The organism is Streptomyces sp. NPDC045678 (assembly GCF_056432085.1).
In genome coordinates this window covers 560654-667277 of record NZ_JBWKJS010000006.1, presented here as the reverse complement: position 1 = coordinate 667277, position 106624 = coordinate 560654, and the positions used below count along the sequence as shown (strand labels likewise).

The following is a 106624-nucleotide window of genomic DNA, read 5'->3' as shown; positions in this document are numbered from 1 at the left end:
ATCTCCGCCCTGCGCTTCTGGCTCGACCTCGGCATCGACGGTTTCCGCCTCGACGCCGTCCCCTACCTCTTCGCCGAAGAGGGCACCAACTGCGAGAACCTCCCCCGCTCCCACGCCTTCCTGCAACGCGTCCGCGCCGAGATCGACGCGCACTATCCGGACACCGTTCTTCTTGCCGAGGCCAATCAGTGGCCCGAGGACGTCGTCGACTACTTCGGCGACTTCGAAAAGGGCGGCGACGAATGCCACATGGCATTCCACTTCCCCGTCATGCCCCGCATCTTCATGGCCGTACGCCGTGAATCCCGCTACCCCGTATCCGAAATCCTCGCCAAGACCCCCGCCATTCCCTCGGGCTGCCAGTGGGGCATCTTCCTGCGCAACCACGACGAACTGACCTTGGAGATGGTCACCGACGAAGAACGCGACTACATGTACGCGGAGTACGCCAAGGACCCGCGCATGCGCGCCAACATCGGCATCCGCCGGCGGCTCGCCCCGCTCCTGGACAACGACCGCAACCAGATCGAGCTCTTCACCGCACTCCTGCTCTCGCTGCCCGGCTCGCCGATCCTCTACTACGGCGACGAGATCGGCATGGGCGACAACATCTGGCTCGGCGACCGCGACGCGGTACGCACCCCCATGCAGTGGACCCCGGACCGCAACGCGGGCTTCTCGTCCTCCGATCCCGGGCGGCTCTACCTGCCCACCATCATGGACCCGGTCTACGGCTACCAGGTCACCAACGTCGAAGCCTCCATGTCCTCACCGTCCTCCCTGCTCCACTGGACGCGCCGCATGATCGAGATCCGCAAGCAGAACCCGGCGTTCGGACTCGGCTCGTACACCGAACTCCCGTCGTCCAACCCGGCGGTGCTCGCCTTCCTGCGAGAGGCGCCGTCGAGCGAGACCGACGAGGACGAGGGCGACGATCTGGTGCTGTGCGTGCACAACTTCTCGCGCTTCGCCCAGCCCACCGAACTGGATCTCCAGACCTTCGCGGGACGCCATCCCGTCGAGCTCATCGGCGGGGTGCGCTTTCCGGCCATCGGTGAGCTCCCGTACCTCCTGACACTCGCGGGACACGGGTTCTACTGGTTCCGGTTGCGCAAGGAACCGGCGTAGGCTCCGGCAGCGCGACGCCTCGCGGGGCGGTTTCCACTGCCCCGCCCTGGGCACTCCTACGCAACGACCGGCACCCCCATCCGCACCACCGGCACTCCCGCACCTGCCTCGTCCGCGACGCGGAAAGGACGCGACGCCATGTCGGAAGCCGCCATCCGCCCCGGTGCGCACGCCTCGGCGCTGCTCGCCTCGCTCGACCCGCTGCTGCGCGCATGGCTGCCCCGGCAGCGGTGGTTCGCCGGGAAGGGCCGTCCCATCACCTCCCTGGAGGCTGTGGCGGCGACCGAGCTCCTGCCGCGCAGCTCACCCTGCGGCCTGCTCCATCTCCTCCTGCGGGTCCGCCAGCCGATGGCGCCCCCACAGGGCGCCGGGCTCGACGGGCCGCTCGCCGAACGCCCCACCGACTGCTACCAGTTGCTGCTCGGCGTGCGCCGCACGCTCCCTCCGCATCTGGCCCCCGCGATGATCGGGCACGCCACCGAGGGCCCCCTCACCGGCCACACCGTGTACGACGCGCTGCACGACCCGCGGCTCACCGGACTCCTCCTGGAACGGCTGCGCATACCCGGACGGCACGGAGTCCTCCGCTTCGAGCGCGACATGGGCGTCGAGATCCCCTCGGGCCTCGCCCCGCGCCCGCTCACCTCCGAACAGTCCAACACCTCGCTCGTCTACGGCGATACGTTCATCCTCAAGCTGTTCCGCCGGGTCGTGCCCGGCCTCAACCCCGACCTCGAACTGCCGCTGCGGCTCGCCGCGGAGGGCTGCCCACGGGTGCCCGCGCCCGCCGCGTGGTTCCTCGCCGACCTGGAGACGGGCTCGTCCGCGCCCGAGGAGAGCTGCGGCCTCGGGGTGCTCCAGCCGTATCTGGCCGGGGCCGACGACGGCTGGGAGCTAGCCCTGCGGATGCGCGACAAGGGCGAGTCCTTCACCGGCGAGGCACGGGCACTCGGCCGCGCCACCGCCGAGGTCCACGCGGCCCTCGCCGCCGCGCTGCCGACCGTCACGCTGGGCCGGGCCCAGGTGGAGCTGGTCGCCGACGCCATGGCGGAGCGCCTCACCGCGGCGGCACAGGCCGTCCCCGCGCTGCGGCCCTACGCGCCCGGGCTGCTCACCGCCTTCGAGGCGCTCGCCGACCTCGGCGGTGAGGGGCAGGCGTGGACGGCCCAGCGCGTCCACGGCGACCTGCACCTCGGGCAGTGCCTGCGCTCCCCGGACGGCGAGTGGTCGCTCATAGACTTCGAGGGCGAACCCGCGCGGCCGCTCGCCGAGCGCCGCCTCCCCCAGCCGCCGGCCCGCGACGTGGCGGGCATGCTGCGCTCCTTCGACTACGCCGCGTCCCACGGCACCTGGTCGCCCGGCTGGGCCGAGGAGTGCCGGGCCGCCTACTGCGCGGGGTACGCGGAGGTGGCGGGCCGCGACCCGCGCACGGACCCCGTGCTGCTGCGCGCCCACGAGACCGACAAGGCGGTCTACGAAGTCCTGTACGAGGCACGCCACCGCCCCGACTGGCTGCCGGTCCCGCTGGCCGCGGTCCGCCGCCTCGCCGAGGACGGCCCCGCCGACGAAGCCCACTGACCACTCCTCCTGAGGAGGCCTCTCCCGTGTCCCCGCGCCCCCGCAAACCGTCCGACGAAACCGCCGCCCCCACCCCACCGGCCACCCCGGCCCCGAAGCGTGCGAGGACCGGGAAGACCCCGAAGGCGGCGAAGCCCGCGAAGACCACCAGGAGCGCGAAGAAGCCCCCGGCGACGGCCCCGGCACCCACCACCGGGCCCCCCGTCACCGAGGCCGCCGGCCTCACCGAGTTCACTGAACCCGCCGTCACCGACTCCCCCGTCTCCGAAGGCGACCGCGCCCGGCTCCTGAGCGGCACCCACCACGACCCGCACGGCGTCCTCGGTGCGCACTCCGTGCCCGGTGGCACCGCCTTCCGCGCGCTGCGCCCCTACGCGAAGGCGGTCGCCGTCGTCACCGACGGGCTCCGCGCCGAGCTGCGCGACGACGGCGACGGCTTCTTCTCCGCCGTGCTGCCGCTGCGGGCCGTGCCCGAGGACTACCGGCTCCACGTCACGTACGAGGACACGGAGCTGGAGATCCACGACGCGTACTCCTTCCTGCCCTCGCTCGGCGAGTTCGACCTGCATCTGATCGGCGAGGGGCGGCACGAGCGGCTGTGGGAGGCGCTCGGCGCGCGGCTCATGACGCATCAGGGCGCCACCGGGACGCGGTTCACGGTGTGGGCGCCGAACGCCCGCGGGGTGCGGGTCGTCGGCGGCTTCAACTTCTGGGACGGCGTCGGGTTCCCGATGCGTTCGCTCGGCGGCAGCGGCGTGTGGGAGCTGTTCGTGCCGTCCGTCGGCGAGGGCGAGCTGTACAAGTTCGAGATCACCCGGTCCGACGGCTCCACGACCCAGCGCGCCGACCCGCTGGCGCGCCGCACGGAGGCGCCGCCCGCGAACTCCTCGGTGGTGCACGAGTCGCGCCACGAGTGGCACGACCAGGAGTGGCTGGCCAGGCGGGCAGAGGTGCCCGTCCATGAGGCGCCCTTCTCGGTGTACGAGGTCCATCTGGCCTCCTGGCGGCCGGGCCTGACGTACCGTCAGCTCGCCGAGCAGCTGCCCGCGTACGTCACCGACCTCGGGTTCACACACGTCGAGCTGATGCCCGTCGCCGAGCACCCGTTCGGCGGGTCCTGGGGCTATCAGGTGACCGGCTTCTACGCGCCGACCGCGCGCCTCGGCACGCCTGACGACTTCAAGTTCCTCGTCGACGCGCTGCACCGGGCGGGGATCGGCGTCCTGATGGACTGGGTGCCCGCGCACTTCCCGCGCGACGACTGGGCGCTCGCCGAGTTCGACGGCCGCCCGCTGTACGAGCACGAGGACCCGGCCCGCTCCGCGCACCCCGACTGGGGGACGCTGGAGTTCGACTACGGCCGCAAGGAGGTACGCAACTTCCTCGTCGCCAACGCCAGTTACTGGTGCGAGGAGTTCCACATCGACGGTCTGCGCGTCGACGCCGTGGCCTCCATGCTCTACCTCGACTACTCGCGCGAGGACGGCCAGTGGACGCCGAACGCGCACGGCGGGCGCGAGAACCTCGACGCCGTCGCCTTCCTCCAGGAGATGAACGCCACCGTCTACCGCCGCTCCCCCGGCGTCGTCACCATCGCCGAGGAGTCCACGGCCTGGGACGGCGTCACCCGGGCCACGCACCACCAGGGACCCGGCGGCTTCGGCGGCCTCGGCTTCGGGCTGAAGTGGAACATGGGCTGGATGCACGACTCCCTCGGCTACGTCTCCAAGGAGCCGGTGCACCGCAAGTACCACCACAACGAGATGACGTTCTCGATGGTGTACGCGTACAGCGAGAACTACGTCCTGCCGATCTCGCACGACGAAGTCGTCCACGGCAAGCGGTCGCTGGTGTCGAAGATGCCGGGCGACTGGTGGCAGCAGCGGGCCACGCAGCGCGCGTACCTCGGCTTCATGTGGGCCCACCCCGGCAAGCAGCTCCTCTTCATGGGGCAGGAGTTCGCGCAGGGCGCCGAGTGGTCGGAGAGCCACGGCCCGGACTGGTGGCTGCTCGACCCGGCGTACGGCGCGGAGCCCGACCACCGCGGCATGCGGGACCTGGTCCGCGAGCTGAACACGGTCTACCGGCGCGAGGGCGCCCTGTGGCAGCGCGACACGGACCCCGGCGGCTTCGCCTGGGTGGAGGGCGACGCGGCCGAGGACAACGTCTTCGCGTTCCTCCGGTACCCCGCCGAGAACGGCACGGGGTCCGACGGCCGGCCGCTGCTCGCCGTCTCCAACTTCTCACCGGTCGTCCGGCACGGCTACGGCCTGGGCGTGCCGGACGAGTTCGCCGCGTGGCAGGAGGTGCTGAACACGGACGAGGCCCGCTTCGGCGGCGGGGACGTCACCAACCCCGACCCGCTGAAGCCCGCCCCGACCCCGTCCCACGGCCGTCCCGTGTCCCTGCACCTGACCCTGCCGCCGCTGGCTACGGTGTGGCTTCGACCTGCTTGAGCGCGACGGGCAGGTCCTGCGTGTACAGGACGCCGAGGCGCTGCGTGGCCCGGGTCAGGGCCACGTACAGGTCGCTCGTCCCGTACCGCGCGGGCTCCACGACCAGGACCGTGTCGAACTCCAGGCCCTTCGCCTGACGCGGGTCGATCAGGACGACCGGCCGCGTCAGGTCCGGGGCCCGCCCGGCCGTCACCCCGGGCAGCCGTGCGGCGAGCTCCGGGTGGAGCTCGCGGGGCGCGATCACCGCGAGGCGGCCCTCGTCCCGGGCCTCGGCGGCGACCGCGTCGGCCACGGAGGCGGCGAGGTCGCCGGTGCGGCGCGCCCAGGGCCGTACCCCCGTGGACCGCACCGAGCTCGGAGGCATGAAGTCGGGCCGCTCCGCGCGCGGCACCTCCGCCGCCACGTCCATGATCTCCACGGGCGTGCGGTAGTTCACGCCGAGCCGGGTGTACTCCCAGCGGTCCTCGACGTACGGGGCGAGGATGCTGTCCCAGGAGCCGCAGCCGCCCGCCTCCGCGGTCTGCGCCGGGTCGCCGACGAGCGTCATGGAGCGGGTCGGGCAGCGCCGCATGAGCAGCCGCCAGGCCATCGCGGAGAGCTCCTGCGCCTCGTCGACGATGATGTGCCCGAACGCCCAGGTGCGGTCGGCGGCCGCGCGCTCGGCGGCGCTGCGGTGGTCGGCCTCCTCCTGGCGTTCGGCCATGCGCTCCGCGTCGATGATGTTGTGCGCGAGCAGGACCTCGGCGTCGTCCTCGTCCTTGTCCTCGAACTCGTACGTCCGTGAGGCCCGCGACACGTCGAGCACGCCCTGCGCGTAGGCGATCTGCTTCTCGCGCTCCGCCTCGGCGGCGGCCCGCGCGGCGCTGTCGTCGTGGCCGAGCAGTTCAGCGGCCTCGTCGAGGAGCGGGACGTCGGCGGCGGTCCAGGGCGCGTCGTACGGCCTGCGGACGGCGTCCGCGTCCCGCTCGGAGAGGCCCGTCGGGTCCTCAAGGAATTCCGCGAGGAAGCGCTGCGGGGTGAGCGTGGGCCACAGCTCCTCGATGGCAGCGTGCACCTCCGCGCTGGCCGCGACGCCCTTGCCGAGCTGGGCGATGTCGTCGGGGCCCAGGAAGTTCGGGCCGCCGTACGGGTCGTGGCCGATGCGCTCGGCGAGCTGGGCGGTCAGCTCGTCGATGACGCGGAAGGCGAAGTGCGGCCGTCCGAGGTTGTGCGGCACGTCCGCGGCGCGGGCCGCCTCGCGCGCCTGGTCGGCGATCGTCCAGTCCAGGATGAGGTCGCCGTCGTCGTGCTCGATGACGATCGGCTCGCCCGGCTCCGGGGTGCGCTGCCGGTCGCGCACGGCCGCGGCGAGGACGTCCGCCATCTCCGCGCGGCCCTTGACCTCGGCGGCCTCGGGGCTTTCGGTGCCGGTCGCCGTCACGCCGGGGAAGAGCTCGCCGACCGTCGAGAGCAGCACGCCGGTCTCGCCGAGTGCGGGAAGGACCTCGCCGATGTAGCCGAGGAACGCCGGGTTGGGGCCGACGATCAGGACGGCGCGCTTGGCGAGCAGCTCGCGGTGGGCGTAGAGGAGGAACGCGGCCCGGTGCAGCGCCACGACCGTCTTGCCGGTGCCGGGGCCGCCCTCGACGACGAGGACGCCGCGGTGCGGGGCGCGGATGATGCGGTCCTGCTCGGCCTGGATGGTCTGCACGATGTCGTGCATGCGGCCGGTGCGGGCCGAGTCGAGGGCGGCGAGCAGCACCTCGTCGGCGTCGGCGCCCTCGTGGCCGGTGCGGGTCGTGTCGCTCAGGTCGAGGAGCTCGTCGTGCAGGGCGGTGACCTCGCGGCCCTGGGTGGTGATGTGCCGGCGCCTGCGCAGGCCCATCGGGGTGTGCCCCGTCGCGAGATAGAAGGGGCGCGCGACATCGGCACGCCAGTCGATCACGAGCGGGGTGCGTTCGGTGTCGGACGCGCGGATTCCGATGCGTCCGATGTGGTGATCACGGCCGTCGCGGAATTCGAGCCTTCCGAAGCACAGACCGTTCTCCCCCGCGTCGAAGGCGGCGAGCAGCCCGGACCGCTCCGCGACCAGGACGTCCCGCTCAAGGCGCGCCTGGAGACCGTTGCCGACCTGCGACAACGATGCCTGCATGGCGGACTCGGCCTCCTCGCGCAGCGCGTCCAGGCGCGCGTACAGCCCGGAGACGAATTGCTGCTCTTCACGCAATTCCTCGGTTGACAATTCAGCCCCTCGCCAGTTACAGTGCTCTTATTGAACTTCTCGCGACACGCCCCGCTTGGAAATCAAGACAGACGGGCAGAGATTCGCGAAAGAATCCAATATACGCAGAGAAATCCCCCGGACGTCAATTCGCCCGGGGGATTTCTTTTGGGGCCGCGGTCCGGCCCGCCGCCTCAGAGCACGTCGGCCAGCTCCGTGAGCAGCTTCCGCTTGGCCCGCGCGCCCACCATCTGCTTCACGGGCTCACCATCCCGGAACACGATCATGGTCGGCGCCGACAGCACCTTGTAGGCGATCGCGGTCTCCGGGCTGCGGTCCACGTCCAGCTGCACGATCTTCAGGCGCTCCGCCTCCTCGCGCGCCAGCTCACTGAGCACCGGCGCCAGTTGCCGGCACGGCCCGCACCAGTCCGCCGTGAACTCGACCAGCACGGGGCGGTCCGCCTCCCGCAGCACCTCCCCCTCGAAATCCGCGTCCGTCACCTCGGCCACGCCTGCTGCCTTCATGTGCCACTCTCCTCATCCCGTGAGTTCGCACCGCGGCTCCGGGCCGCCCGGGAGGGCGGCCTCGGCGCGCGCGAGCTGCGCCCCGACCTGATCGCGCACCGCTCTCAACTCGCCGATCAGCGCGTCGAGTTCGGTGAGCTTGCGGCGGTACACGGCGAGCGACGCGGGGCACGAGTCGCCCTCCGGATGGCCGGAGCGCAGACACTCCACGAAGGGCCTGGTCTCCTCCAGGTCGAACCCGAAGTCCTGGAGGGTCCTGATCTGCTCCAGGAGCCGCACGTCGTCCTCGTCGTACGTGCGGTAGCCGTTGCCGGACCGCCGTGCGGGGAGCAGCCCCCGGGACTCGTAGTAGCGCAGCGTCCGCGTGGTCGTCCCCGCGCGCGCCGCGAGCTCGCCGATTCGCATACCCAGACGGTAATCCTTGACGTGGGCGTCAAGGCCAGGGCATCTCGTCAGGGCTGGGGGGCTGACGAAGCGAGCGCGGCCCGCAGCCAGTTGTCGGCGCTGCCCGGTGTCGGTGGCAGGGGCTCGGCGGGCGGGGTCATCACCTCGGCCGCCAGCTGCCAGTAGCGGTCGATGCGGGGTTCCGCAGCGAGCATCCGGTGCAGGGCGCGGCGGAAGTCCGGGGTGTCGCGGCGGTTGAGTGAGGCGGCGTGGACGGCGACGAAGCAGTCCAGGGCCTCGCCCTCGTGCGGGACGCGGCCCGCCCGCACGTCCGGCGCGGCCAGCTCGAAGGCCTCGGGCAGTCCTTCGTAGAGCACGGCGGGGCGGTACCCCTTGCCGGTCGAGTGCACTTCGGGTTGTCCATAGTCCGTTCCCGCGCGCGGCCCCGAGACGAAGCAGGGGTCGGTGACGAAGTCCTGCAGCCGGGCGAAGGCGAGGACCTGGGCGGGGGCCGGGTCGTCGGGCGGTACCGGTACGGCCCGCTCGACGACGGCCGAGACGACCCGGGACGGCAGCCGCGCGGGCAGCCAGCACCGCCAGAACCGGGCGAGCGCGGCCGTCCCGGGCGGCGTGGACACGGCTCCCACCAACCGCAGCCGTTCGGCGCGCTCCTGGGGCGTGCAGTCGGTGAGGAGCCGCAGCGCCGCCTCGCGCCAGCGCAGCGCGGCGAGCCGCGAGCCAACCTCCTTCAACTGCCCCGCGATGACGTCCTCCAGCTCGTCGTCCCGGTCCAGGACGCGGCTCACGTCGGGGACGGGGAGGTCGAGGGTGCGCAGGGAGCGGATGAGGCGGAGCCGGTCGAGCGCGTCGGGGCCGTAGCGGCGGTGGCCGCCTCCGCTGCGGGTGGCTTCGGGGAGCAGGCCGCGGTCGGAGTAGAAGCGGACGGTCTTGACGGAGACGCCGGCTCGTTCGGCGAGCTGTCCGATGCTCCACAGGTCGCCGGGCGGTCCGGGGAGTCCGGGGGTTCCGGGCGGCTGTTCGTTCTCGGCGGGCGACACGACTTGAACCTCCCTCAGGGGGAGTTCCTACGGTACCGGCGGGCGCGGGGCGGTCCCGCGCCCGTCCGACCGTACGAGGAGGAACCATGACCGCGACGTTCGTGCTGGTGTCGGGCGGTTACACGGGTGGCTGGCTCTGGCGGGACGTGGCCGCGGGGCTGCGAGCGGCGGGGGCGGAGGTACATCCGGCGACGCTCACGGGGCTCGGCGACCGTCGCCATCTGGCGGGTCCCGAGGTCGACCTCGACACCCACATCGAGGACCTCACCCAGCTGATCGACCACATCGACGCGCCCGAGGTGGTCCTCGTGGGCTACTGCTACGGCATCTATCCGTCCGTGGGCGCCGCCGACCGCCGCGCGGACCGCATCGCGCGGCTGGTGTACCTGGACTCCCCCCTGCCGCAGGACGGCTACTCCATGATCGACCAGGTGCGCGAGCAGATGCCGGACAGGCCGGCCCGCGACCGGACCCTGAGCCAACAGGAGCGGGCGGAGGACGGCTGGCGGATCCCGGCGCCGTCGTTGGAGGAGTGGCGGGCGCACGGGAACCTGGCGGGCGTGTCCGACGAAGCGCTGGACCGGCTCGCGCGCCTGGCATCACCCGCACCGGCGGGCCCGTACGCCCAGAAGCTCCGGATCTCGGAGGCAGTAGCGGCCCTACCGACGACCGGCGTCTTCTGCACCACAGGCGGCACGATGGACATCGCGTCGTTGGAGGCCCTGGTGGCGTCGGGCCTGCCGCTCGTCCAGCACCTGGCCGACCCGCGCGCCACGTTCTTCGACATGGCGACGGGCCACTGGCCGATGCTCTCCACCCCCGGGGATTTGACCGACGTACTGCTGCGCGCCGCGGCGGGCGAGGGCCACCGCCTGAGGACCGCGGGGTCCGCCGGGTCCGCCGGGTCCGCCGCCTAGGCAGACGTACCCGTACCGCGCCGGCGCCGGTGGTATCCGTACGCCAGGGCGAGGATCAGCGGCCCCCACAGCGCCATCAGGCCGCTGGTCACGGCGGCCAGGAGCCGCCACCACCCGTTGGCGTACGGGACGTCGGAGAACCCGGCGAGGTGGAAGGTGCAGAGCACCCAGTCGACCAGCAGCGCGGTGAAGAGCAGCCCCAGCAGGGTGGCGGGCACGGTCACCGCGTACGGCGGTATACGCCTGCCGCCGAGGCCGGGCACCCGGCGCGACACCACCTCGCCCCACGGCCGCACCAGCCCACGGCAGAGCAGCGCGCACGCCTCGGACAGCAGGCTGAGCGTGACGACGTACGACACGTTGGCCCACCGGGACCACGACATCGGGGCGACGTCCGCCCCCATGAGGTGGTCGAATCCGATGGGCAGCCGCCACAGGCACACGGGCAGGGCGAGGAGGGGAAGCAGCCGGGCGACGCGCTCCGCCCAGGGAGGCACGGGTCGCGCCGGAGTAGTGGTGGCCGTGGTCGTCGTCTCGCTGATCGCCATGCGTCCACTCTGGTCGGCGGCGGACGCACGGGAATCACGCGCACGTGGCGATCGGCTCCCCCTCGCGGCGGAGGACGCCTCACTCCGAAGTACCCCGTTTCCGGCCTCTACACGGCGTCCCCGGCAGCCTTGTCGTAGGTCAGGAAGATCGTGCCGCTGTCGAGGAGCACGGCGTCGCTCCGCTCGTACAGCACGGGGTCGAAGGCCGTGTTCCGCGCGAACAGGGGCGTGCCCGAACCCAGCGTCAGCGGGCCGATCTTGACGACGAGCCGGTCGATCTCGCCGCGCAGCGCCCCGGCGAGCTCACCGCCGCCGCACAGCCAGATGTCCTTGCCCTCCTCCCGCTTCAGCTCCCGCACCTTCTCGACCGGGTCGGTGGCGACCAGCTCGACGCCCGGATCGGGGCTCTCGGTGAGGGTGCGGCTGAAGACGTAGTGGCGGAGGTGGGGGTAGGCGTTGGTCAGTCCGGCGTCGAGGCCGATCGCGTAGGTCCTGCGGCCTTCGAGGACCGTGTCGAAGTGGGTCCCCTCGACGGTGATGCCGAGGGCCTGCCTGGCCGGGGCGGGCAGGGTCTCGGGGTACGTCTCGACCAGGTGCTCGACGTAGTCCTGCGCGACCGGCCAGAACCCGTCGGGGCCGGTGGGGTCGGCGCCGTCGGGACCGGCGATGAACCCGTCGAGGCTGACGGCGATGAAGTAAACGAGCTTTCGCATACGGGCTCCTTGGCTGTGGCATCGGCCCACGACGTTTGTTGCACTCCAGGTGAAGTGGTCAGAACGTAGTACTTCACCTGGAGTGGTGTCAACGGTTGGGCGGGCCAGGTTCCGGTCCCGCCCAGCTACCGGGCCCCTTCGGCAACCCTGGCGCGTACGGTCTTGCCGACTCCCGTACGCGGAAACCACTCGAACTCCACGGTGAGTTGCCGCACCACGAGCAGGCCGCGCCCGCCTTCTCCCTCGTCGAGGGCCCCGTCGGCGCCCCCGTCGAAACCCGGGAACACGGGCACCGGGTCCGAGACGTCGACGACGAGTCCCGCCGCCCCCTCCTCGACGGCAAGGCGCAGCCACACGTGGTGACCGGGGATCCTGCCGTGGCGCACGGCGTTGGCGAGCAGTTCGGAGACGACGAGGACGGCGTCGTCGATGTCGCCGGTCCACTCCCAGGTCGTGAGCCGACGGCGGACGTGCCGGCGGGCGAGGCGGACGGTAGCGAGGGCCATGGGATAGCCCATGACCCAGTCACGGGCGGGGGGAGCCTTGAGGTCGGGCACGAGCGGAACCCTTGTTCGGCGGCGCGGGGTGAGCCCCGGCCGGTACGAGTGTTGCCCAACCACCGTGGCGAGACCGCGTTCCAGAGCACAATCGAAACTCCCCTGAAATTTCAGGGGAGACACAAGTGGACTATGCCGGAATGTGCACAAACGGCTGTGCGCGCCGCACACGAGGTGCCACACTCGGCGAACGGCACCAAACGAAGCGCACAAGGACCCACAGGCGGTGCACATGGCAGCCAAACGCGGCCGGACGGGCCAGCGGCTGGAACTCGGCCTTCAACTGCGCCAGTTGCGGGAGAACTGCGGCCTCGGTGACCGGGGCGGGGGCTTCACCAGAAAGCAGGCCATCCAGGGGACACGACTCTCCGAGGCCGCACTGCTCCGCATCGAGAACGGGGCCCTGAACTTTCGCAACGTGGGCGACCTGCGGAAGCTGCTGGGCAGGTACGGGGTCACTGACGAGGACGTCATTGAGTCATTCATCGGCCTCAACCGCGAGTCGGCACACCAGGATTGGCTGACGCAGTACCGCGGCCTCATGCCCGCGGGCATGCCCGGCTTCGTGGGTCTGGAGCCCGAGGCGCGCAGCATGCGGGCCTATCACCCCACGCTGGTGTACGGCCTCCTGCAGACCGAGGGGTACGCACGCGCCATCCACGAGGTGCAGAAACCGGTCGAGGAGACCACGTCGGAGCTCATCCGCAACAGCGTGGCGCTGCGGATGAAGCGTCAGGAGGTGCTCACCCGCGAGAACCCGGTCAAGCTTCGTGTCATCCTCGGAGAAGCCGCCCTGCGCTACCCCGTCGGGGGCGACGAGATCATGCGCGAACAGTTCGAGAAACTCGCGAGGTTGTCGGCGTGGGACCATGTCTCCATCCAGGTGCTGCCGTTCCGTCGCGGCTACCGTTCCGCCAACGACTTCGCGATCCTGGATCTCGGCGATCATCTGCCGCCCCGCGTCCAGATCGACAGCGCCTGGGGATCGACGCACACGTCGGACAAGCGCCGCGAAGTCGACCGGTTCGTGCGCCGGTTCGACGCCATGGCGGCTTCGGCCCTGCCGCCCGAGGACACGCCTGATTTCCTGAACCGACTGGAACGAGAGCTGTAGACCATGAACGCTCACCACGCAGCCCCTGAACTTGCCCCGGAACACGCCTGGTACAAGTCGTCGTACAGCGACGGCACCGGCCAGAACTGCCTAGAGGTCGCCCACCCGACGGAAACCCCCGGCATAGCCGTACGAGACTCCAAGAACCCCCACGGCCCCGCCCTGCTCCTCCACCCGTCGTCCTGGTCCGCATTCGTGGCCCACGCGAGCCGCACGGGCACGCCGAACGGCCGCTAGCGGGGACGCGACGACGCCCCCGACGCCGCCATCGCCGGCGCCGGGGGCGTCGCTACCGCTGAAACCCTCGCGCGGTTACCGCTGAGGCTCCCGCTCCCGTACGCCCTCGTCCGCGTCGGCGCCCTCCGGAGCCGCCGTACCCGAGGCGGACTTCCTCGGCAGCAGCACCGCCACGAGGACCGTGCCGACGCCGAGGATCGCCGCGCCGACGAGGCTCGTGTGCGCCACCGCGTCGGAGAACGCGGAGCCGACCGAGTCCGCCATCTTGTGGGCGCCCTGCGCGAGCTGCTCGGCCTGGCCCTTCAGCTGGGCGGCCTGCTCCGGCGAGGTCGCCTTCGCGGCCTGCCCCGCGACCTCGTGCGCCTTGTCGCCGATGCCCTGCGCCACCGCGTAACCCGCGCCGACGGAGTCCTGCGCGGTCTCCAGCGTGCCGTCGGGCAGCTTCGTGCCGGAGGCGGCCGCCGCGTCACCGAGCTTCGAGGAGTACGAGCTGGCGAGGACCGAGCCGAGGATGGCGATGCCGAGCGAGCCGCCGAGCTCGAGCGACGTGTCGTTGACCGCGCCGCCGACGCCGAGTTCGGACTCGGGGAACGCGCCCATGATCGCGTCGGTGCACGGCGAGAGGGCGAGGCCGATGGCGAGGCCCAGGATGATCAGCGGGGCGACGAAGTCCCCGTACGAGGAGGACGCGTCGACGCGCGTCAGGAGCGCGAGCGCCACCGTGCCCGCGACCATGCCCGCCGACACCGTGATCTTCATGCCGATGCGCGGGGTCAGATATCCCGTGAGCGCCGAGCCGACGAAGACCGCGCCGGCGAGCGGCAGCATGCGCACGCCCGTCTCCAGCGGGTTGTAGCCGAGGACGAACTGCAGGTGCTGCGTGAGGTAGTAGAACGCGCCGAAGACCGCGAGGAAGAAGAGCGCCACCGCGAGGTTCGAGCCCGCGAAGCGGCGGTTGAGGAAGCGGCGGACGTTCAGGATGGGGTGCGGGTGGCGGAGCTCCCAGCCGATGAAGGCCAGCAGGCCCACGCCCGCGACGACGGCCGCCGAGATCGCCTTGGCGTCCCAGCCGAAGTGCGGACCCTGGATGATCATGTAGACGAGCGCGCCGGTCCAGACGACGGAGAGCGCGCCTCCGACGTAGTCGATCCGGTTGCTGTGCCCGGCCTTGGACGGCGGCACGAGGACGAGGGCGCCGATGATGGCGACCACGGCGATCGGCACGTTGATCAGGAAGGTCGACGCCCAGCCGTGGTCCTCCAGGAGCGCGCCCGCGACGAGCGGCCCCGCCGCGATCGCGAGACCGGCCGTGGCGGTCCACAGCACGATCGCCTTGGCGCGCTCCGCGCGCGGGAAGGTCGCGGCGAGCAGCGAGAGGGTGGCGGGCATGATCATCGCCGCACCGAAGCCCATCACCGCGCGGGCCGCGATGACCCCGCCCGAGCTGTCGACGAGCGAGCCCGCGACCGATCCGGCGCCGAAGACGACGAGGCCGAGCACGAGCGCGCCGCGCCGGCTGTACTTGTCGCCGATCGCGCCGAGCAGCAGCATCAGCGCGGCGTACGGGACGGTGTAGCCGTCGATGACCCACTGGAGGTCGGAGCTGGAGAGCCCGAGGTCCTTGGTCATGTCGGGGGCGGCGACGGTCAGCGCCGTGTTCGCCATCACGATGATCAGGAGACTCAGGCAGAGCACGAGCAACGCCCACCAGCGGCGCGCGTACGGCTGCTTCATCTCCTCGACCGGTCGGTTCATGAGTAGAGCCACCGAAGCCTCACCCTTCCATGGTCCTTATACGTACTTGTCCGGTGACCTTGCACAGCACTGTGCAATTACACACGAGTGTGCAACTTACGCCACTGCACAGCAGTGTGCAAAACGGGCGGGAACTCCCGTCCTGGAACCTCCTGGACGCGCGTGCACAATGGAGCCCATGAGCCGAGCCGACGCCAACCGCCGCCGCATCCTGGAGGTGGCACTCGCCGAGCTGCTGCGCGATCCGGACGCCTCGATGGACCAGATCGCCCGCGCGGCCGGCGTCGTGCGCAGGACGGTCTACGGCCACTTCCCCAGCCGGGAGGCCCTGGTCGGCGCCCTGATCGACGGCGCGGTCGAGGCGGTCGCGGCGGCCCACGCCTCCGGACGCGCCCGCTCGGACGACCCCGCCGAGTCGCTCGCCCACTCGATGGTCGCCGTCTGGGAGATCGCCGACGGCTACCGCCTGCTCGTCGGCCTCGCGCAGCGCAGCGTCGCGATGGAGGGCATCAGACAGCGCCTCGCCCCGGTCCGCGACGAGTGCGTGAACGTCCTGCGACTCGGCCTGGACGAGGGCGCGTTCACCTCGCCCCTGCCGCCCGCCGCGCTCGCGTACGTCCACGAGCAGCAGCTCTTCGGCCTGATGGAAGCCGTCAACGACGGCCTGCTCGACCCCAAGGACGCGGGCCGCGCCGCCGCGTCGACGGCCCTCATGTCGGCGGGCGTTCCCGCGGAGCGGGCGCGGGGGATCATCGCGGCGCTGAACTGACCGCCGGACGTCCGCAGACACGGAGAAGCGCCGCCCGCGGCGTACGAGGAGGAAGCTCTCGTACGTCGCGGGCGGCGCCGGCGGCCCCCTTGGAGGAGGGGTGGGGGCCCCTTCACACGGCCGGGCCGGTGAACTACACCTTCACCGGCTCCTTGCCGTCGTCACGCGCTTCCGGCACGGCGTCCGCGCCGCGCCCGCGTCCGTCGGCCTCGACGGCGGGCGCCCCGTGCCCGTCGTCAACCAACGTACGCTCGTCGAAGGGGAGTTGTCCGGCGAGCACCGCCGTGACCCGCTCCTTGTCGACCTCCTTGGTCCAGGTGCCGATGAGGAGGGTGGCGACCGCGTTGCCCGCGAAGTTGGTGAGGGCGCGGGCCTCGCTCATGAAGCGGTCGACGCCGATGATCAGGCCGACGCCGTCGACCAGCGCGGGCTTGTGCGACTGGAGGCCACTCGCGAGGACCGCGATGCCGGAGCCGGAGACGCCCGCCGCGCCCTTGGACGCGATCATCATGAAGAGGAGCAGCGAGATCTGCTCGCCGATGCCGAGCGGCTGGTCCATGGCGTCGGCGATGAAGAGCGAGGCCATGGTCAGGTAGATCATGGTGCCGTCGAGGTTGAAGGAGTAGCCGGTCGGGACCGTGATGCCGACGACGGGACGGCTGACGCCCAGGTGCTCCATCTTCGCGATGAGCCGCGGCAGCGCGGACTCGGAGGACGACGTGGAGAGGATGAGCAGGAACTCGCGGCCCAGGTACTTGAGCAGCTTGAACAGGTTGACGCCGGTCACGAGCCGCACGAGCGTGCCGAGCACGACGACGATGAACAGCACGCAGGTGACGTAGAACCCGATCATGATCGTGGCGAGCGCCTTGAGCGCGTCGAGGCCGGTCTCGCCGATGACGGCGGCCATCGCGCCGAACGCGCCGATCGGGGCGGCCCACATGATCATGCCGAGAACGCGGAAGACCAGCTTCTGGATGTGCTCGATGCCGCGCAGCACGGGCTCGCCGGAGCGGCCCATCGCCTGCAGCGCGAAGCCCACGAGCAGCGCCACGAGGAGCGTCTGGAGCACCTCGCCCTGGGTGAAGGCGGAGACGAAGGTCTTGGGGATGATGCCGAGCACGAAGTCGACGAGGCCCTTGTCCGCCTCCTCGGCCGCCTTGTGGCCCGCGCCCTTCTCGGACTCGGTGATGTCCATGCCCGAGCCCGGGTGCAGGATGTTGCCGACGACGAGGCCGATGGCGAGCGCGACGGCGGACATCGCGATGAAATAGGCGAGCGCGAGGCCGCCGACCTTGCCGACCTTCGCGGCCTTGCGGACGGAGCCGACGCCGAGAACGATCGTGCAGAAGATGATCGGCGAGATCATCATCTTGATCAGGTCGACGAAGCCGGTGCCGACCGGCTTCAGCTCCTTGGCGAAGTCCGGCCAGATGAAGCCGACGGCGATGCCGAGCAGCACGGCGCCGATGACGGCGATGTAGAGGTAGTGCGTGCGGTCCCGCTTGGCGGCGGGCTGCGCTTGTGGGTCGGCCGTGGTGGTCACGGGGCCCTCCTTGAACGACGTCGTCGGCGTTGTGGTGCTTGTGGTGCCGGTATGCCTTGCTCCGGTGCCGCTGTCCTGCTTCGGTGCCTTCGGTACGTGCGGCTCACGTTCTCTGCGATCGGCTCACGGCCCGCGCGACCGGCACCCCGTCCCGGGTGCCCCGCTCGCGTCCCGGAGCGCGGCTCGCGTCCCGGGGATCCCGGTGACTATCTCCCGGCCTGTGAGGGCGGTCACCCTTACGTTCATTTAGTTCGCACTTATACGAGCACCTGTGCGAGGAGGCAGACTGGCCCCATGTCCAGCACCCGCCCCTCCCGTCCGCGAAGGCTCCCGCGCAGCCTGGCGGGCCAGCTCTTCGCGATGCAGATCGTGCTGGTCACGGCGGTGGTCGCCGGATGCGCCCTCTTCACGTACCTGAGCGACAAGCACCAGGCCGAGGAAGGCGCGCGCCGGCAGGCGACGGCGGCGGCTCGGGCGGTCGCAGACTCCCCTTCCGTACGGGAGGCCATCCGCGGCAGCGATCCGTCGAAGGAACTCCAGCCGTACGCGCTGCGGGTGCAGCGGGACACGGGCGTCGACTTCGTGACGATCATGGACCCGCGCGGCATCCGCTGGACGCACCCCGACGAGCGCCGCATCGGCGAGCGTTTCCTCGGGCACCGGGCGGACGCGCTCCTCGGCCGGACCTTCGCGGAGACGTACACCGGCACGCTGGGCCCTTCCGTGCGCGTCGTCACCCCCATCTGGGACGGGCCGACCGCGGGGGACGGGCGCATCGTCGGCCTCGTCAGCGCCGGCATCACCATCGAGGTGATCACCGAGAAGGCGCGCGGTCAGCTCGTCGCGCTGATCGGCGTGGCGGCCGCGGCCCTCGTGCTCGGCGGGATCGGCACGTACGTCATCAACGCGCGCCTGCGCCGCAGTACGCACGGCATGAACGCCGGCGAGCTGAGCCGCATGCACGACTACCACGAGGCGGTGCTGCACGCGGTGCGCGAGGGGCTGTTGATGCTGGACGGGCAGCGGCGCATCGCCCTCATCAACGACGGCGGGCGCGAGCTGCTCGGGCTGCGGGACGAGCCGGTGATCGGCCGCAACGTCTCCGAGCTAGGGCTCCCCGCCCCGCTGACGGGCGCGCTGCTCGCGGCCGGACCGCGGGTCGACGAACTGCATCTGACCGTCGACCGCGTGCTGGTCGTCAACACCTCGCCCGTGTCGGGCGGCGAGCGCCGCGGCACGGTGGTGACCCTGCGCGACCACACCGAGCTGCAGGCGCTCACCGGGGAGCTGGACTCCGAGCGCGGCTTCACGCGGGCGCTGCGCTCGCAGGCCCACGAGGCGGCGAACCGGCTCCACACGGTGGTGTCCCTCATCGAGCTCGGCCGCGCGGACGAGGCGGTCGACTTCGCCACGGCCGAGCTGGAGCTGGCGCAGGCGCTGACCGACCAGGTGGTGGCCGCGGTCAGCGAGCCCGTACTCGCCGCGCTCCTGCTCGGCAAGGCGGCGCAGGCCAACGAGCACGGGGTGGAGCTCGTCGTGTCGGACGACAGCAGCATCGACGACGGCATGCTCCCGGCGTCCCTGCCCGCCCGCGACCTGGTGACGGTCCTCGGCAACCTCATCGACAACGCGGTCGACGCGGCGCAGGGGTCACTCGTGGCGCGGGTCACGGTGACGGCGCGGGCCGACGCGGCGGGGCTCCTCCTGCGCGTCTCGGACACGGGGCCCGGCGTCGACCGCGCACAGCGGGACGCGGTCTTCGAACGCGGCTGGTCGACGAAGGCGGCGACGGGCCGCGGCCTCGGCCTGGCCCTGGTCCACCAGACGGTCACCCGCAACGGCGGCACACTGACGGTACGGGAGTCCCCGGAGGGCGGCGCGGAGTTCGAAGTAACCCTGGCACCCGGCCCCACCGAGGCCCGCCCGGCTACCCCCGCGGAAGGCCAACCCGCCACCCCTGCGCGGGGCGCCACCGCAGGCCTAAACGCCCCCACTGCGGAAGGCAGAGCCGCTGCCACTGCGGAAGGCCCAGGCACTACCCCGGCCCCGGGTGACGGCAACGGTGACGAAGGCACGGCCCAGGCCCCGGCTCCGGGCCCCGCTCCCGCCCCGGGTGCCCGCCACGATGACGGAGGCGTCCAGTGATCCGCGTACTCGTAGTCGAAGACGACCCCGTCGCGGCCGACGCCCACGTCCTCTACGTGAACCGCGTCCCCGGCTTCGAGGCCATCGACCGCCCCGCCCACTCCGCCGCCGAGGCCCGCCGCACCCTCGACCGCACCCCGGTCGACCTGATCCTCCTGGACCTGCACCTGCCCGACGGGCACGGACTCCAACTGGCCCGTTCCCTGCGCGCCGCCGGTCACCCCACGGACGTCATCGCGGTGACGTCGGCCCGGGACCTCGCGGTCGTCCGCGAGGGCGTCTCCCTCGGCGTCGTCCAGTACGTCCTGAAGCCGTTCACCTTCGCGACGCTCCGCGACCGCCTCACCCGGTACGCGGAGTTCCGCACCGCCGCCGCGGAGGGCGAGGCCACCGGTCAGGACGAGGTGGACCGCGCGCTCGCCACCCTGCGCGCGCCGAGCCCCGCCGCCCTGCCGAAGGGACTCAGCGGCCCCACCCTCGAACGCGTCATCCGCACCCTGCGCGACGCCCCCGGCGGCCTGACCGCCACCGCCGCCGCCCAGTCCGCTGGCCTCTCCCGGATCACCGCCCGCCGCTACCTGGAACACCTCGTCGACACGGCACGCGCGGCCCGCAGCCCCCAGTACGGCCACGTCGGCCGCCCCGAGCTGGTCTACCGCTGGCTTACGCCGAACGACTGAACCTCTCCACGGCCCACCCCCGGCCCGCCCCGGCCCTCCGCACTTCCCACCCCGGAGGCCTCATCAACGTACGCCCGACAACAACGTTGTCACGGTGGTGACGAGCAACAACGCACAGCGCCCGCAGAGGCATTGACCTTGCTCCGAACACGCCCTTACCTTCACCGGGCAACCCACGTGGCGGCCCCGCCGCGTCGGCCAGTAGGAGGTCGTGCCCGTGCGCCCCACCACCACCCCTCTGCTCCTCGCCGCCTCCACCCTGCTCGCCGCCGGCACTCTCACCGCGTGCGGCGGCGGCTCCGGCGACGACCCCGACACCGTGAAGATCTCCTTCAAGCAGTCCACGGACAACCAGATCAGAGTCATGGACACCTATCTGGAGGACATCAAGAAGCAGTTCGAGAAGGAGAACCCGGGCAAGAAGGTGAAGCTGGTGCCGATCAAGGCGCCGGACTCCGAGTACTACACGAAGCTGCAGCAGATGCTGCGCTCCCCCAAGACCGCCCCCGACCTGGTCTACGAGGACACGTTCCTCATCAACTCGGACATCACCAGCGGGTACTTGAAGCCCCTCGACACCTATCTGGCCAAGTGGAAGGACTGGGACCAGTTCATCGGCACGGCCAGGACGGCGGCGAAGGCGGCCGACGGCAAGACGTACGGCGTGCCGGACGGCACGGACACCCGCGGCCTCTGGTTCAGCAAGGCCATCTTCAAGAAGGCGGGCCTGCCCGCCGACTGGCGGCCCAGGACGTGGGACGACGTCCTGGAAGCGGCCCGCACCGTGAAGAGGAAGGTCCCCGACGTCACGCCCCTCAACGTGTACACGGGCAAACCGGCCGGTGAGGCCGCCACGATGCAGGGCTTCGAGATGCTCGCGTACGGCACGGGCAAGGATCCCCTCTACGACCCGGCGGCGAAGAAGTGGGTCACGGGCAGCAAGGGCTTCAAGGACTCCCTGGAGTTCGTGGAGACCGTCTTCAAGGAGAAGCTCGGCCCGGACGTCTCGGACGCCCTCGACCCGAACTTCGCCACGCGCGTCCGCGGCGAGCTGCTGCCCGAGGGCAAGCTCGCGATCAACCTCGACGGTTCGTGGCTGCCGCAGGACTGGGGCAAGGGCGCGGGACACGAGTGGCCCGAGTGGTCGAAGAAGCTCGGTCTCGCCGCGATGCCGACCCAGAACGGCCAGGCCCCCGGCAAGGTGAGCATGTCCGGCGGCTGGACCTGGGCGATCCCCGCCAAGGCCGACAACCCCGACCTCGCCTTCAAGTTCATCGAGACGATGCAGACCAAGGCCAACGCCAAGAAGTGGTACATCGCCAACTCCGGCATCGCGGTCCGCAAGGACGTCGCGGCCGACCCCGCGTACGTGAAGGCGCAGCCCGGCATCAAGTTCTTCACGGACCTGGTCGCCTCGACGTACTACCGGCCCGCGTTTCCCGAGTATCCCAAGGTCTCCACGGCGATCCAGGAGGCGATGGAGTCGGTGACGACGGGCGACAGCTCGGTGGAGGACGCCGCGAGCGGGTACGACGAAGAGGTCGACTCGGCGACGGACGGCCAGGTCGTCGAGAAGTAGCGCACCGCGACGAAGAGGCCGACTCGGTGACGACGGCCAGGGTCATCGAGGAGCAGCGCCACGGGTACGCCGGTACCGCCGCCCGCACCAGAGAGTGAGCGCCCGCACGTGACTACCGCATCCCCCGCACCGTCCGCGGGCCCCGGCGGCGTCGCCAAGACGTCACCGCCGGGCCCGCCCTCCACACCCCCGCCCTCCCGCCCGCCGGGCTCCCGGGCCCGCGTCCGCCGCGGCCTGCTCCGCGCCCTGCCCGTCTCCCCCGCCGTCGTCCTGCTCGCGCTCTTCCTCGCGGGCCCGATCGGCTACTGCGCGTACATCGCCTTCACCGACCTCCAGCTCACCGGCCAGGCCGAGTCGAGCTTCGTGGGACTCGACAACTTCCGCGAGGCGTTCGGCGACGAGCGGTTCCTCAACGCGGTCTGGCTCACCCTCGTCTTCACGTTCCTCTCCTCGATCATCGGCCAGAACACGCTGGGCCTGGCCCTCGCCACCCTCATGCAGCGCGCCTCCAAGCCGGTCCGCACCCTCACGGGCGCGATCGTCGTCACGGCGTGGGTGCTGCCCGAGGTCGTCGCCGGTTTCCTCCTCTACGCGTTCTTCCGCCGCGAGGGCACCCTCAACGCCGTCCTCGACCTCCTCCATCTCCCGTCCCAGAACTGGCTGTTCACGCTGCCGATCCTCGCGGTGTCGTTCGCGAACGTGTGGCGGGGGACGGCGTTCTCGATGCTCGTCTACTCCGCCGCCCTCAACGAGATCCCCAAGGAGATCACCGAGGCCGCGGAGGTCGACGGCGCGAGCGGCTGGCGCCGCATGTGGCACATCACGCTGCCGATGATCCGCCGCTCCATCGGCACGAACCTCATGCTCAACACCCTGCAGACGCTCTCCGTCTTCGGTCTGATCTGGGTGATGACGCGCGGCGGCCCGGGAAACGACAGCCAGACGCTCCCGCTCTTCATGTACGAGCAGGCCTTCCAGAAGAGCATGATCGGCTACGGCACGGCCGTGGCCCTGCTGCTGCTCCTCGTCGGCTCGCTCTTCTCCGTCGTCTACATGCGCCTGCTCCGCACGGAGGTCTGAGTGCCCGCCAAGCCGACGTCCCGTACATCCCGTAGGTCACGTGCATCTGGCATGTCCCGTACATCCCGTACATCCCGTACGCCGCGTTCGCGCCGCGCGTCGCACCGCCTCGCCGCCGACGCGGGCCTGCTGGTCGTGGCGGCGGCGTTCGTCCTCCCCCTCACCTGGGTGGTCCTCTCCTCCCTGGACCCGAAGGCGGACCTCAGGGTGCGGCTCCCCGACAGCCTCACCCTCGACAACTACGACCAGGTCCTCACCCCCGAGATCACCTTCACCCCGCTCCTCAACAGCCTGCTGCTCTGCGGCGGCGGCACGCTGCTCACGGTGGTCTGCGCGGCCCTCGCGGCCTACCCCCTCTCGCGCTACCGCTCCCGCCTGAACCGCCCCTTCATGCTGACGATCCTCTTCGCGACGAGCCTCCCGATCACGGCGATCATGGTTCCGGTGTACGCGCTGTTCGTGCAGGTCGACCTGATCGACACGATGCAGGGCACGATCTTCTTCTTCGCGGCGTCCCAACTCCCCTTCGCCATCTGGCTGATGAAGAACTTCATGGACGGCGTACCGAAGGAGCTCGAGGAGGCGGCGTGGACGGACGGCGCGTCGTCGTTCCAGTCCCTGCTGCGGATCGTGCTGCCCCTGATGGGGCCGGGCGTGGCCGTGGTGACGGTCTTCTCGTTCGTCATGATGTGGGGCAACTTCTTCGTCCCCTTCATGCTGCTGCTCACGCCGGAGCAGATGCCGGCGTCGGTCAGCATCAACGACTTCTTCGGCAACAAGGGGACGGTGGTGTACGGCCAGCTGGCCGCGTTCTCGATCCTCTACTCGACGCCGGTGATCCTGCTGTACGTCCTCGTCTCACGGAAGCTCGGCGGCGGATTCGCACTGGGCGGCGCGGTGAAGGGCTGACGGAATCCGCCCTTACGGCGGACACGAAACTGTGACATGAGTTCGCGGCGATACGTTCCTCCTCGCCCCTTTCGTGGTCACACATCTCCCTGGTATCGGGCCCGGGACCGCACTAGCGTGCTGAGCTCGCGCCTCTCCCCCCACCCGTCCCCACCTGCCAGGAGCCGACCAGTGACCCGCCCTCTCCGCCTCGCGACGGCCGCGCTCGCGGCCTCCGCAGCGCTGCTGCTGACGTCCTGCGGCAGCGACGACGACAAGCCGAAGGCCGACGACAAGATCGCCGGCGCGGATCAGGGCGACGAGAAGTCGCCATCCGGGGACGAGTCCGCGGAGGCGGGGGCGGGGGCGGGCGTGGAGCGGCCGAAGATCGAGCTGCCGTCGGACGTCACGTTCACCTTCGACTGGGCGAAGACGGGAGACAAGTCCAAGGACGCCGTACTGGCAGACCGGGAGCAGGCGATCCAGGCCGTCGACATGGCCATCGCCGAGCACGCTCCCACCCACAAGGCCCTGCGCTTCTACTACGAGGGCGACGCCGCGGCCAACGCCCAGAAGTACGTCCAGGCCTACGTGAAGGCGCAGGCGCGCACGACGGGTGCGTACCGCTACTACGACGCGACCGTCACGGCCGACGGGAGCGGCGCGGGCCTCACATACTGCGAGGACCAGAGCAAGGCGTACGACAAGTACCTCAAGAAGGACAAGGTCGACAAGGGCCCCGCCACCAAGAACAGCTACGTGCTGTACGCCGCCAAGCTGCGCAAGAACGACGCGGGCGTCTGGGTCACCACGGAACTGAACGCGACTCGGGGGAGCGACAAATGCCAGCCATGAAGTACAGGTCAGCAGTGCTGACGGCCGTCGCGGCGATGGCCTGCGTGGCCCTGTCCGCCGCGCCGGCCGGTGCCGAGAAGGGCATCGGTGGCGGGACCCCGGGGGCGACGCCGGACGTCTCCGGAGGCGAGCAGGGCGGAACCCTGCTCGCCTCCGCGGGCGGCATCGTCTTCGACCGCTCCAAGAACGGTTCCGGCCCGAAGAGCGGAGCCATCGCCCCCACCGGTACTTACAGCCCGCCGCCCTGCTGGTACGGCCCCACGTACACCCCCGCCGAGTTCAAGAAGGAACGCGAGGCCGTCTGGGCCGTGGACTCCACGGGGCATCAGTGGGACCTCGAACAGCAGGAGCGCTACGTCAAGGGCAAGCCGTACGAGAACTTCAACATGGACAAGGCCGGCAAGGGCTACTGGTGGACATCGTTCCCCAACAAGTCGTACCCGCCCGGCTGGGACAAGTGCACGAAGGAAACGTTCTGGGTCGACAAGGGCGACCCGCCGCCCGCGGACGTGCCCGAGGCGATCGACCCGGAGATCCTCGCGAAGCTCGCCTACGCCGAGATCCGCGTCCCCGGCACGAAGGTGTCCCTCGCCCCCGAGGGCGGCACGAAGGTCAACCTGCCGACGTGGGCGTGGCTGGACGGCGCGGAGTTCAAGCCCGTGTCGGTGACCGCCCGGGTGGACGTGCTCGGCATCGAGGCGACGACGACCGCCGAACCCGTCTCCCTGAAGATCGACCCGGGCACGGCGGACGCGGAGACGTACCCCGCGAACGGCGTCTGCGACCTGGTCGGCGGCAAGATCGGCACGCCGTACGCGAAGGGCAAGTCCAAGGAGACCCCGCCCTGCGGCGTGAAGTACCTCCGCTCGTCCGGCGACGGCTCGTACCCGCTGAAGGCCACGGTCACGTGGAAGATCAGCTGGACGGGCACGGGCGTGAACGACGAACAGCGCCTGCCCGACGGCGAGTTCGGCGCGGAGCAGGACGTGGTGGTGGACGAGATCCAGTCCATCAACCGCTGACCAAGGACCGTCTTATAACGCCTTCACGTAACGCTGGCTCATTCGATAGCTTCGCTTGTGCGTACGGTTACAGGCGGGGCTGCGGGGGCGGAGGAAGTCGTATGGGGGGCCATCGGCCGTCGGACTGGCACGTACTGGATCTGGAGAAGGATCCGACACCAGGGGACCCGCACCGGGTGCGGTCGCTCGCCAAAAACCTGCACGATTTCGCGGACGACGTGGGCAGGGTCCTTCGGGACATCAAGGGGATGGCGGGCGACGAGGCCATCCTGAAGTGGGTGGGCAAGACCGCCGACGCGTTCACGGAGAAGTTCGAGGACGCCCCGAGCAAGCTGAAGAAGCTCCGCAAGTCCTACGAGATGGCGGGCGACGCGCTGTCCGCGTACTGGCCCGAGCTGGAGCGCGCCCAGTCCCTGGCCGACAAGGCGTTGGTCAGGGGCCGCGAGGCCCAGGCCGACCTCAGCAGCGCCAAGTCCCGTCTCACCTCGGCCGATTCCTGGGTGGAGAAGGCCGGCAAGGAAGCCGACAAGTACAAGGACAAGCCCGGCGGCGGCAAGGACGTCCCCAAGCCGGACGAGGACAAGGTCCGCGCCGCGACCCGCAACGCGAACTCCGCGGAGAAGGCCCAGAAGTCCGCGCAGGGCGATGTCGACTCCGCCAAGAGCGCGCTCGAAGCGGCGAAGAAGATGGCCGCCGACGCGCGCAAGATGCGCGAGGAGGCCGCCGGGACCGCGAAGAAGAAGATCGACGAAGCCTCCGACGCGGGCATCCAGAACCGCAAGTGGTGGGAGGAGGTCGGCGACTGGGTCTCCGACAACTGGGACACCATCGTCGCCGTCTGCAAGGTCGTCGTCGCCGTCGTCGGCGTCATCGCGATGATCATCGGCGGGCCCATCCTCGCCGCCATCGTCATCGTGGCAGCGGTGATCGTCCTCGCAGACACACTCAACAAATACGCGAAAGGCCAAGCGGGCCTTCTCGACGTCGCCTTCGCCGCCTTGGACTGCGTGCCCGGCATGAAGGGCCTCACCACCGCCGCCAAACTCGGCAAGGGACTCAAGGGCCTCAAGGGCATGGGGCTCAAGGGCATGGCCAACAGCGTCCGCGGGCTCGCCAAGTCCGGCCGCGAGACGATCGCCAACGGTGCCAAGGGGGCCTACAACCGGGTGAAGAACACGGTCAAAGGGTGCGGCGACCCGGTGGACGCGGCCACGGGGCAGATGTTCCTGGCCCAGACCGACGTGACCCTGCCCGGCACTCTCCCGCTCGCGTTCACCCGCCGCGCCGCCTCCGACTACCGCACCGGCCAATGGTTCGGCCCGTCTTGGTCCTCTACCGTCGACCAGCACCTCGAAGTCGACGAGCAAGGCATCGTCTTCGTCACCGAGGACGGCATGCTTCTCTCCTACCCCCACCCCCGCTTGCCCGACCTGCCCGTTCTGCCTGAGGTCGGCCCCCGTCGGCCCCTGACGCGGCTGCCCGACGGCGGTTACCGGATCGAGGACCCCCTCAGCGGACACAACCACCGCTTCACCGCTCCCGAGGCCGGTGTCGCGCGCATCGAGTGCGTCAGCGACCGCAACGGCAACACCATCGACTTCGAATACGACGAGCACCGCTTCCCGATCGCCCTGCGCCACTCCAGTGGCTACCACTTGAAGCTTTCAGTGGACGAGGGGCGTGTCACGGCGCTCTCCCTCGTGGGCGGAGACGAGGACGGCTCGGATGCCGTGATCAAGAGGTATGGATACATCGACGGCAATCTCACGGAAGTCGTCAACTCGTCGGGAAAGCCACTGCGCTTCACGTACGACGAGCGGCTACGCCTCACCTCGTGGACCGATACCAATCACAGCCGCTACGACTACGCTTACGACGACCAGAACCGCTGTGTCGCCCAGGGCGGCCAGGCCGGCCACCTCGCCCATGCCTTCGCCTACGACGGCACCGACGCGGCGTGGCCAGGCCTGCACATCACCACCGTCACCTCCGCGCAGGCGCACGTCAGCCGCTTCCTCGTCAACAGCAACAGCCAGGTCGTCGCAGAGATCGACGGGAACGACGCGGTCACGTGGAGCACGTACGACCGGCATCACCACCTCCTGTCCCGAACCGACCCGCTCGGGAAGACCACGTCATTCACCAACAACGCTCACGGTCAGCCGCTCACGGTCACCCGTTCCGACGGCACCGAGGCTCGTGCCGAGTACAACGAACTCTGCCTGCCCGTCAGGGTGGTGACGGCGGACGGCGCGTGCTGGGAACACGTCTATGACGAGCGGGGCAACCGTCTCGGACTGATCGGCCCCGATGGTGCGACCACCCGGTTCACCTACGACGAGAAGGGCGGCCTCACTTCAGTCACCGATCCGCTCGGCGCCACCACCACGGTCCGGTGTAACGCCGCCGGGCTTCACGTCGAGATCATCAGCGCGCTGGGGGACCGTGTGCACCGCGCATACGACGCGTTCGGCCGCCTCACCCGTGCGACCGACCCGGTGGGCTCGACGACCCAACTGTGGTGGACCACCGAGGGCCGCATGGCTCGCATGCTGGCCCCGGACGGTTCGGAGGAGTCCTGGGAGTACGACGGCGAAGGCAACTGTCTTCGCCACACGAATCCCGGCGGCGCAACCACCACGTACGAATACAGCCACTTCGACCTGGTCCGCGCGCGAACAGGTCCGGACGGAATCCGCCACGAGTTCGAGTACGACGCCTCTCTGCGGCTCGTCCAGGTCACCAATCCTCTCGGTCTCACCTGGAACTACACCTATGACGCGGCCGGGCACCTGGTGGCCGAAAGCGACTTCGACGAGCAACGGACCAGATACACGCGAGATCCCTTGGGCCGTTTGGTCAAGCGCACGAATGCGGCCGGGCAGACCGTCGCCCTCTCTTACGACACACTGGGCCGACCGCGTACCAAGAGCGTCGACGGGCAGGTCAGCACCTTCTCCTACGACCCGGTCGGCCGTCTGGTGGGCGCCGCGGGACCGGACTGCGAAGTGACCTGGGAACACGACAGGAACGGCCGAGTGCTGGCCGAGCGGGTCAATGGCAGGCTGCTCTCGTTCGCCTATGACGCCATGGGACGACGCCTCCGGCGCACCACGCCGAAGGGCGCCTCCACTCACCACTCCTACGACGCGCTGGGCCGAATGTCCGCGCTGGACTCATCAGGACGTGCCGTGTCCATTTCTTACGACGCGTGCGGCCGGGAGACCGAACGCGTCGTGGGCGGCTCTCTTGCGATCGCGCAGACATGGGATGCACTCGGCCGACCGCTCGAACAGACGGTCACGGCGTCGGACCACCCCGTCCTCCACCGCGCTCACGACTACCGGCCGGACCGCCATCTCGTCGGCATCACCGACCCTCACCTCGGCGAGGTCACCCTCGGGCTTGACGCGGCAGGCCGTGTCACCGGAGTCCGGGCACAGGACTGGACGGAGACATACACATACGACGGAGCGGGCCGTCAGGCGTCGGCGCACTGGCCGGAGCGCCACCCCGGTCAGGAGGCCCTTGGAGCCCGCGCCCACCGGGGCCATCGCCTCGTCGGCGCGGGCGCGGTGCACTACGAGTACGACGATGCCGGCCGTGTCGTGCTCCGCCGCAGGACCCGGTTGTCCAGGAAGCCGGACATCTGGCGCTACTCATGGGACGCCGAAGATCGGCTGACGTCGGTCACCACGCCCGACGGAACGGTCTGGCGCTATGAGTATGACCCGCTGGGCCGCCGTACAGCCAAGGTACGCATGGCGGACGACTTCGCCGTGGCGGAAAGGACCGAATTCACCTGGGACGGGCCCCTCGTTGCCGAACAGTGCACCAGGGCAGCGGATCTGTCGCACGATGTCGTCCTGACATGGGATTACGACGGACTGCGCCCCATCGCCCAGACGGAGAGGCTCATCGCCGAAGCCACTCAGGAGGAGATTGACACCCGCTTCTTCGCCGTCGTCACCGACCTCGTCGGCACCCCGACGGAACTGATCGATGAGCAGGGAACAACCGCGTGGCAGGCTCGCAGGACAGTCTGGGGCCTCACGGCTTGGCCGGCCCGCAGCAGTGCGTACACCCCCCTACGCTTCCCCGGCCAGTACTTCGACCCGGAATCCGGGCTGCACTACAACTACCAGCGCTACTACGACCCGGAGACCGCCCGTTACAGCACGCTTGACCCACTCGGTCTGGCCCCGGCACCCGACCCTTACGGGTACGTCACCAACCCGTTTCGACAGATCGACCCGTTCGGGCTCTCGGCCTGTGAAACGGTTGTTCTCTATCACGGCTCACAGAATTGGCACGGGGATCAGTTCTCCCTGCCCCAGTCCATCCGGGACCAGCGCGACTACACACCGGACGCGGGCGTGTACCTGACCGACGACTTCAACAGGGCCGCAACGCAGTACGCGGGCCCTTCAGGCCATGTCGTACGGGTCGAAGTCCCCCGGGAGTTCGCCGACAGCGTGCTTCGCAACCACAGCGGACCTGCGGGTAACCTTCCGGAGTATTTCGTGAACACCCCCGAGGGCGTAGACGTCCTCAACAGAGGCGGGCCACGCGTACTGCCGCAGAGCGAAGCGATCATGCAGCACTTCATGGGTAATTTCTGAGTCGGGCAGGGGAGTTGAGGGAGAACGTGTCGCAAAGCGTGCTGGGCCGCGAGATTTTCGGTCCGCTCGGCGGGATCGTGGAGATTGGTGCTGTCGTTCAGGCGGGTTCGTGGTCGCTTGCCGATGTCTCGGTGGGCGCATTCGTGGACGAGTGCCGGGAGGACCTCGCGCATGTCCTCGCGCTGGTCCGGGACGCCGGTGGATTCAGCCCTGAAACCATGCTGATCTTCGACGAGTTGGGATACGCGCGCGATCACGCCGTCGCCGTGCCGTCCCTGCTCCTGTCGTCCGGCGGATACGAAGAGGTGTCGCCGCGTCTGGGCGAACCGGCAGCGGTCCGGCGCATGAGCCGGATGGGGGCCGACCTGCAGCTCACTCGATTCCTGCAAGCTCTCGTCAACGCCACGATCGCGCGGGGCGCGAACGCTGCCGAGGGGGCTCCGCTGGTCACCGAGGCGTTGAGCATCGCGGTACGCATCGCGGGCGGCGACCCGGAGTCGGGCGCCGGAGCCGTCTTCGGCATGTGGCGCGTGGCATTCCTTGCCGAGATCCTTCGGCCGGATTCGTCGGCCCTGCCCGGTGCCCGCGACCGCTATCGCCAGTATGCCCACGCTCTGGAGGACACGCTGGCCGCCCGGTGACACCCCCGTACCTTCCCACCATTCCGCAACCTCGTAGGAACACACCGTAGTCACCACCCCCACAGCCGCCTACCGTGTGCCCGTGCAACCGAGCCGATCGAGCCAGCCGCCGCACCAACCCCAGCAGCCCACCCCTCCCTTCGACTTCCCCGCCGCCCGGCGTCTTCGGGAGGCGCTCGGGATGGCGCACGGGCATGTCGCCTATGGGATGCGGGCCAGTTACGGGCTCGCCTACATCACCGCAGACACCATCGCCTCCTGGGAGCGCGGGCTCTCCTCGCCCACGTCGGCCGAGCTCACCGCGCTCGCCGCGACGCTGTGGTGTTCGCCCGGGGAGCTGATGGGGGCCGCGCGGACCCTGCGCGAGCACCGGATAGCGCGCGGGCTCGCGCCGGAGGACGTGGCGCGCGGGTCGGGCGTGGAGATCCAGGCGTATCTGCGGATGGAGGAGACCGACACGTGGCGGGGCAACGAACGGCAGTCCGCCGCCCTCGCCAAGGTGCTCCAGCTGTCGACGCCCGACTTCGTGACCGTCACCGGGCGTGCGGAGCAGCTCGCCGAGCTGCTGCGCAGCGCCGTCAGCACCCGCTGGCAGGGGTACGTGCGGCCCGTCAGCAAGCTGCTGCCCCTGGAGAAGCGGCACGTCGAGGACGTGCTGCGGCAGATGCACGAGGACTACCAGTCACGGATGGCGCGGACCCTCAGCTGGGGCGGCGGCGCCGGTTCGGACGCCTCCGGGGAAGCCGGGCGGGACTTCCTGGAGCGGATCCTCGAGCACTTCTGGGGGCTGGTCCGCGGCGGGCGGGGGTGATCCGCGGCGGCGGGGCTGATTCGCGGCGGGCGGGGCTGAGGTCCGAGATGCGAGGTCCGAGGTGCCAGGTCTGACCCGGGGCCCGGGCCCCATCCCCAGCCCCGGCCCCGCCCCCGACCCGCGGAGTTAGAAGACCGACTCCGCCTCGTCCATCCGGTCCTTCGGGACCGTCTTCAGCTCCGTGACCGCCTCCGCCAGCGGCACCATCGTGATGTCCGTGCCCCGCAGCGCCGTCATCCTGCCGTAATCGCCGCGGTGCACCGCCTCCACCGCGTGCCAGCCGAAGCGGGTCGCGAGGACGCGGTCGTACGCCGTGGGGGTGCCGCCGCGCTGGACGTGGCCCAGGATGACCGGCTTGGCCTCCTTGCCGAGGCGGGACTCCAGCTCGTACGCGAGCGCCGTGCCGATGCCCTGGAAGCGCTCGTGGCCGAACTGGTCGATCGCGCCCTTGCCGTAGTTCATCGTGCCGTCCTGCGGGTGCGCGCCCTCGGCGACGCAGATCACCGCGAACTTCTTGCCGCGCGAGAACCGCTCCTCGACCATGGCGACCAGGTCGGACGGGTCGAAGGGGCGCTCGGGCAGGCAGATGCCGTGCGCGCCGCCGGCCATGCCGGACTCCAGGGCGATCCAGCCCGCGTGGCGGCCCATGACCTCGACGACCATCACGCGCTGGTGGGACTCCGCCGTGGTCTTCAGGCGGTCCATCGCCTCCGTCGCCACGCCGACCGCCGTGTCGAAGCCGAAGGTGCGGTCCGTGGAGGAGATGTCGTTGTCGATGGTCTTCGGGACGCCGACGACCGGCACGCCCGCGTCGGACAGCATCCGGGCCGCCGTCAGGGTGCCCTCGCCGCCGATCGGGACGAGCGCGTCGAAGCCGCTGCGCTCGATGAGCTCCTTGGCGTTGTCGCAGGCCGCGCGGAAGCGTGCGCGCTCGAGGCGGGAGGAGCCGAGGATGGTGCCGCCGCGGGCCAGGATGCCGCTGACGGCATTCAGGTCGAGGGCGCGGTACCGCCCGTCGAGCAGGCCCGCGTAGCCGTCCTCGAAGCCGATGACCTCGTCGCCGTAGTGCGTCACGGCGCGGTGCACGACCGACCGGATCACTGCGTTGAGGCCGGGGCAGTCGCCGCCCGCGGTGAGAATTCCGATACGCATCGCGCTGTGTCTCCTGCTCGCTGCTGGTACTTGTGAGCCGGTCCGATTGTTCCACGGCCGAAGGGGGGTCGCCGCTCACACATGTCCGACGGATGTGTGTCCGACGGCGGGGCGGGGACTTGGGGAGGGACCGGGCAGGGACCTTGGTACCGGGCCCGCCGGGCCTTTCGTCCGGCGGGCGACGTAATCAGCCGCAGAGGTATTGTCAAGAGGACACAGCCGCGATATCGGGTACTTTGTCCGACTCGGGGCGGCGAAGGGTCCGCCCGGCCCCGACGAAGACCACCCGACCTCGAAGAAGTCCACCCGACCCCGAAGAAGGAGAGAGCACGCGTGACGCGCAGCGTGTACGTGACCGGCATCGACCGGGGCGACGGCCGCCAGGTCGTCGAACTGGGAGTCATGGAGCTTCTCACCCGACAGGTCGACCGGGTGGGCGTCTTCCGGCCACTGGTCCACGACGGCCCCGACCGCCTCTTCGACCTGCTGCGCGCCCGGTACCGGCTCTCGCAGGACGCCGCGTCCGTGTACGGCATGGACTACCACGAGGCGTCCGCGCTCCAGGCCGAGCAGGGCACCGACGAACTGGTCTCGCAGCTCGTCGACCGGTTCCACCGGGTCGCGAGGGATTATGAAGTCGTTCTCGTGCTGGGCACGGATTTCGCCGACACCCAGCTGCCCGACGAGCTCGCGCTGAACGCACGGCTCGCCAACGAGTTCGGCGCCTCCGTGCTGCCCGTGGTCGGCGGCAAGAACCAGACCGCCGAGTCGGTGCGCGCCGAGACGCGCAACGCCTACCGCGCGTACGACTCGCTCGGCTGCGACGTCCTCGCGATGGTCACCAACCGGGTCGCCCCGGCCGACCGGGACGAGATCCACGCGCGCCTCGACGCCCGCCTCCCCGTGCCCTGCTACGTCCTGCCGGACGAGGCCGCGCTCTCCGCTCCGACCGTCGCGCAGATCACCCACGCGCTGGGCGGCCGCGTGCTGCTCGGCGACGACTCGGGGCTCGCGCGCGACGCCCTGGACTTCGTGTTCGGCGGCGCCATGCTGCCCAACTTCCTGAACGCCCTGACTCCGGGCTGCCTGGTCGTCACCCCCGGCGACCGCGCCGACCTCGTGGTGGGCTCGCTGGCCGCGCACAGCGCCGGCACCCCGCCCATCGCGGGCGTCCTGCTGACCCTGAACGAGCAGCCGGGCCAGGAGATCCTCACCCTCGCCGACCGGCTCGCTCCGGGCACCCCCGTCGTCGCGGTCTCCGGCGGCTCCTTCCCCACCGCGGCCGAGCTCTTCGCCCTGGAGGGGAAGCTGAACGCGGCGACGCCCCGCAAGGCGGAGACCGCCCTCGGCCTCTTCGAGCGGTACGTCGACACCGCGGACCTCCTCAGGCGCGTCTCCGCGCCCAGCAGCGACCGCCTCACGCCGATGATGTTCGAGCACAAGCTCCTGGAGCGGGCCCGTGCCGACCGGCGCCGCGTCGTGCTGCCCGAGGGCACCGAGGAGCGGGTGCTGCGCGCCGCCGACGTGCTGCTGCGCCGCCGCGTCTGCGACCTGACGCTGCTGGGCCCGGTCGAGCAGATCCGCAAGAAGGCCGCCGACCTCGGCGTGGACCTCGCCGACTCCGAACTCATCGACCCGCAGACCTCCGAGCTGCGGGACCGCTTCGCCGCCGCCTATGCCGAGCTGCGCGCCCACAAGGGCGTCACCGTCGAGCTCGCGTACGACGTGGTGGCCGACGTGAACTACTTCGGCACGCTGATGGTGCAGGAGGGCCTCGCCGACGGCATGGTGTCGGGCTCCGTGCACTCGACGGCGGCGACCATCCGCCCGGCCTTCGAGATCATCAAGACCAAGCCGGACGCGTCCATCGTGAGCTCCGTGTTCTTCATGTGCCTGGCCGACAAGGTCCTCGTGTACGGCGACTGCGCGGTCAACCCGGACCCGAACGCCCCGCAGCTCGCGGACATCGCCGTGCAGTCGGCGACCACCGCCGAGCAGTTCGGGGTCGAGCCGCGCATCGCGATGCTCTCGTACTCGACGGGCACGTCCGGTTCGGGCGCCGACGTCGACAAGGTGCGCGAGGCCACCGAGCTGGTGCGCGAGCAGCGCTCGGACCTGAAGATCGAGGGCCCGATCCAGTACGACGCCGCGGTGGAGCCGTCGGTCGCGGCCACGAAGCTGCCCGACTCGGAGGTCGCGGGCCAGGCCAGCGTGCTGATCTTCCCCGACCTGAACACCGGCAACAACACGTACAAGGCCGTGCAGCGCTCGGCCGGCGCGATCGCCGTCGGCCCGGTCCTCCAGGGCCTGCGCAAGCCGGTCAACGACCTGTCCCGGGGTGCGCTCGTCCAGGACATCGTCAACACCGTCGCCATCACGGCGATCCAGTCCCAGGTCCCGTCCCAGGCCCAGCCCCAGGCGCCCACCGCCTGACCACCCACCCCCCACAGAAAGCGCCTCCATCAGTGACCGCCACGCGCGTACTCGTCCTCAACTCCGGCTCGTCGTCGGTGAAGTACCAGCTCCTCGACATGCGGGACAGCTCACGTCTCGCCGTGGGCCTGGTCGAGCGGATCGGCGAGGAGACCTCCCGGCTCAAGCACACCCCGCTGACCGGCGGCGGCGCCGAGCCCCGTGAGCGCGAGGAGCCGATAGCCGACCACGAGCAGGCGCTGCGGGCCGTCGCCGACGAGCTGTCCGCCGACGGGCTCGGCCTGGACTCCCCCGAGCTCGCCGCGATCGGCCACCGGGTGGTGCACGGCGGTCTGAAGTTCACCGAGCCGACGGTGATCGACGACGCGGTCCTGAAGGAGATCGAGCGCCTGGTCCCGGTGGCGCCGCTGCACAACCCGGCGAACATCACCGGCATCCGCACCGCCCAGGCGCTCCGCCCCGACCTGCCGCAGGTCGCCGTCTTCGACACCGCGTTCCACACGACGATGCCGGAGTCCGCGGCGCGCTACGCGATGGACGTGAGGACCGCCGACGAGCACCGCGTGCGGCGCTACGGCTTCCACGGCACGTCCCACGCGTACGTCTCGCGCAAGACCGCCGCGCTGCTCGGCAGGGCCCCCGAGGACGTCAACGTCATCGTGCTGCACCTGGGCAACGGCGCTTCGGCGAGTGCGGTGCGGGGTGGTCGTTGCGTCGACACGTCGATGGGACTCACGCCACTGGAGGGGCTCGTGATGGGTACCCGTTCCGGTGACATGGATCCGGCGGTGATCTTCCATCTCGCCCGGGTCGGCGGAATGTCCATCGACGAGATCGACATTCTGCTGAACAAGAAGAGCGGCCTGATCGGTCTCTGCGGCGACAACGACATGCGGGAGATCAGGCGCCGTGTGGACGCCGGTGACGAGGAGGCGACTCTCGCCTTCGACATCTACATCCACCGTTTGAAGAAGTACATCGGCGCCTATTACGCGGTGCTCGGCCGGGTGGACGCCATCGCGTTCACGGCCGGTGTCGGCGAGAACGCCGCTCCGGTGCGGGAAGCGGCGGTGGCGGGCCTGGAGGAGCTGGGTCTCGCGGTGGACGGCGCACTCAATTCCGTACGTTCCGACGAAGCCCGTCTCATTTCGCCGGAGTACGCGCGCGTGGCCGTCGCCGTGGTGCCCACCGACGAAGAACTGGAGATCGCCGATCAGACGTACGCATTGGTGAGTGACCGCAACGCCTGAGCGCCCGTCCGCCCATTTGTAGATTCCACCAGACGGAATATTCCGTAGCGAAACAAACCGATAGGATCGCCCCCATGCGCCGTTCCAAAATCGTCTGCACGCTGGGCCCCGCCGTCGACTCCGAAGAGCAGCTCGTCTCGCTGATCGAGGCCGGCATGAACGTGGCCCGATTCAACTTCAGCCACGGCACGCACGCCGAGCACCAGGGGCGGTACGACCGCGTCCGTGCGGCAGCCGGGAAGACCGGCCGTGCCATCGGCGTCCTCGCCGACCTGCAGGGCCCGAAGATCCGTCTGGAGACCTTCGCCGAGGGTCCCGTCGAGCTGGTGCGCGGTGACGAGTTCACCATCACCACCGAGGACGTCCCCGGCGACAAGTCCATCTGCGGCACGACCTACAAGGGTCTGCCCGGCGACGTCTCCAAGGGCGACCAGGTCCTCATCAACGACGGCAACGTCGAGCTGCGCGTCGTCGAGGTGGACGGACCGCGCGTGAAGACGATCGTCGTCGAGGGCGGTGTCATCTCCGACCACAAGGGCATCAACCTGCCCGGCGCGGCCGTGAACGTGCCCGCCCTGTCGGAGAAGGACGTCGAGGACCTCCGCTTCGCCCTGAAGATGGGCTGCGACATGGTCGCCCTGTCCTTCGTGCGCGACGCAGGCGACGTCAAGGACGTCCACAAGGTGATGGACGAGGAGGGCCGCCGGGTCCCCGTCATCGCCAAGGTGGAGAAGCCGCAGGCCGTCGCCAACATGGAGGGCGTCGTCGCGGCGTTCGACGCCGTGATGGTGGCCCGTGGCGACCTCGCCGTCGAGTACCCGCTCGAGAAGGTCCCGATGGTGCAGAAGCGCCTCGTGGAGATGTGCCGCCGCAACGCCAAGCCGGTGATCGTCGCGACCCAGATGATGGAGTCGATGATCACCAACTCGCGCCCCACGCGCGCCGAGGCGTCCGACGTCGCCAACGCGATCCTGGACGGCGCCGACGCGGTCATGCTGTCGGCGGAGTCGAGCGTCGGCGCGTACCCGATCGAGACCGTCAAGACGATGTCGAAGATCGTGCAGGCCGCCGAGGGCGAGCTGCTCTCCAAGGGCCTGCAGCCGCTGGTGCCGGGCAAGAAGCCGCGTACGCAGGGTGGTTCGGTGGCCCGTGCCGCGTGCGAGATCGCGGACTTCCTGGGCGGCGAGGCGCTGGTCGCGTTCACCCAGTCCGGTGACACGGCCCGCCGCCTCTCCCGCTACCGCGCGGCCCAGCCGATCCTGGCGTTCACCACGGACGAGGCGACCCGCAACCAGCTCACGCTGAGCTGGGGCGTGGACACCTACGTCGTGCCGCACGTCGACAACACCGACGCGATGGTCGAGCTCGTCGACGCCGAGCTGATCAAGCTCAACCGCTTCAACGACGGTGACACGGTCGTCATCACGGCGGGCTCGCCCCCCGGCGTCCCCGGCACCACCAACATGGTCCGGGTGCACCACCTGGGCGGCGGCGAGCGCGACTGACCGCCGCTCCCCCGTACGAACGCCGAGGGCGCCCCCTGCGAAAGGGGGCGCCCTCGGCGTTCGTCATGAGCGGTCGCTAGCGGTCGATCGTCTGCTCCAGGCCGGGCACCGTCAGGGTGCCGCCGAACTGCGCGGCCTGCAACACCTTCACCTTGGTGAAGTACGCGATCGGGACGTTCAGCGGCGGCGGGTGCTCGGGGTCGAAGACGATCGGGATCAGCCCGAACAGGTTGCCCTGGAGCCGCTCCGTGTACATGATCGTCTGCCCGTCGCGGATCGTGGACGTGGAGCCCTCGTCCGCCCTGATGTGGTACTTCGAGCCGTCGGGGCCGGGGGCGATCTGGTGCAGGTCGCCGATGTCCGTGCCGTTGTCGACGGTGAACTTCAGCGCCTGCTTCTTTTTGCCGCCGGCCGTCGTCAGGTTCACGACGCCCTTGTAGTCGAGCCCCTTGAGGAGCAGGGAGCTGGCCTCCAGCTCCCACGGGTCGTCCGGGATCGGCACGGGCGTCTGCTCGGCGTCGCCGTCGACCTTCTTCTCGACCACGCACGGGAACGGCTTCTTGCCGTCCGCGTCCGGAGCCATGGGGTCCGCGGACTCCTCGGGCTTCTCGGACTCGTCGGCCTCGGCCTTGTCCTTGAGCTCGTCGGCCTTGTCCTTGAGCTCGTCGGCGTCGTCCTCGACCGGCTTGGTGCCCTTGTCCGTCGTGTCCTTGACGGTGTCCTCGGCCTTGTCCTCCGGGGACTTGGTCTCCTCCGAGGTGGAGGGGGACGGCGTCTTGGCCGAGGGCTTGTCGGCGTCGGAGCCGGCGGGCTCGTCGTCCGGCTTGTCGTCCGCCTTGTCGTCCGGCTTGTCGGGCGTGAAGACGTCCTTCAGCGCGTCGCCCACACCCAGCGGGTCCCAGGGGTTCTTGGTCTTGGAGGGTGTGGGGTCCGGCTCGGGCTCCTTGGCCGTGTCCTTGTCCCCGGCGTCCCCGGAGCCCGAGGACGGCGCGGTGGCGTCGGCCCCGTCGTCAGCACCGGTTCCGCCCGAACCGGTCTTCGCGTCCGTGTCCGCGGAGGAGGAGGGAGCCGGCTCGGTGGAGTCCTTGCCCGCCTCGTCCTTGGCCGCCTCGTCCTGCTCGGCCTTCTTCTTGGCGTCCTCGGCGTCCTTCGCGTCCTTGGCGTCCTTCGCGTCCTTCGCTTCCTTCTCGACGTCCTTGGAAGCGTCGTCCGGCGCCGTGACACACGGGCCGTCCCGGAAGGGGTTCTTGGGGACGCCCGGCTTGGCCTGCGCGAGCGTGGGCGTCAGGCCCATTCCCATGAGCACCGCACTCGGCATGGCCGCGAGGGCTATCGCCTTGCCCGCGGGCATCTGCAGACGGGTGAGCAGCGGCTTCCTGGGGGCCGCGTGACGCGGCCCGGATCTCGCACGGGACTCCCCCGCGGAGTCGTCGTGGTGCACCTCGTCAGCCTGCACGGTGCCTCCCGTTCGTCCCGTCCACCGGGCTCGTTGCTGACAGATCGTCGGTAGCGCTCGCACCGTCCACACCGTTCGGGCCGCCCGCGACCGCGGGCTCGGACTCCTTCTCCGTACGCCCCTTCGCGGCCCTCACACCCTTCGCGCCCTTCGCGGGCATGCTCCCGGGCTCGCCCCAGGCGATGCCGAGGGCGCCGCCGATCAGTGCGAGCAGGAAGCCGACGAGGAAGCCGCCGATGTTGGAGACGACCAGGGACACCAGGGCGAGCAGGATCGCCGCGACACCCGCGAAGACGCGCGTGTGCACCTGGAACCACATGGTCAGACCGAGCACCATCAGGAGGACGCCGATGATCAGCGAACCCGCTCCCGCCGTCGTGGCCAGGGCGAGCGTCAGGTTGCCGAGCTTGATGTTGCCGTAGGGCAGGTAGGCGATCGGCACGCCGCCAAGGATGGTGAGGAGGCCCGCCCAGAACGGGCGGCCGCCCCGCCAGTCCCGGAACTTCCTGCGGTAGACGTTGAGGAAGTGGTCGTTCGGCCCCGGTGACTTGGCGCTCATGGGAAAACAGCTCCTTGGAACCGGCGGTACGTGAATTCGGTGAAGCTCTGTGGTGGCGGGCGGGAGAATGGATCTCCCCGCCCGCCCGGCCAGCCGCTGCCCCTGCCCCGCCCTGACGAACCGGCGGGTCAAGGGCTCAGCGAGTGCTTAGAAGCACTCCTTCTTGCCCTTGTGCAGCTTCATGTTGAGGCCGCTCAGCTTGAAGGTGCCGGCGCTGGTGGCCCAGGCCGTCTGCTCGATGTCCTTCAGGATGGCGCGGTCGGCTTCCTGGGCGAAACCGTTCGGGTTCGCCTGCTCCTTGCCGCCCTTCATGCCGGGGCCCTTGGTGGAGGACCCGGCGGCGACACCGATGTTGATGTTCCTGAACTCGGCGTCGGCATCGAGCTGCGCCACGTCGATGTACAGGTTCTTGGCCTCGACGGGCTTCTTGCCGCCGCCCGCGTTCAGCTGGAGCGTGACGTCGCCGATCACCGGGATGTGCGTCACGACGGACTGACACATGTTGGTGATCTTGGCCTTCTTGAAGGCGGAGACCGACACGGGGTGGGCGGCCTTCTTGCCCTCCATGTCGACACCGACGTCAACGCCGCCGTACTGGACCATTCCGCGGCCGTCGAGCTTGTCGGCCGAGACCTTGAACGACTGGCCGGACACACTGAACGATGCCGCGAGCGCGCCCTGCGAGAGGGCGACGCCTATCGCGGCGGTAGCCGCGACGCTCGGCACCATGACCACAGCGAACCGCTTCCATCTGGTTCCGCCACGAGCCACAGATTCCATGACTTTCCTCCTTCTCGGACGTACATCTCCGGCCCTGACTGCTCCCTTTCGGGCGGCTCAGCCGGGCAGGGATGGGAGAAGTGCTACGTCCTCGGGAAGGAGAGCGCCCGCATCGGAGGCGCGCAACCGCACCACGTTCACCGGCGATCACCCCCGAGCGACAACCACTGGTCGCGCCTGACGCATCACGCACAACCTCGCGGACAGGCCCTGCCGGTGACGGCAGAGACCCCCCTGTCCAGACCGGCGACGGCGTCACCGGCCTGCTCGGTGGGGACCCGAAAGGCCCGTTCCCGACTGGCTTTCGGGCTACGGGTCAACGGACCGAGCGTGGCCGATCGTGGTGCATTCTCGGCCCCCGCACAAGGGGGTTCGTTACTGGCTAGTAACGGCCGGATAACCGATGCGCGACCGGGCGGCATCGGTCGGGCACGGACGGTGGCCCCGAGTGGTGTCGCAGAACGGGGCATCATCGGACGTATCCACGCAGAGGGAAGCCGATGTCTTACTGGGAGTAACAGTGGCCGCATTTGCCAAGTTTTGGCAAAGTGCGGCCACTGTGTCGCCTGGGAACAGACTTTTCACTCCGGCATCACAGGGCCCCGCGTTTAGGGACTGGTCAGCCGGGGGGCCGGGAGAGGGGACCGGCCGGGGTGGGGGCGCTCGGGTCGGACCCGGGTCAGAAGAGCACCCGGGCGAGCGCGGTGCGCGCCGACGTCACACGCGGGTCCTCGCCGCCCACGACCTCGAAGAGTTCGAGGAGCCGCACCCGCGCCGCGTCCCGGTCGTCGCCCGCGGTGCGCCGGACCGTGTCGATGAGCCGCCCGAAGGCGTCCTCGACATGGCCGCCCACCAGGTCCAGGTCGGCGGCGGCGATCTGCGCCCGAACGTCCGCGGGACGGTCGGCCGCGTCCTTGCGGACCGCCTGCGCGTCCAGGCCCTGGACGCGCTGGAGCAGTTCGGCCTGGGCGAGGCCGAGCTTGGCCTCGGTGTTGGCGGGATCGTCGCTGAGCACGTTCTTGTACGCCTGCACGGCACCGGCGAGATCGCCCGCGTCCAGCGCCTGTACGGCCGCTTCGAGCAGGGCGTCGTACGGACCGGCCGGCACCTCCGGCGCCGCGGGGGCCTGCTCGCCCTGCGCGTCGGCGTCGACGACCAGGCCGGTCAGACCGAAGCGCTCCTCACCGACCTGGATGAGCTGGTCCAGGGTCTGGCGGATCTGCGCCTCGGGGGCGGCACCCTGGAAGAGGGGCAGGGCCTGTCCGGCCACCACCGCGAAGACAGCCGGGATCCCCTGGACCCCGAACTGCTGCATCAGCATCTGGTTCGCGTCGACATCGATCTTGGCAAGAAGGAAACGGCCGTTGTATTCCTGCGCGAGTCGCTCGAGGAGGGGGCCCAGCTGCTTGCACGGCTCGCACCACTCGGCCCAGAAGTCGATGACGACCGGGACCTCGGTGGAGCGCTGCAGGACGTCGCGCTCGAAGCCCGCCTCGTCGACATCGATGACGAGGGAGGCCGGGGAGATCGCGGCACCCGCCGCACCCCCGCCCTGCCGGGCCGCTTCGGCGCGCGCCTGCTCCGCCTTCGCCTTGGCCTCCTGGGCCGCCTTCACCGCGGCGAGGTCGACGACTCCGCTCATGGACATGTTCCGTGGCTGCATGAGTACATCCTCCCCCAAGCCGTGCGGGAACCGTGCCCGTCCGTGACCCTCCGCCGGATTGCGGGGTCAGGGGCGGCACGGTTCAAGTCCCTGTGAAGACCGGCGGACCGGTCGCCGGCCCGGGGTCCCCACCCCGGGTCGATGGTCGTGCTGCGTGTGGTTGTCACTCGTGGCGTTCGCTCACGGCTTTCGCTCGTCGCTCCGCTCGTGGCTTTCGCTACGGGTCGTAGCGTAACTGTCCTCCGCCGGGCCTGGGGAGGCCCCTTCCGGTGATCTCCCTCACTCGGCACCCCGAACGCCTCCGTACTGACCGGTATGGTCGCCGCCATGCAGAGCCGTACGTCGTCGTCCCCCACGCCTCCCGCCCGCACCGGCGGCCGCCCGCGCAGCGCGGCCGCCGACGCAGCGATCCTGGAGGCGACCCGGCAGGGCCTCGTCGAACTCGGCTGGTCCAAGCTGACGCTGGGCGCCGTCGCCACGCGCGCGGGCGTCGCCAAGACGACCCTGTACCGGCGCTGGGCCGGCAAGAGCGAGCTGGTCGTGGACGCGGTGGCGGAACTCTTCGACGAGCTGGAACTGCCCGACCGGGGCAGCCTCGCCGCGGACATCGAGGGGGTGGTCCTGCAGTTCGCGGTGCTGCTCGGCCGACCCGAGACGAAGACGGCGCTCATGGCGGTGGTCGCGGAGTCCACGACGGACGAGCCGCTGCGGGACCGCATCCGCGCGTCCATCGTCGACCGCCAGAAGCGGCTCGTCCTCGCGGGCCGCAAACGGGCCCAGGAGCGCGGCGAACTCCCCGCCGAGCCCGACGCGGTCTCGGCGGGCCGCACCGCCGACCTCATCTTCGACGTGATCGCGGGCGCGGTGGTCCACCGCGCCCTGGTCAGCGCGGAACCGGTGGACGAGGAGTGGGCAAGGCGGTTCACGCTGCTGCTGCTCGGCGGGCTCGCGGCGGCCGCGGCGCAGGCGTGAAAGGTGGGGGCGCCCCGTAAGGGGCGCGGGGAACTGCGCGACCGGCCCCCACGACCCGCAGCCGAAGCTCACACCTGATACCGCTCGGGAGCGAACAGCCGCAGGTTCTCGGCAACCCACTCCGAGGTCAGCTTCAACCCTTCCTCAAGAGAGACGGCCGGGGCCCACCCGGCCCACTCCCGCGCCCGGGAGTTGTCCGACAGCAGCCGCTCCACCTCGCTCCCCGAAGGCCGCAGCCGCGCCGGGTCGACGACCACGGACGCCTCCCGCCCCGACGCCGCGATCAGCGCCTCCGCGAGGTCGCCGATGGAGATCTCCCGGCCCACACCGAGGTTGACCGCGTGGCCGAGCGCCCGGTCGGCGACCGCCAGCGCCATGAAGCCGCGCGCCGTGTCCGTCACGTACGTGAAGTCCCGCGTGGGCGTCAGCGATCCCAGCTTGATCTCCCGCGCGCCCGCGTGCAGTTGGGCGAGGATCGTGGGGATGACGGCACGGGCCGACTGGCGCGGACCGTACGTGTTGAAGGGCCGCACCACCGTCACCGGCAGCTCGAACGCGTGCCAGTGCGAGAGCGCCATCATGTCGGCGCCGATCTTCGACGCGGAGTACGGCGACTGCGGCTGGAGCGGGTGCGATTCGCTGATCGGCGCCGTCAGCGCGGTCCCGTACACCTCGCTCGTGGACGTGTGCACCAGGCGCCGCACGGAGTGCCGCCGGCACGCCTCCGCGACGTTCTCCGTGCCCACGACGTTCGTCTGGACGTACGCGCCGGGCGAGTCGTACGAGTAGGGGATGCCGATCAGCGCGGCGAGGTGGAAGACCGTGTCGCAGCCGGCGACCGCGTCCATCACGCGCCCGGGGTCCCGTACGTCTCCGGCGATCATCTCGACCCGCGGGTCGCCCAGGAGATGCGCCAGGTGCCCCTTCTCCGCGTACGGCTTGTAGTGCACGAACGCACGGACCTTCGCGCCCGCTTCGAGGAGCTGGTCGACGAGTGTCGAACCGATGAATCCCTCGGCGCCGGTGACGAGGACGGTGCGGTTCCGCCAGGAGAAGTCCTGGTGGGAAAGGCTGCTCATGCGTACTCCAGGTGGGACGTGGGGTGGGTGAGTCCGAGGACCCGCTCGGCGAGCAGGTCGGCGGCGCGGGCGTGCGGTCCGGGGTCGGCGGCGCCGCTCATCGCGGCGAGCCGCACCGGATCCGCGAGGAGCGGGCCGACGAGCCGCGCGAGCCGGTCCGCGGTGGTCTCGGCGTCGGGCAGCAGGAGGCCCGCGCCGGCGTCGGAGAGGACCCGGGCGTTGTGGGTCTGGTGGTCGCCGGGCGCGTGCGGGTAGGGCACGAGGACGGCGGGGACGCCGGTGGCGGCGAGTTCGGCGACGGTCGCCGAGCCCGCGCGGCACACGACGAGGTCGGCGGCGGCGTAGGAGAGGTCCATGCGGTCGAGGTAGGGGACGGCGCGGGCGACCGCGTCACCGCCCTCGGCGGCGAGCCGTGCCCGCGTCTCCTCCAGGGCCGCGGGCCCGGTCTTGATGAGGAGGTGTACGTCCCTCCGCTCCCGCCACCGCGCCGCGAGGCCGACCGCCGCCGCCGTGAGGCGGGCCGCGCCGAGGCTGCCGCCGTTGAAGAGGATCAGGCGGGCGCCCGGCGGCACGCCGAGCTCACGCCGGGCCTCCGGGCGCAGCGCGGCCCGGTCGAGCGCGGCGAGCGGCGCCGCGATCGGCATGCCGGTGGTGTGCGCGCGGTCGCCGCCCGGCAGGTGGGCGCGGCTGCGGTCGAAGGCCACGGCGATGTTCGGGGTGAGCCGGGCGGCGAACCGGTTGGCGCGGCCCGGTACGGCGTTGGACTCGTGGATGAGGCTCGGCAGCCCCGCCATGCGGGCGCCGACGATGACGGGGGCGCTGGGGTAGCCGCCCATGCCGACGGCGACCTGCGCGCCCTGCTCGCGCAGGATGGCACGGCACTGGGCGCCGGACTTCACCAGCGCGGCGGGGAGCAGATAGCGGCGGGCGCCGAGCGACGGATCGAAGGGGATCATGTCGACGGTGTGGAGGCGGTACCCGGCGTCGGGTATCAGCCGGGTCTCCAGGCCGCGCTCGGTGCCGACGAAGGAGATCACCGCGCCCGGTACGGCCCGGCGCAGCGCGTCGGCGAGGGCGAGTCCGGGATAGATGTGCCCACCGGTGCCGCCCGCGCCGATCACGACGGAGAGAGAGGTTCGCATGGCTGTGGAGCTTCACGCGACGGTCTAAGAGGGTTTTAAGAGCCGCGTTTGGCACCTTTGGTTCATGAGCTTCACGAGCGTGACCAGTAAGGGCGGCCCGCCGGGCGCGGGCGGGACGGCGCACCGCATCCTCGTCGTCGACGACGATCCCGAGGTCCGCGCCGCCGTCGAGGACGCCCTGACGGTGGAGGGCCACCAGGTGCGGGGCGCGGCAGACGGCCACCGCGCGCTCACGGCGGTGGCCCGCTGGCAGCCGGACCTGGTGGTCCTGGACGTCCTGATGCCGGTCATGGACGGCCTCGCGGTCTGCCGTCAGCTGCGCGCGGCGGGCGACCGCACGCCGGTCCTGGTGCTCACGGCCCTGGACTCGGTGAGCGAGCGCGTCGACGGCCTGGACGCGGGCGCCGACGACTACCTGGTCAAGCCGTTCGCGCTGGACGAGCTGGTGGCGCGGGTCAGGGCGCTGCTGCGGCGCGCGACGCCGGAGCGTGCCGCGGACGACGGCGACGACCTCGCGTACGGCGATCTGGTCCTGGACCCCGCGACGCGCACCGGCCGGCGCGGCGGGCGGCGGGTCGAGTTCAGCCGCACGGAGGCCGTCCTGCTCGAACTGCTGCTGCGCAACGCGGGCCAGGTCCTGCCGCGCGAGCTGATCCAGCAGGCGGTGTGGGGCCGCGACTTCGGCCCCGACTCCAACTCCCTCGCCGTGTACGTGGGTTACCTGCGCCGGAAGCTGGAGTCGGGCGGCGAGCCCCGCCTCGTCCACACCGTGCACGGCGTCGGCTACCGGCTGGGCTCCCCGTGAGCGCGCGGCGCAGGCTGGGCGCGCGGTGGCGGCGGCGCAGGCCGCTGCGGACCCGCCTCGCGGTGGTCGCGGCGGCCGCCGTGGCCGTGGTGGCGATCGGGGTGTGCGCCGCCGCGTTCTTCGTGATCCGCTACAAGCTGTACCAGCAGCTCGACCAGAACCTCGCGCAGTCGGCGACGCTGATCGCGCAGCAGCACCGCTCCGAGGGGCCGGGCGTCATGACGGGCGAGTGCCGGTTCCTCGGCGCGCCCGCCTGCTCGCAGATCGTCCCCGCGGACGCGGCGGACGACCCGTCGAAGCCGTATCTGCTGCCCGTGTCGGGGGTGACGCGCGCGGTCGCCGAGGGCCACAGGCCGCCTTACTACGCCAACATCACGCTCCCCGGGGGCAAGCCGGGCCGCATGTACACCACCACGTTCGGCAAGGAGGGCGAGGCCGTGCAGGTCGCCCTGCGCGCGGACATCGCCGAGCGCGGCGTCAGCCAGGCCGCGTCGCTGCTCGCCGCGGTGGGCGGCGCCGGTGTGCTGCTCTCCGCGCTCGGCGGCTACTGGGTCTCCCGCACCGGCCTGGCGCCGATCACCCGCCTCACGGCCACCGCCGAGCGGATCGCCGCCACGCGCGACGCCCGCCACCGCATCGAACTCCCGCCGGGCCGGGCGGCCCGCGCGGGCCACGAGGACGAGGTGACCCGCCTGGCCACCTCGTTCAACACGATGCTCGCCGAGCTGGAGGAGTCCGTCACGGCCCGCCGCCGGCTGGTCGCCGACGCCTCGCACGAGCTGCGCACCCCGCTGACCGCGCTGCGCACGAACGCCGAACTCCTCGCACGGGCGGACCGGCTGACCGACGCCCAGCGGGACCGGGCGTCCGGCGCGCTCGCCCGTCAGCTGCGCGAGGTCACCGGTCTGGTCAACGACCTGATCGAGCTGGCGCGGGAGGCGGAGCCGCAACCACTCCTCGAAGAGGTACGGCTCGCCCCGCTGGCCGCCCACACGGTCGACGCGGCGCGGGGCCACTGGCCCGCGGTCTCCTTCGAGCTCCACGTGGCGCCGGACGCGGCCGACCTCAGCGTGCCCGGCGTACCGGCGCGGCTGTCCCGGCTGCTCACCAACCTCGTCGACAACGCGGCCAAGTTCAGCCCGCCGGGCGGCCCGGTCAAGGTCGTCCTGACCCGCGCCGAGCTGACCGTGCGCGATCACGGGCCCGGCATCGCGGAGGAGGACCTGCCGTACGTCTTCGACCGCTTCTACCGCGCCGAGAAGGCGCGCGCCCTGCCGGGCTCGGGCCTCGGCCTCGCGATGGCCCGTCAGATCGCGCACGCGCACGGGGCGGAGCTGACGGCGGAACGGGCACCGGGGGGCGGCGCGCTGTTCCGCCTGGCACTGCCGGCTCCCTGAGGAGCTCAATACTGGCCTACTTCCCCTTCTGCCAGGCGCAGCTGCCGAGCGTGGCCTTGCCCTTGGCGACGAGCCGGTCGGCCTCGCGGGCGACGAGCACGCGCGTGTGGTCGCCCTTGCAGACCACGGTGCGGTCGCCGTGCCCGGCCAGGTCGACGAGGATCTGGTCCCAGTGCCGGTACTGCACGTCGTGCCCGGAGTCGGCGTACGAGCGCACCTTCGCCGTGCCCGGCAGTTCCTTCTGCCACGTCTTCAGGGTCGCGGGCGGCACGGTGGTGTCCTTCTTGCCGCCGTAGAGGTAGACGGGGGCGTCGAGCTTCGACAGGTCGGGGCCGGGGCGCCCGCAGTACAGCTTCTGCTCGTGGACCTGGGGCGCGGGGTCGGCCTGCTGGCCGCGCTGGTTGTACGTGCGCGCCCCTTCTTCGTACGCCGTGTCGGCGAAACCGGGGATGGACTTGACGGGGCTGTCGTCGGGGAAGGCCCACCACGTGCGCGGGTCCTTGATCTGGTCCTTGACGGCTTCGGAGAGCGCGTCGTCGGAGAGGCCGCAGTACTCGGGCTCCGCGCCGTACGGCGGCAGGGCGGCGGCGAGGTGCAGCTGCGAGATCCGCTCGGGGGCGCGGGCGGCGAGCTCGGCGGCGTAGGGGCCGCCGCCGGATATCGCGACGACGGACACGTCGTCGACACCGAGCTTGTCGAGGACCTCCAGGGCGTCCTTCGCAAAGTCGGCCTTGCCCAGGTTCTCGTCGAACTCGGTGTCGCCGAACCCGTTGCGCTCCACGGAGATGAGGCGCAGGCCGAGGTCCTCGCGGGTCGTACGGAAGAAGTCCGTCATGTGCGAGGCGCGGGCGCTGGTGCCGGTGCCGCCGATGAAGAGGACGGGCTTGCCGTCCTTCTCGCCGGTGTCGGAGTAGTGGGCGGTACGCCCGTCGGAGAGCTTCGCGGCACGCACCTCGGGGCCGAGGGAGTCGAAGTCGTCCTGCACCTTGGGCTCGGGCGGCGGGCTCGCGCTCACTTCGCCGGAGCCGCCCACGAGCAGCGCGCCGAGGACGGTGCAGGTGGCGGCACCGATGGCGAGGGCGGCGGTGCGGGCGTGACCGGTCGAGCTCACGGATTCTCCTGGGGCGGGGGTCGCTGGCCGCCCGGGCCCCTGCCCTGACCCCAGGACCTTAAACCTACGAATTCGCTCCCCCCGGCCGGGGGGTCCGTCAACCGCTCTCCGCGGTTCCGCGGTGCGTACGTCTGCGGCCGGGTGGGGGTTGCTCGCGCGGTTCCCCGCGCCCCTGTCCCCACCGCCCGTCTCGTACCCGTCTGCGGCCCGTGGGGGCGGGCCGCGCAGGTACACGCGCCCCTGACGGGGCACGCCTCCGACGAGCCTGCCCCGGGTAGCCCGGGGGCGCGGGGAACTGCGCGAGCAACCCCCACCGGCCCGCGGAAGACAACGCACGGGCAGCCCCCAGCCCCACCCAGCGGGCGAACCGGGCTAGAAGCCCGGGGGCTCCACGTACACGCCCCACTCATCGCGAAGCACCCCGCAGATCTCCCCGAGCGTCGCCTCCGCCCGAACCGCCTCCAGCATGAGCGCGATCATGTTCGACCCGTCCCGCGCAGCGGCCAGCATGGCGTCGAGGGAGGAGCGGACCCGCGCGTCGTCCCGACGGCCCTTCCGGCCACCGAGCTCCCGGACCTGCTCCCGCTCCACCTCGTGGCTGACGCGGAGGATCTCCAGGTCACCCGTGACGGAGCCTTCGAGGCAGTTGACGCCGACGACCCGCTTGTCGCCCTTCTCCACGGACCGCTGGTACTGGAACGCGGACTCGGCGATCTCGCCGGTGAACCAGCCGTCCTCGATGCCCCGCAGGATGCCCGACGTGATCGGCCCGATCGGGTGCTGCCCGTCGGGGCAGGCCCGCCGCCCCCGCTCCTTGATCTGCTCGAAGATCTTCTCCGCGTCGGCCTCGATGCGGTCGGTGAGCTGCTCGATGTACCAGGAGCCGCCCAGCGGGTCGGCGACGTTCGCGACCCCCGTCTCCTCCATCAGCACCTGCTGCGTACGGAGCGCGATCTCCGCGGCCTGCTCGCTCGGCAGCGCGAGCGTCTCGTCCAGTGCGTTGGTGTGGAGGGAGTTCGTGCCGCCGAGCACCGCGGCGAGCGCCTCGACCGCCGTACGGACGACGTTGTTGTACGGCTGCTGCGCCGTCAGCGAGACACCCGCCGTCTGCGTGTGGAAGCGCAGCCACTGCGCCTTGTCGGTCTTCGCCCCGTACTCGTCCCGGAGCCACCGCGCCCAGATGCGGCGGGCCGCCCGGAATTTCGCGATCTCCTCGAAGAAGTCGACGTGCGCGTCGAAGAAGAAGGAGAGGCCGGGGGCGAAGACGTCCACGTCGAGGCCGCGCGAGAGGCCCAGCTCCACGTACCCGAAGCCGTCCGCGAGCGTGTACGCGAGCTCCTGCGCGGCCGTCGCCCCGGCCTCACGGATGTGGTAGCCGGAGACGGAGAGCGGCTTGTACGCGGGGATGTCGCGCGCGCAGTGCTCCATGAGGTCGCCGATGAGGCGCAGGTGCGGCTCGGGCTGGAAGAGCCACTCCTTCTGCGCGATGTACTCCTTGAAGATGTCGGTCTGGAGCGTGCCGTTGAGGACGCCCGGATCGACGCCCTGCCGCTCCGCCGCGACGAGGTACATGCAGAAGACCGGCACGGCGGGCCCGCTGATCGTCATCGACGTCGTCACGTCGCCGAGCGGGATGTCCTTGAAGAGGACCTCCATGTCGGCGGCGGAGTCGATGGCGACACCGCAGTGGCCCACCTCGCCGAGCGAGCGCGGGTCGTCGGAGTCGCGGCCCATGAGGGTCGGCATGTCGAAGGCGACGGAGAGGCCGCCGCCTCCGTTGGCCAGGATCATCTTGTAGCGCTCGTTCGTCTGCTCGGCGTTGCCGAAGCCCGCGAACTGGCGGATGGTCCAGGTCCGGCCGCGGTACCCGGTCGGGTAGAGCCCGCGCGTGAAGGGGTACTCCCCCGGCCAGCCGATCCGCTCGAACCCGTCGTACGTGTCACCGGGCCGCGGCCCGTAGACGGGGTCGACCGGGTCCCCGGAGAGCGTGGTGAAGTCCGCGTCGCGCTTGCGGGCCTTGTCGTAACGGGCCTGCCAGCGCCGGCGGCCTTCCTCGATCGCGTCAGCGTCCATACCCACGAATTTACTAGGACGTCCTAGTAAAAGTCGATGCCCAACCGCCACGGACCTGTCCGTGGCGGTAACGAGTCAGACCCTGGAGGTCAGGCCTTGGCGGTGGCCGGGGAGCCGTCGGCGATCAGCGGCTCCACCTCACGCACGACCTTGCGCTCGACGAAGAACGCGGCGGTCGGGATCGTGCCCGAGACCAGCACCCACAGCAGCTTCCCGAACGGCCACTTCGCCTTGGAGCCCAGGTCGAAGGCGAAGATCAGGTAGATGATGTAGAGGACTCCGTGGACCTGGGAGACCACCAGGGTCAGGCCCTCGCCCTTTTCGAAGCCGTACTTGGCCACCATGCAGGCGCACAGGATGAGGAGCATGACGGCGGTGACGTAAGCCATCACCCGGTAGCGGGTCAGCACGCTGGATTTCATGGCTACGAGCGTAACCGCCTGTTTTGCGCGATCTTCGCCGACCCCGGCCGACCGGAACGAGCCGGTCCTACTGCTCCTCGAAGTCCTTCGCCGCGACCCGCAGCGGCCTGAGCATCGCGAAGATCTCCCCGCACTCCTCCGCGTCGTACACCCCGAGCCCGAAGTCCATCGCCATCAGCTCACGCGTCGCGGCCTCGACGACCTCGCGGCCCTTCTCCGTGATGGAGGCGAGCGTGCCGCGGCCGTCGTTGGGGTTCGGGCGCTTGTCGACCAGGCCGGACCTGACCAGGCGGTCCACCGTGTTCGTGACCGACGTCGGGTGCACCATGAGCCGCTCGCCGATCTTCGACATCGGCAACTCGCCGGCCTGCGAGAACGTGAGCAGCACCAGCGCCTCGTAGCGCGCGAAGGTCAGTCCGTACGGCTTCACGACCGCGTCGACCTCGGCGAGCAGGATCTGGTGCGCCCGCATGATGGAGGTGATCGCACCCATGGCCGGGACCGATCCCCAGCGCTGCTTCCAGAGCTCGTCGGCGCGGGCGATGGGATCGAAGGGGAGGCTGAGCGGCTTCGGCACGCCATCGACCTTACCCGTCGGTCACATGCTGGTCAGCCCCGTCTCGCGATTCGGTCGACCGCACCTCCGCCACCAGGAGCAGGCAACAGACCGTGCCGACGGCGCCCGCGCCCGCCACGACCGTGCTCACCGCGAAGAACTCCGCCGCAAGTCCTGCGAGCGCCATGCCGAGGCCCTGGATGGTCATGAGGCCCGCCGTCAGCACCGTCATCGCGCGTCCCCGCAGCTCGTCGGGCACGGCGTCGACGAACCAGCGGTCAAGTCCGAGGGTGTAGGCGGAGCCCGCTCCCGCGAGCGCGAGGGCGACGAGCGCGGGGACGAGACCGGGCGTGAGCGCGTACACGGTGAGGGGCGCGAGCGTGAGCGAGGCGAGTGGCAGCACGATACGGGCGCGCGTGGACGCGGAGAGCGCGGACCCGGCGTACAGCTCACCGGCGATGGTGCCCACCGGCGCGGCGCTCATCAGGAGGCCCACGCCCGCGACGCCGATGCCGACCTCGTCGGCGTAGGGCGCGGCGAGGGCCTCCGGGACGACCATGAACAGGGGCGGCGCCCAGAAGAGCAGCATGAGGGCCCGCACGCGGCGGTTGCCGAGCACGTCCCGCGCGCCGCCCAGCGAGTAGCGCACGAGCGCGCCGCCGCTGCCCCCGCGCGCGGGCCGCCGCTTCGTCCCGCACCGCAGCAGCAGCGCGGACACCGCGAACGTGCAGACGGTGATGGCGAGCGCGCCGCGCGGCGACACGACGGTGAGGAGTACGCCGCCGAGTCCGAAGCCGACCAGGACGGAGCTCTGCGAGACGATCCGCAGCAGGGAGCGGCCGAGGACGAACAGCTCGCCGTCGCCGAGGATGTCGGTGAGGGTCGCCGTGCGCGTGCCGTTGAAGACGGGCGCGACGAGGGCGATGGCGCAGCGCAGCGCGAGCAGCCCGGCGACGGGGGTCACGGGCAGCGCCATGAGGCCCGCGCACCCGGCGCACAGGACGTCGCACACGACGAGCACCCGCCGCGGCGGATACCGGTCGGCGATCCCGGACAGCAGCGTGCCGCCCACCAGGTACGGCAGCATGCCGAGGGCGAAGGTGAGCGCGCTGAGCAGCGGTGATCCGGTGAGGCCGTAGACGAGGACGGTCAGCGCGATCTCGCTGACGACGACGCCGAGCAGCGAGAGCGCGTGCGCGGCGAAGACGGCACGGAACTCGCGTACGGCGAAGACGCGGGTGTAGCCGGTGGCGGCAGCGGTGGACGGGGGCATGCGGGCAGCCTCACGCTGCTGTGTGCGCTGCCCTAGAGTTTCGGTCCCGGGCGAATCTCCGACGCCCCGTCCGCGACGCCCCGTCCGGGACGCCCATCCGCCGAGAGCCTGTGACCGCGACAAGGAACCCGGACCCCGTGCCGTTCCACATCCACTTCGGGCAGGACGATCTGCTGCGCTGCCGGTTCGCGGTCTCGCCGCTGTGGGAGACGCAGGAGGCCGTACGCACCCTCAAGCGCCCCGACCGCCACGCCTATCACCCCCGGTGGCTGCGCCGGATCCGTGCGGCGGCCCGCGGCCTCGACCTCTCCGCGCTCTGGCTCCTGATGCCGCGGCGCGGGCACTCCCCCGACTTCCTCGGCCCGCCGCCGATCGGGCCCGCGGCCCGTTTCGAGGAGGAGATCGCGGGGGTCCGCGCGTCCGATCCGGTGGCCGCGCGGGATGACATGGCGCGGGCGCTCGCCTGCACTCCGGGCGCCGCCGACTCCCCGAAGGGCCGGGCCCTGCTCGCCGATCCGGGAGCCGCGGTCCTGGAGCTCGCGGACGCCATGGAGGCGGCCTGGCACGCGCTGGTCGAGCCGGACTGGCCGCGTCTGCGGGCGCTCCTGGAGGCCGATGTCGCCTTCCATTCGCGGCGGCTCGCGGAGGTCGGCCTCGGCGGGCTGCTTCCGGAGCTGGACCGGCGGCTCGCGTGGGACGCGGGGACGCTCACCGTCGACTGGCACGACGAGCACGTGCGGCACCTGACGGGGCAGGGGCTGATCCTGATCCCGAGCGTCTTCTCCTGGCCCGACGTGATCAGCGGTTACGACGCCCCGTGGCAGCCGACGCTCGCCTACCCCGTGCGGGGCATAGCGGGACTGTGGGCGGAGCCGTCGGCCCGTACGCCCGAGGCCCTCGTACGGCTCCTCGGCCGCGGGCGCGCCACCGTGCTCGCCGCGCTCGACGCGCCCGCCACCACGTCGGAGCTCGCGCACCGCCTCGGGCTCGCGCCGTCCACCGTGTCCGCGCATCTGGCGGCGCTGCGGGACGCCGGGCTCCTGGTGTCGCGGCGGTACGGGCACCGGGTGTTCTACGAGTGCACCCCGCTCGGCATCGCCCTCGCCGGCGGGGGCGGTGTGGCACAAGAGCGCGACTAGTCCTTTATGTAACGATTGCCGGGCTGACTGACCGTCACTGTCACTGTCACCACCGCCCAAGGGGGCTGGATGCACCGGCTGCTCCGCACGTTCACGGCACTGGCGGCGTTCGCCGCCCTCGGGCTCCCGGCAGGCTGTTCCTCCGACTCCGCGTCCGGCGCGAAGGAGGAGGCCACCGCGCCCGGGGCCGCCACCGGGTCCGCCGGGCCGTCGGAGGGCGCCTTCTGGGTCGACCCGGACAGCCCCGCCGCGCGCCAGGTCGAGCGGTGGCAACAGCAGGGCCGCACGCGCGACGCGCAGGCCCTGAGGCGCATCTCCGAGCAGCCCATGGCCGTGTGGCCCGCGGGCGACGACCCCGCGCCCGACATCGCGCAGGCCACCCGGGGCGCGGCGAAGGAGAACCGCACCGCCGTGCTCGTCGCGTACAACATCCCGCACCGCGACTGCGGTCAGCACTCGGCGGGCGGCGCGGGCAGCGCCGACCAGTACCGGACCTGGGTGGACACGTTCGCCGGCGCGATCGGCGACGCGCCCGCCCTCGTCGTCCTCGAACCCGACGCGATCCCGCACATCGTGGACGGCTGCACCCCGGCCGAGTACCACGAGGACCGGTACCAGCTGCTGTCCGAGGCGATCCAGCGCCTGAAGCGGCAGCCGAAGGTCAAGGTGTACCTCGACGCGGGGAACCCCGGCTGGATCTCCGAGCCCGGCAAGCTCACCGAGCCCCTGCGGAAGGCGGGCGTCGCGCAGGCCGACGGCTTCTCCCTCAACGTCTCCAACTTCCAGAGCGACGGGACGATCAAGTCGTACGGCCGTACGCTGTCGGCCACGGTCGGCGGCAAGCACTTCGTCATGGACACCAGCCGCAACGGCAGGGGCCCGCTGGCGGGCGACCGTCAGGACGCCTGGTGCAACCCGCCGGGACGCGGCCTCGGCACCCCGCCGACCGACCGCACGGGCGATCCGCTGGTCGACGCCGTGCTGTGGATCAAGCGGCCCGGCGACTCGGACGGCCCGTGCCGAGGCGGCCCGGCGGCGGGCCAGTGGTGGCCGGACTACGCGCTGGGCCTCGCGCGCAACGCGAAGGCCGCCTGAGCACGCGGCTCCGCTCGGGCGGCCCTCGGGTCCGTCAGTCGTCCGCGCCGACGTGGATCCACTTCGCCTCGGACGAGGTGCCGTCCTTGTCCGTCACGAACAGCATGTACCAGCCCGGCGGTACCAGCGCCGCGTCCTCCCGCGGCACGTCCACCGTCACCGAGCCCCGGTCCTTGCTGACCTTCAGCGCGATCGACCGTTGCTCGACGTCCGTCGTGTGCGTCACCGCGCTCGGCCGCATCAGCCGGGCCGACGCGATGGTCTCGGGGCGGTCGGTCCGGAACGTCGCGCGGCCGTCGGCCCCCAGCTCCTCGGGGCCCTCGCCGAGCACCGGCCGCGTCGCGCCGCCCCGGTGCAGCGCCGGCGGCGTGAAGATCTCCATGCGCTGCTCGAAGTGGCCGAGCTTGGTGTTCTGCTCGTTGTCGTAGAGCGGGTCGGAGCCGAACGTGGCGACCCGGCCGTCGGGCAGCAGCAGCGCCTCGGAGTGGTAGTTGCGGCCCACCGCGGGTGCCGCGGCCTCCTGGAAGGCGTTGGTCCTGGGGTCGTAGAACTGCGCCTTGTGGATGTTGCTGGCGCTGCGTCCGCGGTAGTCCGAGGCGCCGTTCGTCGTGAACACGGAGTCGTTCGGCATGAGGACGCTGTTCAGGTAGCGCGTGCCCTGCGGCAGCTGGGGCCCGGTCCTGAAGGACGGGTTGTCCTCCTTCAAGTCGATGACAGCGGTGCGCCGCGTCGCCTTGTCCGACTCGCCCACTCCCCCGCCGCCGAGGATCATCACCTTCTGGTCCTGGGCGGGCGGCAGCAGCACGGACGCCGACGTCTCGGTCTGGTCGAGGTCCTCCAGGCCGGGGACCTTCTCGAACTTGTTCGTGTCCAGGTCCCACAGGCCCGGCTCACGGCCCTTCTCCGCGGGACCGTAACCGGCGTTCGAAGCGGGGTAGAAGAGCTTTCCGCCCTTGGTGAGGAAGAGCGCGGGATACGTGGGGAAGTACCGCTTGGGCCCGTCCGTCCACTTCTTCGTCTTCGGGTCGTAGATCTCGTTGTCGCCCGGGTCGACGACGCCCACGTCGTCGAGTCCGGAGACCGCGAGCACCTTGCCGTCCTCCAGGCCGACGAGCGTCGGGTACCAGCGGGCCTTCTCCATCGGCTCCACCGGGATGTACTTCTCGGCCCTGGGGTCGAACTCGTACGCCGCCTTGATCCCCTGGAAGTCCTGCTTCTCCATGTCGATCTTCTCGGCGATGCCGTACGTGTTGTCGGCCTCGTCCCCGGTCAGCCCCTCGATCTCGTACTGCGCGGACTTCTCGGTGACCGACTGCTCGCCGTCCTGCACCGCCTCGACAAAGACCCGCGCCTCGCTCGCCTTGACCTTGGTCTTCCAGGGCTGCATCACACCGGACTTGGAGTACGTGATCTCGAAGTCCCGCTTGGCCTTCGGAACTTCGACGTCGAACTTGCTGACGTACTCGACACCCGAGGGTGACCGGAACTTGGTGCCCTTCTTCAGGACCACGGGCTTGTCGGGGTTCTCGTTCTTCACGCGCATACCGCCGCCGGCCCGCTCCACCTCACCGTCGAGCAACTCGTAGCGCGCGGTGCCCCCCGCCACCAGAAGCCGCCCGTCGGGAAGTTGCGCGTGCCCGGAGCAGAAGAAGTCCTCGGGCGTCGGGATCTTCTTGAACGTGTCGTTCTTCGGATCCCACAACACGGTGTCAAAGGACCCCGCGTCGAATTTCTTCTGCTCGTTTCCCGACCCCGCGACGATCAGCACCTTGCCCGTGTGGAGCAGTGCGGCGTGAATGGCGTTGGTGCGGAACTCCTCCGGAATGCTGACCTGTTTCCAGGAGCCGTACTTCTTCTTGTAGCCGGGCTGGGCGATCTTGTACGCGTAGTACTTCTCCTCGGCGAAGGAGAGCGCGGCGGGCGCGTTCAGCCCGACGAGCAGGGCGCCCGCGCCGACTCCGAGGAGCGTCTTCCTGGTGCGCTTGGAAGGCCGGTAGGCCATGGGGGCCATGAATCAGTTCCCTCCTGTCGACGTGCCGGTGGCGAGCGCGGGCTCCGGCTCGCCCTCGGGGGCGGTCTCGCCGCGCAGCGCGGCCCGCTGCGCCTGCGCCTTCGTCTGCGTTTGCGGGTGGGCCCTGCGCTCCTTGACGAGGCCGTAGGCCCAGATGGACACGGGGGCCAGGGAGATGACCATGGCGAGGACGGCCCAGGTGCGCATCGCCACGTGGGTGTGTCCGAGGACGAAGGAGGCGGTCAGTGAGCTCGCGAGCACGACGGCCCAGAAGAGATGGATCCGGAAGGTCAGGAGCCGGTCCGGGCTGGCGTCGCCGCCCTTGGGAGTGACGACGAACCGGCTGGGCCTGCGCACGACCGCCGCGCCGAGCGACTTGGCGTAGATGGGCGCGGAGAGTGCCGACATCGCCATCCCGGCGAGCCCTCCGGAGCCTTCGGGCTCGTGCGGAGACACGTTGTGCCTGCGGTTCCACAGGTACAGCCCGATCTGGAGGGCGGCCGCGTCGCTGTAGAGCATCAGCCAGACGGAGGCGGCGACCTGTGTCCCGGAGGCCCCGAACCACAGGAACAGCACACAACTGAGAATTCCGAGGAGCCAGTTCACGGCGGTCATGGGGTAGTACACGAGCATCAGGGAGTACGAGAAGAGGCGCCCCGGCGGCATCGTGAACGGCGCCTTCCAGTACTGCTTGAACAGCGTCTCGTACGTGCCGCGCGACCAGCGCATCTGCTGCGTGAAGAAGTCCGTCCAGGAGGCGGGCCCTTCCCCCACGGCCAGCACGTCCGGGGTGTACACCGACCGCCAGTGCTTCTTGGTGACCGGATTGCGGTGCCGGTGCAGTTCGAAGCCGGTGGCCATGTCCTCGGTGATGGAGTCGTGGAGCCCACCGATCTGCGTGAGCGCACTGATGCGCACGACGTTGTTGGTGCCGACGAACATGGGGGCGCGGTAGCGGTTGCCTGCGCGCTGGATCAGCGCGTGGAAGAGGAACTGCTGGGATTCGGCGGCCTTGGTGACCGGGGTGTCGTAGTTCCCGTACACCTGCGGTCCGACGACGAACGCGACGTCGGGGTCGCGGAAGTACCCCATCATCCGCTCCAGGAAGTTGGGGAGCGGTACGTGGTCCGTGTCGACGGAGGCGAAGAAGTCGTACTCCGCGTGGTGCATGGCCAGCCAGGCGTTGTAATTGCCGTGCTTGGTGCGGGTCTTGTGCGGCCCCTTCTTCCGGTTCCACTCGGGCACGCCGTTACGCGTGAAGTGCCGTACGCCCAGCTCTTCGCACAACGCCTTGGCCTCGGGGTTGTCCCCTTCGTCGAGGAGCCATACGTCGAGGGGCCCGGAATGGTGAACCTGAACGGCACCTTCGAGCGTCGCCCGCACCATGCTCAGCGGCTCCTTGCCGGGCACGTACGTCGTCAGGAACGCGACGCGCGTACCGGGCTCCGGACGCACGGGTATCGGGTCCCTCGCGACCATCGTCGCGTGGGCGATCGACACGACGTTGACGAGCATGAACAGCTCGATCAGCCCGATCGCCACGAGCATGGTGATGTCGAGCCCGATCAGCCAGCGGTCGCCGCCTTCGCGTTCGGTCCAGTGGGTGGGCCACACGAGGTAGACGAGCAGGAGTCCCGTGAGGACGGGGGCGAGGCTCATGAGGAGGACGGCGCGTATTCGGTGCGGTTCGCTGGAGAGCAGAGAGCGATACTGCACGCGATACGCGCCGCTCCCCTGCCTCTCCCCTCCCCCGTCATCGCCGTCCGGCTCGGTGAGCGGTCCGGCGAGCGTGCTGTGGGTCTCGTAGTCGTAGCCCTCCGGCTGCCGCACAGCGCCCTCCAGGTTCTGGTGGTCCGAGTTCCGCCAATACCCTCACAAAAGTGGACTTTCTTTGGCGTGTCGAACGGTGTTCCCCCGTGCGAGCGGTTTTATGGTGGGCGGTTTGGGTGGGGTTGCGGTGGGGGGTGGGGTGTGAGGGGGGTGGGGGTGAGGGGGAGGTGGGTCGGCGAGGTCGGCGAGGTCGGCGAGGGTGAGTCGGCGGGGCGCCTAAGGTTCGGTGGGGGGGCGGGGCCGCGGGGGTATGTGCGTACTCGCCATCCCTGCGCCCCGTGGAATGTTCCCGGCCGCCCCCGTGTGCTCGGTGCTCCGTGCGCACATACCCCCACGTCCCCTCGGACGCGCTCGCGACTGCGGGCCGACGAACACGACCTACAAACAGATCCCCGGCCCCCGGCCCCTACTCCCACTGAACGGCACGGGACAAACGGACGGACCCACCCCCCTCCGGCCCCCTCTGGCCCCCTCCTCCCGCCGACTGACGCGGAACAAACGGACGACCCCGCCCTCCCTTCCGGCCGCCCCTACTCCCGCTGGCGCCGCGGGGTAAACGGGCGGACCCACCCCCTCCGGCCCCCTTCTCCCGCCGACTGACGCGGAACAAACGGACGACCCCGCCCTCCCTCCTCCGGCCGCCCTTACTCCCACTGGACGGCGCGGGGTAAACGGGTGGGCGGGTGGGAAACATCCGCCGCGAAGCGGCGGGCTTGGTGCTCCTACTGAGCGGGGCGTCGCAGAGCCAGCCGACCCCCAAGCACAGCGCAGCGCCCCCGCGGCGGGCTTGGTGCTCCTACTGAGCGGGGCGTCGCAGAGCCAGCCGACCCCCAAGCACAGCGCAGCGCCCCCGCGGCGGGCTTGGTGCTCCTACCGAGCAGGGCGTCGCAGAGCCAGCCCACCCCCAAGCACAGCGCAGCGCCCCGCAGGGGGCGAGGTCACCGCGGTGTCAGCCGCGTACTCGACGGAGGCGGTGTCGGACCGCCCGCTGGGCCAGGGGGCCGAGGTCCTCGACGGCGGAGACGAGAAGGGAGAGCTGCTCGAGGGAGTCGAGCGCCCGCTCCGCCCCCACCGCATCCACCCCCTCGTACAGCTCCATCCCCACGAACGACGCCCCCACCGCCCGCGCCAGCCCCACCGCATCGACGAACTCCCCGAGCGGCGAAGCGGCCAGCACCCGCGTCAGGACCTTCTCGATCTCCTCGATCCAGAGGGCGAGCCCCGCCGCCGTGGCCACCGCGAGCCGCGGCTGCGTCTGCGACCCGGCGAGCAGCTGGCCGAGCACGGCGACGTGCCCCGCCTCGCGCTCCTCCTCGTGCATCTCGCGCCCGAAGGCGAGCAGCCCGGCGAGGGAGTCGATCCCGGAGAGACGCTCCCGGTACCGGGAGACCCGCTGCTCCGTACCGTGCCGGCACGCCGCCGCGAGCAGCTCGTCGACGGAGCCGAAGTGGTAGAAGACGAGCGCCTGGTTGACCCCCGCCGCCGCCGCGATGTTCCGCGCGGAGGTCTTGGCGATGCCCTGCTCCGTCAGCGTCCGCAACGCTCCCTCGAGGAGCTTGGTCCGGGTCTCCAGGCTCTTGGCCGGGTCCTTCGCCTCACTCACGCGCGCGCCTCCTCGCGGACCGGCCGGAGGCCCGGGCGGACTTCGCACGTACGGACGTCGGTGTACGTCGCCGTGAAGGATCCCTCGTAGCCGAACAGGGGCCCGAAGCGGGAGTTGGTGACCCGGACCCGGATGCGGAAACGGCCCGACTCCTCGTCGTAGGACTCGCGGACCTCCGCGTCGCCCCCGATGAGCGAGGGCACGCGGCAGTCCACGGGGCCCTCCCGGAAGCGGTGCTCTCCGGAGCGGATGAGGAGCGAGCCGTCGGGCTGCGCACGGAAGTGGAGGTCGCTGGCGAGGTGCTGGTGCGTGCCGAGGTAGTCGAGCACGCGGTCGCCCTTGGGGCTCAGAACCATTTGGGCGTCGAAGCGGCGGGGGCCGCCGGGCAGGTCGAAGGTGCGCACGAAGGTCACCGTCTCACGGCCGTACGTATCGGTGTACGGCACGTTCTCGATGACGAAGGGAACGTTCCTGCCCTGGCGCGGGACGAGGATGTTGCGGGTGCCGCCGAGCGCGAGGAACGGCTTCACGAACCCCCGCCCGTGCCAGATGCGGTCCATGACGCCCCGGCCCGTGCAGGCCTCGCCGCCCGCGAGGCCGACGGAGAAGCGCCGCTGGAGCTGCGGGTGGAGCCGGTGGAAGTCGGCGCCCATGACGGTGCGGAAGATCGAAGAGGTCTGCGTCACGAGTACTGCCCCTCGGTCCTGGTGCGCGGAGCGCGAGACGCAAGAGGACCCAGGCCGGAGAGAACGCGCGGCTCACGCGCGCGTGCCGGCGCTTTGCGCAGACAGCGGCGGGCGGCCGGAGTCGTGGGCAGCGGCGGCAGCATCAGCATCGAGGCCGCGGCCGCCAGGGCCAGCATGGGGGCGAAGAGGACCGCGGCGGTGACGCACAGGACGCGGGCGGCGACATCCAGCACCGCGTGCAGCAGGGCGCGCTCCGGGGTGATGCCCCGCTCCAGCCACAGCCTGAGCCGGTCGAACGACCAGGCGGTCGCCCACCCCATGAGGGGGCGCAGGACCAGCCGGTCGGCGAGCTTCCCGAACCGCCCCCAGCGCGGACGGTAGTCGTACCCGGTGAGGAAGCGGATGCCGTCGCCGTCCTCCGCGGGTACGTAGCGCCAGTAGCCACTGCCCTCTTCGAGGAGGGAGAGCGGATGCGGGGACGCGAAGCGCAGTGCGGAGGTTCTGGTGCCGTCGGCGCGCCGCTTCTCGCCCGCGGAGACCCCGGTGCCGGCGATGGTCAGAAAGGGCAGCACGCGCGTGGCGTACCGGAAGCGCTGCGGCTCGCCCTCCTCGCACGGCAGGTAGTCGATCTCGCCGAAACGCAGGTCCCAGCGCTGGTGCTGATCGGGTTCCTGGGTGCGGGCCCAGAGGTCGTCGAGATCGGCGCGTATGCGCGCCTCGATATACAGACTCACGGCAAACCCCCACGTCAACGCAGTTTTGAGCGACTGCTCAAACATAAGATACTGATGTTTGAGCAGTCGCTCAAGTGCGGGGGTCTTGGGGTGTCTTCACCACAGGACGGGAAGCCTCTCGGGGACCCGCTTGATGTTGCCCGTGCGCCAGACCAGCTGATCGACGGGCAGCGCGAGCCGCAGGTTCGGGAGGCGTTCCAGGAGGACGGTCAGGGCCTCCCCGGCATGGACGCGGGAGATCGCGGAGGCGGGGCAGAAGTGGCGGCCCGCCCCGAACGACAGGTGCGTGTTGGGCGAGCGGTCGACATCGAACCGCTCGGGATCCGGAAACTGACCGGGGTCGAAGTTCGCCCCCTCGACACAGACCAGCACCAGCTCCCCCGCCCGCACCAGGACGCCGCCCACCTGCACGTCGGCGCGGGCGATCCGGGGCAGTCCGTCGCCGATCGACAGCGTGCACCGCATCAGCTCGTCCACCGCGCGGGGCATCGCGTCCGGCCGCTCCCGCAGGCGTTCCATCGCCTCCGGGTGCCGGATCAGCGTCAGCACGGCGTGCAGCAGGAACACGTACGTACTCATCGCGCCCGCCCCGAAGAGCGAGGTCACCGTGGCGGCGAGCATCTCGTCGGTCAGGTCGCCGCCGTCGCGCTCCGGATCGTCGCGCAGCTCGCACAGCCGCTTGATCAGGCCCTGCTGGTCGGCGCGGTCGGCGCGCACGTGGCGCAGCACGTAGGCGTAGTCCTTGTCCCAGTTGGCGGTGCAGCCCTCGTACGTGACGGGGCTGGTGACGAAGCCGAGGTCCAGGCCGGACATGAGCCGCAGCCCGTCCTCGTACGGCAGGCCCAGTACCTTGCAGACCAGGGCGGCGGAGTACGGCTCGGCGAACCGCTGCCGCAGGTCGACGGGGCCCCCTTCCTCGACCATGGCGTCGACCAGTTCGCGCGCCCGCTCGGCCATCCACTCCGCGGACGCGGGACCGGAGCGGGGCCCGAAGGCCCGCAGCACCTCCTGGTGGAGGCCGGCGCTGTTGACGTTGCCCATGGTGTTGACGACCTCGGGGGGAATCGTCAGCGCGTACTGGCGCGGCACGCCGGGAGCCGCCGTGTCACGCAGGCTGAAGCGTTCGTCCTCGAGGACCTGGAGGGCCAGGGCGTAGCTGGTCACCAGCCAGGCGTCGTCGCCCGTGAGAGTCCGGATCCGCGCGATGGGGCGCTCCTCGCGCAGCCGTGTGCACGCGGCGGGGACGATGTCGCCGCGGCGGGACAGCGGCCACTCGACGTCCGCGTACGGCTGGGAGGCGTCAGTGCTGGTGGATGCCATGGTGATCTGCTCTCTTCCAAGGGCCCGCAGGAGCCCTCCTCGGGTCAGTCTTGGCACGCGACGACGGCGTAGCCCTGGGTCGCGGCAGGGCGCAGCCCCGTCTGCCGCTCGCTGAACAGCAGACGGCCCAGCGAGAGGACGGTGTGGTAGCAGTGGACGGACGAGGCGACGCCCAGGATCCGTGGCGTGTCGACGAAGAACGGCAGCTCCGCGTCCACGTACGCGAGCGCCGCCTGCACCTGGGCGGGAGTGGGCGAAGCGTTCGGTTGCAGCCGCTTGGCGACGAACTGGTACGCCATGGCGTCCCGCACCGACCGCAGCTCCATGTCGGTCCGCAGGGCCGTCCGGGTCCGCGCCCGGACCTCCCGGTAGCCGGGCTGGTCGAGGAAGGCGGACAGGGGCCGTGCCCGTACGCGCTCCGCCGTCGCGCCGATGTCGGCGAGGGCGCCGTCGACGCGCCGCCGCACGCCGCGCAGTTGTTTGCTCACGCTCCTGCGCGCGGCGGGCCGTTCGTAGCCGAAGGCTTCCAGCATCGCCTGGAGGGCGACGTCCGCGTGCACCACGTCGACGACGGCGAAGCGCTCCACCGCCCACACCATCGCCTCGGCCAGCCGTTGGCGGCTGAAATAGCTGTTGCCCGTGCTCACCCCGAACAGCGCGTGATCCCCCCGGTCGAGGATCCCTTCGCTGCCGGTGCCGAACGGCAGGACTCTCACGCGTCCGTCGGTCAGGGGCCGCGACTCGCTGTGGATCACCATCACTCCTCGCAGGCGCATATCCGCATATGTCGCTGGCTACCCACGCAGAGTGATGAGAATGCCGTCAACACCTCGAAGGCGTGACGCTGAGTAACTGACCATGGGGTCGCACGCCCCCGTCATGCACCCCGCACGCGCTCTTTGCACATGCCAGGTGCCACATGCGGTGCGCGAGGAGACCGGGGCGGACAACCGGACCGCGCACAAACACGCACGCCGCACCGGTTTCGGCGCGGCGTGCGTGTTGCCCGCCGCGCACGGCGGGCGGCGAGCCGTAGGGCAGGAAGTGCCCGTGGGTGACCTAGGCGGACAGGTGGCGCTCCACCGTCTCGACCTTCGAGGTGAGGCCGTCCGTGACGCCCGGGCGGATGTCCGCCTTCATGACGACGGAGACGCGCGGGGAGCGGGCCTCGACCGCGGCGACGGCGCGCTTGACGACGTCCATCACCTCGTCCCACTCGCCCTCGACGGACGTGAACATGGCGTCGGTCCGGTTCGGCAGGCCCGACTCGCGGACCACGCGGACCGCGTCGGCGACGTATTCGCCGACGTCCTCGCCGACCCCGAGCGGGGTCACGGAGAAGGCGACGATCATGCGTTCACGACGCCTTCCTTGCGGGCGCGCGACGCGATCACCGCGGCCTCGGCCTCACGCTTCAGCTTGCGCTCGGCCATGAAGCCGCCGCCGGGGATGAACGAGAACGCGAAGTACAGGGCGCCGGTCCCGAGGTCCCACTTGGCGCGGTTCCAGGCGTCGAGCCAGAAGACCACGTACAGGACGAAGAGCACGCCGTGGATCGGGCCGAGCACCGGCGCCACGTTGAAGTCCTCGGAGACCGTGTACTTGATGATCGTGCAGACCAACAGCACGATCCAGGAAATGCCTTCCGGCACGGAGACCAGGCGGAGGCGGCGGAGTGCGGAAGCGGTTTTGATGTCCACGGGTCACCTTCGGTGGGACGGACGACAGGCAGGGGGCGTGGCTCGGCGGCGCCGATCTTGTGAACGGACGCACAAGCGACCCCCATTGTGACATCGGGGTGTTCTCGGGGTTCGCTCAGGGCCCTTCACCCTGTTCTGGGTGGGTACGCGGCGGCTACCGTCGATTCGTGGCTACGTTCCGGCTCCAAGGGAGCAGAGTGCTCGCCGTCGACATGACGGGCGACGCCGTGAAGGCGAAGAACGGCTCGATGGTCGCGTACGACGGCCAGATGGCCTTCAAGAAGATGACCGGCGGCGGCGAGGGCATCCGGGGCATGGTGACCCGCCGCGTCATCGGCGAGCAGATGACGGTGATGGAGGTGAAGGGGCACGGCACCTGCTGGTTCGCCGACCGGGCCACCGAGATCAATCTCGTCCGGCTGAGCGGCGAGAAGCTGTACGTCGAGGCGAGCAACCTGCTCTGCACCGACGCCGGCCTGCGCACCGGCACCAGCTTCACCGGCCTGCGGGGCGCGACGCAGGGGAACGGCCTGTTCACGACGACCGTCGAGGGCGCCGGCCAGGCGGCGATCGTCTCCGACGGCCCCGCGGTGGTGCTGCGCGTCTCCCGGGAGTATCCGCTGACGGTGGACCCGGGGGCGTACATCGCGCACCAGGGCAATGTGCGGCAGAGCTTCCAGTCCGGTGTCACGTTCCGCACCTTCATGGGCGAGGGCGGCGGCGAGGCCTTCCAGATCCGTTTCGAGGGCGAGGGCCTGGTCTATGTCCAGCCCAGCGAGCGGGCGACGATCGCGGGAGATGTGTGACATGCCCTTCCGTGAGATCAACTCGAAGATGATCGAGGCCACCCTGCGGCCGGGCGCCAAGATCTTCAGCCAGCGCGGCGCGATGCTCGCCTATCGGGGGGACGTCTCCTTCACCCCCAACATCCAGGGCGGCCAGGGCGGTCTCGCCTCCATGATCGGGCGCCGGGTCGCGGGCGAGGCCACGCCCCTGATGACCGTGGAGGTCCCCCAAGGTGGTGACGGCCCGGGAGGCGCCCCCACCGCCACGGTCCTGTTCGGGCACGGCGGCCACCACATTCAGGTGATCAACCTCTCCGGAGACACGCTGTACGTGGAGGCGGACCGCCTGCTGGCCTTCGACGGCACGCTCCAGCAGGGCACGATGTTCATGGGCTCCCAGGGCGGCGTCATGGGCATGGTGCGCGGCCAGGTGAGCGGCCAGGGCCTGTTCACCACGACCCTGAAGGGTCACGGCGCGGTCGCCGTCATGGCGCACGGCGGCGTCATCGAGGTGCCGATCACCCCTCAGCGTCCGGTCCACGTGGACCCGCAGGCGTATGTCGCGCACCACGGCGACGTGCGCAACAAGCTGTCCACGGCGCTCGGCTGGCGCGACATGGTGGGCCGCGGCTCCGGAGAGGCCTTCCAGCTCGAGCTGTCGGGAACCGGCGCCGTGTACGTGCAGGCTTCGGAGGAGAAGCTGTGAACCCCAACGTCTCGACGCCCGCGGGCGCGCCCGCCGTCTTCGACCCGATGACGCTGCCGAGCGACGACAGCGTGAATCCGTACACCTTCTGCGTGGAGCTCAAGGGGAACCAGTGGTTCCTGCAGAAGGGGAAGATGATCGCCTACTACGGACGGATCGAATTCAACGGCATCGGGCACGGCCGCCTGGACCGTCTGGTCCGGACCAGCTTTCATTCGCCGCTGCACGCGAGCGACTGGGTCGTGGCGGACGGCCAGGGCAAGATGCTCCTCGCCGACCGGGCCTTCGACGTGAATTCGTACGATCTCGAAGAGGGCAACCTGACCATTCGCTCCGGCAACCTCCTCGCTTTTCAGCCAACTCTCGCGCTGAAGCAGTCGATCGTTCCGGGCTTTCTGACCCTCATCGGCACGGGCAAGTTCGTCGCCGCGTCGAACGGCCCGGTGGTCTTCATGGAGCCCCCGATCCGTGTGGATCCACAGGCGCTCGTGGGGTGGGCGGACTGCCCTTCCCCCTGCCACCACTACGACCACGGATACCTCACGGGCGTGATCGGAGGCGTGCGGGCACTGACCGGCATCGGCGGGACGTCAGGTGAGGAGCACCAGTTCGAGTTCGTGGGCGCGGGCACGGTCCTGCTCCAGTCCAGCGAGGCGCTGATGCCCGAACGGGCATCGGGAGAGGTGCCCCATCAGGGGGGCGTACCAGGCGGACGGGGCACTCCGGGGCAACCGGGTCAGCAGCCGGGTGCACCGCGCCTTCCCGGACAACTGGGGGACCTCCAGCGTCGCTTCGGGCTGTGAGCGGTAGTCTGCGGAGTGTGACGGCGAACGCCTGTGCCCCTCCTGGAGGCAGGTGGTGCGAGGCGTGTCACATCCCACCATTCGTTCACCTTTCAACTTCTTAGGTAGAATCGATTCCATGGAGACCGAGACGGCCCCGCAGTGGCTGACCGACGAGGAACAGTGCGCCTGGCGCACCCACGTGGAGGTCAACAGGATGCTGACATATCAGCTCGAAAAGGACCTTCAGCCGTTCAACCTGACCATGAACGACTACGACATTCTCGTGTATCTCTCCGAGTCGGAAGAGCTCCGGATGCGGATGAGCGACCTTGCCGCCGCCACCCTGCAGTCCAAGAGCCGCCTGTCCCACCAGATCACCCGCATGGAGAACGCGGGTCTGGTGCGCCGTGAGAACTGCGAGTCCGACCGGCGGGGTCTCTACACCGTCCTCACCGAGGACGGCATGGAGACCATGCGGAAGGTGGCCCCGCACCATGTCGCCTCCGTGCGGCGGCACTTCGTCGACCTCATCTCCGACGAGGCCCTCGAGGACCTGCGCAAGGCCCTGACCCCGATCGCGGAACACCTGCGCTCCCAGCGCGGCAAGCCCTGATCCGCACCGCCACGGCCGGCCGCACCCCTCATTCCGCCGACGACTGAGGGCTCGGCAGCCGCAGCTCGAACAGCGCACCCCCGGACGGCGCCTCCCGCACCACGAGCGTGCCGCCGTGCCGCACCGCCACGTCCCGCGCGATGGCGAGGCCCAGACCGGCCCCGCCCTCGTCGCGGGTCCGCGCGTCGTCGAGCCGTACGAACCGCTCGAAGATCCGCTCCCGCTCACCCTCCGGCACGCCGCTGCCGTCATCGGCCACCTCAAGGACCGCCCAGGCCCCGTCGCTCCGGGTGGTGACCGTGACGCGGGAACGTGCGTGCCGCTGCGCGTTGTTCAGGAGGTTGCCCAGCACCCGCGCCAACTGGCCGCGCGACCCCGCGACTTCGGCGCTCTTCAGGTCCGCGTGCACCTCGACGTGGTCCCGGGTGCGCTGCGAGAGCTCCTCGCGGGCGAAGGCCGCCAGGTCGACCCGGCCCGCCCCCGGCTTCTCCCCCGCGTCGAGGCGGGCCAGGAGCAGCAGGTCGGCGGCGAGTTCCTGGAGCCGCACGGTGTCCTCGACGGCGCCGTCGACGTCCAGCAACTCCGGGTGCGCGGCACCGACTTCGAGCTGCGTGCGCAGCGAGGCGATGGGGCTGCGCAGCTCGTGCGAGGCGTCCGCCACGAACCGGCGCTGGCGCTCCACGGAGGTCTGCAGCGCGGTGAGCGTCTCGTTGGTGGTGCGGGCGAGGCGGGCGATCTCGTCGTGCGTGCCCGGCTCGGGCACGCGGCGCGCGAGGTCCTCCGACGCGGTGATCGCGGACATCTCCGCGGTGATCGCGGCCACCGGGCGCAGGGCGCGCCGCGTCACCAGCCAGGTGACGCCGGCGACGACCGCGAGGAGCAGCGGGAACCCGATGAGCATCGACGTCAACGCCGTGGACACGGCGCTCTGTTCGTCGGCGAGCGAGCTGCCCGCGTAGACGGTGAAGTCGCCCTTGGGCGAGCTGACCTCGACGGCCGCGAAGCGGTACTCGGCGCTCTCGCCGTCGATGGTGGCGGAGCCGTTGGTGTACTTCGTCTCGTCGTCGATCTCCCCGTCCTCGCGGTCCTCGTTGTCGCCGCCGTCCTCCTTCGCCCCCGCTCCCCCACGGCCGGGCTTCACCTGATCGACGCCCGTTCCGCTGATCCTCTGCAGGTCCTCACCGGCCGCGACCAGCCTGCCGTTGCCGTCGACGACCTGGACGGGCTGGTCATCGTCGTCCGGCAGCTCCAGGTCCCCCAACGACCGGACCGTCAGGAGCTGCGAGGCGACCTTGCGGGCGGCCGAGTCGGCCCGCGAGCCCGCCTGGTCGACGAGGTTGTCCCGCAGCGAGAGCAGCACGGCGGCGCCCGCCGCGACCAGGGCGAGGGCGACGACGAGGCTCGCGCCGAGCGTGGCCCTGGCCCGCACCGATCCGAACAGTCGGCTCGTCCTGCTCATCGCGGGGCCTCCAGACGGTATCCGGCGCCGCGCACGGTCGTGATGAGGGCCGCGCCGAGCTTGCGCCGCAGCGTGCTCACGTACACCTCGACGATGTTGGGGTCGCCCTCGTACGCGAAGTCCCAGACGTGGTCCAGGATGTCGCCCTTGGAGACGACCTCGCCGCTCCGCAGCACCAGCTGCTCCAGGACCGCGAACTCCTTCGCCGTGAGGGTGACTTCGTCGTCGCCGCGGAAGACGCGCCGCGCGGCCGTGTCGACCTTCAGCTCGCCCAGGGTGTGCACCGGGGAGGGGCCCGCGTTGCCGCGGCGGCGCAGCAGCGCCTTCACGCGGGCCACCAGCACGACGTACGAGAAGGGCTTGGTGAGGTAGTCGTCCGCGCCGGTGTCGAGGCCCTCGGCCTCGTCGTACTCGCCGTCCTTGGCCGTGAGCATCAGGATCGGCACGTCGTGTCCTGCGGCGCGCAGCGCGGAGCAGACGCGGTAGCCGTTCATGCCGGGCAGCATGATGTCGAGGATCACCAGGTCGTACGTGCCCTCGCTCGCCCGGTGCAGTCCGTCGACGCCGTCGTGGACGACGTCGACGGCGAAGCCCTCGGCGGTGAGGCCCTTGGCGAGCGACAGGGCCAGCCTTTTCTCGTCCTCGACGATCAAGAATCGAAAGGTGTGGCGCGTAGCGCCTCCGGCAGGGTGGTGGTGGGAGACGGGTGGGCGCATGCGTTCAGGGTGGCAGAGCGAAGCTGAAGAGTTCTTCAGGCGGCTTCAGCGTGCGTTCAGGATCGCTCCGCCAGATTGGTCCGTGTCGAAAGCGAACGGCGGCGGCCCCCGGGCCGCCGCCCGCACCGCCCACTTCTTCGGGAGGACCCTCATGAAGCGCAACATCGTCATCGCCACCGTCGCCGCCGCGGCCCTGATCGGAGGCGGCACCGCCGCCTTCGCGACCGGCGGTGAGGACGACGGCGCCGCGAGCAGGTCGAGCGTCCAGCTGAAGGACAACGACCGCAAGGACCAGGACGGCAGGGACCAGGACGGCAGGGACGACGACCGCGACGACGCCGCCGAGAACACCGCGGAGGCGAAGGCCGCCAAGGTGACCGCCGCCGACGCCATCGAGGCGGCCCTCGCGGACACGTCCGGCACCGCGGTCTCCGCCGAGCTCGACGACGAGGACGGCGGCCTGGTCTGGGACGTCGACATCCTGAACGGCAAGACCTGGCACAACGTCGAGGTCGACCCGGGCACGGGCAAGGTCCTCGGCTCCTGGGTCGACAAGGATGACAAGTCCGACAAGGAAGACGCCAAGGAGGACGCCACCGACGCCGCCCGCGTGAACTCCGCTCTGAAGGGCACCTCCGTCAGCGCCGCGGACGCCGCGAAGGCCGGCGCCGACAAGGGCACGGTGACCTCCGTGGACCTGGACGACGACGGCACGGCGACCGCCTGGAACGTGGAGACGACCGGCGCGAAGGGCGCCGAGTCCGAGTACAACGTCGACCTGAAGACCGGCAAGGTCACGGCCGACCGCACGGACACCCACGACCACGACGGCCAGGACGGTCAGGACCACGACGACGACGGCTCCGACGACTGACGACACTCGCGGCGAGGGCCGACTCTCGCCTCAGGGGCGGCGTGAAAGCGCCGCCCCCGCGGCATGTCTCAGCTCTCCGTGAGCCCCTCGACGAGTTCGTCCGCGGCCGTGTACGGGTCGAGCTCCCCCGCCACGATCCGCTCCGCGAGCGCGGACAGCCGCAGGTCGCCGTGGAGCGAGCCGATGCGCTCACGCAGGGCCGTGACGGCGATCGTCTCGACCTCGCGGGAGGCGCGGGCGACCCGGCGCTCGCCGAGGACCCCCCGCTCCTCCATCCACGCCCGGTGCTTCTCCAGCGCCTCGACGACCTCGTCGACGCCCTCGCCGCGCGCCGCGACCGTCTTCACGATGGGCGGGCGCCAGTCTCCGGGGCCGCGGGACTCGCCGAGGCCCAGCATGTGGTTCAGTTCGCGCGCGGTCGCGTCGGCGCCGTCGCGGTCCGCCTTGTTGACGACGTACACGTCGCCGATCTCCAGGATTCCGGCCTTCGCCGCCTGGATGCCGTCGCCCATGCCGGGCGCGAGGAGGACGACCGAGGTGTCCGCCTGGGAGGCGATCTCCACCTCGGACTGTCCGACGCCGACGGTCTCGACGAGGATCACGTCGCAGCCCGCGGCGTCCAGGACGCGGATGGCCTGCGGCGCGGCCCAGGCGAGCCCGCCGAGGTGACCGCGCGTGGCCATGGAGCGGATGTAGACGCCGGGGTCGGACGCGTGGTCGGACATCCGCACCCGGTCGCCGAGGAGCGCGCCTCCGGAGAAGGGGGACGACGGGTCGACGGCGAGGACGCCGACCCGCTTACCGGTACGCCGGTAGGCGCTCACGAGCGCGGACGTCGATGTCGACTTGCCGACACCGGGAGAGCCCGTGAGACCGACCACGTACGCGTGGCCGGCGAGCGGCGCCAGCGCCGCCATCACTTCACGCAGCTGCGGTGACGCCCCCTCGACCAGTGAGATCAGCCGGGCCACGGCCCGCGGCCTGCCCTCGCGGGCCTGCGCCACCAGGGAGGGGACGTCCTGCATCACAGCTCCGTTCACTACGTACGAGCACGTACATGGCACTGACGCACGTGCCCCGGGGAAAGCGGGGACAGTGGCCGGCCGGCGGCTAGGCCTTGGCCACCTTGACGATCAGGGCGTCGCCCTGACCGCCGCCACCGCACAGCGCGGCCGCACCCACGCCGCCGCCCCGGCGCTTCAGCTCCAGGGCGAGGTGCAGCACGAGCCGCGCGCCGGACATCCCGATCGGGTGACCCAGCGCAATGGCTCCGCCGTTGACGTTCACCTTTTCCGAGGACACCCCGAGGTCCTTCATTGACTGCACCGCGACGGCGGCGAAGGCCTCGTTGATCTCGATCAGATCGAGGTCCGAGACGTCGAGCCCCTCCTTCTTCAGGGCGTGCTGGATGGCGTTGGAGGGCTGCGACTGGAGCGAGCTGTCGGGCCCCGCCACGTTGCCGTGCGCGCCGATCTCGGCGATCCAGGCCAGGCCGAGCTCCTGCGCCTTGGCCTTGGACATCACCACGACGGCGGCGGCGCCGTCGGAGATCTGCGAGGACGTGCCCGCGGTGATCGTGCCGTCCTTGGCGAAGGCCGGGCGCAGCTTGCCGAGGGTCTCGACGGTGGTCTCGCCGCGGATGCCCTCGTCCTGGGCGAAGAGGACCGGGTCGCCCTTGCGCTGCGGGATCTCGACGGGGGTGATCTCGGCCTCGAACAGGCCGTTCTTCTGTGCGGCGGCGGCCCGCTGGTGGGACAGGGCGGCCACCTCGTCCTGCTCCGGGCGGCCGATGCCCAGGCGGCTGTTGTGCTTCTCCGTGGACTCGCCCATCGCGACACCGTCGAAGGAGTCGGTCAGGCCGTCGTGCGCCATGGAGTCGATCATTTCGATCGCGCCGTACTTGTGGCCCTCACGGGACTTGGGGAGCAGGTGCGGGGCGTTGGTCATGGACTCCTGACCGCCGGCCACCACGATGTCGAACTCGCCGGCGCGGATGAGCTGGTCGGCGAGTGCGATGGAGTCGAGGCCCGAGAGACAGACCTTGTTGATGGTCAGCGCGGGGACGTTCATGGGGATGCCCGCCTTGACGGCGGCCTGGCGTGCCGGGATCTGCCCTGCCCCGGCCGTCAGTACCTGGCCCATGATCACGTACTGGACCTGGTCGCCTCCGATGCCCGCGCGCTCCAGCGCGGCCTTGATCGCGAATCCCCCCAGATCCGCACCCGAGAAGGACTTCAGCGAGCCGAGGAGACGGCCCATGGGCGTGCGTGCGCCCGAGACGATCACTGAGGTGGTGCCGGTCGTTCCTGCCATGTGCGACGACCCCTTGGGAGGAGAGGAGTTAACGAGGGTTTATCTGAATGTACTGAGCAGTACCCCCGCCGTCACCGGGCGGCGACTGTGATCGCGCGCACGTTGCGTAATCACTGCATCAAGCGCTGCACTTGAAGCATGCTGACGCGAATCGATCACATCGGGATCGCCTGTTTCGACCTCGACAAGACCGTCGAGTTCTACCGCGCGACGTACGGATTCGAGGTGACCCACTCCGAGGTCAACGAAGAGCAGGGCGTGCGCGAGGCCATGCTGAAAATCAATGACACCGGTGATGGGGGCGCCTCCTACCTGCAGCTTCTGGAACCGACCCGCGACGACTCCGCGGTCGGCAAGTGGCTGGCCAAGAACGGCGAGGGCGTGCACCACATCGCCTTCGGCACCGCGGACGTCGACGGCGACGCCGCGGCCATCAAGGACAAGGGCGTACGCGTCCTCTACGACGAGCCCCGCATCGGCTCCATGGGCTCGCGCATCACCTTCCTGCACCCGAAGGACTGTCACGGAGTCCTGACGGAACTTGTCACTTCGGCACCCTCCGAGTCCCTGGAGCACTGACCTCCCCATATCCGGGCCGGTAGGGTGAGGGGCGGCCGTCCGAAGTCGGGGCGGCCACATGCCGGGGTCCGGGTTTCGGGGGACGAGCGTCGGGGCAGCAGCCCATGCTCTGCTGTTGATCTGACACCATTCCCCCGGGGGCCTCGTTCGGCGGATGGACGGGGCTCGTTGGAGAGACGTGCGACCAGGGTTGGGGTATCCCCTGCTCGACGAGCTTGGGGAAGGATGGGACCGCGCAGTGCGGGGCTACGAACGCCAAGAGAACTCGCGGGCTGAGACCGACAGTCTGTCGCGGTTCGAGGCCGAGATGGACCGGCTGAAGACCGAGCGGGAGAAGGCCGTCCAGCACGCCGAGGACCTCGGCTACCAGGTCGAGGTGTTGCGCGCCAAGCTGCACGAGGCGCGCCGCAACCTCGCGTCCCGCCCTGCCTACGACAGCGCGGACATCGGGTATCAGGCCGAGCAGTTGCTCCGCAATGCCCAGATCCAGGCCGAACAGCTGCGTGCCGACGCCGAGCGCGAGCTGCGGGAGGCCAGGGCGCAGACCCAGCGCATCCTTCAGGAGCACGCCGAGCAGCAGGCCCGGCTCCAGTCCGAGCTGCACACCGAGGCCGTGACGCGGCGCCAGCAGCTCGACCAGGAACTGAACGAGCGCCGGCAGACCGTCGAGTCGCACGTCAACGAGAACGTGGCGTGGGCCGAGCAGCTCAGGGCCCGCACCGAACAGCAGGCCCGCCGCCTCCTCGACGAGTCGCGCGCCGAGGCCGACCAGGCCCTGGCCGCCGCCCGCGCGGAGGCCGCCCGCGTCGCCGAGGAGGCCCGCCAGCGCCTCGCCGGTGACGCCGAGGCCGCCCGCGCCGAGGCCGAGGCCATCCTGCGCCGTGCCCGTACGGACGCCGAGCGCCTCCTGAACGCCGCGTCGACGCAGGCCCAGGAGGCCACCGACCACGCCGAGCAGCTGCGCTCCACGACGACGGCCGAGTCCGAGCAGGCGCGCCGCCAGGCCGCCGAGGCGAGCCGCGCCGCCGAGCAGCGGATGGCCGAGGCCGAGACGGCGCTGCGCGAGGCGCGCGCCGAGGCCGAGAAGGTGCTCGCCGAGGCCAAGGACACCGCGACCAAGCAGCTGCAGGCCGCCGAGGGCGCCAACGAACAGCGCACGCGCACCGCGAAGGAGCAGGTCGCCCGGCTGGTCGGCGAGGCCACCAAGGAGGCCGAAGCCGCCAGGTCCGAGGCCGAGCAGCTGGTCGCCGACGCCCGCGCGGAGGCCGAGAAGCTGATCGCGGACGCCGCGGAGAAGGCGCGCACGATCACCGCCGAGGAGACCGCGGGCCAGCTCGCGAAGGCCGCGCGGACCGCCGAGGAGGTCCTCGACAAGGCGTCCAAGGACGCCAAGGAGACCACGAAGGCCGCCACCGAGCAGGCCGAGCGGATCCGCTCCGAGGCGGAGGCCGAGGCGGACCGGCTGCGCGCGGAGGCGCACGACATCGCCGAGGAGCTCAAGGGCGCGGCGAAGGACGACACCAAGGAGTACCGCGCCAAGACCGTCGAGCTGCAGGAGGAGGCGCGCAGGCTGCGCGGCGAGGCCGAGCAGCTGCGGGCCGACGCGGCCTCCGAGGGCGACCGCATCCGCAGCGAGGCGCGGCGCGAGGCGGTCCAGCAGATCGAGGAGGCGGCCAAGTCCGCCGAGGAGCTCCTCGCCAAGGCGAAGGCCGACGCCGACGAGTTGCGTACGGCCGCGACCACCGAGAGCGAGCGGGTCCGCGCCGAGGCCGTCGAGCGGGCCACGACCCTGCGCACGCAGGCCGAGGAGACCCTGGAGCGCACCCGCGCGGAGGCCGAGCGGCACCGCGAGGAGGCCGCCGAGCAGGCCGAGGCCACGAAGTCGGAGGCCGAGGCGGCCGCGCGGGCGCTGCGCGAGGAGACCGAGCAGGCCATAGCGGCCCGCCAGGCCGAGGCCGCCGAAGAGCTGACGCGGCTGCACACGGAGGCCGAGGAGCGTCTGGCCGCCGCCGAGCAGGCGCTGACCGACGCCCGCGCGGAGGCCGAGCGCATCCGCAAGGAGACCGCGGACGAGACGGACCGGCTCCGTACGGAGTCCGCCGAGCGGATCCGCACGCTCCAGGCGCAGGCCGAGACGGAGGCGGAGCGGCTCCGCACGGAGGCCGCCGCCGACGCCTCACAGGCCCGCGCGGAGGGCGAGAACATCGCCGTACGCCTGCGTTCGGAGGCCGCCGCGGAGGCCGAGCGGCTCAAGACCGAGGCGCAGGAGTCCGCGGACCGGGTGCGCGCGGAGGCCGCCGCCGCCGCCGAGCGCGTGGGCGCGGAGGCCGCCGAGGAGCTGGCCGCCGCCCAGGAGGAGGCCGCGCGCCGCCGCCGCGAGGCCGAGGAGACGCTGGGCTCCGCCCGCGCGGAGGCCGACCAGGAGCGCGAGCGGGCCCGCGAGCAGAGCGAGGAGCTCCTCGCCTCCGCCCGCAAGCGCGTCGAGGAGGCGCAGGCCGAGGCGGTCCGTCTGGTCGAGGAGGCCGACCGCCGCGCGACCGAGATGGTCTCGGCCGCCGAGCAGCACGCCCAGTCCGTACGGGACTCCGTCGCCGGTCTGCACGAGGCGGCGCAGGACGAGATCGCGGGTCTGCGTTCGGCCGCGGAGCACGCCGCCGAGCGCACGCGGACGGAGGCGCAGGAGGAGGCCGACCGCGTCCGTTCCGACGCCTACGCGGAGCGGGAGCGCGCCACCGAGGACGCCAACCGCACCCGGCGTGAGGCGACGGAGGCGTCGGAGGCCGCGAAGGCCCTCGCCGAGCGCACGGTTTCGGACGCCATCGCGGAGGCCGAGCGGATGCGTTCGGACGCCTCGGAGCACGCCCAGCGGGTGCGCACGGAGGCGTCGGACACCATCGCGCAGGCCGAGCAGGACGCGTCCCGTACGCGTGCCGATGCCCGCGAGGACGCCAACCGCATCCGCAACGACGCCGCGAGCCAGGCCGACCTGCTGATCGGCGAGGCCCGCAGTGAGGCCGAGAAGCTGCAGTCCGACACGGTCGCGGAGGCCGAGCGGGTCCGCACGGAGGCGGTGGAGCAGGCGGAGCGGCTGCGTGCCGAGTCCACCGCGGAGGCCGAGCGCCTCAAGGCCGAGACGACGACCGAGGCGGAGCGGGTCCGCGCGGAGTCGGTGGCGAAGGCCGAGAAGCTCATCTCGGACGCGTCGGGCGACGCGGAGCGGCTGCGTGCCGAGGCCGCGGAGACGGTCAACTCCGCGCAGCAGCACTCCGAGCGGATCCGCAGCGAGTCCGAGCGGGTCAAGGCGGAGGCGGCGCGGGAGGCCGAGCGGCTCACGTCCGAGGCGCGCGAGGAGGCGGAGCGGACCCTCGACGAGGCCCGCCAGGCCGCCAACAAGCGCCGTCAGGAAGCGGCCGAGCAGGTCGACACGCTCATCACGGAGGCGGCCGCCGAGGCGGAGAAGCTGACGGCGGACGCGCAGGAGAAGGCCCTCAAGGCGACGACGGACGCCGAGGCGCAGGCCGACACGATGGTGGGCGCGGCCCGCAAGGAGGCCGAGCGGCTGGTCGCCGCGGCGACGATCGAGGGCAACTCGCTGGTGGAGAAGGCCCGTACGGACGCGGACGAGCTGCTGGTCGGCGCGCGGGGGGACGCGACCGCCATAAGGGAGCGCTCGGAGGAGCAGCGCGACCGTCTGACGGCCGAGATCGAGGAGCTGCACGAGCGGGCCCGCCGCGAGTCCGCGGAGGCGATGAAGTCCGCGGGCGAGCGGTGCGACGCACTTGTCAAGGCCGCGGAGGAGCAGCTGGCCGAGGCCGAGGCGAAGGCCAAGGAGCTCGTCTCCGACGCCAACTCCGAGGCGAGCAAGGTCCGTATCTCCGCCGTGAAGAAGGCCGAGGGTCTCCTGAAGGAGGCCGAGGCGAAGAAGAGCGAGCTGACGCGCGAGGCGGAGCGCATCAAGGCCGAGGCCGAGGCCGAGGCGACGCGCATGGTCGAGGAGGGCAAGCACGAGCTGGAGGTGCTGGTCCGCCGTCGGGAGGACATCAATGCGGAAATCTCCCGTGTCCAGGACGTGCTGGAGGCGTTGGAGTCTTTCGAGGCCCCGTCGGGCGGTGCGAAGACCGGGCCTGGCAGCGGCTCGGCGGCGGGTGGCGTCAAAGCCGGAGCCACGGCAGGGTCTACACGTTCGAGTGGCAAGCAGTCGGATGGGTAGCCAAGGAGCATCGCCCGTGCTCTGAAAGGACCTTTGACCCTGTCCCTGGCAAGCGCTCCTGCGGTTGACCACTCAAAAGGGGTGTCATTCTCCAGATCAAACGGGCATCTGCTCGATGACACGCCGCTTGGGCCCCTAGGATTCCCTCTATCACCTCACCGGTCTCATTCGACAGGAACCCCATGAGCGACACTTCCCCCTACGGCTTCGAGCTTGTGCGGCGTGGGTACGACCGCGCTCAGGTGGACGAACGTATCTCCAAGCTCGTCTCCGACCGTGACAGCGCTCTTGCCCGTATCACTGCTCTGGAAAAGCGCATCGAGGAACTGCATCTCGAGACGCAGAACGCCCAGGCCCAGGTTGCCGACGCCGAGCCGTCGTACGCCGGTCTCGGTGCCCGCGTCGAGAAGATCCTCCGCCTCGCCGAGGAGGAGGCGAAGGACCTGCGCGAGGAGGCCCGGCGCGCCGCCGAGCAGCACCGCGAGCTCGCCGAGTCCGCGGCCCAGCAGGTGCGCAACGACGCCGAGTCGTTCGCGGCCGAGCGCAAGGCCAAGGCCGAGGACGAGGGCGTCCGGATCGTCGAGAAGGCCAAGGGCGAGGCGAGCGCGCTGCGGGCCGAGGCCCAGAAGGACGCGCAGTCCAAGCGTGAGGAGGCCGACGCCCTCTTCGAGGAGACCCGCGCCAAGGCCGCTCAGGCCGCCGCGGACTTCGAGACGAACCTCGCCAAGCGCCGTGAGCAGTCCGAGCGCGATCTGGCTTCGCGTCAGGCCAAGGCGGAGAAGCGCCTCGCGGAGATCGAGCACCGCGCGGAGCAGCTGCGTCTCGAGGCGGAGAAGCTGCGTACGGACGCGGAGCGTCGCGCCCGTCAGACGGTGGAGACCGCGCAGCGCCAGGCCGAGGACATCGTGGCCGACGCGAACGCGAAGGCGGACCGTATCCGTTCGGAGTCCGAGCGCGAGCTCGCCGCTCTGACGAACCGTCGCGACTCCATCAACGCGCAGCTGACGAACGTGCGCGAGATGCTGGCGACGCTGACGGGTGCGGCGGTGGCTGCCGCCGGGACGCCCGCCGAGGACGAGCCGATCTCCCGTGGAGTGCCCGCGCAGCAGACCCGCTGAAGCGCTCCGTCAGGACAGCGAAGCCCCCCGCCACCCGAGTGGCAGGGGGCTTTGTCCCGTTTTAGCGTTGCTGCATGATCGAGCTCGAGGGGCTGACCAAGCGGTACGGCGAGAAGGTGGCCGTCAACAACCTGACCTTCACCGTCCGGCCCGGCATGGTCACCGGCTTTCTCGGGCCGAACGGCGCGGGGAAGTCCACCACCATGCGCATGCTGCTCGGCCTCGACAACCCGTCGGCCGGGTCCGTCCGCATCGACGGCCTGCACTACGCGCAGCTGAAGGATCCCCTCAAGTACATCGGTGCCCTGCTCGACGCCAAGGCGATGCACGGCGGCCGCAGCGCCTTCAACCACCTCCTCTGCCTCGCGCAGAGCAACGGCATCCCGCGCGCCCGCGTCACCGAGGTCCTGGACACCGTCGGTCTGACCGCCGTCGCGAAGAAGAAGGCCAAGGGGTTCTCGCTCGGCATGGGCCAGCGCCTCGGCATCGCGGGGGCGCTCCTCGGCGACCCCGAGATCCTGATGTTCGACGAGCCCGTCAACGGCCTCGACCCCGAGGGCATCCACTGGATCAGGAACCTGATGAAGTCCCTCGCCGCGCAAGGGCGTACGGTCTTCGTCTCCTCGCACCTCATGAGCGAGATGGCGCTCACCGCCGACCACCTCGTCGTCATCGGGCAGGGCCGCCTCCTCGCCGACACGTCGATGTCCGACTTCATCCGGCAGAACTCACGGTCGTTCGTCAGACTCCGCTCCCCGCAGCGCGAACGCCTCCTCGACGTCCTGCACGAGGCGGGCATCACCGCGGTCGAGGCGGGCAACGGCACCCTCGAAGTGGACGGGACGCCGGCGGAGGAGCTCGGCGAGCTCGCCGCGAGCCGTCAGCTGGTCCTCCATGAACTGAGTCCCCAGCAGGCCTCCCTGGAAGAAGCCTTCATGCAGCTCACCGCTGAGTCGGTCGAGTACCACGCCCACACGGACGGCGGAGCGGCAGGGCCGCCGCCCGGTGGCTGGGGCCAAGGCTGGCAGCAGCAGCGGAAGGGGGCCTGAGCGATGGCCGCGGCACACGTGCTGAAATCGGAGTGGACCAAGATCCGCTCGGTCTCCTCGACCGTCTGGACGCTCGGCCTCGCGTTCGTCGTCACGATCGCGCTCGGCATGTTGATCAGCATCCTGTCCAAGAACGACTACGACAGCCTCGACGCCAAGGACCGGCTGACCTTCGACCCGACGTACATCAGCTTCGCCGGGATGTCCCTCGGCCAGCTCGCGATGATCGTCTTCGGGGTGCTCGTCGTCGCGAACGAGTACAGCACCGGCATGATCCGCACCTCGCTCGCGGCGGTCCCGCAGCGCGCCACGTTCCTGTTCGGCAAGATCACCGTCGCGACGCTGCTCGCGTTCGCGGTGGGCCTGGCCACCAGCTTCGTCACGTTCTTCGTGGGCCAGGCGGCGCTCGGCCCGTACAAGGCGCAGATCGGCGACCCCGGCGTGCTGCGCGCCATCATCGGCGGCGCGCTCTACATGGCCCTCATCGCGATGTTCTCGATGGGCGTCGCGGCGATGCTGCGCAGCCCGATGCTCTCCCTCGGCATCCTGATGCCGTTCTTCTTCCTGATCTCCAGCATCCTCGGCAACGTCTCGGCGACGGAGAAGATCGGCCGCTTCCTGCCCGACCAGGCCGGGAGCAAGATCATGCAGGTCAAGTCGCCGTTCGACGACGACACCCCGTACGGGCCGTGGGGCGGTCTCGCGATCATGGTGATGTGGGTGGTGCTCGCGCTGCTCGGTGGGTACGTACTGCTGAAGAAGCGGGACGCGTAGCGGTACTCCAGGGGGGCGTGTGACGGCACAGGACCGCGGACTCGCGGCGCTCGGACTCGACGGCGTGCCCGCGCTGCAGCCCCTCACCTACCCGGGGCTGCCCGTCACCGCGCCCGCCCTGCTGACCGGGACCGAGCTGCTGCCGCTGCACGCGCGCCCGGGCGGGCTCGGCACCTGGACCGTCGACGGGACGGGCCGCGGGCCCCGGCGCACCCTGGACGACGTCCTCGACACCCTCGGGCAGGTACCCGTCGCCGGACGTCACCCCGTGCTCGCCGTCGGCTCGAACGCCTCCCCCGGCCAGCTCGCCCACAAGCTCGGCAGGCTCGGCATCCCCGGCACCGTACCGATGGTGCCCGTGCGGCTGAGCGGCCTCGGCGTGGGCTGCTCGGCACACATCGGCCGGGCCGGATACGTGGCGGCCGCGCCCTACGCACGCGCCGGAGAACAGCGCACGCTCGTCGTCTCGTGGCTCGACCCCGCGCAGCTGCCCGCGGTCGACGCCACCGAGCTCCCCAACTACCGGCGCGTCCGGCTGTCCGGGGACGCGTACGGAATGACCCTGCCGTCCGGCGACCGGCTCACCGGCGCCTCCGTCTACGTCAGCGCGCGCGGCGTCCTCGCCGACCCGCTCACCGGACTGCCGCGACCCGGCGGAGGTGACCAGGCGGCGCTACTGGACGCCCTGCTCGACGCGTCCACGCCGCTGCGCGAGCTGCTCGGCCCGGACGCCGCCACCTGGGTGCGCAGAGCGGCCGCCGACCCGGAGCTGCGCGCGCGGGGCACCCTGCTCTTCGCGGAGGAGGGCTGGGTGCTGCCCTGGACGGAGCTACCCCACCCGTCCGTGTGAAGCGCCGGTTTTACTTGCTCTTGGCTGGAACCGTCAGCTCACCGTTATCCTCCTAACCCTTACGGGGGCGTGTGCCCCGACGTCCTGAACCATTCGATGGGTGCGGAGAATGATCGAGGCAGTCGGCCTGACGAAGCGCTACGGCGCCAAGACAGCCGTGTACAACCTTTCCTTCCAGGTGCGGCCCGGAACCGTCACCGGCTTCCTCGGGCCGAACGGCTCCGGCAAGTCGACGACGATGCGCATGATCCTGGGGCTCGACGCGCCCACCAGCGGGCAGGTGACGATCGGCGGCTATCCGTACCGCAAGCTGCCGAACGCGCCGCGCCAGGTCGGCGCGCTCCTCGACGCCAAGGCCGTCCACGGCGGCCGGCACGCGCGCAACCACCTGCTCTGCCTCGCGCAGCTCTCCGGCATCCCGGCCCGCCGGGTCGACGAGGTGCTCGGCGTCGTGGGCCTGCAGGACGTGGCGAAGAAGCGCTCCAAGGGCTTCTCGCTCGGCATGGGCCAGCGCCTCGGCATCGCGGCGGCGCTCCTCGGCGACCCGCAGGTGCTGCTCTTCGACGAGCCGGTCAACGGCCTCGACCCCGAGGGCATCCTCTGGGTCCGCAACCTGATGAAGTCGCTCGCGGCGGAGGGGCGCACGGTCTTCGTGTCGTCCCACCTGATGAGCGAGATGGCCCTCACCGCCGAGCACCTGATCGTGATCGGCCGCGGCCAGCTGCTCGCCGACATGAGCGTCAGGGACTTCATCTCGCACAACTCCGCGGACTTCGCGCGGGTGCGGACGCCGGACGGCGAGACCGCGGGGCGCGAGAAGCTGACGGCCGCGCTGACCGAGGCGGGCGGCCAGGTGCTGCCCGAGCAGGACGGCGCGCTCCGTGTCACGGGCCTGCCGCTCCCCCGCATCAGCGACCTCGCGCACGGCGCGGACGTCCGCCTGTGGGAGCTCTCCCCGCACCAGGCCTCGCTGGAAGAGGCGTACATGCGGATGACGCAGGGCGCCGTCGACTACCGCTCCACGGTCGACCAGCGCGCCGGGTTCCAGCAGGAGATGCCGCCCGGCGCCCTGCCGCCCGGCCAGCAGCCGCCGGTGCCCGGCCAGGGCCAGCCCGGCTGGTACGCCCCGCCGCCGCCCCAGCCGGGCGGTCAGCCCTTCGCGATGCCGCAGCCGCAGGGCGCGCCCGGGACGCCGAACCCCTATGCCGCCGCGCCCCAGCAGCAGGCCCCGGCAGCGGCGCCCGCGGCCCCTGCCGCCGCGCCCGCGCCTGCCCCCGCCCCCGACATGACCAAGCGCGACAGCGAGGACCAGCGATGACCACGCCTCCGACTCCGCAGCAGCAGCCGCAGGCGCAGCCCCAGCAGGCGTACGCACAGGCGGGCGCCCCGATGCAGGGAGCTCCGATGCAGGGAGCCCCCGCGGCTCCCGCGCCCGCCGCCCCCGCGCCGCCCTCCGCCTGGCAGCAGGCGATGGCGAACGCCTACACCTCGCCGATCCCGGTCAAGAAGACCCACCTCGGCAACGCCCTCTCCTCGGAGTGGACGAAGATCAAGTCGGTCCGCTCCACGATGTGGACCCTCGGCATCTTCCTGCTCCTCGTCGTCGGCATCGGCCTGCTCGCCGTGGCCAACACCGACCCGGTCGACTACGCGGACATGCCGTTCACGGTCCCGGCCTTCTTCGGCCTGATGCTGGGCCAGATCTGCCTGATCACGCTGGGCGTGCTCGTCACCTCGTCCGAGTACGGCACGGGCATGATCCGTACGACGTTCACCGCGTCGCCGCAGCGCCACCGCGTCCTCACCGCGAAGATCCTGATCTTCTTCGTGGTCGCCTTCGTGGTGTCCGCCGGATCCATCCTTCTGGTGGGCCTCGCGGCGTCGGCCGCCAACAGCGGCCCGGAGGCGGGCGACCTCCCCTGGGCGGGGACGGTCTTCAAGGGCGGCCTGTACGTCTCGCTGCTCGGTGTGCTCGCGCTCGCCGTCGGCTCGATGCTGCGGCACTCCGCGGGCGCCATCACGGCGATGCTCGGCGTGGTGCTGCTGCCCGCGATCCTGGGCGGGTTCCTGATGATCTGGGAGAGCACCCAGCCGCTCGGCGAGAAGATGAACGACTACAACGCCATCACGGCCCTCGCCAAGATCTTCGGCGCGGACGACACGGGCGCCAGCGGCGGCTCGCAGCTGACGCTGCTCGTCGTCATCACCCTGGTCGCCGTCGCCGGCGCGTTCGCGCTCCTGGAGAAGCGCGACGTATAGCCGTACGGGAAAGAGGCGAGCCGGGCGTACGCAGCGCTAGTACCTCGGCGCGTTACGGGACCGCTGCACCCGCGTGGTGCGGCGGTCCTTCGCGTTCCAGCACGCCTTGTGCCAGTGTCTGCGCTCATCGACGCCGGAGTGCTCGGGCCAGGCCACCACGTGCGCGAGGCCCGACGGGATCTCCTGGTCGCAGCCCGGGCAGCGGTACCGCTTGCCCGCCGCGCTCGCGCCCGCGACGTGGCGCACGCTCCACTCCTCGCCCTGCCAGCTCTCGGCACTCTGGAAGCCGCCGTACCGTCCCGAGGGCTCCACGCCCGTCGACATATTCGGCTCTCCGGCGCCCTTGGGGCGGTTGCGACGCGGGGACACGGAAACACCTCACGGGCTGTACGGCGATCAGGGGTGCGACCAGCCTACGCGTCGTGCCGCGGGGTACCCGGCCCGCACCGACGGCCCGGATCCCGTGCGCTGCACGGAAAATCCAACAATCTTCTTGCCAAGCCGTGCCTTTGGCACGTGTCACGCGTTGTTGCCCGTAGGGGGAGTGCCTGCGTCGGCGTCAAGGAGGCAGGAGTTCGATGCGAGTAGGTAGTTTTGTTCTGGCCGCCCAGTTCCCCGGACAGGGGCAGGGGGAGGCGCTGCACCGCGCGGTGCGGTCCGCCGAGGTGGCCGAGGAGGCGGGGCTCGACTCGGTCTGGCTCGCCGAGCACCACTTCGTGCCGTACGGCACGTGTCCGTCGGCGGTGACCCTCGCGGCGCTGGTCCTCGGGCGGACGCGGCGGATCCACGTCGGGACGGCCGTGAGCGTGCTCCCGACCGCGCACCCCGTGGCACTCGGCGAACAGGCGGCGCTGCTGCACGTGACGACCGGCGGCCGGTTCTCGCTCGGTGTCGGACGCGGCGGGCCCTGGGTGGACCTGGAAGTGTTCGGCGCGGGCCTGGAGGCGTACGAGAAGGGGTTCCCCGAATCCCTCGACCTGCTGCTGCGGTGGCTGCGGGAGCCGCGCGTCGGTGGCAGCGGCGAGCGGTTCGCGTTCCGCGAGGTCGCCGTGGTGCCGCGCCCTCAGGAAGCGCTGAACGGCCAGGGCGCCGACGGTCCCGAAGTGGTCGTCGCGTGCACCTCGCCGTCCAGCGTGCGGCTCGCCGCGCAGCGCTGTCTGCCGATGCTGCTCGGCATGCACGTGGGCGACGACGAGAAGGCCGAAATGGTGGCCTTGTGGAATCGCCACGCACGTGCTGCGGGGCACCCGCCGGAGAAGGTTTCCGCGGCACCCCACGTATCCGCCGGTGTCGCGCAGGTCGCGGACCGCCGGCTCGACGCGGCCGAGGCATTACAGAAGGCGATGCCGGGGTGGCTGAAGCAGGGTCTCGACGCCCATGTGACCGTGGACGGCAGGCACCGCGCCATGCGTGACCCGGTGGCCTACACGGAGTTGCTCTGCGGGCTGCACCCCGTGGGCACCCCACAGGTGTGCGCCGACCGTCTCGCCGCCACCGCCGAGCGCACCGGCATCACGCGCTTCGCGCTTCTAGTGGAGGGCTCGGGCGACCTCGCGGCCACGGAGGAGAACGTGCGGAGGCTGGGCGCCGAAGTGCTGCCCCAGCTCGGCTGAGTGCCCGAGGAGCTGCCGCTCCGGACTGAAACACCTCCCGCGTACGGAGCGGCAGCAACAAGCGTCAGCAGTCCCGCAGTTCGGGCGACTGGTTGAGCAGCTGGCCTCGGATCGAGGTGAAGCGGGCGAGCCGGTCGTCCACCGCCGGGTCCAGCGGGAACACCGCGACGCGGTGGCAGTTCTGGAATGCAAGGCGCACTCCGAAATGCCTCTGCAGAGCACCGCGAATGGCGTCACTCGCGAGCGCGCGCAGCAGCTGGCCACGCGCCTGCTCGTCCGGCGGCGGGGTCTGGTTGTCGGCGAACTCGCCGCCGTCGACCTTCAGCTGGGCCACCAGGGAGCTGATCATCTCCCATGCGTAAGGCAGGGAGGTCCGGACGCAGTCGACGAATTCTGCTTCGTCCACCTCGCCTCGCTCGGCCTGTTCCAACAGTGCCGGTGAGACGTCGAGCGACATGGGTTCTCCTCTCACACCCCCGGGGAGCGGGGGCTTACGGACAGGGATGGAGTCCGCCTACGCAGCGTGCACGGATGACGACCTCTAGCTTCTACGGTAGGCACCGGGCGGTGCGGGCACCAGGAGATTGGGCGCATAACCGGCCAGGATCGAACGGGCCCATCGACGGACAAGTCGCCTCTTCGGCGTGGGGGTGACGGGGGCGGGGCGGGCGAATCGCGCACACCACCCCGAGTCGAGTAGCGTTGCGCCCCATGCGTCTCGTCATTGCCCGATGCTCCGTGGACTACGCGGGCCGGCTCACCGCCCATCTCCCGTCGGCGCCCCGTCTGATCCTTGTGAAGGCGGACGGCAGCGTCTCGATCCACGCGGACGACAGGGCCTACAAACCGCTCAACTGGATGTCTCCGCCCTGCACCTTGAAGGAGGGGACCGGGGACGACGCCGGCGTGTGGACCGTCGTGAACAAGGCGGGCGAGAAGCTCATCATCACGATGGAGGAAGTCCTGCACGACTCGTCGCACGAGCTCGGTGTGGACCCCGGCCTCATCAAGGACGGCGTGGAAGCACACCTTCAGGAGCTGCTCGCCGACCGGATCGAGACGCTCGGTGACGGATATACGCTCATCCGCCGCGAGTACATGACGGCGATCGGCCCGGTGGACATCCTCTGCCGCGACGCCGACGGGCAGACCGTCGCCGTCGAGATCAAGCGCCGAGGCGAGATCGACGGTGTCGAGCAACTCACCCGCTACCTGGAGCTGTTGAACCGCGACCCGCACCTGGCGCCCGTCAGGGGCATCTTCGCCGCCCAGGAGATCAAGCCGCAGGCACGCGTCCTCGCCACGGACCGCGGCATCGGCTGCACCGTCCTGGACTACAACGCGCTGCGCGGCATCGAGGACGACAAGCTGCGGCTGTTCTGACGCCCGTCAGGTCCTGTCCTCGGCCCCCGGGCCGCTCGCCGAGTTCGAGTTGTCGGGCGAGGTCGGCGGCGTCTCCTCATCGGGCGGCGTCGTCGGCGGGGTCGTGGGCGGGGTGGTCGGCGGGGTCGTCGGGGGTGTGGTCGGCGGGGTCGGCTTGTCCGTCGGCTCGGTGGGCTTGCCCGTGGGCTCGGTCGGCTTGCCGGTCGGCTTCGTCGGCTTGTCCGAAGGCTTCGACGGCGTGCCCGACGGCTCGTCGCTCTCGCTCGGCTCGGCGGACGGCTTGGCGCTGTCGCTCGGCTTCGGGCCGTCGGAGGTGCCGGTGACGCCGCCCTCGCCGGGTGTGCCGGAGCGGCTCGTGGAGTCCTTCCGCGGCTCGTCGGCGGTGAGGCCGCCGTCGTCGCGGTCCTCCTTCGCCGACTGCTCCGTCTTGACCTTGTCGTTCGGCGGGTCGTTGTTGTCGGACGTGGCGCCGAGGGTGACGACGGTGCCGAGGACGACGACGAGCAGGGCTCCCGCACCCGCCGCGACGAGGTTGCGGCGGGTGCCCATGATGATGGAGCGGCGGCTCGGCGCGGGGCCCGCCCCTGGCGCGGGCGTCGCCTTGCTGGTGACGAGGGTCTCCGGCTCCGGGGGCGGTGCGGGCATGGAGAACGCGGCCGCGGACGGGGTGAACGTGGCGGGGATGCCGCCGGGCGGCGACGCCGATTCCTCGTAGCGCGCGTCGGGCACCTCTTCACCGGCGGCCGTGCGCCCGCCGGGCAGCGCGCCGCCCGAACGGTCGGCGACCAGGGCGAGGGCCCTGCGCCCGGAGATCATGCCGCGCTTGTCGGCGAGCGCGCCGCGCAGGCCTATGGACGCCTCCAGCTCGGCGCGCGCCCGGTCGAGCTGTCCGCCGCAGAGCGCGAGGATGCCCAACTCGTGGTGGAAGTACGCCTCTTCGGCGACCTCGCCCGCGTTGCGCGCCGCTTCCTGGCCGGAGCGCAGGGCGCGTTCCCAGGCGCCCCAGTCGAGCCCGCCGGCGAAGGCGGGCGCCGCGGTGCGGGCGAGCAGCACGGCCGCGCCGCTCTCCGTGGCGACCAGCGCGGCGAGCGCGGCCTGTACGGCGTCCGCCTCCGCGGCGACCCGCTCCGGGGTGACGGAGGGGTGCCCGGACCACCAGGCGTAGTGCTGGGCGGCGCCCAGGGCGTACTCGGCGGCCTCGTCCGCGTACCCGGCGGCCTCCAGCTGGGTGCGGACCCCGGCGGCCAGGCGGTAGTGCGCGCCGACCGGGGTGACCAGGGCGCAGCCGACGAGCTCGGCGAGGGCCGCGTCGGCGTGGGTGTCGCCCACGAGGGCGGGCAGGTGGGCCTGGTGCGGGAGCTCGCCGCCGAGGGCGACGGCGAACTTCAGGGTGGCGCGGGCGGACGGGCTGAGCCGTGAGGCGAGCAGGGCCGCGGGCGCGGCGCCGTCGGCGAGGGAGGGCAGCGGTACGTCGTCCCCGTCGGCACCCGCGTCGAAGGGCGCGTCGACGGGCGTGACGGCGGTGTCGACGTAGTAGCCGTGCTCCTCGAAGGCGTGCGGGTCGGCGCGGAGCTGGTCACGCTGGCGGAGCAGGGCGCCGGCCTGGACGAAGCGCAGCGGCAGCCCCTCGGACTCGAACCACAGGTCGCCCGCCCAGTTGGCCTCCTCGTCGTCGAGGACGCGGCCGACGGCGCGCTCCAGGAGTTCGAGGCCGCCGCCGCGGCCGAGTCCGCCGAGGAAGACCTCTTCGAGGTGGGAGTCGGCGGAGGGCGCCGCCACGTCGGGCGTGGTGGCGACGAGGAAGGCGCATTCGGGTGTCGCGTCGAGCAGCTCGTCGAGGGCGGCGCCGCCGAATTCGAGGTCGTCGAGGACGACGACCGCGCCGATCTCGTGGACGTGTTCGAGGAGCTGGGCGCGGTCGGGGCGGTGCAGCGGCGCGTCGTGGACGGCGGCGAAGAGGTCGTGGAGCAGCTCGCCGGGTGTCCTGCGGTAGCCGGAGAGGCGGACGACGCCGTCGGGGGCGAGGTCCGCGCAGTCGTCGGCGACGGCGTTCAGGAGCGCCGTGCGGCCCGAACCCGCGGGCCCGGTCAGCCGGACGGAGCGGCCGCGCGCGAGGAGCCGTACGAGCCGCTCACGCTCTTCCTGGCGCTCCAGGAGCGGCAGCCTGGGCAGTGCGGGGCCCGGCGGCACGGGCGGCATCGAGGCGCGGCGCAGCTCGGCGCGGTCGGCGGCGGAGTGCTTGCCGGGGCGTGCGGGCCGTTCGCCGGGCGGGCAGGGTTCGATCTCGCTGCCGTCGACGGGGTTGACGGTGAGCAGGAAGTCGCCCGAGACGAGCTGGACGGTGCGGGCGAGCGCGGGTGCGGGCTGCCCGAAGTCCGGTGTCAGGGGTTCGCGCGGCGGCCGTCCGGGGCTCGCCGAGCCGTCGTCGTCGATGCCGTCGTGGCCGTACTCTTCGGGTCCCCGGTTCATCGGGTCCATGGTCCTAGCCCCCCAGATGCGTGGTGTGCAGAGCCCCCTCCGGCCTTCGTGCACACTGCGCTGTCGCTTCTGGTCCGGCGCCCCCGAGCGGGTCCGTATATCGGTGGCCACCGAACCCTAGACCTTTGCTCAGTATCTCCGGGAGGGCGGGGTACCGCCCCGTCCGAGACGTCACAGGTTCGTGAGGATTGTGCGGTCAGACTCTGGGGAGCGATTCGACTCCGATGCCGCCCTCGATGGCGAGGATCCGGTGCAGCCGGGTCGCCACGAGGAGGCGCTGCATCTGCGGCGGTACGTGGCGCAGGACGAGTCTGCGTCCGCAGCGGCCGGCACGGCGGTGGGCGCCCATGATGACGCCGAGGCCCGTGGCGTCCCACGAGTCGAGTTCGGACAGGTCGAGCACCAGGTCGCCGGCGCCATCGTCGACGGCGGAGTGCAGGACCGTGCGGGCGTCCGCCGCGCTGCGTACGTCGAGGCGTCCCCCGACGACCAGCTGGGCCTGGTCGCCCCTGATGTGCATATGCGCTCCCCGAGGGTGCTGTGAGTGCTGTGTCTGCCGTGACGCCCGATACGTAGGGCGTCTGCGTATGTCACTGCAACTGACTGCCGCGTGGGCGAGGAAGTTGCCGTCTGTAAGCGAACCGATACCGAATTCACTCCGAGGGGTGACCCGCGGGGCGCCGAAGCGTCCGACGGGGCGTCAGACGGCGTACGTCAGTGCTGGTTCAGTGCTTGTAGAACCCCTGCCCGCTCTTGCGCCCGATGTCACCGGCGTCAACCATCCGGCGCATCAGCTCCGGCGGCGCGAACTTCTCGTCCTGGGACTCCGTGTAGATGTTTCCGGTGGCGTGCAGCAGGATGTCGACGCCGGTGAGGTCGGCGGTCGCGAGCGGGCCCATGGCGTGGCCGAAGCCGAGCTTGCAGGCGATGTCGATGTCCTCGGCGGTGGCGACGCCCGACTCGTAGAGCTTGGCGGCCTCGACGACGAGCGCGGAGATCAGACGGGTCGTCACGAAGCCGGCGACGTCGCGGTTGACGACGATGCAGGTCTTGCCGACGGACTCGGCGAACTCGCGGGTGCGGGCGAGGGTTTCGTCGCTGGTCTTGTAGCCGCGCACCAGCTCGCAGAGCTGCATCATCGGGACGGGCGAGAAGAAGTGGGCGCCGACGACGCGCTCCGGGCGCTCCGTCACGGCCGCGATCTTGGTGATCGGGATGGCGGAGGTGTTGGAGGCGAGCACGGCGTCGTCGCGCACGAGCTTGTCGAGCGTGCGGAAGATCTCGTGCTTGACCTCGAGCTTCTCGAAGACGGCCTCGACGACGATGTCCGCGTCGGCGACGGCGTCCAGGTCGGTGGTGGTCGTGATGCGTCCGAGCGCGGCCTCCGCGTCCTCGGCCGCGAGCTTGCCCTTGCTCACGAACTTGTCGTACGACGCCTTGATCCCGTCGGTGCCGCGGGTCAGGGCCTCGTCGGTGACGTCGCGCAGGACGACGTCCCAGCCCGCCTGGGCGGAGACCTGAGCGATTCCGGACCCCATGAGTCCGGCTCCGATGACGGCGAGCTTCCGTGCCACTGTTCCGACTCCCCTACCGCTTGTCACGCTTGACTTGCACGCTGTTCACGTATGCCTTCTCGGCGCACGTTAGCGGCCGTGGGCGCGCCTGTGGTGGTAAGGAGATGCGCGTCACGTCTCAGATGACGGACATCACACCGGTACGCGTCATTCGGCGGTGCGCGGCGCGTAGTTGAGGACCTTCTCGCTCAGCAGTTCCTCCATCTCGTCGAGGAGCGCGAGGGCTTCGCGGGAGACCTCGGCGGGTTCCCGGCCCTTGGACATCTCGTCGCCGATCCACGCCATGAGCGTGCTGTGGACCCAGGAGAGCTGTCCTGCGACGAGGCCGGGGAGCGGGTCGCCCCCGGCGGCCCCGGTCTCTTCGGCGAGGGTGCGCGTGAGCCGGTCGAGGGCCTCCTGCTGGATCGCCCAGAGCCGGGAGCGCAGGGCGTGCGCCTCGGTGATGACCTTCATGAAGTCGGCCCAGCCGGGGAAGAGCCCGACGGCCGGCGAGACGCCCTCCACGTCGGCGCGCAGCTCGCGCAGGACGGCGTCGGCGGCGGACTCCCCGGCGCGGCGGCCGCGCACGTGGCGGGAGAGGCGGTCGACGACGTCGTCGCCCCGGTCGAGGAACAGGTCCTCCTTGGCCGGGAAGTAGTTGTAGACCGTGTTGACCGAGACGTCCGCGGCGTCCGCGATCTCGGCGATGGTCACGGTGACGAACCCGTGCTCCAGGAAGAGCCCGGTCGCGATGTCCGAGATCCGCTGCTTCGTCTGCCGCTTCTTGCGCTCCCGCAGGCCTTCACTCATGCCTCCCATCCTAGGGACTCTGAAATTTTGATGTCACGCCCAAACTTGGAGTCGATTCGAATTTTGGTGACGTTGCAAAATTTCACCGACTCTGTTTTTGTGGTCGTCATGGCAATCATCAGTACCTGCGGGCTCGCCCGGACCTTCCGGACCAAAGACGGCACCGTCGAAGCCGTGCGCGGCATCGACCTGCGCGTAGAACCCGGCGAGATCCTCGGCTTCCTCGGGCCGAACGGCGCGGGCAAGACCACGACCCTGCGCATGCTGACCACGCTGCTCCCGCCCACCGGCGGCGCCGCCACCGTCGCGGGCCGCGACCTGGCCAAGGACCCCGCAGGCGTCCGCGAGAGGATCGGGTACGTCGCCCAGTCGGGCGGCGTCGACCTGAGCATCTCCGTACGCGAGGAACTCATCACCCAGGGCCGGCTCTACCGCCTGACGAAGACTCAGGCGGCGGCCCGCGCGGAGGAACTGGCGCACGACCTCGGCCTGACCGAGCTGATGGAGCGGCCCTGCGCCGCGCTCTCCGGCGGCCAGCGCAGGCGGCTCGACATCGCCCTGGGACTCACCCACCGGCCCGAGGTGCTCTTCCTCGACGAGCCGACCACCGGGCTCGACCCGGGCAGCCGGGCCGACCTGTGGCAACTGGTGCGCAAGCTGCGCGACGACCACGGCACGACCGTCTTCCTCACCACGCACTACCTCGACGAGGCCGACGCCCTCTCCGACCGTCTGGTCGTCGTCGACAAGGGCGTCGTCGTCGCCGAAGGCACGCCGAGCGCGCTCAAGCTGCGGTACGGCGGCTCGATCGACGCCACCCTCCAGGACACCTTCCTCGCCATCACCGGGCGCGACATCGCGTCCCAGGACACCGCCGCGGCCACGCCTCCCGTCGCCGTCTGACCCTCACCACCCGGGACCCCCACCATGCCTGCACTGCTCGCCGACACCGCCCTGATCTTCGGGCGGTACGCCCGGCAGACCCTGCGCTCCAAGTTCCAGATCCTGTTCGGCGTCCTCACCCCGCTGCTCTACCTCCTCTTCTTCGGCCCGCTCCTCACCGATCTGCCGCTCGGCTCCGAGGGCGACTCCTGGCAGGTGCTCGTACCGGGACTGCTGCTCCAACTGGGCCTGTTCGGCGCCACGTTCAGCGGTTTCGCACTCATCATCGAGAAGCAGTTCGGCGTGGTGGAGCGGATGCGGGTGACGCCCGTGAGCCGTCTCGCGCTGCTCCTCGGGCGGATCCTGCGCGACGCCGCGCTCTTCGTCTTCCAGGCGGTGCTGCTCGTGCTCGCCTCGCTGGCGATGGGCCTCAGGGCGCCGCTCGCGGGCATCCTCATCGGCTTCGCGTTCGTCGGGCTCCTGACGGCCGGGCTCGCCTCGCTCTCGTACGCGCTGGCCATGAAGGTCGACAAGGCACACGAGTTCGGCCCCGCCGTCAACGCGGTGAGCATGCCCTCGATGCTGCTCTCCGGCCTGATGCTGCCGATGGCGCTCGCACCGGCCTGGCTCGACGTCCTCTCCCACTTCATGCCGTTCCGCTACCTCGTCGACGCGGTGCGCGCGGGATACGTGGGGGACTACGCGTCCACGACAATGCTGTACGGCGTCCTGATGGCGCTCGCCTTCGTCCTGCTCTCCGTGACGGTCGGCACACGTGTCTTCAAGAAGGCCGGAGCGTAACTAGGCTGGCCGCATGGTCAATCTGACGCGCATCTACACCAGGACCGGCGACCGGGGCACGACGGCCCTCGGGGACATGAGCCGCACCGCCAAGACCGATCTGCGCATCTCGGCGTACGCCGACGCCAACGAGGCCAACGCGGTCATCGGCACGGCGATCGCGCTCGGGCAGCTCGAGGCGGACGTGGTCAAGATCCTCGTACGCGTCCAGAACGACCTCTTCGACGTGGGCGCCGACCTCTCCACGCCCGTCGTGGAGGACCCGAAGTACCCGCCGCTGCGCGTCGAGCAGTCCTACATCGACAAGCTGGAGGCGGACTGCGACCGCTTCCTGGAGGAGCTGGAGAAGCTCCGCAGCTTCATCCTCCCGGGGGGTACGCCCGGCGCCGCGCTACTGCACCAGGCGTGCACCGTCGTGCGGCGCGCCGAGCGGTCGACGTGGGCGGCCTTCGAGGCCCACGGCGACACGATGAACCCGCTGACCGCGACCTACCTCAACCGCCTCTCCGACCTCCTCTTCATCCTCGCCCGTACGGCGAACAAGGCGGTCGGGGACGTGCTGTGGGTGCCGGGCGGCGAGCGCTAGCGCTCCGGCGCCCACGGCCTCAGGCCGGCGCCTTCTTCGGGAAGAGCGTGTAGCTGAGCGCGATCAGACCGTGGATGCCCGCCGTGCGCCACGCCGTGTACATCCATCCCTGGAGCGACGTGGTGCGGTCGGGGTCGTCGACGTACCACATGGCGAGCAGCAGCAGCCCGCTCGCGACGGCCGCCCCGACGACGGAGCCGAGCCAGACCTTCGCCTCGTGCAGGGCGCGGGCCTTGCCGTAGCGCGGCGGGCGGGGCACCGGCGTGCCCTTGAAGCGGTGCGCGGCGTGGCCGTCGAGCCACTTCACGGCGCGGTGGCCGTGCCCCACGGTGTAGCCGATGTACAGCGCCGCGAGGCCGTGCTTCCAGCTGGGGTCGGCGCCGTTCTTCAGGTCGAGTGCGGTCACCACGAGGAGCACCAGTTCGAGCAGCGGCTCGCACAGCAGGATCGCGATGCCGAGGCGCGGCATGCGCAGCAGATAGCGGGTGGCGAGCCCGGCGGCCAGCAGCACCCAGAAGCCGACCTCGCAGATGATGATCAGCGCGACGATCACGGCGCTCTCCTCACGTTCGCTCCCCCGTTCACCCCTCAAGGCTCGCCCGCCGGCCGCCGTGGATCGTCGTCGTCAGTGACGAAGTGGGACTGCATCCTTCGATGTAGCGCCCGGTTCCTCCCCCAGGACCAGGCAGGACGGCCGGTCCACCGTGTTGGATGGGGACATGGCCCCGTCCCTGCCCCGTCCGCAACGCGTCGACGTACAGATCGCCGCGGCCAGCCTGCTCTGCGGGCTGGCGCTGTGGGCGCTCGGGCTGCCCTCGCAGACGGACCGGCCGCTCGGCGGCCACTGGGCGCTGCTGCCGCTCCTCGCCCTCGCGGGGCTCGAACTCCTGCGCAGCACCAAACCGCAGTTCGCCCTGGTCATGGCCACGTTCGCGCTGGTGGCCGACCAGTTCACGGCGGGCAACCTCGCTTCGATCCTGATGTTCACGGACATCATGTACGCGGCCGTCGTGTACGGGACACCGGCCGCCGCCCGCCGCATCCCGATCACGTCGGGCGTCATCACGGTGGCCATGACCGTGGCCTTCCTCGCCTGGTGGCAGGACCCGCAGGCCGTCCTCCTGGGCGTCGCGACCGCCATCGTGGCCTTCACGCCCGCCGCCACCGGCGTCCTGGTGCGCAACCACCGCGAGGCCACCGCCGCGGCGAAGCTGCGGGCCGAGCAGACCGCGCTGCTCGCCGAGATGGACCGGGTCCAGGCCGTCGGCGCCGAGCGCGCCAGGATGGCCAGGGAGCTGCACGACATGGTCGCTAACCACCTCTCGGCGATCGCCATCCACTCGACGGCCGCGCTCTCCCTCGACGATCCGAAGACCAGCCAGGACGCCCTGGCCGTCATCCGGGAGAACAGCGTCGAGGGCCTGGCGGAGATGCGCCGCCTCATCGGCATCCTGCGCGACCAGACCGGCGATCTGGAGCCCGCGGCCGCGCCCACCCTGGACGGCCTGGCCGCCCTCGTCGCGGGTGCCCGCACCAACGGCCTCGACGTCACGCTCGACGACGCACGCCCCGCGGACGGGCCGAAGCTGCCCGCGCCGGTGGAGCTCGCGGCGTACCGCATCGTGCAGGAGTCCCTGACGAACGCCCTCAAGCACGCGTCCCCCGGCCTCGTCACCGTGACCCTGGCACAGGAGCCGCGCGCCCTCACCGTGCGCGTGACCTCCCCGTACGGGGGCCCCTCGGGGCCGCGCGCCCCCGGCTCCGGCGCCGGCCTCGTCGGCATGCGCGAGCGCACCGACCTGCTCGGCGGCACCTTCGAATCGGGCCCCGAGAGCACCCCCGACGGCAAGGTCTGGAGCGTCTTCGCGACCCTGCCCGTCGACCCAGCGGACGAAGGAGCCAAAGAATGATCCGGGTACTGGTCGCCGAGGATCAGTCAGCCGTGCGCTCGGGACTCGTCCTGATCCTGCGCAGCGCGTCCGACATCGAGGTCGTCGGCGAGGCGGCGGACGGCGAGGAGGCCGTCGCCCTCGCCCGCGAGCTCCGCCCCGACCTGATCCTGATGGACGTACAGATGCCGCGCCTGGACGGGGTGTCGGCGACCCGGCAGGTCGTCGCCGAGCAGCTCGCGGACGTGCTCGTCCTGACCACCTTCGACCTCGACGAGTACGTGTTCGGGGCGCTGCGGGCGGGCGCGTCCGGGTTCCTCCTGAAGAACACGGAGGCCAGGGACCTCATCGAAGGCGTCCGCACGGTCGCGCGCGGCGAGGGCCTCATCGCGCCCGCCGTCACCCGCCGTCTGATCGCCGAGTTCGCCGCTCCCACGAGGGCCGTACGCGACGAGAACGCGCCGGACCCCGCGATCCTGGAGAGCCTCACCCGACGCGAGCGCGAGGTGCTCTCCTGCATCGGTGAAGGCCTGTCGAACGCCGAGATCGCGGCCCGGCTCGCGATGGCGGAGGCGACGGTGAAGACGCACGTCAGCCGGATGCTGGGCAAGCTCGAACTGCGCAGCCGGGTGCAAGCCGCCGTACTGGCGCAGGAGTTGGGCGTCTGAAGCGGAACCGGGGGCGCCGGACCGTCGCGATCCGGCCAATGGTTCAGACCTCTTGACCGCTGGTCCAGACCTTTCTATTCTCGCCGCACTGCGGTGAGCACTCCCCCACGTGTCCACGTGCTCACGGGCGGCGCAGGGTCCAGGCCCCCAAGACCCCCGGAACTCACCCGAGGAGCACTCCGTGCGCTTCAAGACCGACAGCACACGCTCGAGACTCAGATTCAGACACAAAGCGGTGGCGGGAGTGACGACGCTGCTGCTCCCGCTCGCCACCCTCGTCGCCCTCGGCGGGCCCGCCGACGCGGCGCCCGACGCCGCCCCCGAAGCCACCGCCACGTACGCCAAGACCCAGGACTGGGGCAACGGCTTCGAGGGCAAGTGGACGATCAAGAACACCGGAACCACCACGCTCAGTTCCTGGAACGTCCAGTGGGACTTCCCCTCCGACACGAAGGTGACCTCGGCCTGGGACGCCACCGTCACCAACTCCGGAACCCGCTGGACCGCCAAGAACCTCGGCTGGAACGGGACGCTCGCCCCCGGCGCCTCGGTCTCCTTCGGGTTCAACGGCACGGGCCCCGGCGCCCCCTCCAAGTGCACGCTGAACGGCGGCAGCTGCGACGGCGGCAGCGTCCCCGGCGACAACCCGCCGAGCGCCCCCGGCACCCCGACCGCGTCCGGCATCACCAACACCGGTGTGAAGCTGGACTGGAAGGCCGCCACCGACGACAAGGGCGTCAAGAACTACGACGTCCTGCGCGACGGCGCGAAGGTCGCCACGGTCACCGGCACCTCGTACAGCGACAGCGGCCTGACCGCGGGCACCGACTACTCGTACAGCGTCCAGGCCCGTGACACCGCCGACCAGACGGGGCCGGCCAGCGACGCCGTCAAGGTCCGCACCACCGGTGGCGGCGGCCCGGACCCCGAGCCCGGCGACAAGGTCAAGCTCGGCTACTTCACGGAGTGGGGCGTCTACCAGCGCAACTACCACGCGAAGAACATCGCGACCTCCGGCTCGGCCGACAAGATCACGCACATCAACTACAGCTTCGGCAACGTCCAGGGCGGCAAGTGCACCATGGGCGACTCGTACGCGGCGATCGACAAGGCGTACACCGCCGACCAGTCGGTGGACGGCGTCGCCGACACCTGGGACCAGCCGCTGCGCGGCAACTTCAACCAGCTGCGCAAGCTCAAGGCCAAGTACCCGAACATCAAGATCCTCTGGTCCTTCGGCGGCTGGACCTGGTCCGGCGGCTTCACCGACGCCATGAAGAACCCCGCGGCCTTCGCCAAGTCCTGTCACGACCTGGTCGAGGACCCGCGCTGGGCCGACGTCTTCGACGGCGTCGACCTGGACTGGGAGTACCCGAACGCCTGCGGTCTGTCCTGTGACACCAGCGGCCCCGCCGTCTTCAAGAACATGATGCAGGCGTTCCGCAACGAGTTCGGCTCCAAGAACCTCGTCACGGCCGCGATCACCGCGGACGGCTCCAGCGGCGGCAAGATCGACGCGGCCGACTACGGCGGCGCCTCGCAGTACGCCGACTGGTACAACGTGATGACGTACGACTTCTTCGGCGCCTGGGCGGCGAAGGGCCCGACGGCCCCGCACTCCCCGCTCACGTCCTACCCGGGCATCCCGCAGGACGGCTTCAACTCCGCGGCGGCGATAGCCAAGCTCAAGGCGAAGGGCGTGCCGTCGGCCAAGCTCCTGCTCGGCATCGGCTTCTACGGCCGCGGCTGGACCGGCGTCACCCAGAAGGAGCCGGGCGGCACGGCGACGGGGGCGGCCCCCGGTGCATACGAGGCGGGCATCGAGGACTACAAGATCCTCAAGAACTCCTGCCCGTCCAACGGCACGATCGCCGGCACGGCGTACGCCCACTGCGGCACGAACTGGTGGTCCTACGACACGCCCTCCACGGTCCGCGCCAAGATGGCGTGGGCCAAGGACCAGAAGCTCGGTGGCGCGTTCTTCTGGGAGTTCAGCGGTGACACGGCCAACGGCGAGTTGGTGACGGCCATCAACGACGGTCTCAAGTAACCGTCCCCAGTACGAAGCCGGGAAGACAAGATCGCCCCTTGTCTTCCCGGCTTCTTCATGCCGTACTAGGCCACATTCACTCTCTGGCCCGGCGGGGCCGCCTCAAGCCAGGCCAGGAAACCCGTCAGCGCGTCCTCGCTCATCGCCAGCTCCAGGCGGGCGCCGCGGTGCAGGCAGCCGAGGACGATCGCGTCGGAGAGCAGGGCCAGCTCCTCCTCGCCGTCCGGGGCGCGACGGTCCACGACCTCGATGGCGGAGCGCTCGAGAACCCGGCGCGGCCGGGGAGCGTAGGAGAAGACGCGGAACCACTCGACGCGGTCACCGTTGTAGCGGGCGACCCCGTACCCCCAGCCCTTGCCGGAGGTGTCGCCCTTCTCCGGGGCGTCCCAGCGCAGGCTGCAGTCGAAGGTGCCCCCGGAACGCTGGATCAGCCGGCGTCGCAGTCCGAAGACGAAGAGCCCCACCAGAACCAGCACGATCAAAGCAAGTCCGCACACGAGCAGAGTGAGGATCATCGGCACCGACCTCCTCGCCTCTACCGTCGGCCGAAGGGCCGACAACGGACCGATACATTGCACCCGCATTGCCTCAGCCGCGACCCGGTCCGGATTGTTCCCGGACCTGGCCGCGGCTGAGTCACGTTACGCCGCGCGCTGGGGTCAGCGCGTCGCCACCGCACGCAGTCGGACGTCTGCGCGACGCTCGGCGGAGGCGTCGGCCTCCGACTTCGCGCGCTCCAGCGCCCGCTCCGCACGCTGGACGTCGATCTCTTCGGACAGCTCCGCGATCTCGGCCAGCAGCGACAGCTTGTCGTCCGCGAAGGAGATGAATCCTCCGTGGACAGCGGCCACGACCGTGCCGCCGTCACTCGTACGAATGGTCACCGGGCCCGATTCCAGCACACCGAGCAGCGGCTGGTGACCGGGCATGACGCCGATGTCGCCGGACGTGGTGCGCGCGACGACCAGGGTGGCCTCACCGGACCAGACACTGCGGTCCGCTGCGACCAGCTCGACATGCAGCTCAGCAGCCAAGGGTGGCTCCTCGGGTCACCACCCGGCGGTTCAGCCGGGTGTTGGGTCAAATTCTAGTGGGCGTACGGAGAGGGGCGGGACACGGCCCCTGCGCGGGGTGCCCCCGCCCCTCTCCGGATCGAGCTACCGAGCTCAGGAGACGCCGAGCTCCTTGGCGTTCTTCTTGAGGTCCTCGAGACCACCGCACATGAAGAAGGCCTGCTCGGGGAAGTGGTCGTACTCGCCGTCGCAGATCGCGTTGAACGCCGCGATCGACTCCTCGAGGGACACGTCCGAGCCGTCCACACCGGTGAACTGCTTGGCGGCGTGGGTGTTCTGCGACAGGAAGCGCTCCACGCGACGGGCACGGGCGACGACGAGCTTGTCCTCTTCGCTGAGCTCGTCGATACCGAGGATCGCGATGATGTCCTGGAGGTCCTTGTACTTCTGCAGGATCCCCTTGACGCGCATGGCGCAGTCGTAGTGGTCCTGCGCGATGTAGCGCGGGTCCAGGATGCGGGACGTGGAGTCCAGCGGGTCCACGGCCGGGTAGATGCCCTTCTCGGAGATCGGACGGGAGAGAACCGTCGTCGCGTCGAGGTGGGCGAACGTGGTGGCCGGGGCCGGGTCGGTCAGGTCGTCCGCGGGGACGTAGATCGCCTGCATCGAGGTGATCGAGTGACCACGGGTCGACGTGATGCGCTCCTGGAGGAGACCCATCTCGTCGGCCAGGTTCGGCTGGTAACCCACCGCGGACGGCATGCGGCCGAGCAGGGTCGAGACCTCGGAACCGGCCTGCGTGAAGCGGAAGATGTTGTCGATGAAGAACAGCACGTCCTGCTTCTGCACATCGCGGAAGTACTCCGCCATGGTCAGACCGGCCAGGGCGACGCGCAGACGCGTGCCCGGCGGCTCGTCCATCTGGCCGAAGACCAGCGCGGTCTTGTCGAGAACGCCGGCCTCCTCCATCTCGACCATGAGGTCGTTGCCCTCACGGGTGCGCTCGCCGACACCGGCGAAGACGGAGACACCGTCGTGCAGCTTGGCCACACGGACGATCATTTCCTGGATCAGAACGGTCTTGCCGACACCGGCACCACCGAACAGACCGATCTTTCCACCCTTGACGTACGGGGTGAGAAGGTCGACGACCTTCAGGCCGGTCTCGAACATCTCGGTCTTCGACTCGAGCTGGTCGAAGGCCGGGGCCTTGCGGTGGATCGTCCAGCGCTCGGCGTCGGCGACCGTGGACGGGTCGTCGTTCAGGACCTCGCCGAGCGTGTTGAACACACGGCCCTTGGTCACGTCGCCGACCGGCACCGAGATGCCCTTGCCGGTGTCGGTGACGGGCGCCTGGCGGACCAGGCCGTCGGTGGGCTGCATCGAGATCGCGCGGACCACGCCGTCACCCAGGTGCTGGGCGACCTCGAGGGTCAGCGTCTTCTTCGCGCCCTCGGTCGACGGGTCGTCGACCTGGACGTGCAGGGCGTTGTAGATCTCCGGCATCGCGTCGACGGGGAACTCCACGTCGACGACCGGGCCGATCACCCGGGCGACGCGGCCCGTGGCAACGGCCGTCTCAACAGTGGTCGTCATTACTTGTCACTCCCCGCGGTCGCGTCGGCCAGCGCTGCTGTGCCGCCGACGATCTCGCTGATTTCCTGGGTGATTTCGGCCTGGCGGGCCGCGTTGGCAAGCCGGGAGAGGCTGTTGATCAGATCCCCGGCGTTGTCGGTGGCCGACTTCATCGCGCGGCGCGTGGCGGCGTGCTTGGAGGCAGCCGACTGGAGCATCGCGTTGTAGATACGGCTCTCGACGTACCGCGGCAGCAGGGCGTCGAGGACGTCCTCCGCCGACGGCTCGAAGTCGTACAGCGGAAGGATCTCGTCCTTGCCGGACTTCGACTCTTCCGCCACCTCTTCGAGGCTGAGCGGCAGCAGGCGGCCGTCGATGGCCGTCTGCGTCATCATCGAGATGAACTCGGTGTAGACGATGTGGAGTTCGTCCACGCCGCCCTCCGCCGTCTCCTTCTCGATCGCCTCGATCAGCGGCACCGCGACCTTCTTGGCGTCCGCGTACGTGGGCTCGTCGGTGAATCCCGACCACGACTCCACGACCTTGCGCTCGCGGAAGTTGTAGTGGGCCAGACCACGGCGGCCGACGATGTACGTGTCGACCTCCTTGCCCTCGGCCTCCAGGCGCGCGGTCAGCTGCTCCGCGGCCTTGATGGCGTTCGAGTTGAAGGCGCCGGCCAGTCCGCGGTCGCTCGTGAGGAGCAGCACCGCGGAACGGGTCGCCGTCTCCGGCTCGGTGGTCAGCGGGTGCTTCGTGTTCGAGCCGGTGCCGACCGCCGTGACCGCGCGGGTGAGCTCGGTCGCGTACGGCGTGGACGCCGTCACCTTGCGCTGGGCCTTGACCACGCGCGAGGCGGCGATCATCTCCATCGCCTTGGTGATCTTCTTGGTCGCGGTGACGGATTTGATGCGACGCTTATAGACCCGGAGCTGGGCTCCCATGAGTCAGGTCCCTTCCGTCGTCACTTACCGGCGGCGGCCGGAGCGTCCTCGCCGAGAAGCTTCCCGTCCGAGGTCTCGAACTGCTTCTTGAACTCCGCGATCGCGTCGCCGACGGCCTGCAGCGTGTCGTCCGACATCTTGCCGCCCTCCTTGATGGAGGTCATGAGGCCCTGCTCCTGCCGGTGCAGGTAGGCGAGGAGCTCACGCTCGAAGCGGCGGATGTCGTTGACCGGCACGTCGTCCATGCGACCGGTGGTACCGGCCCACACGGAGACGACCTGGTCCTCGGTCGCCATCGGCTCGTACTGCGGCTGCTTGAGCAGCTCGACCATGCGCTGACCGCGCTCCAGCTGCGCCTTCGACGCGGCGTCCAGGTCGGAACCGAAGGCGGCGAACGCCTCCAGCTCACGGAACTGGGCGAGGTCCACACGGAGACGACCCGAAACCTGCTTCATCGCCTTGTGCTGCGCGGAACCACCGACACGGGAGACGGAGATACCGACGTTCAGCGCGGGGCGCTGACCGGCGTTGAAGAGGTCCGACTCCAGGAAGCACTGGCCGTCGGTGATGGAGATGACGTTGGTCGGGATGAACGCCGACACGTCGTTCGCCTTGGTCTCGACGATCGGCAGACCGGTCATCGAGCCCTTGCCCAGCTCGTCCGAGAGCTTCGCGCAGCGCTCGAGCAGACGCGAGTGCAGGTAGAAGACGTCACCCGGGTAGGCCTCGCGCCCCGGCGGGCGGCGGAGCAGCAGGGACACGGCGCGGTAGGCGTCGGCCTGCTTCGAGAGGTCGTCGAAGATGATGAGGACGTGCTTGCCCTCGTACATCCACTGCTGGCCGATGGCCGAACCGGTGTAGGGCGCCAGGTACTTGAAGCCCGCCGGGTCGGACGCCGGGGCGGCGACGATGGTCGTGTACTCCAGCGCGCCGGCCTCTTCGAGGGCACCGCGCACGGAGGCGATGGTGGAGCCCTTCTGACCGATGGCGACGTAGATGCAGCGCACCTGCTTGTTCACGTCGCCCGTGCGCCAGTTGTCGCGCTGGTTGATGATCGTGTCGACGGCCAGGGCGGTCTTGCCGGTCTGGCGGTCACCGATGATCAGCTGACGCTGGCCACGGCCGATCGGGGTCATCGCGTCGACGGCCTTGTAGCCGGTCTCCATCGGCTCGTGCACCGACTTGCGCTGCATGACCGTGGGGGCCTGCAACTCAAGGGCGCGACGCCCGCTGGTCTCGATCTCGCCGAGGCCGTCGATCGGGTTGCCGAGCGGGTCGACGACGCGGCCGAGGTAGCCCTCGCCCACGGCGACCGACAGCACCTCGCCGGTGCGGGTGACCGACTGGCCTTCCTCGATACCGCTGAACTCACCGAGGACGATCGAACCGATCTCGCGCTCTTCCAGGTTCAGCGCGAGACCGAGGGTCCCGTCCTCGAACTTCAGCAGCTCGTTGGCCATGGCCGAGGGCAGGCCCTCGACCTTCGCGATGCCGTCGCCGGCAAGGGTGACCGTACCGACCTCCTCGCGCGAGGCCGCGTCCGGCTTGTACGCCTGGACAAAGTTCTCCAGCGCGTCCCGGATCTCCTCCGGCCGGATCGTGAGCTCCGCCATCTGGGTTCCCTGCTCTCCTTGTTGGGCCCGAAGTTTTCTTGGGGGGTCTGGGGTCAGCCCCCAGGAATCCTCTGCACGGCCCAACTAGGGCCGTAGGTCGTGCTTTGTTGCTTTACTGGCCGGCCACGCGGCGGCCGACTTCCTCGATGCGGTCCGCGATGGAGCCGTTGATGACCTCGTCGCCCACCTGGACCGTGATCCCGCCGAGGACCGCGGGGTCCACGTCGAGGTTCAGGTGCATCGGGCGTCCGTACACCTTGGCCAGGGCGGCGCCGAGACGCTCCTTCTGCCGGTCCGAGAGCGGAACAGCGGAAGTGACGATGGCGACCATCCGGTTGCGGCGGTCGGCGGCCAGCTTGGAGAGGGACTCGATGCCCTCTTCCAGGCTACGTCCACGCGGCGCGGTTACGAGGCGCTCGACGAGACGCTCCGTGACGTCCTCGGCGCGGCCGCCGAGCAGGCTGCGCAGCAGCTCGCTCTTGGCCGTGCCGGTCGCGGCGCGGTCGGTCAGCGCGGCACGCAGTCCGGTGTTGGACGCGACGATCCGGCTGAACCGGAAGAGCTCGTCCTCGACGTTGTCCAGGGCGCCGGCCTTCTGCGCACCGGTCAGGTCGGCGAGGTCGGCGAGCTCCTCCAGGGCGTCCACCAGGTCACGCGACTGCGACCAGCGCGAGCGCACCATGCCGGCCACCAGGTCGGCGGTCTCGCCGCCCACCTGTCCGGAGAGCAGGCGTCCCGCGAGCTCGGCCTTGGCCTCGCCGGACTGCGCCGGGTCGGTCAGGACCCGACGCAACGAGACCTCGCGGCTGAACAGCGCGGTGACCGCGGCGAGCTCGTCCGCGAGCTGCTTCGCGTCGGCCGGGGTGCTGTCCGTCAGCGCGTCGAGGCGCTCGCGCGCGGCGGCCAGGGCCTCGCGGCTAGCTCCGTGCGCTGTCATCGAGCGGCCTCGGCCTTCTCCTCGAGGTCGTCGAGGAAGCGGTCGATCGTGCGGCTCTGCCGGGCGTGGTCCTCCAGGGACTCACCGACGAGCTTGCCGGCCAGGTCGGTGGCCAGCTGGCCCACGTCCTGACGCAGCGACTGCGCGGCGGCCTTGCGGTCGGCGGCGAGCTGCGCGTGACCGGCGGCGACGATCTCCTCGCGCTGACGCTGGCCCTCGGCCCGCATCTCGGCGATGAGCGTGGCGCCCTGCTCCTGCGCCTCCTGGCGCAGACGCGCGGCCTCGTGCCGGGCCTCGGCGAGCTGAGCCTTGTACTGCTCAAGAACGCTCTGGGCCTCGGTCTGAGCGGCCTCGGCCTTCTCGATACCGCCTTCGATCGCCTCCCGGCGCTCTTCCAGAACCTTGTTGATGTTCGGGAGGAGCTTCTTCCAGAAGAAGAAGAAGACGATGGCGAAGGCGATGGCGCCGACGAGCAGCTCGGGACCGGGCGGAATGAGCGGGTTCTGCTCCTCCGCGTGCTCGGCCGCCAGCTGTACCAGGTTGGCGATCACATCATTGCCTTTCGTCGAACGGGACTAATCGTCTCGGGCGATCAGGAGCCGTAGACGAACGGCATGACGATGCCGATGAGGGCGAGCGCCTCACAGAAGGCGAAACCGAGGATCTGGTTGGCACGGATCAGGCCGGCAGCTTCGGGCTGACGGGCGAGAGCCTCGGTGCCCTTACCGAAGACAATGCCGACACCGATGCCGGGGCCGATGGCCGCGAGGCCGTAGCCGATGGAGCCGAGGGCCTTGATGTCACCCTGGAGGGCGGCGAGCTCGAGAGTCGCGGACATGCCGTTACTTCCTTCTCTTTCATGGACCGGTGGGGGTTGGCCACCGGGCGCTTAGGGGGTTGCGTGAGGGCGATCAGTGGTGCTCGGCCAGAGCGCCCTGGATGTACGAGCAGGCAAGGAGCACGAAGACGTACGCCTGGACGGCCTGCACGAAAAGCTCGAAGAGGATCATCGCCATGGTCATCACGAAGGAGACACCGGCGGCCGGGATCATCCAGCTGTTCAGCAGGTACCAGGAGGCGACGGTGAACATCACCAGCATCAGGTGACCGGCGAACATGTTGGCGAAGAGTCGCACGGCGTGCGTGAAGGGGCGCACCAGCAGGTTCGAGAAGAACTCGATGAACG

Annotated in this window: 96 protein-coding genes (1 of these 96 only partly in view); 46 read left to right on the top strand and 50 right to left on the bottom strand. The window is 70.7% G+C overall.

Annotated elements, in window-relative coordinates; all coding sequences use genetic code 11:
* The 3 genes from AC07DO_RS24080 to glgB all read left to right on the top strand — a co-directional run.
* Positions 1–1128: alpha-amylase family glycosyl hydrolase (locus AC07DO_RS24080; RefSeq protein WP_479062447.1), on the top strand; the 1128-nt coding region annotated here is incomplete at its 5' end.
* Positions 1129–1266: 138 nt separating this feature from the next.
* The gene (locus AC07DO_RS24075) at positions 1267–2706 is read left to right on the top strand and encodes a maltokinase N-terminal cap-like domain-containing protein (RefSeq protein WP_479062445.1); all 1440 of its coding nucleotides are present in this window, start codon (positions 1267–1269) and stop codon (positions 2704–2706) included.
* 26 nt (positions 2707–2732) lie between these two features.
* A complete protein-coding gene (gene glgB / locus AC07DO_RS24070) occupies positions 2733–5162 on the top strand; it encodes a 1,4-alpha-glucan branching enzyme (protein WP_479062443.1) in 2430 nt (809 codons plus the stop codon).
* Here glgB and AC07DO_RS24065 read toward each other — a convergent pair.
* From AC07DO_RS24065 to AC07DO_RS24050, 4 genes are all read right to left on the bottom strand, one after another.
* Complete coding sequence (locus AC07DO_RS24065; RefSeq protein WP_479062441.1) at positions 5137–7383, bottom strand: HelD family protein; 2247 nt, start codon at positions 7381–7383, stop codon at positions 5137–5139. The two genes, glgB and AC07DO_RS24065, sit on opposite strands and share 26 nt — an antisense overlap.
* 173 nt (positions 7384–7556) lie before the next feature.
* Entirely contained in the window at positions 7557–7889 is a 333-nt protein-coding gene (gene trxA / locus AC07DO_RS24060; RefSeq protein WP_479062439.1) for a thioredoxin, read from the bottom strand.
* Positions 7890–7901: 12 nt separating this feature from the next.
* The gene (locus AC07DO_RS24055) at positions 7902–8294 is read right to left on the bottom strand and encodes a MerR family transcriptional regulator (RefSeq protein ID WP_479062437.1); all 393 of its coding nucleotides are present in this window, start codon (positions 8292–8294) and stop codon (positions 7902–7904) included.
* Positions 8295–8341: 47 nt separating this feature from the next.
* Positions 8342–9268 (bottom strand): MerR family transcriptional regulator, encoded by a 927-nt coding sequence (locus AC07DO_RS24050; protein WP_479062505.1) that lies wholly within the window; start codon positions 9266–9268, stop codon positions 8342–8344.
* Positions 9269–9417: 149 nt separating this feature from the next.
* On the opposite strand from AC07DO_RS24050, the gene AC07DO_RS24045 reads away from it, so the two are divergent.
* Positions 9418–10248 carry an alpha/beta fold hydrolase gene (locus AC07DO_RS24045; RefSeq protein WP_479062436.1) on the top strand — a complete coding sequence of 277 codons (831 nt, stop codon included), beginning with the start codon at positions 9418–9420 and terminating at the stop codon, positions 10246–10248.
* On the opposite strand, the gene AC07DO_RS24040 is transcribed toward AC07DO_RS24045, so the two are convergent.
* The 3 genes from AC07DO_RS24040 to AC07DO_RS24030 form a co-directional block, all read right to left on the bottom strand.
* Complete coding sequence (locus tag AC07DO_RS24040; protein WP_479062434.1) at positions 10245–10796, bottom strand: hypothetical protein; 552 nt, start codon at positions 10794–10796, stop codon at positions 10245–10247. The genes AC07DO_RS24045 and AC07DO_RS24040 overlap by 4 nt on opposite strands.
* A gap of 107 nt (positions 10797–10903) precedes the next feature.
* Positions 10904–11509, bottom strand: a complete 606-nt coding sequence (locus tag AC07DO_RS24035; protein ID WP_479062432.1) for a dihydrofolate reductase family protein — start codon at positions 11507–11509, stop codon at positions 10904–10906.
* A gap of 125 nt (positions 11510–11634) precedes the next feature.
* A complete protein-coding gene (locus AC07DO_RS24030; protein ID WP_479062430.1) occupies positions 11635–12066 on the bottom strand; it encodes an ATP-binding protein in 432 nt (143 codons plus the stop codon).
* A 232-nt stretch (positions 12067–12298) separates the two neighbouring features.
* Here AC07DO_RS24030 and AC07DO_RS24025 point away from each other — a divergent pair, with 232 nt between their 5' ends.
* Both AC07DO_RS24025 and AC07DO_RS24020 read left to right on the top strand, forming a co-directional pair.
* Positions 12299–13180 carry a helix-turn-helix domain-containing protein gene (locus AC07DO_RS24025; RefSeq protein ID WP_479062428.1) on the top strand — a complete coding sequence of 294 codons (882 nt, stop codon included), beginning with the start codon at positions 12299–12301 and terminating at the stop codon, positions 13178–13180.
* Positions 13181–13183: 3 nt separating this feature from the next.
* The gene (locus tag AC07DO_RS24020) at positions 13184–13417 is read left to right on the top strand and encodes a DUF397 domain-containing protein (protein WP_479062426.1); all 234 of its coding nucleotides are present in this window, start codon (positions 13184–13186) and stop codon (positions 13415–13417) included.
* Positions 13418–13492: 75 nt separating this feature from the next.
* Here AC07DO_RS24020 and AC07DO_RS24015 read toward each other — a convergent pair whose 3' ends face one another.
* On the bottom strand, positions 13493–15172 hold the full coding sequence (locus AC07DO_RS24015; protein ID WP_479062424.1) for an MFS transporter: 1680 nt from the start codon (positions 15170–15172) through the stop codon (positions 13493–13495).
* A 169-nt stretch (positions 15173–15341) separates the two neighbouring features.
* Here AC07DO_RS24015 and AC07DO_RS24010 point away from each other — a divergent pair, with 169 nt between their 5' ends.
* Positions 15342–15941 carry a TetR/AcrR family transcriptional regulator gene (locus tag AC07DO_RS24010; protein WP_479062422.1) on the top strand — a complete coding sequence of 200 codons (600 nt, stop codon included), beginning with the start codon at positions 15342–15344 and terminating at the stop codon, positions 15939–15941.
* A 133-nt stretch (positions 15942–16074) separates the two neighbouring features.
* On the opposite strand, the gene AC07DO_RS24005 is transcribed toward AC07DO_RS24010, so the two are convergent.
* A complete protein-coding gene (locus AC07DO_RS24005; protein WP_479062421.1) occupies positions 16075–17487 on the bottom strand; it encodes a cation:dicarboxylate symporter family transporter in 1413 nt (470 codons plus the stop codon).
* A gap of 294 nt (positions 17488–17781) precedes the next feature.
* Between AC07DO_RS24005 and AC07DO_RS24000 the strand changes: the two genes are divergently transcribed.
* The 10 genes from AC07DO_RS24000 to AC07DO_RS23955 all read left to right on the top strand — a co-directional run bounded on the left by AC07DO_RS24000 (position 17782) and on the right by AC07DO_RS23955 (position 31810).
* On the top strand, positions 17782–19632 hold the full coding sequence (locus AC07DO_RS24000; RefSeq protein ID WP_479062419.1) for a sensor histidine kinase: 1851 nt from the start codon (positions 17782–17784) through the stop codon (positions 19630–19632).
* Positions 19629–20312 (top strand): response regulator, encoded by a 684-nt coding sequence (locus tag AC07DO_RS23995; protein ID WP_479062417.1) that lies wholly within the window; start codon positions 19629–19631, stop codon positions 20310–20312. Before AC07DO_RS24000 ends, AC07DO_RS23995 begins: the two co-directional genes overlap by 4 nt.
* A gap of 211 nt (positions 20313–20523) precedes the next feature.
* Positions 20524–21891 (top strand): extracellular solute-binding protein, encoded by a 1368-nt coding sequence (locus AC07DO_RS23990; RefSeq protein WP_479062415.1) that lies wholly within the window; start codon positions 20524–20526, stop codon positions 21889–21891.
* A gap of 108 nt (positions 21892–21999) precedes the next feature.
* The gene (locus tag AC07DO_RS23985; protein WP_479062414.1) at positions 22000–22971 is read left to right on the top strand and encodes a carbohydrate ABC transporter permease; all 972 of its coding nucleotides are present in this window, start codon (positions 22000–22002) and stop codon (positions 22969–22971) included.
* A 51-nt stretch (positions 22972–23022) separates the two neighbouring features.
* Positions 23023–23880: a carbohydrate ABC transporter permease gene (locus tag AC07DO_RS23980; protein WP_479062412.1), complete on the top strand. Its 858-nt coding sequence runs from the start codon at positions 23023–23025 to the stop codon at positions 23878–23880.
* Positions 23881–24051: 171 nt separating this feature from the next.
* Positions 24052–24714, top strand: a complete 663-nt coding sequence (locus tag AC07DO_RS23975) for a hypothetical protein (RefSeq protein WP_479062410.1) — start codon at positions 24052–24054, stop codon at positions 24712–24714.
* Positions 24702–25736: a hypothetical protein gene (locus AC07DO_RS23970; protein WP_479062408.1), complete on the top strand. Its 1035-nt coding sequence runs from the start codon at positions 24702–24704 to the stop codon at positions 25734–25736. The genes AC07DO_RS23975 and AC07DO_RS23970 overlap by 13 nt, the downstream gene beginning before the upstream one ends.
* 101 nt (positions 25737–25837) lie before the next feature.
* On the top strand, positions 25838–30358 hold the full coding sequence (locus AC07DO_RS23965) for a DUF6531 domain-containing protein (RefSeq protein ID WP_479062406.1): 4521 nt from the start codon (positions 25838–25840) through the stop codon (positions 30356–30358).
* Positions 30359–30384: 26 nt separating this feature from the next.
* Entirely contained in the window at positions 30385–30999 is a 615-nt protein-coding gene (locus AC07DO_RS23960) for a hypothetical protein (protein WP_479062404.1), read from the top strand.
* 181 nt (positions 31000–31180) lie between these two features.
* Complete coding sequence (locus tag AC07DO_RS23955) at positions 31181–31810, top strand: XRE family transcriptional regulator (RefSeq protein WP_479062503.1); 630 nt, start codon at positions 31181–31183, stop codon at positions 31808–31810.
* Positions 31811–31936: 126 nt separating this feature from the next.
* Here the strand turns inward: AC07DO_RS23955 and AC07DO_RS23950 are convergent, their stop codons facing one another.
* Positions 31937–32962 carry a 6-phosphofructokinase gene (locus tag AC07DO_RS23950; protein ID WP_479062402.1) on the bottom strand — a complete coding sequence of 342 codons (1026 nt, stop codon included), beginning with the start codon at positions 32960–32962 and terminating at the stop codon, positions 31937–31939.
* Between the two features lie 333 nt (positions 32963–33295).
* Here AC07DO_RS23950 and pta point away from each other — a divergent pair, with 333 nt between their 5' ends.
* The 3 genes from pta to pyk all read left to right on the top strand — a co-directional run bounded on the left by pta (position 33296) and on the right by pyk (position 38150).
* Complete coding sequence (pta, locus tag AC07DO_RS23945) at positions 33296–35395, top strand: phosphate acetyltransferase (RefSeq protein ID WP_479062400.1); 2100 nt, start codon at positions 33296–33298, stop codon at positions 35393–35395.
* A gap of 32 nt (positions 35396–35427) precedes the next feature.
* Positions 35428–36645, top strand: a complete 1218-nt coding sequence (locus tag AC07DO_RS23940) for an acetate kinase (protein ID WP_479062399.1) — start codon at positions 35428–35430, stop codon at positions 36643–36645.
* Between the two features lie 74 nt (positions 36646–36719).
* Positions 36720–38150, top strand: coding sequence for a pyruvate kinase (gene pyk / locus AC07DO_RS23935; RefSeq protein WP_479062397.1), 1431 nt, complete (start codon positions 36720–36722; stop codon positions 38148–38150).
* A 76-nt stretch (positions 38151–38226) separates the two neighbouring features.
* Here pyk and AC07DO_RS23930 read toward each other — a convergent pair whose 3' ends face one another.
* The 4 genes from AC07DO_RS23930 to AC07DO_RS23915 all read right to left on the bottom strand — a co-directional run bounded on the left by AC07DO_RS23930 (position 38227) and on the right by AC07DO_RS23915 (position 42608).
* Positions 38227–39606, bottom strand: coding sequence for a hypothetical protein (locus AC07DO_RS23930; protein WP_479062395.1), 1380 nt, complete (start codon positions 39604–39606; stop codon positions 38227–38229).
* A complete protein-coding gene (locus tag AC07DO_RS23925; protein ID WP_479062393.1) occupies positions 39596–40165 on the bottom strand; it encodes a DUF6114 domain-containing protein in 570 nt (189 codons plus the stop codon). The genes AC07DO_RS23930 and AC07DO_RS23925 overlap by 11 nt, the downstream gene beginning before the upstream one ends.
* A gap of 147 nt (positions 40166–40312) precedes the next feature.
* On the bottom strand, positions 40313–40945 hold the full coding sequence (locus AC07DO_RS23920) for a DUF6230 family protein (RefSeq protein WP_479062391.1): 633 nt from the start codon (positions 40943–40945) through the stop codon (positions 40313–40315).
* A 679-nt stretch (positions 40946–41624) separates the two neighbouring features.
* Positions 41625–42608: a tetratricopeptide repeat protein gene (locus tag AC07DO_RS23915; protein WP_479062389.1), complete on the bottom strand. Its 984-nt coding sequence runs from the start codon at positions 42606–42608 to the stop codon at positions 41625–41627.
* A gap of 327 nt (positions 42609–42935) precedes the next feature.
* Here AC07DO_RS23915 and AC07DO_RS23910 point away from each other — a divergent pair, with 327 nt between their 5' ends.
* Entirely contained in the window at positions 42936–43580 is a 645-nt protein-coding gene (locus AC07DO_RS23910; protein WP_479062388.1) for a TetR/AcrR family transcriptional regulator, read from the top strand.
* A gap of 68 nt (positions 43581–43648) precedes the next feature.
* Here the strand turns inward: AC07DO_RS23910 and AC07DO_RS23905 are convergent, their stop codons facing one another.
* Together AC07DO_RS23905 and AC07DO_RS23900 are read right to left on the bottom strand one after the other, a co-directional pair.
* Entirely contained in the window at positions 43649–44659 is a 1011-nt protein-coding gene (locus tag AC07DO_RS23905) for an SDR family NAD(P)-dependent oxidoreductase (RefSeq protein ID WP_479062386.1), read from the bottom strand.
* A complete protein-coding gene (locus AC07DO_RS23900) occupies positions 44656–45801 on the bottom strand; it encodes a UDP-N-acetylglucosamine--N-acetylmuramyl-(pentapeptide) pyrophosphoryl-undecaprenol N-acetylglucosamine transferase (protein ID WP_479062384.1) in 1146 nt (381 codons plus the stop codon). Before AC07DO_RS23900 ends, AC07DO_RS23905 begins: the two co-directional genes overlap by 4 nt.
* 64 nt (positions 45802–45865) lie before the next feature.
* Here AC07DO_RS23900 and AC07DO_RS23895 point away from each other — a divergent pair, with 64 nt between their 5' ends.
* Together AC07DO_RS23895 and AC07DO_RS23890 are read left to right on the top strand one after the other, a co-directional pair.
* Positions 45866–46606, top strand: coding sequence for a response regulator transcription factor (locus AC07DO_RS23895; RefSeq protein ID WP_479062382.1), 741 nt, complete (start codon positions 45866–45868; stop codon positions 46604–46606).
* On the top strand, positions 46603–48003 hold the full coding sequence (locus AC07DO_RS23890; protein WP_479062380.1) for a sensor histidine kinase: 1401 nt from the start codon (positions 46603–46605) through the stop codon (positions 48001–48003). The genes AC07DO_RS23895 and AC07DO_RS23890 overlap by 4 nt, the downstream gene beginning before the upstream one ends.
* A gap of 16 nt (positions 48004–48019) precedes the next feature.
* Here the strand turns inward: AC07DO_RS23890 and AC07DO_RS23885 are convergent, their stop codons facing one another.
* From AC07DO_RS23885 to AC07DO_RS23865, 5 genes are all read right to left on the bottom strand, one after another.
* Positions 48020–49114 (bottom strand): alpha/beta fold hydrolase, encoded by a 1095-nt coding sequence (locus AC07DO_RS23885; protein WP_479062378.1) that lies wholly within the window; start codon positions 49112–49114, stop codon positions 48020–48022.
* A gap of 372 nt (positions 49115–49486) precedes the next feature.
* The gene (locus tag AC07DO_RS23880; protein ID WP_479062376.1) at positions 49487–51187 is read right to left on the bottom strand and encodes an acyl-CoA mutase large subunit family protein; all 1701 of its coding nucleotides are present in this window, start codon (positions 51185–51187) and stop codon (positions 49487–49489) included.
* 89 nt (positions 51188–51276) lie between these two features.
* The gene (locus AC07DO_RS23875; RefSeq protein WP_471425659.1) at positions 51277–51609 is read right to left on the bottom strand and encodes a DUF3817 domain-containing protein; all 333 of its coding nucleotides are present in this window, start codon (positions 51607–51609) and stop codon (positions 51277–51279) included.
* A 67-nt stretch (positions 51610–51676) separates the two neighbouring features.
* Positions 51677–52186 carry a MarR family winged helix-turn-helix transcriptional regulator gene (locus tag AC07DO_RS23870; RefSeq protein ID WP_479062374.1) on the bottom strand — a complete coding sequence of 170 codons (510 nt, stop codon included), beginning with the start codon at positions 52184–52186 and terminating at the stop codon, positions 51677–51679.
* A 10-nt stretch (positions 52187–52196) separates the two neighbouring features.
* Entirely contained in the window at positions 52197–53438 is a 1242-nt protein-coding gene (locus AC07DO_RS23865; RefSeq protein ID WP_479062372.1) for an MFS transporter, read from the bottom strand.
* A 137-nt stretch (positions 53439–53575) separates the two neighbouring features.
* Between AC07DO_RS23865 and AC07DO_RS23860 the strand changes: the two genes are divergently transcribed.
* Together AC07DO_RS23860 and AC07DO_RS23855 are read left to right on the top strand one after the other, a co-directional pair.
* Positions 53576–54577, top strand: a complete 1002-nt coding sequence (locus AC07DO_RS23860; protein ID WP_479062370.1) for an ArsR/SmtB family transcription factor — start codon at positions 53576–53578, stop codon at positions 54575–54577.
* A gap of 69 nt (positions 54578–54646) precedes the next feature.
* Positions 54647–55672 carry a glycoside hydrolase family 6 protein gene (locus AC07DO_RS23855; protein WP_479062368.1) on the top strand — a complete coding sequence of 342 codons (1026 nt, stop codon included), beginning with the start codon at positions 54647–54649 and terminating at the stop codon, positions 55670–55672.
* Positions 55673–55706: 34 nt separating this feature from the next.
* Here AC07DO_RS23855 and glxA read toward each other — a convergent pair whose 3' ends face one another.
* The 9 genes from glxA to AC07DO_RS23810 form a co-directional block, all read right to left on the bottom strand.
* Positions 55707–57674: a radical copper oxidase GlxA gene (gene glxA / locus AC07DO_RS23850; protein ID WP_479062502.1), complete on the bottom strand. Its 1968-nt coding sequence runs from the start codon at positions 57672–57674 to the stop codon at positions 55707–55709.
* 12 nt (positions 57675–57686) lie between these two features.
* Positions 57687–59513, bottom strand: coding sequence for a glycosyltransferase family 2 protein (locus tag AC07DO_RS23845; RefSeq protein ID WP_479062367.1), 1827 nt, complete (start codon positions 59511–59513; stop codon positions 57687–57689).
* 949 nt (positions 59514–60462) lie between these two features.
* Positions 60463–61116, bottom strand: coding sequence for a TetR/AcrR family transcriptional regulator (locus tag AC07DO_RS23840; RefSeq protein ID WP_479062365.1), 654 nt, complete (start codon positions 61114–61116; stop codon positions 60463–60465).
* A complete protein-coding gene (locus AC07DO_RS23835) occupies positions 61113–61769 on the bottom strand; it encodes a DUF4166 domain-containing protein (protein ID WP_479062501.1) in 657 nt (218 codons plus the stop codon). The genes AC07DO_RS23840 and AC07DO_RS23835 overlap by 4 nt, the downstream gene beginning before the upstream one ends.
* Before the next feature lie 29 nt (positions 61770–61798).
* The gene (locus AC07DO_RS23830; RefSeq protein ID WP_479062364.1) at positions 61799–62536 is read right to left on the bottom strand and encodes a hypothetical protein; all 738 of its coding nucleotides are present in this window, start codon (positions 62534–62536) and stop codon (positions 61799–61801) included.
* 96 nt (positions 62537–62632) lie between these two features.
* Positions 62633–63856, bottom strand: coding sequence for a cytochrome P450 (locus AC07DO_RS23825; RefSeq protein WP_479062363.1), 1224 nt, complete (start codon positions 63854–63856; stop codon positions 62633–62635).
* 44 nt (positions 63857–63900) lie between these two features.
* On the bottom strand, positions 63901–64614 hold the full coding sequence (locus AC07DO_RS23820) for a tRNA-dependent cyclodipeptide synthase (protein ID WP_479062361.1): 714 nt from the start codon (positions 64612–64614) through the stop codon (positions 63901–63903).
* A 301-nt stretch (positions 64615–64915) separates the two neighbouring features.
* Entirely contained in the window at positions 64916–65209 is a 294-nt protein-coding gene (locus tag AC07DO_RS23815) for an MTH1187 family thiamine-binding protein (protein WP_150186265.1), read from the bottom strand.
* Positions 65206–65556: a DUF3817 domain-containing protein gene (locus tag AC07DO_RS23810; protein WP_150216147.1), complete on the bottom strand. Its 351-nt coding sequence runs from the start codon at positions 65554–65556 to the stop codon at positions 65206–65208. The genes AC07DO_RS23815 and AC07DO_RS23810 overlap by 4 nt, the downstream gene beginning before the upstream one ends.
* Before the next feature lie 167 nt (positions 65557–65723).
* Between AC07DO_RS23810 and AC07DO_RS23805 the strand changes: the two genes are divergently transcribed.
* From AC07DO_RS23805 to AC07DO_RS23790, 4 genes are all read left to right on the top strand, one after another.
* Positions 65724–66362 (top strand): AIM24 family protein, encoded by a 639-nt coding sequence (locus AC07DO_RS23805; protein WP_479062358.1) that lies wholly within the window; start codon positions 65724–65726, stop codon positions 66360–66362.
* A 1-nt stretch (position 66363) separates the two neighbouring features.
* Positions 66364–67047 carry an AIM24 family protein gene (locus AC07DO_RS23800; protein ID WP_479062356.1) on the top strand — a complete coding sequence of 228 codons (684 nt, stop codon included), beginning with the start codon at positions 66364–66366 and terminating at the stop codon, positions 67045–67047.
* Positions 67048–67094: 47 nt separating this feature from the next.
* Positions 67095–67850, top strand: a complete 756-nt coding sequence (locus tag AC07DO_RS23795; RefSeq protein WP_150188463.1) for an AIM24 family protein — start codon at positions 67095–67097, stop codon at positions 67848–67850.
* Between the two features lie 118 nt (positions 67851–67968).
* Positions 67969–68445 carry a MarR family winged helix-turn-helix transcriptional regulator gene (locus AC07DO_RS23790; protein WP_385933194.1) on the top strand — a complete coding sequence of 159 codons (477 nt, stop codon included), beginning with the start codon at positions 67969–67971 and terminating at the stop codon, positions 68443–68445.
* Positions 68446–68473: 28 nt separating this feature from the next.
* On the opposite strand, the gene AC07DO_RS23785 is transcribed toward AC07DO_RS23790, so the two are convergent.
* Both AC07DO_RS23785 and AC07DO_RS23780 read right to left on the bottom strand, forming a co-directional pair.
* Positions 68474–69904: a sensor histidine kinase gene (locus AC07DO_RS23785; protein WP_479062354.1), complete on the bottom strand. Its 1431-nt coding sequence runs from the start codon at positions 69902–69904 to the stop codon at positions 68474–68476.
* Entirely contained in the window at positions 69901–70620 is a 720-nt protein-coding gene (locus AC07DO_RS23780) for a response regulator transcription factor (RefSeq protein WP_479062352.1), read from the bottom strand. Before AC07DO_RS23780 ends, AC07DO_RS23785 begins: the two co-directional genes overlap by 4 nt.
* A 151-nt stretch (positions 70621–70771) precedes the next feature.
* On the opposite strand from AC07DO_RS23780, the gene AC07DO_RS23775 reads away from it, so the two are divergent.
* Complete coding sequence (locus tag AC07DO_RS23775; protein WP_479062499.1) at positions 70772–71494, top strand: PepSY domain-containing protein; 723 nt, start codon at positions 70772–70774, stop codon at positions 71492–71494.
* A 68-nt stretch (positions 71495–71562) separates the two neighbouring features.
* Here the strand turns inward: AC07DO_RS23775 and meaB are convergent, their stop codons facing one another.
* Both meaB and AC07DO_RS23765 read right to left on the bottom strand, forming a co-directional pair.
* On the bottom strand, positions 71563–72519 hold the full coding sequence (gene meaB, locus AC07DO_RS23770; RefSeq protein WP_479062349.1) for a methylmalonyl Co-A mutase-associated GTPase MeaB: 957 nt from the start codon (positions 72517–72519) through the stop codon (positions 71563–71565).
* Positions 72520–72604: 85 nt separating this feature from the next.
* Positions 72605–73807, bottom strand: coding sequence for an acetyl-CoA C-acetyltransferase (locus AC07DO_RS23765; RefSeq protein ID WP_479062348.1), 1203 nt, complete (start codon positions 73805–73807; stop codon positions 72605–72607).
* Positions 73808–73945: 138 nt separating this feature from the next.
* Here AC07DO_RS23765 and mce point away from each other — a divergent pair, with 138 nt between their 5' ends.
* The 8 genes from mce (at position 73946) to AC07DO_RS23725 (ending at position 84646) form a co-directional block, all read left to right on the top strand.
* Positions 73946–74386 carry a methylmalonyl-CoA epimerase gene (gene mce / locus AC07DO_RS23760; RefSeq protein ID WP_479062346.1) on the top strand — a complete coding sequence of 147 codons (441 nt, stop codon included), beginning with the start codon at positions 73946–73948 and terminating at the stop codon, positions 74384–74386.
* Positions 74387–74624: 238 nt separating this feature from the next.
* Complete coding sequence (scy, locus tag AC07DO_RS23755; RefSeq protein WP_479062345.1) at positions 74625–78596, top strand: polarized growth protein Scy; 3972 nt, start codon at positions 74625–74627, stop codon at positions 78594–78596.
* 182 nt (positions 78597–78778) lie between these two features.
* Positions 78779–79714, top strand: a complete 936-nt coding sequence (locus AC07DO_RS23750; RefSeq protein ID WP_055700062.1) for a coiled-coil domain-containing protein — start codon at positions 78779–78781, stop codon at positions 79712–79714.
* Between the two features lie 74 nt (positions 79715–79788).
* A complete protein-coding gene (locus AC07DO_RS23745) occupies positions 79789–80763 on the top strand; it encodes an ABC transporter ATP-binding protein (protein ID WP_479062343.1) in 975 nt (324 codons plus the stop codon).
* A 3-nt stretch (positions 80764–80766) separates the two neighbouring features.
* The gene (locus AC07DO_RS23740) at positions 80767–81537 is read left to right on the top strand and encodes an ABC transporter permease (RefSeq protein WP_479062341.1); all 771 of its coding nucleotides are present in this window, start codon (positions 80767–80769) and stop codon (positions 81535–81537) included.
* A 19-nt stretch (positions 81538–81556) separates the two neighbouring features.
* A complete protein-coding gene (locus AC07DO_RS23735; protein ID WP_479062339.1) occupies positions 81557–82387 on the top strand; it encodes a hypothetical protein in 831 nt (276 codons plus the stop codon).
* A 109-nt stretch (positions 82388–82496) separates the two neighbouring features.
* Entirely contained in the window at positions 82497–83705 is a 1209-nt protein-coding gene (locus AC07DO_RS23730; RefSeq protein ID WP_479062338.1) for an ABC transporter ATP-binding protein, read from the top strand.
* A 71-nt stretch (positions 83706–83776) separates the two neighbouring features.
* Complete coding sequence (locus tag AC07DO_RS23725; protein WP_479062498.1) at positions 83777–84646, top strand: ABC transporter permease; 870 nt, start codon at positions 83777–83779, stop codon at positions 84644–84646.
* A 36-nt stretch (positions 84647–84682) separates the two neighbouring features.
* On the opposite strand, the gene AC07DO_RS23720 is transcribed toward AC07DO_RS23725, so the two are convergent.
* Positions 84683–85015: an ATP/GTP-binding protein gene (locus tag AC07DO_RS23720; protein ID WP_479062337.1), complete on the bottom strand. Its 333-nt coding sequence runs from the start codon at positions 85013–85015 to the stop codon at positions 84683–84685.
* A gap of 209 nt (positions 85016–85224) precedes the next feature.
* On the opposite strand from AC07DO_RS23720, the gene AC07DO_RS23715 reads away from it, so the two are divergent.
* Entirely contained in the window at positions 85225–86259 is a 1035-nt protein-coding gene (locus tag AC07DO_RS23715) for an LLM class flavin-dependent oxidoreductase (RefSeq protein WP_479062335.1), read from the top strand.
* 64 nt (positions 86260–86323) lie between these two features.
* On the opposite strand, the gene AC07DO_RS23710 is transcribed toward AC07DO_RS23715, so the two are convergent.
* A complete protein-coding gene (locus AC07DO_RS23710; RefSeq protein ID WP_150172297.1) occupies positions 86324–86716 on the bottom strand; it encodes an SCO5389 family protein in 393 nt (130 codons plus the stop codon).
* A 254-nt stretch (positions 86717–86970) separates the two neighbouring features.
* Here AC07DO_RS23710 and nucS point away from each other — a divergent pair, with 254 nt between their 5' ends.
* Entirely contained in the window at positions 86971–87642 is a 672-nt protein-coding gene (gene nucS, locus AC07DO_RS23705) for an endonuclease NucS (protein WP_479062332.1), read from the top strand.
* A 6-nt stretch (positions 87643–87648) separates the two neighbouring features.
* Here nucS and AC07DO_RS23700 read toward each other — a convergent pair whose 3' ends face one another.
* The 4 genes from AC07DO_RS23700 to AC07DO_RS23685 all read right to left on the bottom strand — a co-directional run bounded on the left by AC07DO_RS23700 (position 87649) and on the right by AC07DO_RS23685 (position 92483).
* Positions 87649–90120, bottom strand: a complete 2472-nt coding sequence (locus AC07DO_RS23700; RefSeq protein WP_479062331.1) for an ATP-binding protein — start codon at positions 90118–90120, stop codon at positions 87649–87651.
* A gap of 196 nt (positions 90121–90316) precedes the next feature.
* Positions 90317–90640 carry an STAS domain-containing protein gene (locus AC07DO_RS23695; protein ID WP_055696792.1) on the bottom strand — a complete coding sequence of 108 codons (324 nt, stop codon included), beginning with the start codon at positions 90638–90640 and terminating at the stop codon, positions 90317–90319.
* Between the two features lie 205 nt (positions 90641–90845).
* Complete coding sequence (locus AC07DO_RS23690; RefSeq protein ID WP_479062328.1) at positions 90846–91694, bottom strand: 3-hydroxyacyl-CoA dehydrogenase family protein; 849 nt, start codon at positions 91692–91694, stop codon at positions 90846–90848.
* 147 nt (positions 91695–91841) lie between these two features.
* The gene (locus tag AC07DO_RS23685) at positions 91842–92483 is read right to left on the bottom strand and encodes a TetR/AcrR family transcriptional regulator (RefSeq protein WP_479062326.1); all 642 of its coding nucleotides are present in this window, start codon (positions 92481–92483) and stop codon (positions 91842–91844) included.
* Positions 92484–92591: 108 nt separating this feature from the next.
* On the opposite strand from AC07DO_RS23685, the gene AC07DO_RS23680 reads away from it, so the two are divergent.
* From AC07DO_RS23680 to AC07DO_RS23670, 3 genes are read left to right on the top strand one after another with little or no spacing between them, the layout of a single operon-like run.
* Complete coding sequence (locus tag AC07DO_RS23680) at positions 92592–93386, top strand: ABC transporter ATP-binding protein (protein WP_479062324.1); 795 nt, start codon at positions 92592–92594, stop codon at positions 93384–93386.
* A gap of 24 nt (positions 93387–93410) precedes the next feature.
* A complete protein-coding gene (locus AC07DO_RS23675; protein ID WP_479062322.1) occupies positions 93411–94166 on the top strand; it encodes an ABC transporter permease in 756 nt (251 codons plus the stop codon).
* 13 nt (positions 94167–94179) lie between these two features.
* The gene (locus AC07DO_RS23670; RefSeq protein ID WP_479062321.1) at positions 94180–94752 is read left to right on the top strand and encodes a cob(I)yrinic acid a,c-diamide adenosyltransferase; all 573 of its coding nucleotides are present in this window, start codon (positions 94180–94182) and stop codon (positions 94750–94752) included.
* A gap of 19 nt (positions 94753–94771) precedes the next feature.
* Here AC07DO_RS23670 and AC07DO_RS23665 read toward each other — a convergent pair whose 3' ends face one another.
* Positions 94772–95305: a hypothetical protein gene (locus AC07DO_RS23665; RefSeq protein ID WP_479062319.1), complete on the bottom strand. Its 534-nt coding sequence runs from the start codon at positions 95303–95305 to the stop codon at positions 94772–94774.
* 166 nt (positions 95306–95471) lie between these two features.
* Here AC07DO_RS23665 and AC07DO_RS23660 point away from each other — a divergent pair, with 166 nt between their 5' ends.
* The 3 genes from AC07DO_RS23660 to AC07DO_RS23650 all read left to right on the top strand — a co-directional run bounded on the left by AC07DO_RS23660 (position 95472) and on the right by AC07DO_RS23650 (position 99359).
* Entirely contained in the window at positions 95472–96662 is a 1191-nt protein-coding gene (locus AC07DO_RS23660; RefSeq protein WP_479062318.1) for a sensor histidine kinase, read from the top strand.
* Entirely contained in the window at positions 96659–97309 is a 651-nt protein-coding gene (locus tag AC07DO_RS23655) for a response regulator (RefSeq protein WP_479062317.1), read from the top strand. The genes AC07DO_RS23660 and AC07DO_RS23655 overlap by 4 nt, the downstream gene beginning before the upstream one ends.
* Before the next feature lie 181 nt (positions 97310–97490).
* On the top strand, positions 97491–99359 hold the full coding sequence (locus tag AC07DO_RS23650; protein ID WP_479062315.1) for a glycosyl hydrolase family 18 protein: 1869 nt from the start codon (positions 97491–97493) through the stop codon (positions 99357–99359).
* A 65-nt stretch (positions 99360–99424) separates the two neighbouring features.
* Here AC07DO_RS23650 and AC07DO_RS23645 read toward each other — a convergent pair whose 3' ends face one another.
* The 9 genes from AC07DO_RS23645 to atpB all read right to left on the bottom strand — a co-directional run.
* Complete coding sequence (locus AC07DO_RS23645) at positions 99425–99874, bottom strand: DUF2550 domain-containing protein (protein WP_479062314.1); 450 nt, start codon at positions 99872–99874, stop codon at positions 99425–99427.
* Between the two features lie 144 nt (positions 99875–100018).
* Positions 100019–100393 (bottom strand): F0F1 ATP synthase subunit epsilon, encoded by a 375-nt coding sequence (locus AC07DO_RS23640; protein ID WP_479062312.1) that lies wholly within the window; start codon positions 100391–100393, stop codon positions 100019–100021.
* A 132-nt stretch (positions 100394–100525) separates the two neighbouring features.
* Positions 100526–101968: a F0F1 ATP synthase subunit beta gene (gene atpD, locus AC07DO_RS23635; RefSeq protein ID WP_468608847.1), complete on the bottom strand. Its 1443-nt coding sequence runs from the start codon at positions 101966–101968 to the stop codon at positions 100526–100528.
* Positions 101968–102888, bottom strand: coding sequence for a F0F1 ATP synthase subunit gamma (locus tag AC07DO_RS23630; protein WP_479062310.1), 921 nt, complete (start codon positions 102886–102888; stop codon positions 101968–101970). Before AC07DO_RS23630 ends, atpD begins: the two co-directional genes overlap by 1 nt.
* 20 nt (positions 102889–102908) lie before the next feature.
* The gene (gene atpA / locus AC07DO_RS23625; protein ID WP_479062309.1) at positions 102909–104501 is read right to left on the bottom strand and encodes a F0F1 ATP synthase subunit alpha; all 1593 of its coding nucleotides are present in this window, start codon (positions 104499–104501) and stop codon (positions 102909–102911) included.
* 112 nt (positions 104502–104613) lie between these two features.
* Positions 104614–105438 (bottom strand): F0F1 ATP synthase subunit delta, encoded by an 825-nt coding sequence (locus AC07DO_RS23620; protein ID WP_479062307.1) that lies wholly within the window; start codon positions 105436–105438, stop codon positions 104614–104616.
* Positions 105435–105989 carry a F0F1 ATP synthase subunit B gene (locus AC07DO_RS23615; protein WP_479062306.1) on the bottom strand — a complete coding sequence of 185 codons (555 nt, stop codon included), beginning with the start codon at positions 105987–105989 and terminating at the stop codon, positions 105435–105437. Before AC07DO_RS23615 ends, AC07DO_RS23620 begins: the two co-directional genes overlap by 4 nt.
* Before the next feature lie 41 nt (positions 105990–106030).
* A complete protein-coding gene (atpE, locus tag AC07DO_RS23610; protein WP_016643250.1) occupies positions 106031–106276 on the bottom strand; it encodes an ATP synthase F0 subunit C in 246 nt (81 codons plus the stop codon).
* Positions 106277–106349: 73 nt separating this feature from the next.
* Positions 106350–106624, bottom strand: the 3' end of a protein-coding gene (atpB, locus tag AC07DO_RS23605) for a F0F1 ATP synthase subunit A (protein ID WP_150188459.1). The gene runs 496 nt beyond the window's last position; 275 of the gene's 771 nt are visible here — the last part of the coding sequence; the start codon falls outside the window, past its right edge; it ends in the stop codon at positions 106350–106352.

What these genes read in the sequence shown, in the direction of transcription:
- AC07DO_RS23855 (WP_479062368.1), top strand. Translation starts at nt 54,647, where the DNA reads ATGCACCGGCTGCTCCGCACGTTCACGGCACTGGCGGCGTTCGCCGCC.
- AC07DO_RS23695 (WP_055696792.1), bottom strand. Translation starts at nt 90,640, where the DNA reads ATGCACATCAGGGGCGACCAGGCCCAGCTGGTCGTCGGGGGACGCCTC.
- AC07DO_RS23730 (WP_479062338.1), top strand. Translation starts at nt 82,497, where the DNA reads ATGATCGAGGCAGTCGGCCTGACGAAGCGCTACGGCGCCAAGACAGCC.
- AC07DO_RS23700 (WP_479062331.1), bottom strand. Translation starts at nt 90,120, where the DNA reads ATGGACCCGATGAACCGGGGACCCGAAGAGTACGGCCACGACGGCATC.
- mce (WP_479062346.1), top strand. Translation starts at nt 73,946, where the DNA reads ATGCTGACGCGAATCGATCACATCGGGATCGCCTGTTTCGACCTCGAC.
- AC07DO_RS24010 (WP_479062422.1), top strand. Translation starts at nt 15,342, where the DNA reads ATGGAGCCCATGAGCCGAGCCGACGCCAACCGCCGCCGCATCCTGGAG.
- trxA (WP_479062439.1), bottom strand. Translation starts at nt 7,889, where the DNA reads ATGAAGGCAGCAGGCGTGGCCGAGGTGACGGACGCGGATTTCGAGGGG.
- AC07DO_RS23925 (WP_479062393.1), bottom strand. Translation starts at nt 40,165, where the DNA reads ATGAGCGCCAAGTCACCGGGGCCGAACGACCACTTCCTCAACGTCTAC.
- AC07DO_RS23835 (WP_479062501.1), bottom strand. Translation starts at nt 61,769, where the DNA reads ATGGGCGCCGACTTCCACCGGCTCCACCCGCAGCTCCAGCGGCGCTTC.
- pyk (WP_479062397.1), top strand. Translation starts at nt 36,720, where the DNA reads ATGCGCCGTTCCAAAATCGTCTGCACGCTGGGCCCCGCCGTCGACTCC.
- AC07DO_RS23660 (WP_479062318.1), top strand. Translation starts at nt 95,472, where the DNA reads ATGGCCCCGTCCCTGCCCCGTCCGCAACGCGTCGACGTACAGATCGCC.
- AC07DO_RS24015 (WP_479062424.1), bottom strand. Translation starts at nt 15,172, where the DNA reads ATGAACCGACCGGTCGAGGAGATGAAGCAGCCGTACGCGCGCCGCTGG.
- AC07DO_RS23715 (WP_479062335.1), top strand. Translation starts at nt 85,225, where the DNA reads ATGCGAGTAGGTAGTTTTGTTCTGGCCGCCCAGTTCCCCGGACAGGGG.
- AC07DO_RS23765 (WP_479062348.1), bottom strand. Translation starts at nt 73,807, where the DNA reads ATGGCAGGAACGACCGGCACCACCTCAGTGATCGTCTCGGGCGCACGC.
- AC07DO_RS24045 (WP_479062436.1), top strand. Translation starts at nt 9,418, where the DNA reads ATGACCGCGACGTTCGTGCTGGTGTCGGGCGGTTACACGGGTGGCTGG.
- AC07DO_RS23955 (WP_479062503.1), top strand. Translation starts at nt 31,181, where the DNA reads ATGGCGCACGGGCATGTCGCCTATGGGATGCGGGCCAGTTACGGGCTC.
- AC07DO_RS23685 (WP_479062326.1), bottom strand. Translation starts at nt 92,483, where the DNA reads ATGAGTGAAGGCCTGCGGGAGCGCAAGAAGCGGCAGACGAAGCAGCGG.
- AC07DO_RS23775 (WP_479062499.1), top strand. Translation starts at nt 70,772, where the DNA reads ATGAAGCGCAACATCGTCATCGCCACCGTCGCCGCCGCGGCCCTGATC.
- AC07DO_RS23680 (WP_479062324.1), top strand. Translation starts at nt 92,592, where the DNA reads ATGGCAATCATCAGTACCTGCGGGCTCGCCCGGACCTTCCGGACCAAA.
- AC07DO_RS24020 (WP_479062426.1), top strand. Translation starts at nt 13,184, where the DNA reads ATGAACGCTCACCACGCAGCCCCTGAACTTGCCCCGGAACACGCCTGG.
- AC07DO_RS23880 (WP_479062376.1), bottom strand. Translation starts at nt 51,187, where the DNA reads ATGGACGCTGACGCGATCGAGGAAGGCCGCCGGCGCTGGCAGGCCCGT.
- atpD (WP_468608847.1), bottom strand. Translation starts at nt 101,968, where the DNA reads ATGACGACCACTGTTGAGACGGCCGTTGCCACGGGCCGCGTCGCCCGG.
- nucS (WP_479062332.1), top strand. Translation starts at nt 86,971, where the DNA reads ATGCGTCTCGTCATTGCCCGATGCTCCGTGGACTACGCGGGCCGGCTC.
- AC07DO_RS23785 (WP_479062354.1), bottom strand. Translation starts at nt 69,904, where the DNA reads ATGAGCAGGACGAGCCGACTGTTCGGATCGGTGCGGGCCAGGGCCACG.
- AC07DO_RS23780 (WP_479062352.1), bottom strand. Translation starts at nt 70,620, where the DNA reads ATGCGCCCACCCGTCTCCCACCACCACCCTGCCGGAGGCGCTACGCGC.
- AC07DO_RS23740 (WP_479062341.1), top strand. Translation starts at nt 80,767, where the DNA reads ATGGCCGCGGCACACGTGCTGAAATCGGAGTGGACCAAGATCCGCTCG.
- AC07DO_RS23655 (WP_479062317.1), top strand. Translation starts at nt 96,659, where the DNA reads ATGATCCGGGTACTGGTCGCCGAGGATCAGTCAGCCGTGCGCTCGGGA.
- AC07DO_RS23895 (WP_479062382.1), top strand. Translation starts at nt 45,866, where the DNA reads ATGAGCTTCACGAGCGTGACCAGTAAGGGCGGCCCGCCGGGCGCGGGC.
- meaB (WP_479062349.1), bottom strand. Translation starts at nt 72,519, where the DNA reads ATGCAGGACGTCCCCTCCCTGGTGGCGCAGGCCCGCGAGGGCAGGCCG.
- AC07DO_RS23950 (WP_479062402.1), bottom strand. Translation starts at nt 32,962, where the DNA reads ATGCGTATCGGAATTCTCACCGCGGGCGGCGACTGCCCCGGCCTCAAC.
- AC07DO_RS23800 (WP_479062356.1), top strand. Translation starts at nt 66,364, where the DNA reads ATGCCCTTCCGTGAGATCAACTCGAAGATGATCGAGGCCACCCTGCGG.
- AC07DO_RS23905 (WP_479062386.1), bottom strand. Translation starts at nt 44,659, where the DNA reads ATGAGCAGCCTTTCCCACCAGGACTTCTCCTGGCGGAACCGCACCGTC.
- AC07DO_RS23710 (WP_150172297.1), bottom strand. Translation starts at nt 86,716, where the DNA reads ATGTCGCTCGACGTCTCACCGGCACTGTTGGAACAGGCCGAGCGAGGC.
- AC07DO_RS23790 (WP_385933194.1), top strand. Translation starts at nt 67,969, where the DNA reads ATGGAGACCGAGACGGCCCCGCAGTGGCTGACCGACGAGGAACAGTGC.
- AC07DO_RS24055 (WP_479062437.1), bottom strand. Translation starts at nt 8,294, where the DNA reads ATGCGAATCGGCGAGCTCGCGGCGCGCGCGGGGACGACCACGCGGACG.
- AC07DO_RS24025 (WP_479062428.1), top strand. Translation starts at nt 12,299, where the DNA reads ATGGCAGCCAAACGCGGCCGGACGGGCCAGCGGCTGGAACTCGGCCTT.
- AC07DO_RS23865 (WP_479062372.1), bottom strand. Translation starts at nt 53,438, where the DNA reads ATGCCCCCGTCCACCGCTGCCGCCACCGGCTACACCCGCGTCTTCGCC.
- AC07DO_RS24000 (WP_479062419.1), top strand. Translation starts at nt 17,782, where the DNA reads ATGTCCAGCACCCGCCCCTCCCGTCCGCGAAGGCTCCCGCGCAGCCTG.
- AC07DO_RS23970 (WP_479062408.1), top strand. Translation starts at nt 24,702, where the DNA reads ATGCCAGCCATGAAGTACAGGTCAGCAGTGCTGACGGCCGTCGCGGCG.
- atpE (WP_016643250.1), bottom strand. Translation starts at nt 106,276, where the DNA reads ATGTCCGCGACTCTCGAGCTCGCCGCCCTCCAGGGTGACATCAAGGCC.
- atpA (WP_479062309.1), bottom strand. Translation starts at nt 104,501, where the DNA reads ATGGCGGAGCTCACGATCCGGCCGGAGGAGATCCGGGACGCGCTGGAG.
- AC07DO_RS24040 (WP_479062434.1), bottom strand. Translation starts at nt 10,796, where the DNA reads ATGGCGATCAGCGAGACGACGACCACGGCCACCACTACTCCGGCGCGA.
- AC07DO_RS23795 (WP_150188463.1), top strand. Translation starts at nt 67,095, where the DNA reads ATGACGCTGCCGAGCGACGACAGCGTGAATCCGTACACCTTCTGCGTG.
- AC07DO_RS23875 (WP_471425659.1), bottom strand. Translation starts at nt 51,609, where the DNA reads ATGAAATCCAGCGTGCTGACCCGCTACCGGGTGATGGCTTACGTCACC.
- AC07DO_RS23725 (WP_479062498.1), top strand. Translation starts at nt 83,777, where the DNA reads ATGCAGGGAGCTCCGATGCAGGGAGCCCCCGCGGCTCCCGCGCCCGCC.
- AC07DO_RS23820 (WP_479062361.1), bottom strand. Translation starts at nt 64,614, where the DNA reads ATGGTGATCCACAGCGAGTCGCGGCCCCTGACCGACGGACGCGTGAGA.
- AC07DO_RS23900 (WP_479062384.1), bottom strand. Translation starts at nt 45,801, where the DNA reads ATGCGAACCTCTCTCTCCGTCGTGATCGGCGCGGGCGGCACCGGTGGG.
- AC07DO_RS24075 (WP_479062445.1), top strand. Translation starts at nt 1,267, where the DNA reads ATGTCGGAAGCCGCCATCCGCCCCGGTGCGCACGCCTCGGCGCTGCTC.
- AC07DO_RS23920 (WP_479062391.1), bottom strand. Translation starts at nt 40,945, where the DNA reads ATGGAATCTGTGGCTCGTGGCGGAACCAGATGGAAGCGGTTCGCTGTG.
- AC07DO_RS23645 (WP_479062314.1), bottom strand. Translation starts at nt 99,874, where the DNA reads ATGATCCTCACTCTGCTCGTGTGCGGACTTGCTTTGATCGTGCTGGTT.
- AC07DO_RS23745 (WP_479062343.1), top strand. Translation starts at nt 79,789, where the DNA reads ATGATCGAGCTCGAGGGGCTGACCAAGCGGTACGGCGAGAAGGTGGCC.
- AC07DO_RS23915 (WP_479062389.1), bottom strand. Translation starts at nt 42,608, where the DNA reads ATGCAGCCACGGAACATGTCCATGAGCGGAGTCGTCGACCTCGCCGCG.
- AC07DO_RS23910 (WP_479062388.1), top strand. Translation starts at nt 42,936, where the DNA reads ATGCAGAGCCGTACGTCGTCGTCCCCCACGCCTCCCGCCCGCACCGGC.
- AC07DO_RS23825 (WP_479062363.1), bottom strand. Translation starts at nt 63,856, where the DNA reads ATGGCATCCACCAGCACTGACGCCTCCCAGCCGTACGCGGACGTCGAG.
- AC07DO_RS24035 (WP_479062432.1), bottom strand. Translation starts at nt 11,509, where the DNA reads ATGCGAAAGCTCGTTTACTTCATCGCCGTCAGCCTCGACGGGTTCATC.
- AC07DO_RS23965 (WP_479062406.1), top strand. Translation starts at nt 25,838, where the DNA reads ATGGGGGGCCATCGGCCGTCGGACTGGCACGTACTGGATCTGGAGAAG.
- AC07DO_RS23750 (WP_055700062.1), top strand. Translation starts at nt 78,779, where the DNA reads ATGAGCGACACTTCCCCCTACGGCTTCGAGCTTGTGCGGCGTGGGTAC.
- AC07DO_RS23675 (WP_479062322.1), top strand. Translation starts at nt 93,411, where the DNA reads ATGCCTGCACTGCTCGCCGACACCGCCCTGATCTTCGGGCGGTACGCC.
- AC07DO_RS23630 (WP_479062310.1), bottom strand. Translation starts at nt 102,888, where the DNA reads ATGGGAGCCCAGCTCCGGGTCTATAAGCGTCGCATCAAATCCGTCACC.
- AC07DO_RS23815 (WP_150186265.1), bottom strand. Translation starts at nt 65,209, where the DNA reads ATGATCGTCGCCTTCTCCGTGACCCCGCTCGGGGTCGGCGAGGACGTC.
- AC07DO_RS23670 (WP_479062321.1), top strand. Translation starts at nt 94,180, where the DNA reads ATGGTCAATCTGACGCGCATCTACACCAGGACCGGCGACCGGGGCACG.
- glxA (WP_479062502.1), bottom strand. Translation starts at nt 57,674, where the DNA reads ATGGCCTACCGGCCTTCCAAGCGCACCAGGAAGACGCTCCTCGGAGTC.
- AC07DO_RS23980 (WP_479062412.1), top strand. Translation starts at nt 23,023, where the DNA reads ATGTCCCGTACATCCCGTACATCCCGTACGCCGCGTTCGCGCCGCGCG.
- AC07DO_RS23620 (WP_479062307.1), bottom strand. Translation starts at nt 105,438, where the DNA reads ATGACAGCGCACGGAGCTAGCCGCGAGGCCCTGGCCGCCGCGCGCGAG.